Source organism: Pseudomonas parafulva NBRC 16636 = DSM 17004 (assembly GCF_000730645.1).
GTDB classification, from domain to species: Bacteria; Pseudomonadota; Gammaproteobacteria; order Pseudomonadales; family Pseudomonadaceae; genus Aquipseudomonas; species Aquipseudomonas parafulva.
Map to the genome: position 1 here is coordinate 1 of NZ_BBIU01000009.1, position 110,817 is coordinate 110,817.

At 63.6% G+C, this 110,817-nt stretch carries 107 protein-coding genes, 1 tRNA gene, 2 pseudogenes and 2 riboswitches (1 of these 112 only partly in view); of the genes and pseudogenes, 67 read left to right on the forward strand and 43 right to left on the reverse strand.

Going from position 1 to position 110,817, the window contains the following annotated elements; translation table 11 throughout:
* Positions 1-183 precede the first annotated feature (183 nt).
* A complete protein-coding gene (locus PPA02S_RS07365; RefSeq protein WP_028634397.1) occupies positions 184-621 on the forward strand; it encodes a carboxymuconolactone decarboxylase family protein in 438 nt (145 codons plus the stop codon).
* Between the two features lie 16 nt (positions 622-637).
* On the opposite strand, the gene PPA02S_RS07370 is transcribed toward PPA02S_RS07365, so the two are convergent.
* On the reverse strand, positions 638-1,648 hold the full coding sequence (locus tag PPA02S_RS07370; RefSeq protein WP_028634398.1) for an AraC family transcriptional regulator: 1,011 nt from the start codon (positions 1,646-1,648) through the stop codon (positions 638-640).
* A gap of 168 nt (positions 1,649-1,816) precedes the next feature.
* Between PPA02S_RS07370 and PPA02S_RS07375 the strand changes: the two genes are divergently transcribed.
* The 3 genes from PPA02S_RS07375 to PPA02S_RS07385 are packed head-to-tail and all read left to right on the forward strand — an operon-like array spanning position 1,817 to position 4,456.
* Positions 1,817-3,001: an acetyl-CoA C-acyltransferase family protein gene (locus PPA02S_RS07375; protein ID WP_028634399.1), complete on the forward strand. Its 1,185-nt coding sequence runs from the start codon at positions 1,817-1,819 to the stop codon at positions 2,999-3,001.
* Positions 3,002-3,014: 13 nt separating this feature from the next.
* Positions 3,015-3,863, forward strand: coding sequence for a 3-hydroxybutyryl-CoA dehydrogenase (locus PPA02S_RS07380; protein ID WP_028634400.1), 849 nt, complete (start codon positions 3,015-3,017; stop codon positions 3,861-3,863).
* Between the two features lie 11 nt (positions 3,864-3,874).
* The gene (locus tag PPA02S_RS07385) at positions 3,875-4,456 is read left to right on the forward strand and encodes a TetR/AcrR family transcriptional regulator (RefSeq protein ID WP_028634401.1); all 582 of its coding nucleotides are present in this window, start codon (positions 3,875-3,877) and stop codon (positions 4,454-4,456) included.
* Between the two features lie 36 nt (positions 4,457-4,492).
* Here PPA02S_RS07385 and PPA02S_RS07390 read toward each other — a convergent pair whose 3' ends face one another.
* The 5 genes from PPA02S_RS07390 to PPA02S_RS07410 are packed head-to-tail and all read right to left on the reverse strand — an operon-like array spanning position 4,493 to position 10,989.
* On the reverse strand, positions 4,493-4,870 hold the full coding sequence (locus tag PPA02S_RS07390) for a response regulator (RefSeq protein ID WP_028634402.1): 378 nt from the start codon (positions 4,868-4,870) through the stop codon (positions 4,493-4,495).
* A 44-nt stretch (positions 4,871-4,914) separates the two neighbouring features.
* A complete protein-coding gene (locus PPA02S_RS07395; protein ID WP_028634403.1) occupies positions 4,915-6,141 on the reverse strand; it encodes a hybrid sensor histidine kinase/response regulator in 1,227 nt (408 codons plus the stop codon).
* Entirely contained in the window at positions 6,135-6,710 is a 576-nt protein-coding gene (locus PPA02S_RS07400; protein ID WP_028634404.1) for a chemotaxis protein CheB, read from the reverse strand. Before PPA02S_RS07400 ends, PPA02S_RS07395 begins: the two co-directional genes overlap by 7 nt.
* Positions 6,707-7,528, reverse strand: coding sequence for a CheR family methyltransferase (locus PPA02S_RS07405; RefSeq protein WP_028634405.1), 822 nt, complete (start codon positions 7,526-7,528; stop codon positions 6,707-6,709). The genes PPA02S_RS07400 and PPA02S_RS07405 overlap by 4 nt, the downstream gene beginning before the upstream one ends.
* Entirely contained in the window at positions 7,525-10,989 is a 3,465-nt protein-coding gene (locus PPA02S_RS07410) for a response regulator (protein WP_028634406.1), read from the reverse strand. The genes PPA02S_RS07405 and PPA02S_RS07410 overlap by 4 nt, the downstream gene beginning before the upstream one ends.
* A gap of 236 nt (positions 10,990-11,225) precedes the next feature.
* Here PPA02S_RS07410 and PPA02S_RS07415 point away from each other — a divergent pair, with 236 nt between their 5' ends.
* On the forward strand, positions 11,226-11,591 hold the full coding sequence (locus tag PPA02S_RS07415) for a response regulator (protein WP_028634407.1): 366 nt from the start codon (positions 11,226-11,228) through the stop codon (positions 11,589-11,591).
* On the opposite strand, the gene cobF is transcribed toward PPA02S_RS07415, so the two are convergent.
* Positions 11,588-12,352, reverse strand: a complete 765-nt coding sequence (gene cobF, locus PPA02S_RS07420; RefSeq protein ID WP_028634408.1) for a precorrin-6A synthase (deacetylating) — start codon at positions 12,350-12,352, stop codon at positions 11,588-11,590. The genes PPA02S_RS07415 and cobF overlap by 4 nt on opposite strands.
* A 308-nt stretch (positions 12,353-12,660) precedes the next feature.
* On the opposite strand from cobF, the gene gloA reads away from it, so the two are divergent.
* Both gloA and PPA02S_RS07430 read left to right on the forward strand, forming a co-directional pair.
* Entirely contained in the window at positions 12,661-13,188 is a 528-nt protein-coding gene (gene gloA, locus PPA02S_RS07425) for a lactoylglutathione lyase (protein WP_028634409.1), read from the forward strand.
* Positions 13,189-13,283: 95 nt separating this feature from the next.
* Positions 13,284-13,526, forward strand: coding sequence for a hypothetical protein (locus tag PPA02S_RS07430; RefSeq protein WP_028634410.1), 243 nt, complete (start codon positions 13,284-13,286; stop codon positions 13,524-13,526).
* Positions 13,527-13,543: 17 nt separating this feature from the next.
* Here the strand turns inward: PPA02S_RS07430 and PPA02S_RS07435 are convergent, their stop codons facing one another.
* Entirely contained in the window at positions 13,544-14,365 is an 822-nt protein-coding gene (locus PPA02S_RS07435) for a shikimate 5-dehydrogenase (protein ID WP_028634411.1), read from the reverse strand.
* Between the two features lie 158 nt (positions 14,366-14,523).
* Between PPA02S_RS07435 and PPA02S_RS07440 the strand changes: the two genes are divergently transcribed.
* The 4 genes from PPA02S_RS07440 (at position 14,524) to pbpG (ending at position 17,542) form a co-directional block, all read left to right on the forward strand.
* Positions 14,524-14,859 carry a hypothetical protein gene (locus PPA02S_RS07440; RefSeq protein ID WP_028634412.1) on the forward strand — a complete coding sequence of 112 codons (336 nt, stop codon included), beginning with the start codon at positions 14,524-14,526 and terminating at the stop codon, positions 14,857-14,859.
* 93 nt (positions 14,860-14,952) lie between these two features.
* Entirely contained in the window at positions 14,953-15,135 is a 183-nt protein-coding gene (locus PPA02S_RS07445; protein WP_028634413.1) for a hypothetical protein, read from the forward strand.
* A gap of 187 nt (positions 15,136-15,322) precedes the next feature.
* The gene (locus PPA02S_RS07450) at positions 15,323-16,456 is read left to right on the forward strand and encodes an HWE histidine kinase domain-containing protein (RefSeq protein ID WP_028634414.1); all 1,134 of its coding nucleotides are present in this window, start codon (positions 15,323-15,325) and stop codon (positions 16,454-16,456) included.
* Between the two features lie 156 nt (positions 16,457-16,612).
* Positions 16,613-17,542: a D-alanyl-D-alanine endopeptidase gene (gene pbpG, locus PPA02S_RS07455; protein WP_028634415.1), complete on the forward strand. Its 930-nt coding sequence runs from the start codon at positions 16,613-16,615 to the stop codon at positions 17,540-17,542.
* 13 nt (positions 17,543-17,555) lie between these two features.
* Here pbpG and PPA02S_RS07460 read toward each other — a convergent pair whose 3' ends face one another.
* Positions 17,556-17,987, reverse strand: a complete 432-nt coding sequence (locus PPA02S_RS07460; protein ID WP_028634416.1) for a hypothetical protein — start codon at positions 17,985-17,987, stop codon at positions 17,556-17,558.
* 153 nt (positions 17,988-18,140) lie between these two features.
* Between PPA02S_RS07460 and PPA02S_RS07465 the strand changes: the two genes are divergently transcribed.
* The 9 genes from PPA02S_RS07465 (at position 18,141) to PPA02S_RS07505 (ending at position 25,676) form a co-directional block, all read left to right on the forward strand.
* Complete coding sequence (locus tag PPA02S_RS07465) at positions 18,141-19,475, forward strand: lysine N(6)-hydroxylase/L-ornithine N(5)-oxygenase family protein (protein WP_028634417.1); 1,335 nt, start codon at positions 18,141-18,143, stop codon at positions 19,473-19,475.
* A 166-nt stretch (positions 19,476-19,641) separates the two neighbouring features.
* Positions 19,642-20,835 (forward strand): PepSY-associated TM helix domain-containing protein, encoded by a 1,194-nt coding sequence (locus PPA02S_RS07470; protein ID WP_028634418.1) that lies wholly within the window; start codon positions 19,642-19,644, stop codon positions 20,833-20,835.
* Positions 20,832-21,371 carry a PA2404 family protein gene (locus PPA02S_RS07475; RefSeq protein WP_028634419.1) on the forward strand — a complete coding sequence of 180 codons (540 nt, stop codon included), beginning with the start codon at positions 20,832-20,834 and terminating at the stop codon, positions 21,369-21,371. Before PPA02S_RS07470 ends, PPA02S_RS07475 begins: the two co-directional genes overlap by 4 nt.
* Positions 21,368-21,688: a hypothetical protein gene (locus tag PPA02S_RS07480; RefSeq protein WP_028634420.1), complete on the forward strand. Its 321-nt coding sequence runs from the start codon at positions 21,368-21,370 to the stop codon at positions 21,686-21,688. The genes PPA02S_RS07475 and PPA02S_RS07480 overlap by 4 nt, the downstream gene beginning before the upstream one ends.
* Positions 21,685-22,254 carry a DUF6162 family protein gene (locus PPA02S_RS07485; protein WP_028634421.1) on the forward strand — a complete coding sequence of 190 codons (570 nt, stop codon included), beginning with the start codon at positions 21,685-21,687 and terminating at the stop codon, positions 22,252-22,254. Before PPA02S_RS07480 ends, PPA02S_RS07485 begins: the two co-directional genes overlap by 4 nt.
* A gap of 17 nt (positions 22,255-22,271) precedes the next feature.
* Positions 22,272-23,174: a metal ABC transporter substrate-binding protein gene (locus tag PPA02S_RS07490; RefSeq protein WP_028634422.1), complete on the forward strand. Its 903-nt coding sequence runs from the start codon at positions 22,272-22,274 to the stop codon at positions 23,172-23,174.
* The gene (locus PPA02S_RS07495) at positions 23,171-23,917 is read left to right on the forward strand and encodes a metal ABC transporter ATP-binding protein (protein WP_028634423.1); all 747 of its coding nucleotides are present in this window, start codon (positions 23,171-23,173) and stop codon (positions 23,915-23,917) included. Before PPA02S_RS07490 ends, PPA02S_RS07495 begins: the two co-directional genes overlap by 4 nt.
* Complete coding sequence (locus PPA02S_RS07500) at positions 23,917-24,816, forward strand: metal ABC transporter permease (protein WP_028634424.1); 900 nt, start codon at positions 23,917-23,919, stop codon at positions 24,814-24,816. The genes PPA02S_RS07495 and PPA02S_RS07500 overlap by 1 nt, the downstream gene beginning before the upstream one ends.
* Positions 24,813-25,676 carry a metal ABC transporter substrate-binding protein gene (locus PPA02S_RS07505; RefSeq protein WP_028634425.1) on the forward strand — a complete coding sequence of 288 codons (864 nt, stop codon included), beginning with the start codon at positions 24,813-24,815 and terminating at the stop codon, positions 25,674-25,676. Before PPA02S_RS07500 ends, PPA02S_RS07505 begins: the two co-directional genes overlap by 4 nt.
* A gap of 73 nt (positions 25,677-25,749) precedes the next feature.
* Here the strand turns inward: PPA02S_RS07505 and PPA02S_RS07510 are convergent, their stop codons facing one another.
* The 6 genes from PPA02S_RS07510 to PPA02S_RS07535 form a co-directional block, all read right to left on the reverse strand.
* A complete protein-coding gene (locus PPA02S_RS07510) occupies positions 25,750-26,814 on the reverse strand; it encodes a DUF1615 domain-containing protein (protein WP_169338820.1) in 1,065 nt (354 codons plus the stop codon).
* 14 nt (positions 26,815-26,828) lie between these two features.
* A complete protein-coding gene (locus tag PPA02S_RS07515) occupies positions 26,829-27,380 on the reverse strand; it encodes a hydrolase (protein WP_028634427.1) in 552 nt (183 codons plus the stop codon).
* A gap of 57 nt (positions 27,381-27,437) precedes the next feature.
* The gene (locus tag PPA02S_RS07520) at positions 27,438-28,157 is read right to left on the reverse strand and encodes a thioesterase II family protein (RefSeq protein ID WP_028634428.1); all 720 of its coding nucleotides are present in this window, start codon (positions 28,155-28,157) and stop codon (positions 27,438-27,440) included.
* Positions 28,154-28,375: an MbtH family protein gene (locus PPA02S_RS07525; protein WP_028634429.1), complete on the reverse strand. Its 222-nt coding sequence runs from the start codon at positions 28,373-28,375 to the stop codon at positions 28,154-28,156. The genes PPA02S_RS07520 and PPA02S_RS07525 overlap by 4 nt, the downstream gene beginning before the upstream one ends.
* A 110-nt stretch (positions 28,376-28,485) precedes the next feature.
* Positions 28,486-28,887: a hypothetical protein gene (locus PPA02S_RS07530; protein WP_028634430.1), complete on the reverse strand. Its 402-nt coding sequence runs from the start codon at positions 28,885-28,887 to the stop codon at positions 28,486-28,488.
* 55 nt (positions 28,888-28,942) lie between these two features.
* Complete coding sequence (locus PPA02S_RS07535; RefSeq protein ID WP_028634431.1) at positions 28,943-29,230, reverse strand: DUF1330 domain-containing protein; 288 nt, start codon at positions 29,228-29,230, stop codon at positions 28,943-28,945.
* Positions 29,231-29,307: 77 nt separating this feature from the next.
* Here PPA02S_RS07535 and ribBA point away from each other — a divergent pair, with 77 nt between their 5' ends.
* The 7 genes from ribBA to PPA02S_RS07570 all read left to right on the forward strand — a co-directional run bounded on the left by ribBA (position 29,308) and on the right by PPA02S_RS07570 (position 37,140).
* Positions 29,308-30,429, forward strand: a complete 1,122-nt coding sequence (gene ribBA / locus PPA02S_RS07540) for a bifunctional 3,4-dihydroxy-2-butanone-4-phosphate synthase/GTP cyclohydrolase II (protein WP_028634432.1) — start codon at positions 29,308-29,310, stop codon at positions 30,427-30,429.
* A 181-nt stretch (positions 30,430-30,610) separates the two neighbouring features.
* Positions 30,611-31,636 carry a polyamine ABC transporter substrate-binding protein gene (locus tag PPA02S_RS07545; RefSeq protein WP_028634433.1) on the forward strand — a complete coding sequence of 342 codons (1,026 nt, stop codon included), beginning with the start codon at positions 30,611-30,613 and terminating at the stop codon, positions 31,634-31,636.
* On the forward strand, positions 31,633-32,550 hold the full coding sequence (locus PPA02S_RS07550) for an ABC transporter permease (protein WP_028634434.1): 918 nt from the start codon (positions 31,633-31,635) through the stop codon (positions 32,548-32,550). The genes PPA02S_RS07545 and PPA02S_RS07550 overlap by 4 nt, the downstream gene beginning before the upstream one ends.
* Positions 32,551-32,556: 6 nt before the next feature.
* Complete coding sequence (locus PPA02S_RS07555; protein ID WP_028634435.1) at positions 32,557-33,366, forward strand: ABC transporter permease; 810 nt, start codon at positions 32,557-32,559, stop codon at positions 33,364-33,366.
* A gap of 20 nt (positions 33,367-33,386) precedes the next feature.
* Positions 33,387-34,535, forward strand: a complete 1,149-nt coding sequence (locus PPA02S_RS07560; RefSeq protein WP_028634436.1) for an ABC transporter ATP-binding protein — start codon at positions 33,387-33,389, stop codon at positions 34,533-34,535.
* Between the two features lie 110 nt (positions 34,536-34,645).
* Entirely contained in the window at positions 34,646-35,953 is a 1,308-nt protein-coding gene (locus tag PPA02S_RS07565) for a substrate-binding domain-containing protein (RefSeq protein WP_028634437.1), read from the forward strand.
* A gap of 155 nt (positions 35,954-36,108) precedes the next feature.
* Positions 36,109-37,140 (forward strand): TerC family protein, encoded by a 1,032-nt coding sequence (locus tag PPA02S_RS07570; RefSeq protein ID WP_028634438.1) that lies wholly within the window; start codon positions 36,109-36,111, stop codon positions 37,138-37,140.
* Here PPA02S_RS07570 and PPA02S_RS23310 read toward each other — a convergent pair.
* The 3 genes from PPA02S_RS23310 to PPA02S_RS07580 all read right to left on the reverse strand — a co-directional run bounded on the left by PPA02S_RS23310 (position 37,064) and on the right by PPA02S_RS07580 (position 39,222).
* Positions 37,064-37,423 (reverse strand): hypothetical protein, encoded by a 360-nt coding sequence (locus PPA02S_RS23310; RefSeq protein WP_080667873.1) that lies wholly within the window; start codon positions 37,421-37,423, stop codon positions 37,064-37,066. The two genes, PPA02S_RS07570 and PPA02S_RS23310, sit on opposite strands and share 77 nt — an antisense overlap.
* The gene (locus PPA02S_RS07575; protein ID WP_028634439.1) at positions 37,423-37,791 is read right to left on the reverse strand and encodes a histone-like nucleoid-structuring protein, MvaT/MvaU family; all 369 of its coding nucleotides are present in this window, start codon (positions 37,789-37,791) and stop codon (positions 37,423-37,425) included. Before PPA02S_RS07575 ends, PPA02S_RS23310 begins: the two co-directional genes overlap by 1 nt.
* A 210-nt stretch (positions 37,792-38,001) precedes the next feature.
* Positions 38,002-39,222, reverse strand: coding sequence for an acyl-CoA dehydrogenase (locus PPA02S_RS07580; protein WP_028634440.1), 1,221 nt, complete (start codon positions 39,220-39,222; stop codon positions 38,002-38,004).
* A 138-nt stretch (positions 39,223-39,360) separates the two neighbouring features.
* On the opposite strand from PPA02S_RS07580, the gene PPA02S_RS07585 reads away from it, so the two are divergent.
* Positions 39,361-40,284 (forward strand): LysR family transcriptional regulator, encoded by a 924-nt coding sequence (locus PPA02S_RS07585; protein ID WP_028634441.1) that lies wholly within the window; start codon positions 39,361-39,363, stop codon positions 40,282-40,284.
* Positions 40,285-40,474: 190 nt separating this feature from the next.
* Positions 40,475-41,629, forward strand: coding sequence for a cysteine desulfurase family protein (locus tag PPA02S_RS07590; protein WP_028634442.1), 1,155 nt, complete (start codon positions 40,475-40,477; stop codon positions 41,627-41,629).
* Between the two features lie 30 nt (positions 41,630-41,659).
* Here PPA02S_RS07590 and nfsB read toward each other — a convergent pair whose 3' ends face one another.
* Complete coding sequence (nfsB, locus tag PPA02S_RS07595) at positions 41,660-42,313, reverse strand: oxygen-insensitive NAD(P)H nitroreductase (RefSeq protein WP_028634443.1); 654 nt, start codon at positions 42,311-42,313, stop codon at positions 41,660-41,662.
* Positions 42,314-42,416: 103 nt separating this feature from the next.
* On the opposite strand from nfsB, the gene PPA02S_RS07600 reads away from it, so the two are divergent.
* From PPA02S_RS07600 to PPA02S_RS07610, 3 genes are read left to right on the forward strand one after another with little or no spacing between them, the layout of a single operon-like run.
* Entirely contained in the window at positions 42,417-43,325 is a 909-nt protein-coding gene (locus tag PPA02S_RS07600) for a LysR family transcriptional regulator (RefSeq protein ID WP_028634444.1), read from the forward strand.
* Positions 43,326-43,373: 48 nt separating this feature from the next.
* Positions 43,374-44,204 carry an AraC family transcriptional regulator gene (locus PPA02S_RS07605; protein WP_028634445.1) on the forward strand — a complete coding sequence of 277 codons (831 nt, stop codon included), beginning with the start codon at positions 43,374-43,376 and terminating at the stop codon, positions 44,202-44,204.
* Positions 44,205-44,252: 48 nt separating this feature from the next.
* Positions 44,253-44,834: a LysE family translocator gene (locus tag PPA02S_RS07610; protein WP_028634446.1), complete on the forward strand. Its 582-nt coding sequence runs from the start codon at positions 44,253-44,255 to the stop codon at positions 44,832-44,834.
* Here PPA02S_RS07610 and PPA02S_RS07615 read toward each other — a convergent pair whose 3' ends face one another.
* Positions 44,835-46,034, reverse strand: coding sequence for a sugar transporter (locus PPA02S_RS07615; protein WP_028634447.1), 1,200 nt, complete (start codon positions 46,032-46,034; stop codon positions 44,835-44,837).
* 197 nt (positions 46,035-46,231) lie between these two features.
* Between PPA02S_RS07615 and PPA02S_RS07620 the strand changes: the two genes are divergently transcribed.
* Entirely contained in the window at positions 46,232-47,548 is a 1,317-nt protein-coding gene (locus tag PPA02S_RS07620) for a hypothetical protein (protein ID WP_028634448.1), read from the forward strand.
* Positions 47,549-47,590: 42 nt separating this feature from the next.
* Here the strand turns inward: PPA02S_RS07620 and calA are convergent, their stop codons facing one another.
* Positions 47,591-48,643, reverse strand: a complete 1,053-nt coding sequence (gene calA / locus PPA02S_RS07625; protein WP_028634449.1) for a vanillin reductase — start codon at positions 48,641-48,643, stop codon at positions 47,591-47,593.
* A 180-nt stretch (positions 48,644-48,823) separates the two neighbouring features.
* Here calA and PPA02S_RS07630 point away from each other — a divergent pair, with 180 nt between their 5' ends.
* Positions 48,824-49,729: an AraC family transcriptional regulator gene (locus tag PPA02S_RS07630; protein WP_028634450.1), complete on the forward strand. Its 906-nt coding sequence runs from the start codon at positions 48,824-48,826 to the stop codon at positions 49,727-49,729.
* A 29-nt stretch (positions 49,730-49,758) separates the two neighbouring features.
* On the opposite strand, the gene thpR is transcribed toward PPA02S_RS07630, so the two are convergent.
* Positions 49,759-50,304: an RNA 2',3'-cyclic phosphodiesterase gene (thpR, locus tag PPA02S_RS07635; RefSeq protein ID WP_028634451.1), complete on the reverse strand. Its 546-nt coding sequence runs from the start codon at positions 50,302-50,304 to the stop codon at positions 49,759-49,761.
* A 157-nt stretch (positions 50,305-50,461) separates the two neighbouring features.
* Here thpR and lpxO point away from each other — a divergent pair, with 157 nt between their 5' ends.
* Positions 50,462-51,361: a lipid A hydroxylase LpxO gene (gene lpxO / locus PPA02S_RS07640; protein WP_028634452.1), complete on the forward strand. Its 900-nt coding sequence runs from the start codon at positions 50,462-50,464 to the stop codon at positions 51,359-51,361.
* Between the two features lie 20 nt (positions 51,362-51,381).
* Positions 51,382-51,951 carry a GNAT family N-acetyltransferase gene (locus PPA02S_RS07645; protein WP_028634453.1) on the forward strand — a complete coding sequence of 190 codons (570 nt, stop codon included), beginning with the start codon at positions 51,382-51,384 and terminating at the stop codon, positions 51,949-51,951.
* 51 nt (positions 51,952-52,002) lie between these two features.
* Here the strand turns inward: PPA02S_RS07645 and PPA02S_RS07650 are convergent, their stop codons facing one another.
* Complete coding sequence (locus PPA02S_RS07650) at positions 52,003-52,749, reverse strand: outer membrane beta-barrel protein (RefSeq protein ID WP_028634454.1); 747 nt, start codon at positions 52,747-52,749, stop codon at positions 52,003-52,005.
* A gap of 161 nt (positions 52,750-52,910) precedes the next feature.
* A riboswitch (cobalamin riboswitch) is annotated at positions 52,911-53,117 on the forward strand.
* A gap of 107 nt (positions 53,118-53,224) precedes the next feature.
* Between PPA02S_RS07650 and PPA02S_RS07655 the strand changes: the two genes are divergently transcribed.
* From PPA02S_RS07655 to PPA02S_RS07685, 7 genes are all read left to right on the forward strand, one after another.
* Positions 53,225-55,351 carry a TonB-dependent receptor gene (locus tag PPA02S_RS07655; protein ID WP_028634455.1) on the forward strand — a complete coding sequence of 709 codons (2,127 nt, stop codon included), beginning with the start codon at positions 53,225-53,227 and terminating at the stop codon, positions 55,349-55,351.
* A 128-nt stretch (positions 55,352-55,479) separates the two neighbouring features.
* Positions 55,480-56,646: an acetyltransferase domain-containing protein gene (locus PPA02S_RS07660; RefSeq protein WP_028634456.1), complete on the forward strand. Its 1,167-nt coding sequence runs from the start codon at positions 55,480-55,482 to the stop codon at positions 56,644-56,646.
* Positions 56,647-56,672: 26 nt separating this feature from the next.
* Positions 56,673-56,871, forward strand: a riboswitch (cobalamin riboswitch).
* A 113-nt stretch (positions 56,872-56,984) separates the two neighbouring features.
* The gene (locus PPA02S_RS07665; protein ID WP_028634457.1) at positions 56,985-57,995 is read left to right on the forward strand and encodes an ABC transporter substrate-binding protein; all 1,011 of its coding nucleotides are present in this window, start codon (positions 56,985-56,987) and stop codon (positions 57,993-57,995) included.
* On the forward strand, positions 57,992-59,011 hold the full coding sequence (locus PPA02S_RS07670) for a FecCD family ABC transporter permease (protein WP_028634458.1): 1,020 nt from the start codon (positions 57,992-57,994) through the stop codon (positions 59,009-59,011). The genes PPA02S_RS07665 and PPA02S_RS07670 overlap by 4 nt, the downstream gene beginning before the upstream one ends.
* Before the next feature lie 5 nt (positions 59,012-59,016).
* Positions 59,017-59,796 carry an ABC transporter ATP-binding protein gene (locus tag PPA02S_RS07675; protein ID WP_033728111.1) on the forward strand — a complete coding sequence of 260 codons (780 nt, stop codon included), beginning with the start codon at positions 59,017-59,019 and terminating at the stop codon, positions 59,794-59,796.
* A 17-nt stretch (positions 59,797-59,813) separates the two neighbouring features.
* Entirely contained in the window at positions 59,814-60,263 is a 450-nt protein-coding gene (locus tag PPA02S_RS07680; protein ID WP_028634460.1) for a pseudoazurin, read from the forward strand.
* On the forward strand, positions 60,260-61,597 hold the full coding sequence (locus tag PPA02S_RS07685; RefSeq protein ID WP_028634461.1) for an OprD family porin: 1,338 nt from the start codon (positions 60,260-60,262) through the stop codon (positions 61,595-61,597). The genes PPA02S_RS07680 and PPA02S_RS07685 overlap by 4 nt, the downstream gene beginning before the upstream one ends.
* On the opposite strand, the gene PPA02S_RS07690 is transcribed toward PPA02S_RS07685, so the two are convergent.
* Together PPA02S_RS07690 and PPA02S_RS07695 are read right to left on the reverse strand one after the other, a co-directional pair.
* Positions 61,592-61,864, reverse strand: a complete 273-nt coding sequence (locus PPA02S_RS07690) for a hypothetical protein (protein WP_060481210.1) — start codon at positions 61,862-61,864, stop codon at positions 61,592-61,594. The two genes, PPA02S_RS07685 and PPA02S_RS07690, sit on opposite strands and share 6 nt — an antisense overlap.
* 131 nt (positions 61,865-61,995) lie before the next feature.
* Positions 61,996-62,493, reverse strand: coding sequence for a GNAT family N-acetyltransferase (locus PPA02S_RS07695; protein ID WP_028634462.1), 498 nt, complete (start codon positions 62,491-62,493; stop codon positions 61,996-61,998).
* Between the two features lie 128 nt (positions 62,494-62,621).
* On the opposite strand from PPA02S_RS07695, the gene PPA02S_RS07700 reads away from it, so the two are divergent.
* From PPA02S_RS07700 to PPA02S_RS07720, 5 genes are all read left to right on the forward strand, one after another.
* Positions 62,622-63,107 (forward strand): hypothetical protein, encoded by a 486-nt coding sequence (locus PPA02S_RS07700; RefSeq protein WP_028634463.1) that lies wholly within the window; start codon positions 62,622-62,624, stop codon positions 63,105-63,107.
* 165 nt (positions 63,108-63,272) lie between these two features.
* Entirely contained in the window at positions 63,273-64,823 is a 1,551-nt protein-coding gene (locus PPA02S_RS07705) for a sensor domain-containing diguanylate cyclase (protein ID WP_428829805.1), read from the forward strand.
* 168 nt (positions 64,824-64,991) lie between these two features.
* On the forward strand, positions 64,992-66,329 hold the full coding sequence (locus tag PPA02S_RS07710; RefSeq protein ID WP_028634465.1) for an MFS transporter: 1,338 nt from the start codon (positions 64,992-64,994) through the stop codon (positions 66,327-66,329).
* Between the two features lie 132 nt (positions 66,330-66,461).
* A complete protein-coding gene (gene aroQ / locus PPA02S_RS07715; RefSeq protein WP_028634466.1) occupies positions 66,462-66,911 on the forward strand; it encodes a type II 3-dehydroquinate dehydratase in 450 nt (149 codons plus the stop codon).
* The gene (locus tag PPA02S_RS07720; protein WP_028634467.1) at positions 66,908-67,756 is read left to right on the forward strand and encodes a shikimate dehydrogenase; all 849 of its coding nucleotides are present in this window, start codon (positions 66,908-66,910) and stop codon (positions 67,754-67,756) included. Before aroQ ends, PPA02S_RS07720 begins: the two co-directional genes overlap by 4 nt.
* A 34-nt stretch (positions 67,757-67,790) precedes the next feature.
* Here the strand turns inward: PPA02S_RS07720 and PPA02S_RS07725 are convergent, their stop codons facing one another.
* From PPA02S_RS07725 to PPA02S_RS07740, 4 genes are all read right to left on the reverse strand, one after another.
* Positions 67,791-68,351, reverse strand: coding sequence for a DUF4174 domain-containing protein (locus PPA02S_RS07725; RefSeq protein ID WP_028634468.1), 561 nt, complete (start codon positions 68,349-68,351; stop codon positions 67,791-67,793).
* A gap of 224 nt (positions 68,352-68,575) precedes the next feature.
* Positions 68,576-73,039 carry an NEL-type E3 ubiquitin ligase domain-containing protein gene (locus PPA02S_RS07730; RefSeq protein WP_028634469.1) on the reverse strand — a complete coding sequence of 1,488 codons (4,464 nt, stop codon included), beginning with the start codon at positions 73,037-73,039 and terminating at the stop codon, positions 68,576-68,578.
* Between the two features lie 97 nt (positions 73,040-73,136).
* Complete coding sequence (locus PPA02S_RS07735) at positions 73,137-75,497, reverse strand: DNA polymerase II (RefSeq protein ID WP_028634470.1); 2,361 nt, start codon at positions 75,495-75,497, stop codon at positions 73,137-73,139.
* 74 nt (positions 75,498-75,571) lie between these two features.
* Complete coding sequence (locus PPA02S_RS07740; protein WP_028634471.1) at positions 75,572-76,492, reverse strand: LysR substrate-binding domain-containing protein; 921 nt, start codon at positions 76,490-76,492, stop codon at positions 75,572-75,574.
* A gap of 159 nt (positions 76,493-76,651) precedes the next feature.
* Here PPA02S_RS07740 and PPA02S_RS07745 point away from each other — a divergent pair, with 159 nt between their 5' ends.
* The 7 genes from PPA02S_RS07745 to PPA02S_RS07775 all read left to right on the forward strand — a co-directional run bounded on the left by PPA02S_RS07745 (position 76,652) and on the right by PPA02S_RS07775 (position 81,240).
* Positions 76,652-77,440 carry a YqcI/YcgG family protein gene (locus PPA02S_RS07745; RefSeq protein ID WP_028634472.1) on the forward strand — a complete coding sequence of 263 codons (789 nt, stop codon included), beginning with the start codon at positions 76,652-76,654 and terminating at the stop codon, positions 77,438-77,440.
* A 2-nt stretch (positions 77,441-77,442) separates the two neighbouring features.
* On the forward strand, positions 77,443-78,069 hold the full coding sequence (locus PPA02S_RS07750; RefSeq protein ID WP_028634473.1) for a LysE family translocator: 627 nt from the start codon (positions 77,443-77,445) through the stop codon (positions 78,067-78,069).
* Positions 78,070-78,326: 257 nt separating this feature from the next.
* Entirely contained in the window at positions 78,327-79,022 is a 696-nt protein-coding gene (locus tag PPA02S_RS07755; protein ID WP_028634474.1) for an SEL1-like repeat protein, read from the forward strand.
* Positions 79,023-79,106: 84 nt separating this feature from the next.
* A complete protein-coding gene (locus tag PPA02S_RS07760; protein ID WP_028634475.1) occupies positions 79,107-79,799 on the forward strand; it encodes an AzlC family ABC transporter permease in 693 nt (230 codons plus the stop codon).
* Positions 79,796-80,110 carry an AzlD domain-containing protein gene (locus PPA02S_RS07765; protein ID WP_028634476.1) on the forward strand — a complete coding sequence of 105 codons (315 nt, stop codon included), beginning with the start codon at positions 79,796-79,798 and terminating at the stop codon, positions 80,108-80,110. The genes PPA02S_RS07760 and PPA02S_RS07765 overlap by 4 nt, the downstream gene beginning before the upstream one ends.
* On the forward strand, positions 80,107-80,940 hold the full coding sequence (locus PPA02S_RS07770) for an AraC family transcriptional regulator (protein WP_028634477.1): 834 nt from the start codon (positions 80,107-80,109) through the stop codon (positions 80,938-80,940). Before PPA02S_RS07765 ends, PPA02S_RS07770 begins: the two co-directional genes overlap by 4 nt.
* A 72-nt stretch (positions 80,941-81,012) precedes the next feature.
* On the forward strand, positions 81,013-81,240 hold the full coding sequence (locus tag PPA02S_RS07775; protein WP_028634478.1) for a hypothetical protein: 228 nt from the start codon (positions 81,013-81,015) through the stop codon (positions 81,238-81,240).
* A 36-nt stretch (positions 81,241-81,276) separates the two neighbouring features.
* Here the strand turns inward: PPA02S_RS07775 and PPA02S_RS07780 are convergent, their stop codons facing one another.
* From PPA02S_RS07780 to PPA02S_RS07800, 5 genes are all read right to left on the reverse strand, one after another.
* A complete protein-coding gene (locus tag PPA02S_RS07780; RefSeq protein WP_028634479.1) occupies positions 81,277-81,759 on the reverse strand; it encodes a copper chaperone PCu(A)C in 483 nt (160 codons plus the stop codon).
* Positions 81,760-82,368: an SCO family protein gene (locus PPA02S_RS07785; protein ID WP_028634480.1), complete on the reverse strand. Its 609-nt coding sequence runs from the start codon at positions 82,366-82,368 to the stop codon at positions 81,760-81,762.
* A 215-nt stretch (positions 82,369-82,583) separates the two neighbouring features.
* Entirely contained in the window at positions 82,584-83,168 is a 585-nt protein-coding gene (gene nfuA / locus PPA02S_RS07790) for a Fe-S biogenesis protein NfuA (RefSeq protein WP_028634481.1), read from the reverse strand.
* Between the two features lie 58 nt (positions 83,169-83,226).
* The gene (locus tag PPA02S_RS07795; protein ID WP_028634482.1) at positions 83,227-84,261 is read right to left on the reverse strand and encodes an acyltransferase family protein; all 1,035 of its coding nucleotides are present in this window, start codon (positions 84,259-84,261) and stop codon (positions 83,227-83,229) included.
* A gap of 104 nt (positions 84,262-84,365) precedes the next feature.
* Complete coding sequence (locus PPA02S_RS07800) at positions 84,366-86,666, reverse strand: fatty acid cis/trans isomerase (protein ID WP_028634483.1); 2,301 nt, start codon at positions 86,664-86,666, stop codon at positions 84,366-84,368.
* Between the two features lie 172 nt (positions 86,667-86,838).
* Between PPA02S_RS07800 and metH the strand changes: the two genes are divergently transcribed.
* Both metH and PPA02S_RS07810 read left to right on the forward strand, forming a co-directional pair.
* Complete coding sequence (gene metH / locus PPA02S_RS07805; protein WP_028634484.1) at positions 86,839-90,546, forward strand: methionine synthase; 3,708 nt, start codon at positions 86,839-86,841, stop codon at positions 90,544-90,546.
* A 60-nt stretch (positions 90,547-90,606) separates the two neighbouring features.
* Positions 90,607-90,822, forward strand: coding sequence for a DUF2970 domain-containing protein (locus PPA02S_RS07810; protein ID WP_028634485.1), 216 nt, complete (start codon positions 90,607-90,609; stop codon positions 90,820-90,822).
* A 200-nt stretch (positions 90,823-91,022) separates the two neighbouring features.
* Here the strand turns inward: PPA02S_RS07810 and PPA02S_RS07815 are convergent, their stop codons facing one another.
* Positions 91,023-92,099 carry an ABC transporter substrate-binding protein gene (locus tag PPA02S_RS07815; RefSeq protein ID WP_028634486.1) on the reverse strand — a complete coding sequence of 359 codons (1,077 nt, stop codon included), beginning with the start codon at positions 92,097-92,099 and terminating at the stop codon, positions 91,023-91,025.
* 213 nt (positions 92,100-92,312) lie between these two features.
* Between PPA02S_RS07815 and PPA02S_RS07820 the strand changes: the two genes are divergently transcribed.
* The 4 genes from PPA02S_RS07820 (at position 92,313) to PPA02S_RS07835 (ending at position 96,360) form a co-directional block, all read left to right on the forward strand.
* Positions 92,313-93,965: a nitrite/sulfite reductase gene (locus tag PPA02S_RS07820; protein WP_028634487.1), complete on the forward strand. Its 1,653-nt coding sequence runs from the start codon at positions 92,313-92,315 to the stop codon at positions 93,963-93,965.
* Positions 93,949-94,443 carry a DUF934 domain-containing protein gene (locus tag PPA02S_RS07825; protein ID WP_028634488.1) on the forward strand — a complete coding sequence of 165 codons (495 nt, stop codon included), beginning with the start codon at positions 93,949-93,951 and terminating at the stop codon, positions 94,441-94,443. The genes PPA02S_RS07820 and PPA02S_RS07825 overlap by 17 nt, the downstream gene beginning before the upstream one ends.
* A gap of 150 nt (positions 94,444-94,593) precedes the next feature.
* A complete protein-coding gene (locus PPA02S_RS07830; RefSeq protein WP_028634489.1) occupies positions 94,594-95,058 on the forward strand; it encodes a nuclear transport factor 2 family protein in 465 nt (154 codons plus the stop codon).
* Between the two features lie 153 nt (positions 95,059-95,211).
* Positions 95,212-96,360, forward strand: coding sequence for a M14 family metallopeptidase (locus PPA02S_RS07835; RefSeq protein WP_028634490.1), 1,149 nt, complete (start codon positions 95,212-95,214; stop codon positions 96,358-96,360).
* Between the two features lie 186 nt (positions 96,361-96,546).
* Here the strand turns inward: PPA02S_RS07835 and PPA02S_RS22980 are convergent.
* Positions 96,547-96,699 (reverse strand): annotated as a pseudogene (locus PPA02S_RS22980) (Csu type fimbrial protein); the annotation flags it as partial.
* Between the two features lie 3 nt (positions 96,700-96,702).
* A pseudogene (locus PPA02S_RS22985) lies at positions 96,703-96,950 on the reverse strand (spore coat protein U domain-containing protein); the annotation flags it as partial.
* A 342-nt stretch (positions 96,951-97,292) separates the two neighbouring features.
* Between PPA02S_RS22985 and PPA02S_RS07855 the strand changes: the two are divergent.
* The 3 genes from PPA02S_RS07855 to PPA02S_RS07865 are packed head-to-tail and all read left to right on the forward strand — an operon-like array spanning position 97,293 to position 102,417.
* Positions 97,293-99,542 carry an ATP-binding protein gene (locus PPA02S_RS07855; protein WP_028634493.1) on the forward strand — a complete coding sequence of 750 codons (2,250 nt, stop codon included), beginning with the start codon at positions 97,293-97,295 and terminating at the stop codon, positions 99,540-99,542.
* 15 nt (positions 99,543-99,557) lie between these two features.
* Entirely contained in the window at positions 99,558-100,016 is a 459-nt protein-coding gene (locus PPA02S_RS07860; RefSeq protein ID WP_028634494.1) for a response regulator, read from the forward strand.
* Positions 100,017-100,029: 13 nt separating this feature from the next.
* A complete protein-coding gene (locus PPA02S_RS07865; RefSeq protein WP_028634495.1) occupies positions 100,030-102,417 on the forward strand; it encodes a PAS domain-containing hybrid sensor histidine kinase/response regulator in 2,388 nt (795 codons plus the stop codon).
* A gap of 119 nt (positions 102,418-102,536) precedes the next feature.
* Here the strand turns inward: PPA02S_RS07865 and PPA02S_RS07870 are convergent.
* Positions 102,537-102,611 (reverse strand) — tRNA-Gln (locus tag PPA02S_RS07870).
* A 258-nt stretch (positions 102,612-102,869) separates the two neighbouring features.
* On the opposite strand from PPA02S_RS07870, the gene PPA02S_RS07875 reads away from it, so the two are divergent.
* Together PPA02S_RS07875 and zapE are read left to right on the forward strand one after the other, a co-directional pair.
* Entirely contained in the window at positions 102,870-103,112 is a 243-nt protein-coding gene (locus PPA02S_RS07875; protein ID WP_028634496.1) for a hypothetical protein, read from the forward strand.
* Between the two features lie 128 nt (positions 103,113-103,240).
* Positions 103,241-104,320, forward strand: a complete 1,080-nt coding sequence (gene zapE / locus PPA02S_RS07880; protein ID WP_028634497.1) for a cell division protein ZapE — start codon at positions 103,241-103,243, stop codon at positions 104,318-104,320.
* A gap of 12 nt (positions 104,321-104,332) precedes the next feature.
* On the opposite strand, the gene PPA02S_RS07885 is transcribed toward zapE, so the two are convergent.
* Positions 104,333-106,222: an AMP-binding protein gene (locus PPA02S_RS07885; RefSeq protein WP_028634498.1), complete on the reverse strand. Its 1,890-nt coding sequence runs from the start codon at positions 106,220-106,222 to the stop codon at positions 104,333-104,335.
* 197 nt (positions 106,223-106,419) lie between these two features.
* Here PPA02S_RS07885 and PPA02S_RS07890 point away from each other — a divergent pair, with 197 nt between their 5' ends.
* Complete coding sequence (locus tag PPA02S_RS07890) at positions 106,420-107,286, forward strand: LysR family transcriptional regulator (RefSeq protein WP_028634499.1); 867 nt, start codon at positions 106,420-106,422, stop codon at positions 107,284-107,286.
* Here PPA02S_RS07890 and PPA02S_RS07895 read toward each other — a convergent pair.
* The 4 genes from PPA02S_RS07895 to PPA02S_RS07910 all read right to left on the reverse strand — a co-directional run.
* Positions 107,260-108,414 (reverse strand): HPP family protein, encoded by a 1,155-nt coding sequence (locus PPA02S_RS07895; RefSeq protein WP_028634500.1) that lies wholly within the window; start codon positions 108,412-108,414, stop codon positions 107,260-107,262. The two genes, PPA02S_RS07890 and PPA02S_RS07895, sit on opposite strands and share 27 nt — an antisense overlap.
* 183 nt (positions 108,415-108,597) lie before the next feature.
* Positions 108,598-109,917 carry an ATP-binding protein gene (locus PPA02S_RS07900; RefSeq protein ID WP_028634501.1) on the reverse strand — a complete coding sequence of 440 codons (1,320 nt, stop codon included), beginning with the start codon at positions 109,915-109,917 and terminating at the stop codon, positions 108,598-108,600.
* On the reverse strand, positions 109,914-110,582 hold the full coding sequence (locus PPA02S_RS07905) for a response regulator transcription factor (RefSeq protein ID WP_028634502.1): 669 nt from the start codon (positions 110,580-110,582) through the stop codon (positions 109,914-109,916). The genes PPA02S_RS07900 and PPA02S_RS07905 overlap by 4 nt, the downstream gene beginning before the upstream one ends.
* Positions 110,583-110,817, reverse strand: the 3' portion of a protein-coding gene (locus PPA02S_RS07910; RefSeq protein WP_028634503.1) for a PepSY domain-containing protein. 80 nt of this gene lie beyond the right edge of the window; only the last 235 of its 315 coding nucleotides appear in the window; its start codon lies beyond the right edge, outside the window — the gene reads right to left on this strand; the stop codon is at positions 110,583-110,585.

The window sequence follows — 110,817 nt, forward strand, 5'->3', positions numbered from 1 at the left end:
CACCGGCAAAGCCGGTGCCACACACCGCGGTGCTTGCTTCGCGGGTAAACCCGCTCCCACAGGATGGCTTTTTGCTACAGAGCGGTGGTGAATTGGCCTCTGGGTTATTGTCGGGATTGGCTATCGTGGGCCGTGTAGAGGGGCGTTAGTGTAGGCCCCTTCCACAGCCTCAGGAGGCCTACCGTGCACAACCGAATCGAATGGGCCAGGCACGCGCCCGAAGCCCGTAAAGCCATGCTCGGCCTGGAGCAGGCCCTGGCCAGTAGTGGCCTGGAAAGCGACCTGCTGGAACTGGTCCGCCTGCGCGCCTCGCAGATCAATGGCTGCGCCTACTGCGTCAACCTGCATGCCAACGACGCGCGCCAGGCGGGCGAAACCGAAGCGCGCCTGCAAACCTTGTGCGTGTGGCAGGAAACCGCCTACTTCACGCCGCGTGAGCGGGCCGCCCTGGCCTGGGTGGAGAGCCTGACGCGGCTCCCGGAGCGCGGTGCGCCCCAGGCCGAATACGAAGCCCTGCACGACCATTTCGAGCCTGGCGAAGTGGTCAACCTGACCTTGGCCATTGCCACCATCAATGCCTGGAACAGGTTTGGCGTAGGCTTTGCGATGGTACCCGCCTGACCGCCCACCCAGTGCTTCAGTGCTGGGCCAGCAGCGCCCGGTAGCTGCCCGGGCTCTGCCCAGTCCACTTCTTGAAAGCGCGGTGGAACGCGCTGGGCTCCTGGAAGCCGGCCTGTTCGGCAATCTCGGCGATGCTCAGCACGCCCTCGCGCAAATGCTCAAAGGCCCTGGCGCGGCGCACTTCGTCCTTGATCTGCTGGTACGAACGGCCCTCACGCTCCAACTGACGGCGGAACGTGCTGGCGCTGATGCCTTGCTCTTGCGCCAGCACCGCCAGGGTCGGCCACTGCCCATGGCGCCGGGCACGCAGATGGCGGTAAACCTTGGCGACCAGGCCATCATGGTTGCGAAAGCGGATCACCAGGCCCTGAGGTGCGCTGCGCAAAAAGGTTTTAAGGGCAGCCACGTTCTGCACCACGGGCAACTGCAGGTACCCACTGTCGAACTCCACTTCGGTGCGCCCGCTGCCCAGCCGCAGGTCCGGCCCCCACAACAGCAGGTCGTCCTCCTGAGCCGGGCGCCCGACGGCCAGTTCGGTGCGATCAATGGCAATGCGCCGCCCGGCCAGCCAGCAAAGCATGCCAATCATCAGTACTAGGTAGGTTTCTTCGGCATAAACACGGGTCAGAGGGTCCGGGATGCTCGATTGCACGCTCAGCAGCGCCCTGCCACCGCGCACGCTCAGGCTGCCGCGCAGGTCACGCAGGAACAGGCCGAACCCTGCCAGGCACTGGCGCAGGGCTTTTTCCAGGTTGGGCTCCAGGATCAAGCCCCGGCAGATCAGGGCAAAGCTGCCCAACGGCATGCCATGGCTGTCCAGGCAGAAGAACTCGTCGTCCAGGTGCTGGATCAGGGCCAGCCACAGCCTGGCAACTGCCTTGGCCGGCACACGCCCCTGCGGCTGCTGCAGCACGTGCGGGTCGATGCCCGCCGCCCGCAGGTATGAGTCACGCACGGTGGGGTCGGTGCGCAGTGCGTGCAGCATGGGGCTGAGGAAGTACACGGCGACCGAATCGCTATCGCGCATGGTGGTGTTCGCTGTCTATGCTGAGTGGCAAAAAACGCCAAGGGTTCTGAACAGTTCCGGCATAGGCTGCAGCGGTGCCTTTGCCTAGACTCGGACCCACTCCCGGGTCACCGGCCATTCTCGCAGAGGCTGGGCCGGTCCCGCCATGCTTTAGCTTCTGGAGCGCCCATGAGCAGCAAAGAAATCTACGTGGTCAGTGCCGTCCGTTCCGCCATCGGTGGCTTTGGCGGCGCACTGAAAGACTTGCCGTTGGCCGACCTCGCCAGCACGGTTACCCGGGCCGCCATCGAGCGTTCAGGTGTGGCAGCCGAACACATTGGCCATCTGGTGATGGGTACGGTCATCCCCACCGAACCGCGCGATGCCTACCTGGCGCGGGTGGCGGCCATCAACGCCGGCTTGCCGAAGGAAACCCCAGCGTTCAACGTCAACCGCCTGTGTGGTTCGGGCCTGCAGGCCATTGTTTCGGCAGCCCAGTGCCTGCTGTTGGGCGATGCCGAGGTGGCCGTGGCCGCTGGCGCCGAGTCCATGAGCCGCGGCCCCTACCTGTTGCCACAGGCCCGTTGGGGCGCGCGCATGGGGGACCTGAAAGGCATCGACTACACCGTCGGGGTACTGCAGGACCCGTTCCAGCACTTTCACATGGGTATTACCGCCGAGAACGTCGCCACCCAGTGCGGCATCACCCGGCAGATGCAAGATGAACTCGCCCTGGTCAGCCAGCAGCGCGCAGCCCGCGCCATCGCCGAGGGCCGTTTTGCAGGCCAGATCGTGCCGCTGGAGCTGAAAACGCGTAAAGGCACGGTGCAGTTCAGCGTTGATGAGCACGTACGCGGGGATGTCACAGCTGAACAACTGGCGGGGATGAAACCCGTGTTCAAGCCAGACGGTTCGGTCACTGCGGGCAACGCCAGCGGCATCAACGATGGCGCTGCCGGCCTGGTACTGGCCAGTGGCGATGCGGTCAAGCGCCTGGGCCTTATGCCGCTGGCGCGTGTGGTGGGCTATGCCCACGCGGGTGTAGAGCCGGCGCTGATGGGGCTGGGGCCGATCCCGGCCACCCGCAATGTGCTGGCGCGCACGGGGCTCAAAGTGCAAGACCTGGATGTGATCGAGTCCAACGAGGCCTTTGCTGCCCAGGCCTGCGCCGTAGCCCGTGAGCTGGGCCTGGACCCGGACAAGGTCAACCCCAATGGCTCGGGTATTTCCCTGGGCCACCCCGTGGGCGCGACCGGGGCAATCATCGCCACCAAGGCCATCCACGAACTGCAACGCATCCAGGGGCGTTACGCCCTGGCCACCATGTGCATCGGCGGCGGCCAAGGCATTGCCGTCGTCTTCGAACGCGTCTGAACAGGGCTGCCCCATGAACATCGAACACATCGCCGTGATCGGCGCCGGCACCATGGGCAACGGGATCGCCCAGGTCTGCGCCATAGCGGGTTACCCGGTTGTGCTGGTGGATGTTGCTGACGCGGCGCTGGAGCGCGGTGTCGCCACCTTGAACAAGAACATGCAGCGCCAGGTGAGCAAAGGCACGCTGACCGCCGAGCAGGCAGCCGCCGCCAGCGCCCGTATCCGCACCACCACCGACTATGCCGGGCTTGGCACTGCGCAGCTGGTCATCGAGGCTGCCACCGAAAACCTGCAGCTCAAGCAGCGCATCCTCCAGCAAGTGGCGGCCAACGTTGCCACTGACTGCGTGATCGCCACCAACACCTCGTCGCTTTCAGTGACGCAGCTGGCCGCCAGTATCGAGCACCCGGAGCGCTTTATCGGGGTGCACTTCTTCAACCCCGTGCCCATGATGGCGCTGGTCGAGATCATCCGCGGGTTGCAGACCAGCGACGGCACCTACGCCCAGGCGCTGCTGTTGACCGAAAAGCTCGGCAAGCGCCCGATCAGTGCCGGTAATCGCCCAGGCTTCGTGGTCAACCGTATTCTGGTACCGATGATCAACGAAGCCATCTTCGTGCGCCAGGAAGGCCTGGCCAGTGCTGAAGACATCGATACGGGCATGTGCCTGGGCTGTAATCAACCCATCGGCCCGTTGGCACTCGCTGACCTGATCGGCCTGGACACCTTGCTGGCGATCATGGAGGCCTTCCACGAGGGCTTCAACGACAGCAAGTACCGACCTGCCCCGCTGCTAAGGGAAATGGTTGCGGCGGGCTGGCTCGGGCGCAAGAGCGGCCGCGGCTTCTTCACCTACTGAGGCGATGCGCCATGCCCCCACTCGATGCCGCGCTGCGCTGTGCCAATTTTGAAGAGCGACGTGACCGGGCCATGGCGCTGTTCGCAGAAAAAGGCTTCGGCCAGGTCAGCATGCGCGAACTGGCCGCCCACATCGGGCTGAGCGCCGGCTCGTTGTACCACCACTTCCCCAGCAAGCAGGACCTGCTGTTCGACCTGATCGAGGAACTGTACGAAGAGCTGCATGCCACCCTCGGCCAGACCCGACAGGCGATGGCACGCGGGGCATCGGCGCTGAGCTGCCTGGTTGCGGCGCACTGGCAATTGCATGCCGAGCGGCCCTTGCAGTTCCGCCTGGCAGAGCGTGACCTGTGCTGCCTGAACGAGGCACAGCAGGGGCAGCTGGCGGCGCTGCGCTCACGTTATCAGGCGGAATTGTTGCGGTTGATTGCACCGCAGGCCAGGCTGCACAAGCAGGCGCTGCTGGCCACCGCGCAGGTGCTGGCAACGTTGCTGAATCAGTTGCCAGGCATGCTCCAGGCATTGCCCGAGCGCGAGGGCTTGGCCCTCATGGAACGCATTGTGCTGGGCGGGCTGGAGCGGGCCTTGGCTTAGGCGCCCCACGGTTGGCAACGTTACACCCGCCCTGCATCAGCACAGCTGGTTCTGGATCTGATCGCGCAATGTGTTCAGGTCGAATGGCTTGGCCAAAATCGGCGCCTTGCGCGCGATAGGGCTGCCAGACTCAAGGATTTCCGCCGGGTAGCCACTGATGAAGATCACCTTCAGGTCTGGGCGCAACTTTACAGCGGGCTCGGCGATGTCTACACCGGAAATGCCACCAGGCAAGCGGAAGTCGGTCACCATCAAGTCGAGGTGCGGCTTGCTCGCCAAAATGGCGAACGCCTGCTCGCCGTCTTCCGCCACCAGCACGTGGTAGCCCTCACCGGCCAGGTAGTCCCGCAGAATCATGCGGATTGCCGGCTCATCTTCCACCACCAGCACCACATCTTGCGCATCTTCACTCATATCGAAACCTTGAAATTCTTGCAGTTGGCCATCAGACCCCAGGCTCAAGCAGAGGTTGCCCGCACCTGATCGTTTTGTTGTTCTCGCTCACCGAGCGGTAATTGCAGGGTGAAGGTGGCACCTTCGCCCTCCTCGCTTTCCACCACTATACGCCCGCCATGGGCCTGTACGATCTGGTCGGAAATGTACAACCCCAACCCCAGCCCGCCTGTGGCCTGCTGCGTCGCCACCCGCTCGAACTGCTGGAAGATGCGCCGCTGGTTGGCGGCACCAATACCGATGCCGTGGTCCTGCACCTGGACGCACGCCATGTCGTCCTCCTGAAACACCCGAACCTGTACAGGTTTGCGTTCGCCATAACGCAAAGCATTGGACAACAGGTTGGCCAGTACTTGTTCAATCCGAAATTCATCCCACTCACCGTGCATATGCGCTGGGCACTGCAACTCGATACGCGTGTCCAGCGCAGCGGCCTGGGCAGCGAAGTTTTCCGCCAGGCCACGCACCAGCTGGCACAGGTCGAATGCCTTCGGGCGCAGGGACAGTTTGCCGGTGCGGATGCGCGAAACGTCGAGCATGTCTTCAATCAGGCGGATCAGGCTGTTGATCTGCCGTTCATCGCGCTCGACCATGGCCTGGAGCTTGTCGCGGCTGAAGGCATCGAGGTTGCCGCGCGCCAGGTGCAGCTTGCGCAGTTGAGTTTCCAGAATCAGGCCATTGAGCGGGGTGCGTACTTCGTGGGACACGATCGACATGAAGTCGTCACGCATGCGCACGGCACGCTCAAGCTCCACACGCGCAGCCTGCAACTGGCCGAGCAGCTGTTCCTGCTCCTGACGGCTGCGCTCCAGCGCCTGCAACTGCCGGTCCAGCACCTTGCGCTGGCGGTAAAGGTCGACGAACACCGAGACCTTGCTCTTCACCGCGAAGGTATCCAGCGGCTTGTAGAGAAAATCCACTGCCCCGCTTTCATAGCCCTTGAAGGCATAGTCCATCTCGCGCCCGGCTGCGGTCACGAACACGATCGGAATGTTGCGGGTTTTCTCTGTACCACGCATCAGTTCGGCCAGCTCGAACCCATTCATGCCGGGCATCTGCACATCCAGGATCGCCAGGGCGAACTCGTGCTCGAGCAACAGCGACAATGCGGCTTCGGCGGACTGTGCCTGGTGCACCTCACGGTCCTCGCCCTGGATCAGGGCGTCGAGTGCCAGCAGGTTCTCCGGCAAATCATCGACGATCAGCAATTTGGCGATGGTGTGGCTTAGCATGCGCTGGGTTCCAGGGTTGCGAGCAACTGCTCGATGCCGCTCAGAGGAAGAATATGGTCAGGCCTGTGCAGGGCCAGGGCGGCCTCCGGCATCAGCGCAACCTGTGCGTCGCGGGGGTCCTGGACGATGGTCCGGCCGCCGCTGTTCTTGATGTAGGCCAGCCCTTCGGCGCCGTCTTCATTGGCACCGGTGAGCAGTATACCCAGCAGGCTTTCGCCATAGGCGTCCGCTGCCGACATGAAAAGGTAGTCGATGGAAGGCCTGGAAAAATGCCGCGGGGGCTCCTGGCTCAGCGACAGGGTCAGGTCACGCTCTACCGACAGGTGGTAGCCAGGGCCGGCCACGTAGATCGCCCCCGGCTGCACAGGCTGCTTGTCACGCGCTTCGCACACCGGCCGGCCAAGACGGCGTTGTAACACATCGGCCAGGTGGCTTTCGCGGTTGTGCGGCAAGTGCAGCAGGCACAGGACCGACACTGCCATGTCGGCCGGCAGCCCGCCCAGCACCTTGAACAGCGCTGTCACGCCGCCTGCCGAGGCGCCAATTACCACAGCACGGATACCCTTCATAGCTTGCGGTAAATCCGCTCGGGCCGAACCCAGGGCTCGAAGCGCTGGCCGTAGGCAGAAAAGTCGATCGACTCCTTGCTGCCCAGCACCAGAAAGCCGCGGTGGCACAACGATTCATGAAATAGGCCCAGGGCGCGGTCCTGCAATGCCTTGTCGAAATAGATCAGCACATTGCGGCAAGAGACCAGCTGGGTTTCGGAAAACACACTGTCGGTGGCCAGGCTGTGATCGGCAAAGGTCACCTGCTCGCGCAAGGTGCTGTCCATGATCGCGTTGCCGTAGGCTGCCGTGTAGTACTCGGCGAAGTCCCGGCGCCCACCCGCCAGCCGGTAGTTCTCGGCATATTCACGCATGCTCTGCATGGAATAGATGCCTTGCTTGGCTTTTTCCAGCGAATGAGGGTTGATGTCGGTGGCATAGATGATGGTGCGCTCCAGCAGGCCCTCCTCGCGCAGCAGGATGGCCATTGAATACACCTCTTCACCTGTGCTGCAGCCTGCGATCCACACCTTGATCGAGGGCCAGGTGTGCAGCAACGGCACCACCTCCTGGCGCAAGGCCAGGAAGTGGCCGGGGTCTCGGAACATCTCGCTGACCGGGATCGTCAGGTACTGCAGCAACTGCATGAACATGCTCGGGTCGTGCAGCACACGCTCCTGCAGGGCCGAGACGGTATGGCAGTCGAACTGGCGCAAGGCATGCAGGATCCTGCGCTTGATCGAAGCACCGGAATAATTGCGAAAATCGTAGCTGTACTTGAGGTAGATCGCCTCGATCAGCAAACGGATTTCAATGTCGGTGTTACGTTCGCTACTCAAATTCGCTCCAGTTGCGGTAGCCATACGCGGATCAACGAGAACAGGCGGTCCAGGTCGATGGGTTTGGCCAGGTAGTCGTTGGCACCTGCCTGCAGGCAGCGGTGCTGGTCATCCTTCATGGCCTTGGCGGTCACGGCGATGATCGGCAGCTTGCGCCAGCGCGGTTGCTGGCGGATCAACCGGGTGGCCTCGAAGCCATCCATTTCCGGCATCATCACATCCATCAGCACCAGGTCGATGTCTTCATGCTGCTCCAGGCGCTCGATGGCTTCACGCCCGTTGCGGCCAATCTCGACGATGGCACCCTTGTGCTCCAGGGCGCTGGTCAGGGCGAAGATGTTGCGCACATCGTCGTCCACCAGCAGGATCTTGCGGCCTTCGAACACCTTGTCGCGGCTGCGCGCGGTCTTGAGCATGCGCTGGCGCTCATGGGAGAGCTGCGATTCGACCTTGTGCAGGAACAGTGTCACCTCGTCGAGCAAACGCTCCGGCGAGCGTGCGCCCTTGATGATGATCGAGCGCGAGTACTTGAGCAGGTCGGCCTCTTCCTCGCGGGTGAGGTTGCGGCCGGTGTAGACGATGACCGGCGGGAACGAGCGGATGTCTTCTGCCGTCATGCGCTTGAGCAGTTCGTTGCCCAACATGTCGGGCAGCTTGAGGTCGATGATCATGCAGTCGTAGATGTTCTCGCGCAGCAGTGCCAACGCCTCCTGCGCCATGCCCACTGCAGTGATCTCGACATCGTCGTCGCCAATCAGGCGCGCGATGCTCTCGCGCTGCAGGTCGTCGTCTTCCACCAGCAGGATGTGCTTGAGTTTCTGGGTGAGCTTGGCCTCCAGCCGGGCGAACACTTCCTTGAGTTCCTCACGGCTGGTGGGTTTGACCGCATAGCCCACCGCGCCCATGTGCATGGCCGCCTCTACACGGTCCTCCACCGAAATGATGTGTACCGGGATGTGCCGGGTATTGGCCTGCTCCTTGAGGCGCTGCAGCACCGTGAGCCCAGAGTGGTCCGGCAGGCGCATGTCCAGCAGGATGGCGTCGGGGATGAACCGTGCGGCCAGCTCGAAGCCTTCGTCGGCGCCATGGGCCACCAGGCAGCTGTAGCCCAGTTCATGAGCCAGGTCGAATAGGATGCGCGCGAAATTCGGCTCATCTTCGATCACCAGGATGCAGCGGTTTGCGAACGGCGCACGCTCGCGGTCATCGGTGAAGGCCAGCGGCGGCGCCTTGGGCGCGAGGGCGGATGGCACGGGTGCCAGGGGTACTGGCTCTGCTGCCGGGCGCAGGCTCAGGGGCTGGAACTGCTGCTCAACGCCATCATGGTGCTCCGGCAGCGTCAGGCTGAACACACTGCCCTTGCCGGGCGTGCTTTCGACGGTAATCTGCCCACCCAGCAGGCGGGCAAGGTCACGGGAAATCGACAGCCCGAGGCCCGTGCCGCCGTAGCGGCGGTTGCTGGTGCCATCCACCTGGTGGAATGCGCCGAAAATCGCCTGCTGCTGGTCGCCGGCGATGCCAATACCGGTATCGCGCACGGTGAACGTGATGCCCGTACCAGGCGCGTGGCCGATGTTCAGGCTGACCTGCCCGCGCTCGGTGAACTTGATGGCGTTGGACAGCAGGTTCTTCAGGATCTGCTCCAGGCGCTGGCGGTCCGTGAACAGGGTGGCCGGGACCTGGGCGTCGGCGGTGACCTCGAAGGCCAGGCCTTTCTGACCGGCCAGCGGCCTGAACATGTCGCGCAGGCCTTCGACCAGGCGCTCGACGTGGGTGGTTTCAGGACGCACTTCGAGCTTGCCGGCCTCGACCTTGGCGATGTCGAGAATGTCGTTGATCAGGTTGAGCAGGTCATTGCCCGCCGAATAGATGGACTCGGCGAACTTGACCTGCTCCTGGCTAAGGTTGCCTTCACCGTTCTCTGCCAGCAGTTTGGCCAGAATCAGCGAACTGTTGAGCGGGGTACGCAGTTCGTGGGACATGTTGGCCAGGAACTCGGACTTGTATTTGCTCGAGCGCTGCAACTCGTCGGCGCGGGCCTGCAACTCGGCCTGGGCACGGCTGAGTTCCTCGTTCTTGAGGTCCAGGGCGTCGGTGCGATCGGACAACTGCTCGTTGGTCTGCTCAAGTTCCGCTTGCTGGGTTTCCAGGTAGGCCTGGGATTCCTTGAGCACGCGCGACTGTTCTTCGAGTTCTTCGTTAGCCGTTTTCAGCTCTTCCTGCTGCACTTGCAGTTCTTCGTTGAGCTGTTGGGTTTCGGCCAGTACTTCCTGCAGGCGCTGGCGGTAGCGGGCGGTTTCGATGGACATGCCCAGGTTGCCAGCCACGCGCTCGAGCATCTCGGCATCACGGTCCTGGAGCGGTCGCAACAACCCTAGCTCGATGACCCCGTTGACCAGGCCGTCCTCGGTCGCAGGCACGATCAGGCCACTGCGCGGCAGGCCACTGCCCAACCCGGAAGCGAGCCGGTAGTAATCCTGGGGCAGATCGTCCAGGCGGATGATGCGCTCTTCGCGCACCGCCTGCGCCAGCAACCCGTGATGGTCGCCCAGGCGCTGCTCACGCGCCTGCTCTTCGGCACCCAGGCCATAGCTGGCTACCCGCACCAGGTGGCCGTGCTCGTCGCGCACATAAACCGCGCCTACCACGCTGCCCAGATAGGAGGCGAAAAAGCGCAGGATGTTGTCACCCAGCATGGGCAATGTCAGCTGCCCAAGCACCTGCTGAGCCAGTTGCGTCTGGCCATTGCGCAGCCACGCCTGATGTTCCAGCCGTTCAGCGGCGCGCTGCTGCGCCCGCAGGTTCTGGTCGTAATTGCTGGACAGCGCAATCAGGTCGCGGCGGCCGAGGTAGGCGAGCAGCGCGCTGAGCCCGACAAGCAAGATAATGAAGGCGGCAATGGAGGTAACGGTAATGGTGCTGACCGACTCGTTACGCGTCAGGCGCAGTTGCTGTTCTGCACCGATCAAGTCCTCGAACTCCCGGCGGATTTCATCGGTCAGGCGCTTGCCGCGGCCTTTGCCGATCATATCGCGGTAGTCACCCTCGCCGCGCCGCAGGCTGATCATTTCAGCGCCAAAATCGTTCCAGGCCCGCTGCAGTGCGATCAGCCGATCAATCCGGGCGACTTGAAGCGGGTTGTCTTCCACCAACCCGCGCAGACCCTGCAGGCTGTTGAAGATACGCGGCTTGGCCACTTCGTACGGGTCCAGGAAACGCTCATCACCACTGATCAGAAACCCGCGCATGCCGGTTTCCATGTCGATGGACAGTTTCAGTGTCTCGTTGGCGTCGCTGATCACCCGGTCGGTGTGCTCCACCCACTGCATGGCCGAGAGCAAATAGTTGATCACGGCAACGAACGCCACGGCGCCCAGCAGGCCCAGGCCCAGTGGCAGGCCAATATTGCGGCTCAGCAGCCTGCGAAAGCTGCGTTGGTCCATCGAGGCTGCTTGAATCATGTGATAACGCCCGAGCAATTAACGTCCATGTAGGCCATGGCCGATTATTCGTTATTGTGAGCCACCGCGTGCGTGAAGCAAATCCTGCCTGGTCGGTCAGGGCGGGGCATTTAGCCAGTATTTGAAAGATGCCTGCGCCAATCGTTCCATCTAATTGATGAGAAAGGTATCCTCGGGAACTTCTGGGGCCTTTCAGCGTACAGACTAGAGACACTATTAATGACAGGATCCCAACCATGCCCCTTCTGGTAGTCGAAGACGACGACATCGTACGCATGCTGATGGTCGATGTGCTCGAAGAACTCGGCTACGAGATCATCGAAGCAGAAGACGCAACGTCTGCCCTGCGAGTACTCGAGGACGCTAACCAGCACCTGGACCTGATGATAACCGATGTGGGTTTGCCAGACATTCGGGGTGAAGAGTTGGCGGCCCGTGCGCGGAGCTTGCGCCCGGTGCTCAACATCATGTTCGCCAGTGGCTATGCCGACAGCTTCGATCTGCCCGAGGGCATGCACCGGATCAGCAAGCCGTTCAGCATCGATCAGCTCCGGGACAAGGTGGCCGCGATCGTGGGCCCAGGTGCAGGGGACGAGGGTTAACAGGTTTCGCCCGCTGTTTCGCGTCGCAACAGGTACGTGTCCATGATCCAGCCTTTGCGAAGCCGCGCGCCGGCCCGCAGTTCAAGGATGCGCGCTTTGACGGCCTCCAGAGGGCCGGCGACCAGCAATTCGTCCTCGGTGCCCAGGTAAGCGCCCCAGTAGATCGTAAGGGCCGGGTCATTCAGGGTGGCGAATGCGCACTGGCCGTCGAGCATGACTACCACGTTGTCAATTCGATCGACCCCCTCCAATTGCCGCCCGGGCAGTATTAGCAGAGGCTCGCCAATGCGGTTGAGGGTTATCTGATGACGGGCTGCCAGCACTTGCACGCTGCTGATACCAGGGATGACGTGCACCCGCAGCTCCACGCCCTGCTCGCGCACCCGCGTTAAAATACGCAGCGTGCTGTCGTACAGGGTTGGCTCGCCCCATAACAGGAAGGCGCCGCACTCGCCCGCAGCGATGTGTTGCTCGATCAACGTGGCATAGACGGTGGCGCGCTCGCGGTGCCAATCACGCACGGCCCCCACGTAGTCGGCTGGGTTGCCTTCCCGTGTAGGGTCGGGCATTTGTACCAGGCGGTAGCCGCCCTCCGGGCGGTAGCGTTCGAGGATACGTTTGCGCAGATGCAACAGGTCTTGCTTGTCAGGGCCCTTGTCCATGATGAAGAACACGCTGGCGCGGCGCAGGGCGGTGACTGCCTGGTAGGTGACCTGGGCGGGGTCGCCCGGGCCGATGCCGATGAGCAAGACTTCTTTCACACGTGTGCCTTCCAGAGTGTTTGATTCGCGGATTCGTAGGCGCGAGCATAGCGTGCGATGCGCAGGTGGTTTTGACAAATGATGATGAAACATGAACACCTGCTTCACACATTTTTCACACCGCCGGGGGCATCATCAACACAGCTAAAGGATTAGCGACCCCATCAAGCGCCCGCACACGCGGGCCTCTAATTCCAACGCCCTGCCCTGTGCAGGGCGTTTTATTTGCGCAATCGATTCACTGCCGTATCATGGGCAGCCTGTCCGTTTTGCCGGGGTACCACTCCCGGCCCGTCTCAGGAGTACACATGAGCCTGCACGATCTGCAAACCCTGCCGGGCGTGACCGCCCAACCCGATACTGCCACCGCCCAGTTCGTGTTCAACCACACCATGCTGCGGGTCAAGGACATCCAGAAATCGCTGGACTTCTACACCCGTGTACTGGGCTTCCGCCTGGTGGACAAGCGCGATTTCCCCGAGGCCGAATTCAGCCTGTATTTCCTCGCCCTGGTCGATCCACAGCACATTCCCGAGGATGACCACGCACGCCACCAGTGGATGAAATCGATCCCGGGTGTACTCGAGCTCACTCACAACCACGGCACTGAAAGCGATGCCGGCTTTGCCTATCACGATGGCAACACCGACCCACGTGGTTTCGGTCATATCTGTGTCTCGGTACCGGATGTCCGTGTCGCCTGCGCACGCTTCGAAGCCCTGGGCGTACCGTTCCAGAAGCGCCTGCAGGATGGCCGCATGAACCACCTGGCCTTCATCAAGGACCCTGATGGCTACTGGGTTGAAGTGATCCAGCCCACCGACCTCAAGGGCTGAGGCCCTGCCAGGCTCGCTCGTCGGGCCGAATTTCCCAGGCAGCCCGCTGTGGTATATGGAGTGAAGGCTTCACCTGCCACAGCGAGGTACTGACCATGCAATCCCTGCACTGTGAATACCGCCAGCACATCATCACCGCCAGTGTGATGCCCCACCCCGACTCGCCCCTGCCCTATAGCGCCGGCTGCCTGATTACTGCCCCTGATGGGCACATGAGCAGACGCCTGTCGATGCCGATGCAGTTTTTCTCCGACCTTAGCAATGCCCAGCACGTATCGCTGGCCCACGGTCGCGCACTGGTCGATCGCCAGCTGGACGATGGGCAGCAGGTGTTCTGAGGCATCGTGATCGGGCATCAGGCGTCCCTGGCGTAGGCCACAGCTGCCTGCACCTGGCTGTGCGTGGGCCTTACACCGGTGTACAGCACAAACTGCTCCAGCGCCTGCAAGGCGATCACCTCCAGGCCGGTGATGACCGGCTTGCCCAACGCTTGGGCGCGGCTGATGAGTGGCGTTTGCGCAGGCATGGCGACCACATCGAAGACCCGCTCGGCCGCGGCGATGGCGTTTTCGCTGAATGCCAGCTGATGGGCCTCCGGGCCGCCGGCCATGCCCACCGGTGTAACGTTCACCAGCATCGGTGGGCACAGGTCGCCCAGTTCGGGTAGCCAGCGATAGCCGCAAACATCCGCCAACTGGCGGCCTGCCTGCTCGTTACGGGCGACGATGATGCCTTCGCTAAAGCCTGCATCGCGCAGGGCGCTGGCCACCGCCTTGGCCATGCCGCCGCTGCCGCGCAACGCAAACGCGGTACGAGGGTCGACCTGATGCTGGCTTAGCAACTGGCGCACGGCCATGTAATCGGTATTGTAGGCCTTCAGGTGGCCGTCGGTATTCACCAGCGTGTTGACCGACTCGATGGCGGCTGCGGAAGGGTCGATCTCATCCACGAGCGCCATGCAGGCTTCTTTGTAGGGCATGGAGACCCCACACCCGCGAATGCCCAGTGCGCGGATACCCGCCACCGCAGCTGGCAGGTCATCGGTGCGCATGGCCTTGTAGTAGAAGTCCAGGCCGAGCTGTTGATACAGGTGGTTATGAAAGCGCACACCAAAGGTGCCAGGGCGGCCTGCCAGGGAAATGCACAGTACGGTATCCCTGCTGGGGGTGGTGGACATGGGTGCTCCTCGGTCATGAGTAAAACGATTGAGCAGCGTACCAGAGCGCTCCATTTGTCGCCCCTTACACAACCTTTACCCTTCCCCCATACACAGCTGACCGGAGGCCGAGTCATAGTAAGAAGGCCCCGACTCGGGGTTTTCCATGAGGTTGCTCCATGAACCGTAATATTGCCGCAATCGCACTGCTGGTCGGCGCCTTGGCCATCAGCGGGCCCGCTGCTGCCCATGGTCGCGGTTGGGCCGGGCCCGGGCCCCTGCTGGGTGCCGCTGTGGTCGGTGCAGTGATCGGCGCAACGGCCTACGGCGGCCATGACCGCACCGTTTACGTCGAACGCCCGCCCGTGTACTACGCGCCACCACCGGTTTACGTACAGCCACCGCCCCAGCCGGTGTACTACCAGCCTTACTACGCGCCCGCCCCGCCACCGCCGCCGGGCTACCGCGCCTACTATGGCCCGCCACCGGTCTATTACGGCCCACCCCGTTGGTAAGGTTGAAAGAACTGATAACGACTATTGAGCACGTTGATTTCTCATGCCACGCGCTGCTGGCTAAGGTAGAGCCATGTTCCACAGGAGGCACCCATGGCCACTATCCAGATCATGTCCGTTGTCGGCAGCGCAGTGCCTACCTCGCTGCGGGAGCAGGGCCTGTTGGCCTGCTGGTACCTGATGCGCAACGGCGAAACGGTGAGTGGCCCGTTGCGTAGCCTGGCATCGGCCAAAGCGCTGGCCGAACAGTTGCAACCCGGCATGTTGCTGGCATGACACCCCATTTGATGCGTTGCTCCCTCCCTTGTTGCCCGCCTTCGTGCGGGCTCTTTTTTTGCGGTTCGGTGCACGCCGTTATCATCGCTACTGCGGCCAGTACCAAAAAGCGGTAACCTTCCAATGCTGAGCATTCGTCCGCCCGCTGACGAACAGCGTTGGTCTTTCCGGACGAGGCTTCCTGCATATGACCGCATTGGTCGATGATTTTCGTGATAGAGCCGTGGATGTCATGGCCAGGGGCGGTTCGATTCTGCCGCTACTCGAAGCCTTGGTCATTGCCCTGGCTGCGGGTATTCCCGGCAGCCATGTGGGTGTCAACATCCTCGACAAGCCGGGTAAAACCTTTCGGTACTCGCTCTTCCCAAGCCTGCCGGCCGACTTCAGCAAACAATTGGTGGGCAACCCGATTACCGGCAAGCGCGGCTCCTGCGGCCTGGCGATTTTAAGTGGCAAGGTCATAGAGGTGCCTGAAGTCGCCACCGATGCGCGTTTTTCTCCCGAATGGAAAAACCTGTTTCACCAGCACCGCTTGCTGGCACTAGCCTCATTCCCTGCCTTGAGCAAAGAGGGCGATGTGCAGGGTACGCTGGCCGTCATCTACGACCCGCAGAGGCCACTCAATCCCGAGCAGCGCCACGCCATCACCTGCGCTTCACGGCTGTGTGCGCAACTGTGTGCCTACAGCCGCACCCAGGAGGCTAACCAGATACTCATCGCGGAACTCGATCACCGCATGAGAAACCTGTTCAGCACCATCGGTGCGGTCGCGGTGCTCACAGCGAGGCACTACCCGGAGTTCCCGCAGTTTCGTAGAACGCTGGACAACCGCCTGTTGATGATGCAGAAAGCGCACGCGTTGGCGTTGGCCGACAAATCATCGCGCCTCACTGAGTTGCTGGCTGAAACCCTGGCCCCGTATATGGCAGAGACGGCAGGCTGCTACTCGGGCCCTGACATCATCCTGGCGCCCGAGGCTGCCTCCGCATTGGCGTTGGTTCTGCACGAACTGGCAACCAACGCCGCCAAGTACGGGGCATTTTCCCAGCCTGGGGGCGCGGCGACTATCCGCTGGCACCTGGAAGACCATGCCGAAGAAGGCTGCCAATTCAGGTTCGCATGGCAGGAACACAATGGCCCGCCGGTCTGCCCTCCCCAGCGCAAAGGGTATGGTTCGCTGATGATTCACGGCAGCTTGCGCAATGCGTTCGATGGGAAAGCGGAATTTGCCTACCACGTTGAAGGGTTGCGCTGCACCATCAGCGCCCCGTTCAGCGCACGCCTGGGCAAGGCGGCCGAGGGCGAGTGCGTACTCATATGACTTGGGGCCGCCTTGCGCCTCGGATTAAATTCTCTTCACCTTGCGCCCTTTTGGAATAAGGCATTCGACAGCTGTTCAGCCATACTCCAGAATGCGCCGGTTCTGGGAAAAACCCTCGCACAGCCAACGACATACCAACCATTAGTGAGTCACAACGTGAAAACAACCCTGTCCATCCTCAGCCTGCTGCTGTTGCTCACAGGTACCGCAACCCACACGTCGATTGCTGCTGCAGCTCAGCCTCACGCCCAACTTCAGCGCGACCCTGCCAAACTGCACCTGGCATCGGGCAGCGCGTTGCTGATCGACCTGAACACCAACCAGGAACTGTATTCAAGCCGTCCAGACCGGGTGCTGCCCATTGCCTCGGTCACCAAGTTGATGACGGCAATGGTGGTGCTGGACGCGAAGCAGCCGATGGACGAAATGCTGACCATGACCATCGCCAACAACCCCGAGATGAGAGGCGTTTATTCACGGGTGCGGCTGGGCAGTGAACTGAACCGCCACGAAACCCTGCTGATTACCCTGATGTCATCGGAAAACCGTGCGGCCACCACCCTGGCCAACCACTACCCCGGTGGCTACCCGGCGTTCATCAAGGCAATGAATGCCAAGGCCCGCAGCCTGGGCATGACCCACACACGCTATGTGGAGCCTACCGGGCTGTCCACCCAGAACGTCTCCACTGCCCGGGACCTGACCAAGCTGCTGATGGCGGCGCGCAAGTACCCCATGCTCAGCAGCCTGTCGACCACGCGTGAAAAAACGGTGGCCTTCCGCAAGCCCAACTACACCCTGGGTTTCCGCAACACCGACCACCTGGTCAACAAGAGCAACTGGGACATCAAGCTGACCAAGACCGGGTTTACCAACGAGGCAGGGCACTGCCTGGTGCTGTTGACCCGCATGGACAACCGCCCTGTGGCGATGGTGATTCTCGATGCGTTTGGCAAGTACACCCACTTCGCCGATGCCAGCCGTATGCGCCAATGGCTGGAAACCGGTGCGACCAAGCCGGCCCCGGCCGTGGCCATGCAATACAAGGCCGATAGACACGGCAAGGGCCGTGTGGCGGCGGAGTAGCCCTTACAGCATGTCAGGCCTCGGCGCTGAACGTGGCGCCGGCGCTGCTGCTGCCGCTGTCCTTCAATAGCTGCAGCAATTGCCCGGAGGCCGCTAGAATCTGCCCGCTGAGGTTGGCGATGCTGGCTTGCTTGGCCGCCACCGCAGCGGCCTTGGCGGTGTCTTCCATGTTGCTGGCCATTAGAGCTGCCAGCTGCTTCTGCTCCTCGGCCAGCTGCTTTTGCAGGTCCTTGATCAATTGCCGCAGCTGCTTCACCGCTTCCGATTCACCCAGGTCGCTGGCCTCGGTGTCTTGCGTCTGGCTAGCCTTGGACATCCGCATGCTGTCGCTGGGGATGGTCACAGCGCCGCCAGAGGTGACGGCCTGAGCGGTAGCGGCGGCCTCACTCAGTGCCTGGGCCGAGACCCCATTGATCATCAGGTTGCCTGCGTTTATCCCTGCCATGTGGGCTCCCTTCAAAGGTTATGTTCGTCCTACCTCTGCCTATCGGCCGCCGTGGCCGGGTCTTTAGGCTGCTAAATTCCCTATCCCCTGGCTCGTTCCAAAACATGTATCAGCGCTGGCGCGCTCACATTCGACCTTCAGGGAATTGCAGCCATGACCCAGGCCTCACAGCAGGAAACTATCAAAGATCTGATCGGCGTGGGCTTTGGCCCCTCGAACCTCGCCCTGGCCATCGCCTTGGAGGAACTCGCCGAAGTGCAGGGCCATGCACTGGATGCACTGTTCATCGACAAACAGCAGGACTACCGCTGGCATGGCGAAACCCTGGCGACCCAGAGCGAGTTGCAGATCTCGTTTCTCAAGGACCTGGTGTCGCTGCGCAACCCCACCAGCCCCTACAGCTTCGTCAACTACCTGCACCAGAAGCAACGCCTGGCCGATTTCATCAACCTGGGCACCTTTTACCCGTGCCGCCTGGAGTACAACGATTACCTGCGCTGGGCAGCGGAGCATTTCGCCACCCAGGCCGTTTATGGCGAAGAAGTGCTGCGCATCGAGCCCGAGGTTGTAGCCGGCCGCGTCGAACATTTGCGGCTGGTGTCGCGCGACGCCCAGGGCCGGGAGTACAGCCGTCGTACCCGTTCGGTGGTGGTGGGCAGTGGTGGCACCCCGAAAATTCCGCAGAAATTCGGCGCGTTCAAGGATGATCCCCGGGTATTCCATCACTCCCAATACCTCAGCAGCCTGAAGAAACTGCCTTGCACTGACGGCAAACCCATGCGCATTGCAGTGATCGGCTCCGGCCAGAGCGCCGCAGAGGCATTCATCGACCTGAATGACAGCTACCCGTCGGTCAAGGTGGACATGATCCTGCGCGCCACGGCCCTGAAGCCCGCGGACGACAGCCCGTTCGTGAACGAAATCTTTGCCCCGGACTACACCGACCTGGTCTTCAACGAGCCGGCCGAACAACGCAGCAAGTTGCTGGGTGAATACCACAACACCAACTACTCCGTCGTGGACCTGAACCTGATCGAGCGCATCTACGGCGTGCTCTACCGGCAGAAGGTCGCCCACCAGCACCGTCACAACGTGCTGTGCCGGCGCCAGGTGGAAGCGGTGGTGGCCACCCGCGACGGGCTGGAGCTGACACTCAGTGACCTCGCCACCGGCCAGCAGCAGACGCACCGCTACGACGCCGTGATCCTGGCGACCGGCTACGAACGCCGCTCGCACCGCGAGCTGCTGGCGCCGCTGGCAGGCTACCTGGACGATTTCAACGTCGACCGCAATTACCGGGTACTGGCCAGCCCTGACCTGCAGGCTGCGGTGTATCTGCAGGGGTTCTGTGAGAACAGCCATGGCCTGAGCGACACCCTGTTGTCTGTGCTGCCATCGCGTGCAGCAGAAATTGGCCGGGCCCTCTACCACGACCTGTCGCACCTGCAAGGCAAACCGCAACCTGCTGTAGCGCTGACCAGCGCCTGACCCACCGCTTCCAGGCCGGCCCATGGTTTCACCACGGGCCGGCTTCGGCCATCTGAAACATTTGCTTGCATTTAAAACGACGGTTTTTTGATTCTCATTCGTCCTTATCAGTACAGCCCTTTTTGGTTGGGCTCACGCTCGACTATCCCCTGCAGAAGACTGTCTGATGGCCAAAACACCGAAAAAATCCAAGTCCAGGTTGTGGTTCCTGGTCCACAGCTGGCTCGCCTTGCCGATCTGGTTCTTCGTGCTCATCGTTTGTTTCACTGGCATGCTCGCCGTGGTCAGCCAGGAGATCGTCTGGCTGGCCGACCCGGCGGTGCGGGCGAACAAGCCTGATGGCGACGCGCAGCGTATGACCTTCCAGCAGGTACTGGATGCCCTGCATGAAGCCAAGCCAGACATGATCGTGGGTGGCCTCAGCCAGCCAGATGGCTCGCATTTCGCCGTCAAGGCCAATGTCACCCTGCCAGACGGCACCAGCCCGACGCTTTATGTAAACCCCTACACCGGCGCCATCCAGGGCAAGACCCCGGACTTCAACTTCGAGGCATTCACCCGCGCGCTGCACGGTTGGTGGCTGGTGCCCTTCACCAATGGCTATAGCTGGGGGTGGTACCTGGTCTCGATACTGGGCCTGCCCATGCTGGCCTCGCTGGTGACCGGGCTGGTGGTGTACAAGAAGTTCTGGAAGGGCTTCTTCAAACCGGTGCGAACCGGCCATGGCTCCCGAATTTTCTGGGGTGACCTGCACCGCCTGGCCGGGGTGTGGTCGATCTGGTTCATTGCAGTCATTTCCATTACCGGCACATGGTTCCTGATCCAGGCGATCCTGTTTGACAATCACATCACCCTCTCAAGCGAGAAGGTCGTGCCTGTCATCGCACGGGAGCAGGTCCCGCAAACCCAAGACGGCTCCCCTGCCCCGCGCATCGACCTGGACGAGGCTGTGCGCCTGGCAGGCCTGGCCATCCCCGGGCTGGAAGTCAGCTTCGTTTCGCTGCCGTCTACCGCCTACAGCCACATCAACCTGAGCGGCCCAGGCTGGTACCCATTGATGCACCAGAGTGCGGCGGTTAACCCTTACACCCGCACGATCGACAGCCAGTTTCTGATCAGCGACAGGTCGGCGCTCGAGTTCGTCACCGAATCCATGCGCCCGCTGCACACGGGCGATTTTGGTGGCTTGCCGATCAAGCTGGTGTGGTTCTTCTTCGGGCTGGTACTGACCCTGATGGTGTTCAGCGGCCTGCTTATCTGGACCAAGCGTACCGCCCAAGCCACTGCTGCCGCGCTCAAGCGCGGTGAACGCGCCCCCCGCAACCTCCCGCGTGAAACCACCGTGGAGGTCCACTCATGAGCCGGGCCCAGACCCTCACCGCCAGCCCGTTGAAACAAGCCTGGCTGAAATGGCGTTTTCACCTCAACATCCTGCTGATCCTCATCCCACTGGGCTTCATGCCCAAGTACTTCGCCGATGCCAAGCTGTTCCGCGGCGAAGCGGGCCTGGGCGCCAACATCGTGCGCGACATCCAGGTGGGCCCCTACAGCCTGGACCTGGCCGAGATGCGCGACCAGGAACCCCAGGCCGACGGCCCGGCCGGGTTTTTCAAGGTCTTCAACGCCGCACTGTGCAAGGCCTGCATCCAGGACGTGAAGGCGACCTACCTGCGTATCGGCAAACCCCGCAGCCTGCGCGCTGCCGGCACCATTTTCTTTGGTGCGCCCTACAACATGAGTACCTCACTGCCTATTCCCCCACGCACCAGCCCCGATGCCCAGATCTGGATCACCGTGGAAGGCTGGGACGGCAGCATGCACCAGGCTTCGGTCCCATTGGCCCAGGCGTCGCCCGCTACCGTGGCGTGGCTCAAGAAACAAGGAGGCAAGAAATGAAACACCTGATGCGCACCTTCGCGCTACCGACGCTGCTATTGGCCGCCGCCCCGGCGATGGCCCACAACCCCATGTGCGAATGCGAGGAACTTGCCAGCGGGCAGGTCAAGTGCACGGGGGGCTTCTCCGATGGCAGCGGCGCCCCTGGCGTAACCCTGGACGTGATTGGTTACGACGAGCAGGTGCTGGTCGGCGGCAAGCTGGGGGAAGACTCGACCCTGACCTTCAAGCGCCCTGATGGCGAGTTCTATGTGCTGTTCGACGCCGGCCCCGGGCATGTGGTGGAAGTCGACTACGCCGACATCCCACAACCATGAGCCGCGCCCAGGTGATACGCCCGGCGGGTGCCGGGCACGAAACCCTGTACGTGCTACTGGTCAGCGTATTGATCGTGTTGCTGGCAGCAGGGGTGGTGGCGCTGCGTGGCGAGCGTGAAGACGAGCAGGCCATCGAGCGCCACCAGCTCGATGCACGTCGCGACCTGACGGCTGCCGAACAGGGGCTGTATACCGACCTGAGGGTGGCCTTCGACGAAATCCAGATGCTGCGCGAAGAACGCCAGGCTGCCCCGGGTGTGCAGGCGCTGGCCGAAGACGGCCTGCCGCCTTTCGTCGATGACGCCGGCAGCCAGAGCCGCGGCAACCATCAGTGGACGTGGCTGCAGGCCGGCGCCTACCTCGGCCGCAGCCAGGCCCCGGACATCGCCGGCAGCCTGCTGCTGATCCTGCCCGCTGGCAACGACGGCCAACCGGATATCTGGCTACGCCGCGACAGCAGCCACCTGCCACCCGACGACCTCGGCCAGGCAGCCTTGATTGCAGCGGGCTGGCGGCAGGTGGTCAGCCACTACGACGCCGGTGTCACCCGCGAACACCGCCACTGAACCCAAAAGGACTTCCCATGTTTCGCTCCGCCCTCGCCCTGCTTCTGGCCATCGCCCTGCCGGCCATGGCCCTGGCCGACAGTGGCAAGCCACTGCGCATCGGCATCACCCTGCACCCCTATTACAGCTATGTGAGCAATATCGTCGCAGACAAGGCCGAAGTGGTGCCGTTGATTCCCGCGGGTTTCAACCCCCACGCCTACGAGCCCCGGGCTGAGGACATCAAGCGCATAGGCACGCTGGACGTGGTGGTGCTCAACGGTGTGGGCCATGACGATTTTGCCGACCGCATGATCGCCGCCAGCGAAAAGCCCGGCATCGCCACCATCGAGTCCAACCAGAACGTCCCCTTGCTCGCCGCCACAGGCATCGCCGCACGGGGTGCGGGCAAGGTCGTCAACCCCCATACCTTCCTGTCCATCAGCACCACCATTGCGCAGGTCAATAACATCGCCCGCGAGCTTGGCAAGCTGGACCCGGCGAACGCCAAGTTCTACACGCAGAACGCCCGCGCTTATGGCAAGCGCCTGCGCACCCTGCGGGCCGAGGCCCTGGCCAAGGTGACCGAGGCGCCCAGCGCCACCTTCCGCGTGGCCACCATCCATGCCGCCTACGACTACCTGGTGCGCGACTTCGGCCTGGAAGTCACCGCGGTGGTGGAGCCGGCCCATGGGATCGAACCCAGCCCCGCCCAGTTGAAAAAGACCATCGACCAGTTGAAGGCGCTGGATGTGCGGGTGATCTTCTCGGAAATGGACTTCCCCTCCGCCTACGTGGAAACCATCCAGCGCGAGGCCGGCGTTCGCCTGTACCCACTGACCCACATCTCCTACGGGGAATACACCAAGGACAAGTATGAAGTGGAGATGAAGCGCAACCTCGATACCGTGGTGCGGGCCATTCAGGAGAACCGCGCATGACCGCCGCCGCCCACGTGCAGCCGGCTTGTGGCCCGGCCATCGAGTTCGGTGGCATCGACCTCACCCTGGGGCGCACGCGCATTCTTGAGCAGGTGGCCTTCAGCGTCGCGCCCGGCACTGTGCACGCCATCGTCGGCCCCAATGGTGGCGGCAAGAGTTCGTTGATCAAGACACTGCTTGGGCAGATGCCGCACCAGGGTCAGTTGACCCTGCGCTGGCCAGGCGAGCGGGAGGTTATCGGCTATGTGCCACAGGCGCTGGAATTCGACCGTGGGCTACCCATGACCGTCGATGACTTCATGGCCGCCATGTGCCAGAAACGCCCCGCGTTCCTGGGCTTGTCCCGGCGCGTGCAGCCCGCCATCGACGCCGCGCTGGCGCGGGTCGGCATGCTGGACAAACGCAAGCGCCGCATGGGCGCGCTGTCGGGTGGTGAGCGCCAACGGGTGCTGCTGGCCCAGGGCCTGATCCCCGAGCCGCAATTACTGGTGCTGGACGAGCCCATGTCGGCGCTGGACGAGGCAGGCATTCAGGTGTTCGAGCAGTTGCTGGCCGGTTGGCGCCAGGCCGGCACGACGGTGCTGTGGATCGAACACGACCTGGAGGCGGTGCTGCGCCTGGCAGACCGGGTCACCGGCCTGAGCCGCAAGGTGCTGTTTGACGCACCGCCCGCCCAGGCCCTCACGCCCGAGCGCCTGCTCGGCCTGTTCTCCGTTCACCCGCGCAGCGAGAGCCTTGCCTGATGAGCTTCGAATCCTTCCGTCAACTGGTCCAGCAGTGGGCCACACTGGGCTACCTGCCGGAGGCACTGGCCTACGGTTTTGTGGTCAACGCCTTGCTGGCAGGCCTGATGATCGGCCCGGTCCTGGGTGGGCTCGGCACCTTGGTGGTGGTCAAGCGCTTTGCGTTCTTCTCTGAAGCGGTCGGCCATGCGGCGCTCACCGGCGTGGCAATCGGCATCCTGCTGGGCGAGCCCTACACCGGCCCCTATGGCAGCCTGTTCGGCTACTGCCTGCTGTTCGGCATCCTGCTCAACTTCCTGCGCAACCGTACGGGGCTGTCGCCGGATACGCTGATCGGCGTGTTCCTGTCGGTGTCCCTGGCCCTCGGGGCCAGCCTGCTGTTGATGCTGGCCGGCAAGATCAACGTGCACATCCTGGAAAACGTATTGTTTGGGTCGGTGTTGACCGTAAGCGGCCAGGACCTGGTCGTACTGGGCATCGTCGCTGCGCTGGTGCTGGCCCTGGCCTTGCCGTTGTACAACCGGATCATGCTGGCCAGCTTCAATCCGCAGCTGGCTGCCGTGCGCGGCGTAGCGGTGAAAACCCTGGATTACCTGTTCGTGATGCTGGTCACGCTGGTCACAGTGGCCTCGGTGAAAGTGATCGGGGCGATTCTGGTGGGTGCCCTGCTGGTGATCCCCGCTGCCGCCGCGCGGTTGGTCAGCCAGTCGCTCAAAGGCTTCTTCTTTTTGTCGGTGCTGATCGCCACGCTCAGCACCCTGCTCGGTATCTTGCTGCCCATCGTCTGCGACCTGCCGGTGCCTTCAGGCGCCGCGATCATCCTGGTTGCCGGCATCTGCTTCGCCCTCGCGGCACTGGCCCGCGCCCTCGTCCCACGCCTGCAAGGAAACCCGGCATGAACCTGAAACGCCTGACCCTGACAGTGGCCCTGGCCAGCCTGCCGTCGCTGTCGTTCGCCACCCAAGTGCTGACCGCCCTGCCCGTGACCCATAGCCTGGCGAGCGCCCTGCTGGACGGCACCACGGTGGAGCTGAAACGGGCAGCACCGGCCAACCTGCCTGCCAGCCGGCAACCGTCGTACTTCAGCGGGCGCGGCGGCGCCAGTTTGCAGAAGGCGGCGCAGCAGGCCGACGCGGTGATCGGGCTGCGCTCCCTATGGCGCGACGACCCGCTTTACCCGGTGGCTAGGCGCAGCAATATCCGCATCGTGGAAATTGACGCGGCGCGCCCCGTCGACGGTGCACTGCCGGGCATCGCAGTGAGCGGTGACGATGCCCATGCCGCCTACCCCTGGCTGAACCCCACCAACCTCGGGCGCATGGCGGATGTGATGGCCAATGACCTGGAGCGGCTTTCGCCCCAGGACAAAGCCAGGATCCAGGGCAACCTGGCGGGGTTCAAGCGCCAACTGCTGGAGCTGGCCGCCAGCAGCCAGACACGCCTGGCCAAGGTCGACAACCTGACGGTGGTGAGCCTGTCGGAGCGGCTGAGCTACCTGGCCAGCGGGTTGAACCTGGATGTGGTTGAGCAACCGCTGCCGAACGATTGGGATACCGCCGCGCTCGAGGCGCTGGGGGCAAACCTGAAGGCGCAGGATGTGGCCCTGGTGCTGGACCATCGGCAGCCAGAAGCTGCCGTGGCTGAGGTGATCAGGGCATCCGGGGCCAAACTGGTGGTGGTGGAGAGTGACCCTGAGGATGCGCTGGGGGGGCTGAAGGCCAGTGTCGACCAGGTTATCAAGGCGCTGGTCGACAGTTGATGCAGGGTTTGCCGGCTTCAGCTGGGGCATGTGGCACCCGGCTTGCCGGCTATGGGAACCGAGACCCGCGTCGCTAACGCCGCATGCACCGCTGATACCGCTCATCCACCCGCCCGGCAAACCAAGCCGTGGTCAGTTTGCGCGTGATCTTCGGGCTTTTTAGCTCGATGCCGGGTAGCACCGCACGTGGCAGTGGGTTGCCAGCGGCGGCATCGGCCAACGCAAACACCCCCGCGTACAAACGGCTGTCTTCGAAGTCCAGCTGGGTGCCCTGCTCCAGCTGGCTGCGGATTTGCGGGTTGCGCAAGCCAAGCTTGGCGCCCAGCCTGCGCGCAGCCTGCTCTGTGGTACCTGGCATGATCGCACCAGGGGCTATCAGGTCACCGTCCAGTGCCAGTTGCACGCCCGTCACCTGGCTCAACGCCGCCTGGAACGCAGCATTGCGGCTGGCGTACCAGCCTGCGTTGAAGTCGGCAAAACGGTACAGCTGGCGGTCGTAATTGGCCGGGTAACCCAGCAAGTGGGCGATGCCGAAATACATTCCGCCACGGCGGCTGAACACCTCTTGGCGGATACTGCCAGCCTGGCTGTAGGGGTAGCCCTGTGCATGCCGTTCAGCGAAGGCGACGCTCACCTGCATCGGCCCACCGGTGCGCACCGGGTTCAGGCCACCGAGCAAGGTCTTGCCCAACGGCACCCGGGCGATCACCTCATCGTACAGTTCGCTGAGTTGCCGCTCGCTGCGCACCGACAGCAGCCGCTGTTGGTAGCTCTGACCGTTGCCGGAGGGGGTTTTCAATGCACCGTCGACGAGCAATCTGGGGATATGCAGCCGCGCCGCACGGCGGTCGATTTCCTCTCGGGCGATACGCCCCAGGTTGGGTACCTGTGGGTCGGCGTTGAAGGTGGACTCCTGCTCGGTCACCGCCAGCACCGCACACAGGTTGCTCTGGCTGGGCTCAAGGCCCTGGGCCTGAAACGCGGTCTGGATATCGTCAGCCCAGCCCGCACGGTCGCGTGCCTGTGCCGGCAGCAGGCGCATGAGCTGCGCACGCACCTGCGCCGGGTCGGCCTGGGGGGTGGGTTCGCGGCGCCCGGCGCAGCCTTGCAGCAGCGCCAGGGCGATCACCACGCCCATTACCGCGCGCCGGTTCAGGGCTGTTCCCCTACCAGAAACGTCTTGCTGATATGCCGGAAAGACGGGTGGCTGGCACTGCCCATCAGCTCGAACACCACCATCTCGCGGGTCACCACCTGCGCCCCGGCACCGCGCATACGCGCCAACCCGGCGGCCTTGTTGGCCTGGGTACGGCTGTCACAGGCGTCCTCCACCACGAACACCTGCTTGCCCAGCGCCAGCAGGCCAAGCACGGTTTGCAACACGCACACGTGGGTTTCCATGCCGCAGACGATGACCTGCTCACGCGCCATCAGCTCGCTGGGCAGGCACTGGGCAGCGACGCAGGAGAAATGGCTTTTTTCCACCACCTTGGCCCCCGGCGCGGCTTCCAGCAACGGCCCGAGTGTAGGGCCAAGACCTTTAGGATATTGCTCCGAAATCACCGTCGGCAATTTCAGTTCTGCTGCCACCGCCAGCAACCAGCGAGCGCGGGCCTGGGTGCCTTCAGGGTCGCTCATGGCGCCGATGAGTTTTTCCTGGATGTCGATGACCAGCAGCGTGGCCTTGTTCGGGTCAATCAGCATTGCCTGCCCCTTGCCTGGGAAAAGCCCTAGCCTCTCCCAGGCAACCGGGGACGTCAATCAGGCGGACTGGCGCAACGGTTCCAGTGCGCGGGTCAGGGCAGCCAGTACGCGGTCTTCATGCTCGTGGATGAAGAAATGGCCGCCGCTGAACATCTGCCTGGAGAAGGCACCGCGCGTCTCCAGCCGCCAGGCGTCGAGTTGCTCATCACTGGCGCGGTCGTTTTCGCCGCCCAGCACGTGCAACGGGCATTGCAACGCAGGCCGCTGGCGGTAGGCGTAGGTGCCGCACAGCAGAAAGTCGGCCCGCAGAATGGGCAACGTCAGGCTCATCAGCTCAGGGTTGGCCAGCACTTCTTCCGGCGTACCCTGCAGTGTGCGCAGTTCGTCGAGCAACTCGGGGTCGGTTTTGGGCTCGCGCCAGTTGTTGCCATCGTAGTCTTCACGGCGGGTGGGCGCCGCCGTACCGCAGGCGAACAGCGCCATGGGTGGGGTGCACCCCAACCCTTGCAATTCATGGGCAAGTTCGAACGCCAGCAGCGCACCCAGGCTGTGGCCAAGCAAGGCGTAAGGGGCGTTGGCCGCCAGGCGCTGCTCGGCCGCCAGTTGCCGGGCCAGGCCCTGCATGTCGGTGTGCAACGGCTCGCCCAGGCGTGCGCCACGCCCGGGCAGCTCGACCGGGCGCACCTGCAACCAGGCGGGCAGCTTGCGCCGCCAGCGGCTATACACCATGGCGCTGGCGCCCGAGTACGGCAGGCACAGCAGGTTGACCGTGGTCACTGCGCAGCAGCTTCCGCCATTTTCTGGCGCAGGCTCAGCGGGCGCATGTCGGTCCACACCTCGTCGATGTAGGCCAGGCACTCCTTCTTCAGGCCGCTTTTGCCCACGGCGCGCCAGCCATCAGGGATAGCTTTGTAGTCGGGCCAGATCGAGTATTGCTCTTCGTGGTTGACCACGACCTGAAACTGGATGTCGTCACGGTCGAAAACGGAAGTCATTGCCTGTCTCCTTGAATGATGAGGGCAGCAGCGCCAGGGGCGCAGGGGGCTTTGAAGTAGACGTGGCAGGTTGTAAAAAAATTAGCCCCGCGTGGCAACGCTGCCCTGCATCAGGCATCGCGCAGCAAGTCATGGGTGTCGAGCAGGCGGAACGCCACCTGTGGGTTACGCTCCAGGCCCCGGCGGATGGCCGCCGGGATGGCCTGGCGAGTCTTGCGGCACAGCCCCGGCTGATCGTCCAGTTCGATGACGATGCCGCGCATGGTGCGCACCTCATGGTGGCCGGGGGCGATGTGCAGCCGGATACCGAGGTTGTCGTACAAGCGTTGCTGCAAGCGGTACAGGTCTTCGAGGGACTGGAGGTTTTCCAGCCGCTCGAGCAGGCGCTTTTCTTCCTGCCGGTTCAGCAGAAGAATGCGCTGGGCGGCCTGTGCGTGAGTGGCCAGTTGTTCACGGCCGCAGTTACAGGCACCCGGCGGGCAAGGTTGGCGCAGGGGTGCAGGGCTGGTCATCGGCCAAGCATAGCCAGTTTTACCTGCACTGTGGTCCCTGCCTTGTGGCTCAGCCCTAGACCCCCTCGACGATGATCACTTCGGCCCGAGCCACCCCCTGGCGATGACTACAGGCTTGCTGGTACTGGTCTGAGTGGTAGCAGGCCAGCGCCTGTTCGTAGGAGTCGAACTCGATGACCACGCTACGCTGAGGGGTGGCACGCCCTTCCACCGCCTCGCTGCGCCCACCGCGCGCCAGAAACCGCCCGCCGAACGACTGGAACGCCGCCGGGGCACGCTGGGTGTATTGCAGGTACTGCTGAGGGTCGGTGACGTCCACATGGGCGATCCAGTAGGCCTTCATGCGTAACTCTCCTCTCGAAATGATTTTATGTATGATGGTATACCATAATAATCAACCAGCCACAGCGAGTGTGCAACATGGCTTTCAACACCGTCGATGAGATTCTCGAGGACTACCGCCAAGGCAAGATGGTGCTGTTGGTAGACGATGAAGACCGGGAAAACGAAGGCGACCTGCTGATCGCAGCCGAACGTTGCGATGCCCAGGCAATCAACTTCATGGCCCGCGAAGCCCGCGGGCTGATCTGCCTGACCCTGACCGACGAGCACTGCCAGCGCCTGGGCCTGGAGCAGATGGTGCCGGCCAATGGCAGCGTCTTCAGCACCGCGTTCACCGTGTCGATCGAAGCGGCTACCGGGGTAACCACCGGTATTTCTGCCGCCGACCGCGCCCGCACCGTGGCCGCCGCGATGGCCGCGGACGCGCGCCCGGAAGACCTGGTGCAGCCGGGCCATATCTTCCCCTTGCGTGCGCGTGAAGGCGGTGTGCTGAACCGCGCGGGGCATACCGAAGCGGGCTGCGATCTGGCGCGCCTGGCCGGTTTCAGCCCGGCGTCGGTGATCGTGGAAGTGCTCAACGACGACGGCACCATGGCGCGGCGCCCCGACCTGGAAGTATTCGCCGCACGCCATGGCATCAAGATCGGCACCATCGCCGACCTGATCCACTACCGCCTCAGCAACGAACAGACCGTCAAGCGCATCGGCGAACGTGAACTGCCAACCGTGCATGGCACCTTCCGCCTGGTCACCTATGAAGACGGCATCGAAGGCGGTGTGCACATGGCCATGGTGATGGGCGACATTCGCCGCGAACAACCGACCCTGGTGCGGGTGCATGTGATCGACCCGCTGCGCGACCTGGTGGGCGCCGAATACGCCGGCCCTGCCAACTGGACGTTGTGGGCCGCCTTGCAGAAAGTGGCCCAGGAAGGTGCCGGCGTGGTGGTGATCCTGGCCAACCATGAGTCTTCCCAGGCCCTGCTGGAGCGCGTGCCGCACCTTACGCAACCGCTGAGGCCCTACCAGCGGGGCCAGTCGAAGGTGTACTCGGAGGTGGGTACCGGCGCCCAGATTCTTCAGGACCTGGGCGTCGGCAAGCTGCGCCACCTGGGGCCGCCGTTGAAATACGCAGGCCTTGCCGGCTATGAGCTGGAAGTGGTGCAAAGCATCCCCTTTGAACCCGGGATGCTCGGCTGAACCTGCGGCGCCGGGCAAAGCGCGGAGTGATGGCCGGTCGCCTCATGCCCCTTGCGAAAAGTTTGGAATACCATAATATGATATCCCGTAGACCTTGAATATGCTGTAGCTGCTCCCCGAATACTGTTGGCGGGCGCACCACACCCCGCCTCGAATAACAAAAAGCAACGAGGGCGTAACCATGCTGTTGAGCAAACGTGTAACCGCAGTGCTGTCTGCAAGCCTGCTGACCCTGGCGTGCCAGGCTGCCCAGGCCGCCGAAAGCGTCAATTTCGTCAGCTGGGGCGGCACTACCCAGGACGCCCAGAAGGAAGCATGGGCAGTGCCCTTCACCAAAGCCACCGACATCAAGGTGGTGCAGGACGGCCCGACCGACTACGGCAAGCTCAAGGCCATGGTGGAAAGCGGTAACGTGCAGTGGGACGTGGTCGACGTAGAAGCCGACTTTGCCCTGCGCGCCGCCAGCGAAGGCCTGCTCGAACCCCTCGACTTCACCCAGATCAAACGCGACAGGATCGACCCCCGGTTCGTCTCCGACCATGGTGTCGGCTCGTTCTTCTTCTCCTTCGTGCTCGGCTACAACGAGGGCAAGCTGGGCGCCAGCAAACCCACCGACTGGACCGCGCTGTTCGACACCAAGACCTACCCCGGCAAGCGTGCCCTGTATAAATGGCCAAGCCCGGGCGTGCTTGAACTGGCCCTGCTCGCCGATGGCGTCGCCCCCGACAAGCTGTACCCACTGGACCTGGACCGCGCCTTCAAGAAGCTCGATACCATCAAGAAGGACATTGTCTGGTGGGGCGGTGGCGCCCAGTCCCAGCAACTGCTGGCCTCGGGTGAAGCCTCCCTCGGCCAGTTCTGGAACGGCCGCGTGTACGCCCTGCAGCAAGATGGCGCACCGGTGGGTGTGAGCTGGAAGCAGAACCTGGTCATGGCCGATTTCCTGGTCATCCCCAAAGGTGCCAAGAACAAGGACGCGGCCATGAAATTCCTGGCCAACGCCAGCAGCGCCGAAGGCCAGGCCGAGTTCGCCAACAAGACCGCCTACGCCCCCGTCAACGTCGACAGCGTGGCCAGACTGGACAAGGCCCTGGCCCCGAACCTGCCAACCGCCTATGCCCAGGACCAAGTCACCCTGGACTTCGCCTACTGGGCAAAAAACGGCCAGGCCATTGCTGCCCGCTGGAATGAGTGGCTGGTCAAATGAAGGTTGCCATCAACGCCCTGCACAATGCCCAAGGTGCCCCCTCGGGCACCGGCGGCACCGCTGCGGCGCCACGGCGGGCCAGCCTTGGCCAGCGCTGGAAAGGCAGCCGCAACCTGCTGCCCGCCCTGCTGTTCCTCGGCCTGTTCTTCTTCGCCCCGCTGGTCGGCCTGTTGCTGCGTGGTGTACTGGAGCCCACCCCCGGGCTTGGCAACTATGAGCAGTTGTTCGCCAACTCCGCCTACGCCCGGGTGCTGTTCAACACCTTCTCGGTAGCCGGGCTGGTGACCCTGATCAGTGTGCTGCTGGGCTTCCCCCTGGCCTGGGCGATTACCCTGGTACCCAAAGGCTGGGGCCGCTGGCTGCTGAACATCGTGTTGTTGTCGATGTGGACCAGCCTGCTGGCGCGCACCTATTCCTGGCTGGTGCTGCTGCAGAGTTCGGGGGTGATCAACAAGGCGTTGATGGCCATCGGCATCATCGATGCCCCGCTGGAAATGGTGCATAACCTGACCGGTGTGGTGATCGGCATGAGCTACATCATGATCCCGTTCATCGTGCTGCCGCTGCAGGCCACCATGCATGCCATCGACCCGATGGTGCTGCAGGCGGGCTCGATCTGCGGCGCCAGCCCCTGGACCAACTTCTGGAAGGTGTTCCTGCCGCTGTGCCGCTCGGGGCTGTTCTCCGGCGCGCTGATGGTGTTCGTGATGTCGCTGGGTTACTACGTCACCCCAGCCCTGCTGGGCGGTGCGCAGAACATGATGCTGCCCGAGTTCATCATCCAGCAGGTGCAGTCGTTCCTCAACTGGGGCCTGGCCAGCGCCGCCGCCGCCTTGCTGGTGCTGATCACACTGGTGCTCTTTTACCTGTACCTGAAGCTGCAACCGGAATCCCCGGTTGGCAACGCGAGGTAAACCGCCATGCTCCTGTCTCCCAATGCCATGGGCCGCCCGCTGCGGACGGGCCTGTACCTGACCACCGGGGTGATTGCGGCCTTTCTGCTGCTGCCAGTGGTGTTCATCGTGTTGCTCTCGTTCGGCTCGTCCCAGTGGCTGGTGTTCCCACCGCCGGGCTGGACCTTCAAATGGTACGGCCAGTTCTTCTCCAACCCTGAGTGGATGGACGCGGCGCTGGCCAGCCTGAAAGTCGCCGTGCTGACCACGGTGGCGGCTGTGCTGCTGGGCCTGCCAACAGCCTTTGCGCTGGTGCGCGGCCGCTTCCCCGGGCGAGAAATGCTCTACGGCCTGTTCACCATGCCGATGATCGTGCCGCTGGTGATCATTGCCGTGGCGGTGTATGCGCTATTCCTCAAGCTGGGCTACACCGGCACGCTGTTCGCCTTCGTGGTCAGCCACGTGATCGTGGCACTGCCCTTCACCATCATCTCGATCATCAACTCGCTGAAGCTGTTCGACCAGTCCATCGAGGACGCTGCGGTGATCTGCGGGGCCTCGCGCCTGCAGGCCATCTTCAAGGTCACGTTCCCGGCCATCCGCCCGGGCATGATTGCAGGCGGCCTGTTTGCCTTCCTGGTGTCATGGGATGAAGTGGTGCTGAGCGTGATGATGGCAAGCCCTGAGTTGCAGACCCTGCCAGTGAAGATGTGGACCACCTTGCGCCAGGACCTCAGCCCGGTGATTGCGGTGGCCTCGACCCTGCTGATCGGCCTTTCGCTGCTTGTGATGTTCATTGCCGCCGCCTTGCGCCGGCGTACCGAAACAAACGCCTGAGCGCGCGGAGAAAAACAACAATGAGTGCAGTGATCAAAGACAACGCGCCAGGCAAGCCCCTGGTCAGCCTGCGGGGCTTGAACAAGCACTACGGTGACTTCACCGCCGTGGACAACCTCGACCTGGACATTCAGGATGGCGAGTTCCTGACCTTCCTGGGTTCCAGCGGCTCGGGCAAGTCCACTACCCTGTCGATGCTGGCCGGCTTCGAAACCCCCAGCAGTGGCGAGATCCTGGTGGATGGCCAGTCGCTGGTCAATGTGCCACCGCACAAGCGTGATATCGGCATGGTGTTCCAGCGCTATTCGCTGTTCCCGCACCTGAACGTGCGCGACAACATCGCCTTCCCGCTGGCCATCCGCAAACTCGCCGCCGCTGAAACCAAAAAGCGCGTGGATGCCATGCTGAAGCTGGTGCAACTGGAACCGTTCGCCCACCGTAAACCCTCGCAGATGTCCGGCGGCCAACAGCAGCGCGTGGCCATTGCCCGGGCGCTGGTGTACGAGCCGCGCATCCTGCTGATGGACGAGCCACTCGGCGCGCTGGACAAGAAACTGCGCGAAGACCTGCAGGATGAGCTGCGCCAGCTGCACCGCCGGCTGGGCATCACCATCGTGTATGTCACCCATGACCAGGAAGAAGCCATGCGCCTGTCCCAGCGCATTGCCATTTTCAGCCACGGCAAGATCGTCGGCCTGGGCACCGGCTACGACCTGTATCAGAACCCGCCCAATGCGTTCGTGGCCTCGTTCCTGGGCAACTCCAACTTCCTGCGCATCAAGGCCACCGGCAACGGTGCCGGGCGCTTCGAGGGGCAGCCGGTGGCCATCCGCCTCACCCCGGGGCTGGTTGCCGAGCAGGATGCGCTGGTGATGGTGCGGCCTGAAAAAGCCCTGGCCCTGACCGCCGAACAGGCCGCGGCACAGCCCCTGCCTTCGGGCTGGAACGAAGTCAGCGCCAAGGTCGGCGAGGTGTTGTTCCTGGGCGAAAGCCAAACCTGCCACGTGATCACGGCGGGGGGGACCGAGCTGACCGTGAAGGCCTTGTCGGCTGCCGGCATGCCGATGCAGCCAGGGGATGCGGTGCACGTGCGCTGGGCGGTGGCCGATGCGTGCATCTACACCGAATGGGCAGAGAGCGACCTGAGCAAGTCGGCTGGAGCCCATTGAAGCCTTGAACGCGGCGGTGCCACGGCGGCGCCGCTGCGCCAGCGCAGTCATATAAACATCACGCAACTGTCGTAATCTGCCGGCCACCTCTGTGTCACGGGCCTTCCGGCATGCCTCGCCTGCTCATCCTGCTGTTCAACCTGCTCCCGCTGACAGCCCTGGCCGAGCCCGTGCACCTGCGCCTGGCCGGCTCCAATACCATGGGTGCGACCCTGCTGCCTGCACTGGTGGTGGGGCAACTGCAGGCGCAGCAGGCAACCGCGGTGCACACCCAGCCAGGCCGAACCGCCAATGAAACAGTGATCACTGCCGTCGACGCCTCCGGCAGCCCCATCCGGGTCGATATAGCCGCCCACGGCAGCAGCACCGGCTTTGTCGCCCTGGGCCGCGGTGACGCCGACCTGGCAGCAGCATCGCGCCCCATCACCGAGCGCGAACAGCGCGCGCTGCACGCGCTGGGCAACCTGCGCGAGGCCGACACCGAGCAGGTGATCGCCCTGGATGGCATTGCCGTGATCACCCACCCAGATAACCCACTGGCGCAACTCACCACCGATCAGCTCGCCCAGGTGTTCTGCGGCCAGGTTCATCACTGGGAGCAGCTGGGTGTGCCCGGTGGCGCCATTCATCTCTATGCGCGGGACAACCGCTCGGGCACCTATGCCAGCTTCAAAGCGATGGTGCTGGCACCCCGTCACTGCCAATTGGCGCACAACGCCCAACGCTTCGAAGCCAGCGAACCCCTGGCCGCAGCGGTGGCCAACGACCGGCAGGCGATTGGCTTCAGCAGCCTGGCCGCCGTCCACCGGGCCAAAGTGTTGCCTGTGGCGGACGGCGATACCCCCGCCCTGCTACCCACGTCGGCGCAGGTCGCCAGTGAGGATTACCCGCTCTCCAGGCGTTTGTTCCTGTACCTGCCAGCCCACCCCAAACCGCAGGCCACGGCCTTGGCCGAGTTTGCCCAGAGCCCAGCCGGCCAGGCGATCGTCGCCCGGCAAGGCTTCGTTTCCCAGCAGATCGAAGCGCAACAGGTAAACACCCGGCCCACGATGCCGCCGCGCTATCGCAGCCTGGCGCAGCAGGCGCGGCGGTTGAGTGTGAGTTTGCGCTTCCAGCCAGGCAGCGCCGCGCTGGACAACAAAGCCCTGCGCGACATCCAGCGGGTCGCCCGCTACCTCGACCAGGCCGGCAAGCTGCAGCGCCGGGCGGTACTGGTGGGGTTCGGTGACCCCAAGGACACCCCAGGGCGCGCAGCCCTGCTGTCACGGCTGCGGGCGCAAGCGGTGCGGCGCGTGCTGGCCCGCGAGGGTGTCGAGGTGCTGGAACTGATCGGCCTGGGGGACGACCTGCCGGTAGCCGACAATGAGCGTGAGCAGGGCCGCCTGCGCAACCGTCGAGTGGAGGTGTGGGTGTACTGACAGGTGACGGCAAAGAAATGTAACAGCTGGCCACCCTCCCCGCCGGTAACCTCGTCTAGCCTGAAACCCATGTGATACCGGGCCCCTCTGACGGCTGCCAAGCCGCCATGTCGGATCACTGTTGCCTTGCAACATCGACAATCAAGGAGGGGCTCATGACAGCTCTGCACACATTGCTCACCACCCCGTTTCTTGGTACCAGCACCTGGTTGTGGCTGGTTTTCATGGCGATCGTCATCGGCCTGCTGGTGCTCGACCTGGGCGTGCTGCATCGCCAGGACCGGGAAATTGAAATGCGCGAAAGCCTGTTGCTGTACTCAGGCTACTTCAGTGTCGGCCTGCTGTTCGGCGCCTGGGTGTGGTTCCAGCTGGGTGCCCAGTCGGCACTTGAGTTCTACACAGGCTTTCTGGTCGAGCAATCGCTGTCCATGGACAACGTGTTCGTCATGGCCATGATCTTCGGTTATTTCGCCGTGCCCCGCCGCTACCAGCACCGGGTGCTGTTCTGGGGCATCCTGGGGGTGGTGTTCCTGCGGGCGATCATGATTGGCGTGGGCGCGGCGCTGGTGCAGAACTTTGCCTGGGTGCTGTACCTGTTCGGCGCCTTCCTGTTGTTCACCGGTATAAAAATGGCCTTGGCCAAGGATGACGACAAGCCAGACCTCGCCAACAACCCGATCTTGAAGTTCGTGCGCCGGCACATGCGCGTCACCGACGACATCCACGGCTCACGGTTTTTCGTGCAGCACACCCCGCCTGGGCACACCAAGCCGCTACGCCACGCCACGCCTCTGTTCCTGGCGCTGGTACTGATCGAATTGGCCGACCTGGTATTCGCGGTGGACAGCGTGCCAGCGATTTTCGCCATCACCCAGGACCCGTTCATCGTCTACACCTCTAACATCTTTGCCATCCTCGGCCTGCGCTCGCTGTACTTCGCGCTGTCGGCGCTGATGCACCGCTTCGTATACCTCAAATACGCGCTGGCCCTGGTGCTGATTTTCATCGGCTGCAAGATCTTCTATCACGGCCTGGTGGGCAAAGTGCCGGCACTGTTGTCACTGGGGGTGACGTTCGGTTTGCTGCTGGGCGGGGTGGTGATGTCGCTGATCAAGACGCGGGGGCAGCAGTTGCCTGCGCAAGGGGCTGCTCAAGCGCGCGATACCACTGGGCATAAGGAGTGTTGACTGCCATGTGCCGGTTGAAGTCCGGGCTGCCGTCGGACCACCATACCGGCCCGCGCTCGCCCAGGGCCTCCTTGGCCGCCTGCACCTGGGCGCGTGCTTGCTGGAGGAGGCTTGGGTCACTGTGCGCCCTGGCATGTTTCACGGCGCGCCGTGCCTGCATCAGCGCATGCACCCAGGTGCTGCGCTGCGCGTCTGACAATGAGGGGTTGGAGCAGCGCCACAGCCGCCCCCGGACCACGAAGTATCGGCCATCCGGGGTGGTGGGGTAGCGCTTGCCAGGCATTAGCGGGCTAGCCAGTTTTCCACTTCGTCGGCACCGTATTCGGCTTTCCACGACTTGAGCTTGGTGTGGTTGCCGCCTTTGGTCTCGATCACTTCACCGGTGTGCGGGTTCTTGTACTGTTTGACCTGCCGCGCACGGCGCGGCGCTTTTTGCCCAACAGCGGGTGCGGCCTTGTGTTGCCCGGCCTGCGGGTCGAGCAAATTGACGATGTCGCGCAGGCTGTACTCATACTTGGCCAACAGGTTGCGCAGTTTGGTTTCAAACTCGATTTCTTTCTGCAGCTCCGGGCTGCCTTTCATGGCTTCCAGTTCAGCAAGTTGCGACGCCAGCTTTTGTTCAAGCTGGCGGAATTCGGCGAGACGGGACATGGGCATGGTTCCTTTTTCAAGACGGCCAGGTAATAACGCGTTATCAACTGCTTAGTGGCACCGAACAGTATATTGGTTCAACACATTGTCGAACTTGCCCGGGCACCTTCAGCCTGTCGTACTCCCAGTTATAGACTGTCCCACCCCCTTTTGCCCAGCCACTCTCAATACACGCGCTGCTCCCTCACTGGGCGCCATCTGCCTCGCTGTTTAGTTCATCAGCTGCACAGGCAGATACTTGCCAACCTCATACTTGCCAATCGCCGCACGGTGCACTTCGTCCGGCCCATCGGCCAGGCGCAAGGTGCGCTGCATGGCGTACATATATGCCAATGGGAAGTCCCCACTTACACCCGCGCCCCCGTGAAGCTGAATGGCGCGATCAATGACCTTCAAGGCCACATTCGGCGCGACAACTTTTATTTGGGCAATCTCGCTGCGGGCAATCTTGTTGCCCACGGTGTCCATCATGTACGCCGCCTTGAGCGTGAGCAGCCGCGCCATGTCAATTTCCATTCGTGAATCGGCGATGTTGTCCATATTGCCGCCCAGGCGCGCCAGCGGCTTGCCGAATGCCGTGCGCGACACGGCGCGCTTGCACATCAGTTCCAGTGCCCGTTCGGCCATGCCGATGGAGCGCATGCAGTGGTGAATACGGCCGGGGCCAAGCCGCCCCTGGGCTATTTCGAAACCACGGCCTTCGCCGAGGATCACATGGTCGTAGGGCACCCGTACGTTTTCGAACAGCACTTCGGCATGGCCATGGGGGGCGTCGTCGTAGCCGAACACGGGCAACGGGCGTACCACCTTCACGCCCGGCGCATCCATGGGCACCAGCACCATCGAATGCTGCTGGTGGCGCGGGCCCTGTGGGTTGGAAAGGCCCATGAAGATCATCACCTTGCAGCGCGGGTCGCAGGCCCCGGAGGTCCACCACTTGCGGCCGTTGATCACCCACTCGTCACCCTCGCGCAACGCGGTGGCCGCCATGTTGGTGGCATCCGACGAGGCCACGTCCGGCTCGGTCATGGCAAACGCCGAGCGGATCTGGCCCTGCAGCAGCGGCTCCAGCCACTGGCGCTTCTGCGCCGGGGTGCCATAGCGCACCAGCACCTCCATGTTGCCGGTGTCAGGCGCTGAACAGTTGAAAGGTTCCGGCCCCAGCAGCGAGCGGCCCATGATCTCGGCCAGCGGTGCGTACTCAAGGTTGGTCAGCCCCGCGCCGTGTTCCGATTCCGGCAGAAACAGGTTCCACAAGCCTTCTGCGCGGGCTTTGGCCTTGAGGGTTTCCATGATTGCCGTGGGCTGCCAGCGGTCGCCTTCAGCAACCTGGCGCTCGAACACCGCTTCAGCGGGGTATACATGGGTGTCCATGAACGCGCTGACGCGCTCGCGCAGTGCCTGCACCTTGGGCGAATAGGCGAAATCCATCGGGGCTACCTTCATGGTCGGGGTAAGTGAGCAGAGCCTAGAGCAGCCATGCGCCATCCACCTAGTCTATTTTCGCCGTGTATTAACATTCATAACCGATATATGATCGGCGAATAATTCAAACAACGAGCGGCGCCCATGAACCTCAGCAAGGTCGATCTCAACCTGTTCATCGTGTTCGATGCGATCTACACCGAAGCCAACCTTACACGCGCCGGGCAGATCGTCGGCATTACCCAGCCGGCGGTGTCCAACGCCCTGTCGCGCCTGCGCGAAACCTTCAACGACCCACTGTTCGTGCGCACCGCCCAGGGCATGGTGCCCACCCCCATGGCGCAGAACATCATCGGCTCGGTGCGCAATGCCCTGGCGCTACTGCGCACCTCGGTGCAGGAAAGCCGCACCTTCAACCCGCAGCAGGCCAACAAGACGTTTCGTATCAGCATGACCGACCTGACCGAGGCGGTGATATTGCCCCCGCTGTTTCAGCGCCTGCGGCGCCTGGCGCCCTCGGTGCTGATCGAGAGCTTTTTGTGCAAGCGACGCGAAACCACCAAGGAGCTGGCCGCCGGCCGCCTGGATTTCGCCATTGATGCCCCGCTCAACACCGACCCCCAAGTACGGCATGTGAAGCTCATGCAGGACCGCTATGTGTGCGCGCTGCGCCAGGGCCACCCGCTGGCAGACAGCACGCTCACCCTGGAAAGCTACCTGGGCATGACGCACATTCATATTTCCAGCCGGCGCAATGGCCTGGGTTACGTAGACCTGGCCCTTGGCAAAATGGGCGTTCAGCGCAAGGTCGCCCTGCGCTCGCAGCACTACCTGATGGCCTCACAGGTGCTGCAACAGACGGACATGGCGATGACCGTGCCCGAGCGCTTCGCCCGTCGCCACCAGCTCTGCTACAAACCGCTGCCGGTGGAGGTACCCGCACTGGAAACCCACCTGTACTGGCACGAGAGCACCGACCAGGACCCGGCCAACCGCTGGATGCGCGAGCAGATCACCGAGCTGTGCGAGCGTGTGGTGGCGCAAGAAGAGAGAACGATGCAGCCTTGAACGCGCTTACCAGGTCAGTAATGAACCCCCTGGTGGCTTAACCTTAGAAAAAAATTCTCCTTATTCCCAGCAGGGAGAATTTTTTCGCGAAATATTCTTAAAACAGGGCAACTAAAGGTAAAACCATCTTCCGGCGCCGGGTAATCTTGCTCAATCACTTGAAGCTTTCTGGCCACACACGGAATTGCCCATGCCTGACGCCCCGCTCTATTTCGACTACGCCGCCACTACGCCCGTTGATGAACGGGTGATCGAAACCATGCTCGCCAGCCTCGGCCGAGAGGCCCACTTCGGCAACCCCGCCTCCAGTGGTCACGCGTACGGCCAAGCCGCTCGCGCTGCCGTCGACCAGGCGCGCCAGCAGGTGGCAGAGCGGGTGGGCACCACGGCGGATGCGTTGGTGTGGACGTCTGGCGCAACCGAATCCAACAACCTGGCGCTCAAGGGCATCGCCCAGGGCCTGGGGCAACCTGCACACCTGATCACCAGCCAGCTGGAACACAAAGCCGTGCTGGACACGGTGGCAGAGCTAGAACGCCAGGGCTGGTCGGTCACGCGCCTGCCCCCAGACGCCGCCGGGCTGATTCAACCCGCTGCCGTGCACGCTGCGCTGCGCGCAGACACCCGTCTGGTGTCGCTGATGGCGGTGAACAACGAACTGGGTACAGTCACCGACTTTGCCGCCATCGGCGAGCGGGTGCGTGCCCACGGCGCCTTGCTGCACGTGGATGCTGCCCAGGCCGTGGGTAAATTGCCCATCGACCTGGCCGCACAGGCGGTAGACCTGATGTCGTTCTCGGCGCACAAGGTGTACGGGCCCAAAGGCATTGGCGCGCTCTACGTGGGGCCGCGGGCACGCCCCCACTTGCGTGCGCAGATCCATGGCGGCGGGCATGAACAGGGGTTGCGCTCCGGTACCCTGGCGACCCACCAGATCGCCGGCATGGGCAGCGCCTTCGCCCTCGCAGGGCAGCCGGGGGGCAGCGAATACCAACGCCTGGAGCGGTTGGCTTGGCGCCTGCGCGATGGGCTGCTGGCACTGCCCGGCGTCAGCCTCAATGGCTGCGCCCGGCAACGCGTGCCGCACACCCTCAACCTGTGTATCGACAGTACAGGGTTCAACAGCGCCGCACTGGCGACCGAGCTGGCGCTGTCGACCACTTCGGCGTGCAACTCGGCCAGCAATGCGGCTTCGCATGTGCTGCTGGCGTTGGGGCTGGATGAGCGCAAGGCACGCAACAGCGTGCGCCTGAGTGTGGGCAGGTTTACCCGCGAGGCGGATGTAGAAACCGCAATTGCAGTGTTCACCAGGGTGCTGACTGCATCCTCGGCCGCGCTCTGGTGAGGTTGCGGGGCCTTGTGAGCCCCACCCCCACTACAGGAACGTGAACACCTGTTCGGCAGGCAAGCGGGACTTGCTCAGGCCGGCGTTGAAATCTGCTTCGCCGTGATAGCCCAGGCACAACATCACCACGCTGGTCAAACCGCGCTCACGCAGCCCCAGTTCGGCGTCCAGGCGTTTGCTGTCGAAGCCCTCCATGGGGGTCGCATCCAGGCCGTAGGCCGCCGCGCCGAGCAGGGCCGTACCCAGGGCCAGGTAGGTCTGCTTTTCCATCCAGTGCTGGATGTCCTTGAGGTCATGGCGATGCAGGTCCACGTAGTGGCGCCGGCTGTTGTTCTGCGCTGCCCGTGCCTGCTCGTCGCGGAAGCGCCCGTCGGTGGCCTCCTGGGCCAACACAGCATCCAGGTGCGCCTCGGTCATGGTGGTACGGGCGCAGAAGACGATCACATGGGACGCATCCCGCAGCTTCGGCGAGTTGTAGGCGTAGTCGGCGTCGGTACTCTTGGCCAGGCGGGCCTTGCCCTCATCGCTGCCGACAACGACAAAATGCCAGGGCTGGGAGTTGACCGAGGACGGGCTGTGGCGCAGTTGCTCGAGCAGCGCGTCAAGGGTGGCCTGGGGAATGCGACGCGATGCGTCGTAGGCCTTGGTGGTGTAGCGGCGCTTGGCCAGTGAAACGGTATCCATGGGGTGGCTCCAGGCATTTCAGGGGGACAGGTGGCCATATTATCTTTCATGCAGCGAAGAAAAACCGGCACAATCGAGCAACACTTTTCTTGCTGGAGTGAAAATGCTGCGCCTCGCTGACCTCGAACTGTTCGTGCGCAGCAGCGTATTGGGCAGCTTTACCGCAGCCGCCCTGGAAGCTGGGTTGCTGCCAGGCCAGGTGGCCGCCGCCATCAAGCGCCTGGAGCGCGACCTGGATGTGCGCCTGTTCGCCCGCACCACCCGCAGCCTGCGCCTTACCGCCGAGGGGGAGCGCTACCTGCCCACTGCCGTGACCGCGCTGGAGACCCTGCGCCAGGGCCATGAAGACCTGCACGGCAACCCAGGGACGCTGCGCGGCACCCTGCAGGTGTCGGCGCCCTCGGACCTGGGCCGCAACATGTTGCTGCCGTGGCTCAGCGCGTTCCGCCGCGCGCACCCCGCCTTGCACCTGCGCTTTCTGTTGTCTGACCAGATTGCCGACCTCAACCGTGACCCGGTGGACGTTGCCATCCGCTATGGGCGCAATCAGGACGCCAACTACATCGCCCTGCCCCTGGCCGACTGGAACCGCCGGGTACTGGTGGCCTCGCCCGCCTACCTGAACAGGCATGGCCGGCCGCAGACGCCCGATGCCCTGCAGCAACACGCCTGCCTGCTGTACATGCAATATGGTCGCGTGTATGACAAATGGCAGCTGGGTAACCGCACGGTGCAGGTGCGCGGGCCGCTGGTCAGCGACGACGCCGATGTGATTCGCCGGCTGGCGATTCTGGGGGAAGGTATCGTCTACAAGTCCTGGCTGGATGTGAGCAACGACCTGGCCAGCGGCGAGCTGGAAATCGTCCTGCCCGACCTGGCAGGCGAGCCGACCCCGGTCACGCTGGTATGCCCACACCGCAAGCAACTCACCCCCGCGGTCGGCCAGTTGCACCTGTGGTTGCGTGAACGGTTCGAGGCGCTGCGGGGCAGTTGCACAAACCTTCCAGACTGATGCGGGCAGCTGCGCTAAGGTAGCTGTTTACCCTGGGTGGAGACGGCCATGGGCAACTGGATCGACCTGAAAACGGACGCTGATACCGGCATCGAGTCGGTGCGCGCGCACTTTGTCGGGCATGCCTATGATCCCCACTGGCACGACAGCTTTCTGGTTGGCGTTACCGAGCAGGGGGTGCAGCAATTCAATTGCCGCCGGGTACGCCACCGCAGCACCCCTGGGCAGGTTTTTCTGCTGGAGCCCGGTGACATTCACGATGGCCTGGCCCCAACCGAGGATGGGTTCACTTACTCGACGCTGTACCTGCAGCCTGCCTGGCTGGACCAGCAACTGCGTGCACTGTTCGAACAGGTGCCCCGCGACAGCCTGCCGAGCTTTGCCGATACCCTCAGCCACGACGTGCAGCTGGCCCAGGCCACCGCCCTCGCCTTCCAGGCGGTGCACCAGCAGGACCTGCGCATCGTCCGGCAGAGCGCGACCGACGCGTTGCTGGCCAGCCTTACCCGCCACCTGCACTGGCGCCGCCGCCAGAACCCCGACCCGCGCCTGCCGCTGACAGCGCAACGGGCACGGGACTACCTGCATGACAACCTGGAGCGGGATATCGGCCTGGAGGAGCTGGCGCTTGCCTGCGGCATCGACCGTTTCCGCCTCACCCGTGCATTCAAGGCAGCGTTCGGCCTGGCACCCCACGCCTACCTTATCCAGCTGCGCCTGGCCCATGCCCGCCGCCGTCTGGCGCTGGGCCAGCGCCCAGCCGACGTGGCGATTGCCCTGGGCTTTGCCGATCAAAGCCACCTGGGGCGCTGGTTCCGCCGCGCCTACCAGCTGACCCCGGCGCAGTACCGCAGGCTTTGCTCAAACCTTCCAGACTGACGCGCAGCAACCCGTGAGCATGGTGCTTCTTTGACAGGAGCCCATTCCATGACCCCTACCCTTTTGCCATTCATGCTCTTTGCCCTGGTAGCCAGTATCAGCCCTGGCCCCACCAACCTGTTGATCCTTGCACGGGGCGCCAGCCTGGGCCTGCGGGCGACCCTGGCGCCCGTCATGGCCGCCTGCACCGCCGCGGCTGCCATCGTGCTGGTGGTTGGCCTCGGCATGGGGGAACTGTTGCTGCGCCATCCATTGGCCCGGCAATTGATGACGTGGGGTGGTGTGCTGTGGCTTACCTGGCTTGCCTGGCAACTGCTGCGCAGCTCGGCAGGGGTTGACTCACGCGCTGGAGGGCGTGGGTTCGATGCGCTGAATGCCGCCGCCCTGCAGGTGATCAACCCCAAGGTATGGTTGATGGCCGTCGCCGTGATCGGGGTGTTTGCCACACCCTCGGTCGCAGTGTGGCAACTGGCCCTGCTGTTTTTGCTGATTGCCCTGCCATGCATGGCCGCGTGGGCGTTGCTGGGTGCCGGCAGCGCCAGGTGGCTGGCACCCCGGCGCATGCGCGTGTTCAACCAGGTTCTGGCCCTGGCATTGCTGGTTTCGGCCTGGGCAGCGGTGTTGCTCTGATCAGTGCATCAATGCCTGCCGGAAGCGTTTGCTGCTGCAAGAGGCCAGCACCAGCCCCACCAGCGCCACCGCACCCCCTACCAGGCCTATGTTGGCCACGCCCATCTGGCTGCTGACGATACTGCCTAACAAGGCACCGCCGCCGATGCCGATGTTGTAGATACCCGAGAACAACGCCATCGCCACGTCCGTTGCGTCCGAAGCCAGCTTCAGGGTTTTGGACTGCAGTGCCAGGCTGAAGCTGAGGATGGCCACCCCCCAGAACATGCTCAGTGCGGCAAAGGCGTAGAAGTTGCCCGCAAATGGCAGCAGCAACAACAGGCAGGCGGCGAGCAGGCCAATCGAGCCCACCAGAAAACCTTGAGGGAAACGGTCGCTGTAGCGGCTGAACAGGAACGAACCGACCACGCCCGCACCGCCGAACAGCAGCAGAAGCAGCGTGGTGCGCTCACCGCTGAGCTGCGCCACATGCAACGCGAAGGGTTCGATGTAGCTGTAGGCGGTGAACTGCGCCGTAATCACCAACGTGACCAGGAGGTAGGTGATGACCAGCGCCGGGCGTTTGAACAGGATGGGCAGGCTGCGCAGCGAGCCAGAATTCTGGCTGGGCAGCAACGGCAGTGACTTCATCAGGCACAGCATGGTGGCCAGCGCTACCCCGGCAATGCTCAGGAAGGTGACCCGCCAGCCCAGCGCCTCGCCCACCACGCGCCCCAGGGGGATGCCCAGCACCATGGCCAGGGTGGTGCCGGTGGCCAGCAGGCCCAGCGCCTTGGCCTGCTGGCCAGGCGGCGCCACGCGCACCGCCAGTGATGCAGTAATGGCCCAGAACACAGCATGCGCCAGCGCGATGCCGATTCGGCTGACCAGCAGCATGGCAAAACTCTGCGACAACCACGACAGCAGATGGCTGACGATGAACACCACGAACACGAACAGCAGCAGCCGACGCCGCTCCACGTTGCGGGTCAGCAGCATCATCGGCAATGAAGCCAGCGCCACCACCCAGGCATAGATGGTCAGCATCAGGCCCACCTGGGCGGTACTCATGTCGAAACTGCGGCCAATGTCACTCAGCAACGCCACCGGTACGAACTCGGTGGTATTGAAGATGAAGGCGGCCAGCGCCAGGGCGATGACGCTCAACCAGCTGCCCGTACCCTCGGTGGGAGGCAGGTGGGTGGGGGTGGGTCCGTTCATGAAAAACCGGTTCTCCGCAGGCAAGGCAACACCACGCACGCCTGGCACCTGCTGGTCGCGGGAGGGGCGCACGTTTTGTTATTGGAAGGAATGCAGGCATGGTACGCGTCAAACCAGGGCCTCACAACCGCAGGGCCGAAGGAGTAACATGCGCGCATTCTCAGAAACGCGTGGGCAACAAGGAGTTCCATCCACTCATGGACAAGCAGCATCCCCAGCAGCAGTGGCAGCAGGCAGTCACGGCCTATGCTCAGGCCATCAACCAGTACGTTGCCCAAGGGCAGGCACAGGGCTGGGATCACCTAGAAGAGCCGCAGCCACCTGCCACTGAACACTTGCTCGACGCCTGGCTGGCGGCCCTGCAATCGGCCAATCGGCCAGGCGTGGATGAGCAGGCGCACCAGGCATTCCGCCAGGCCTGGCCACCGGCCCACCAGCCCCTGGTGCCGTTGCTCGATGAGCACGCCCAGGGGATCGCCACACTCCTGTTGTTGGACGACGGCAGCGTGCTGGCGCGCATCGGCATGCCCCATGAAAAAGGCCAGGTGGTACGGATCGACGGCAACAGCGTCACACCGGTGATCGGCGTCGAGCACTTTGGCCGTTGCCCTGAGCGCCGCTATTTCGCCCTGGCCAACGCCGAAGGTGTACGCGTAACCGATGGCTGGGGCGGCCCGCTGGTGCAGCGCCTGGCCTGGCCCAGCGGCCTTGAAGGGCTGCCCAAGGGCTACCCGTTCGAACCGTTTGAAATGCCACCTACCCCAACCGCGCTGATCCCGTTTGCCAATGGCCAGCAGGTGCTGCTGGTCAGCGACGAGGGCATTTTCCTGCTGGCTGCCCACGGCGCAACACGCCTGCTCCCGCAACAGCAGCAGGTGCTCGATGACCTGGCCGAGGGTATCGACCCCGATGATATCAACCTGGGGCTGAGCATGGCCCATGGCACGGTATCGGCCGACGGGCGCCTGATCGTGGTGGGTGACCAATGCAGCCGGCACTTGGTGCTGGACGACAACCTGCAGGTGCTGGCGCAGGTGGGCCCGGTGAGCGAGTACCCGCACTTTGCGCTGTTCAACGCCGCAGGTGACCAATTGATGCTCAATGCCTGCCACTTCTACAGCGGTGCCACGCTGGCAGTGCGGGTGGCCGACCTGCCGGGGCTGGATACCGATTACTACAGCGACGACCCACGCACGCCCGTGATCCAGGAAGGCGCACGGGTGTATGCCGGGGTGGCGCGTGAGGGGGAGTACATCGTCGGCGACGCTTATGGCTATCTGCGGGCGTTCGCCGAAGACGGCAGTGAGCGCTGGCAGCACTTCATCGGGTCAACCCTGTGTGCCCTGGACATCAGCCGCGACGGGCGCACGCTGGTAGCCGGGACCTATGCGGGGTTCGTTGCGGTGATCGCGCTGGACACCGGGCGGCCTGAGTGGCAGATCGGCACCGGCCCCCATGCTGAAACACAGCGCTGGCTGTTCTGGAAAGGCTGGGACAAACCGCTGCGCTGGTAGCACAGGTTGCCCGCACCCTCGCGGGTACGGGCAACTTGCAGGTCAGCCCTGCAGAGTGGCCATGTCGATGACAAAGCGGTACTTCACGTCGCCAGCGATCATGCGTTCGTAGGCCTGGTTGATATTGCGGATATCCAGCATCTCGATATCGCAACGGATGTCGTGCTGGGCGCAGAACTCCAGCACCTCCTGGGTTTCGGCAATCCCGCCGATCAACGAGCCGGCCAGCACCCGGCGTTTCAATACCAGGTTGGCTGCATGCACGGCGGGGTCGATGGGCTCGATCAGGCCCACCAGAATGTGCACGCCATCGAACTTGAGGGTTTCCAGGTAGGGGTTGAGGTCGTGCTGCACCGGGATGGTGTCGAGCAGGAAGTCGAAGCGGCCGGCCGCCGCGCTCATCTGCTCGGCATCGCTCGACACGATCACATGGTCAGCGCCCTGGCGGCGAGCCTCGGCTGCCTTGGCCGCCGAGCGGGTGAACAGGGTCACTTCCGCACCCAAGGCCTTGGCCAGCTTGATGCCCATGTGCCCCAGGCCGCCCATCCCAAGGATGCCCACCTTGTGCCCAGGGCCTACGCCGTGGTGCTTGAGCGGCGAATAGGTGGTAATGCCAGCGCACAAGATGGGCGCTGCGCTGGGCAGGTCCATGCCATCGGGGATGCGTACCACGAAGTGTTCGCTGACCACGATGCTGCTGGAGTAGCCGCCCATGGTATTGCTGCCGTCGATCCGGTCCGGGGTGGCGTAGGTCATGGTGGGGCCTTCGAGGCAGTATTGCTCCAGGTCCTTGGCGCAGGCCTCGCAGTGGCGGCAGGAATCGACCATGCAGCCCACACCCACCAGGTCACCCACCTTGTGCCCACTCACCTGGTCGCCCACCGCCGTGACACGGCCGATGATCTCGTGGCCAGGCATCAAGGGGTACACGGCAATCCCCCACTCGTTACGGGCCTGGTGAATGTCGGAGTGGCAAACGCCGCAGTAGAGGATTTCGATGGCGACGTCATCCGGGCGCGGGCTGCGGCGCTCAAAGGTCATGGGTGCCAGTGGGCTGGTCGGGGTTTGGGCAGCGTAACCGATGGCTGTATACATACTGGGCCTCGCAGTGAAGTGAAACGATTCAGGCGAGCCATTTTGCTTGCTCGACGCCCCCTCGCCCACAGCTGATCCTCCGGCATGCATGCCTGATTCTCCGGGAATCCGGTTTTGCATGTGGCGCCGGGCTGTCAATCTGCGATCATCGTACTGTCCGATTCTCTGCCCTGGTGCTCCATGCAACTGACCCGCCACGTCGACGCCAATGCGCCGCTCTGTTCGCTGATCCGCCGCCTGGCCACGCGCCCGGGGTTCGTCCCTACCCATTTGCCACAGGTGCAGGTGCTGAGCTGGGACCATTACGTCGCCAGCAGCCCGCAAATCTACGAACCCAGCCTGATGATCCTGGCCCAGGGCAGCAAGCTGGCCCGTCTGGGGCCGCGCACGCTGGAATATGGCGCCGGCCATTACCTGGTGCAGGCGCTGTCGGTACCGTTCATGTGCGAAACATTCGCCACGCCTCAAGCGCCATTGCTGGGCGTGGCCGTGGACATCGACCGCTCGGTGCTCAGTGAACTGGTGCAGCGCATGGACTTGCCAGCGGGCGGTGTGGTGCAGGCCCAGACACCCCAGTCGATGACCTCAGCGGCGCTGGACGCGCCCATGCGCGACAGCGTGGAGCGCCTGCTGCATTGCCTGCAGGACCCGCTGGACGCCAAGGTGCTGGGCCCGGCGCGGGTCCGCGAAGTGCTGTACACCGCCCTGCGCGGCCCGCAGGCCGGGGTGCTGCGGGCCTTGGTGGAGCAGCAAGGGCACTTCGCCCGCATCGGTGCGGCGCTGGCTCACCTGCGCGAGCATTACAGCGAGCCTCTGAACGTTGAGACCCTCGCTGCACGGGCCAATATGAGCGTGTCGACGTTCCACGAGCATTTCAAGCGCTGCACCGACATGGCGCCCATGCAGTACCTGAAGCGCCTGCGGCTGCTCAAGGCGCAGCAGATGCTGATTGGCGAAGGGCTGGGGGTGGCGCAGACCGCGCATCGGGTGGGCTACCAGAGCACGTCGCAGTTCAGCCGCGAATACAAGCGCCAGTTCGAGCACAGCCCAGGGGAAGAGCTGCCGTACAAGAGCTTGCCGGTCTGACCTGCTGCACACACAGCACCCACCCGGGTTCACCCGGCCAACGGCCACCGCGCCAACGGGGTGTAGGCCCCCTTTCGCGACTCGTAGAGCACAAACTCCCGCGCCAACAGGTAGAAATCCGGGGCGATGGGCGCCTCCGGGGGCTGCCCCCGATAATCCCTGGACAACGTCAGGTGCGGGCGGTAATCCCGGCTGCTCACCTGCAACCCCAATGGCAACAGGGCCTGCTGCAAGCCGTACACCAGGTGCAACAGGGCCGGCGGGGTGCTCTGTGCTTCCAGCACCAGTGCGCCAGCCTTTTGCCAGACCTGCAAGCGATCAAGCAGCAGCCTGGGCGCGCTGCCTGGGCGGGCGAGCTGGTCCACCGCCGCACAGATCGAGGGCACCAGGGCAGCGTCCACATCGCCCAGAAACAGCAGCGTCACATGGAAGTTGGCAGCCGGCACCGGCTTGCCGTTACGCAGGGCCAGACCGCGGCGCCAAGCGGCCAGATCGCGGCGCTGGGCGTCCCCCACCGGCACTGCAAAAAAGAGCCGCTTGAATGGGCTGCCACTAAGGCGGGTGTCCTGAGCCATATGATCTCCTTGATCTTTGGGTCGCGGTTAACACCCCCATCATTACACCTAAGTCGCCCGGCTGTTTCGTAACAATAAGTACAAACTGCCTTGGCGATTGTTTATGCTGGCGGGCTTATGCCATGGCGCATGGCCATTTTTCGACAAGTAAACGTCCATGAAAATTGCACTCGTACTTATCTTCGCCCTCTCGATCGCCTACGTTCACCTGCGCGGTCGGGTTCGTCACAAGCTGACGCGGCAGCTGGGCGACCATTCCAGCTTCCTGGCCCCCGTCAACAGCTTCCTGTATCTGTTCTCCAAGCACCCGGCCAGGCCCTACCTGCCCGTTGAAGCCTTCCCGGAGCTGCAACCGCTGCAGGACCACTGGCAGGAGATCCGCGAGGAAGCCCAGCAGTTGCTGCAGGTTGGCGAGATCAAGAAGTCCGACAACTACGATGACGTGGGCTTCAACTCGTTCTTCAAAACCGGTTGGAAGCGCTTCTACCTGAAGTGGTACGGCGAGAGCCACCCGTCGGCAATGACCCTGTGCCCGCGCACCACTGAACTGCTGCAAGGCATCGGCACGGTCAAGGCCGCGATGTTCGCCACCCTGCCGCCAGGGGCCAAGCTGGTGCGCCACCGCGACCCGTATGCAGGCTCGTACCGCTACCACCTTGGCCTGGACACGCCCAACGATGACGGCTGCTACATCGACGTGGACGGCCAGAAGTACTCCTGGCGCGATGGCCAGGGTGTGGTCTTCGATGAAACCTATATCCATTACGCCGCCAACACCACCGAGCACAACCGCATCATCCTGTTCTGCGACGTCGAGCGCCCCCTCAAGTACCGCTGGGCTACTGCGTTCAACCGCTGGTTCAGCCGCAATGTGATGGCAGCGGCCGCCGCGCCGAACGATGCCGGTGACAAAACCGGTGGCATCAACCGCCTGTTCACCCGCATCTACAAGATCCGCGAGCGCGGCAAGGCGCTGAAAAAGCGTAACCGCACGCGCTACTACCTTGAAAAATGGGCTGTGGTCGCCGCAGTGGTGCTGGTGTTCATCTACATCTGAAGGCCGTTTGGAGTAACCGCATGATCCATATCCGCCCGATGACCGCAGACGATTTCGAGCGCTTCTGGCCCACCCTGCAGGCCACGGTGCAGGCCCGGGAAACCTACGCGCTTGACCCGCAGATGAGCCCCGAGCAAGGCCGCCACTTATGGCTGGAGCTGCCCCTGCATACCTGGGTGGCAGAGGAAAACGGGGAACTGCTGGGCTCGTACTACCTCAAGGCCAACGCCGCAGGGCCTGGGGCGCACGTGGGCAATTGCGGCTATGTGGTCACGCCGCAGGCGCGTGGCCGCGGAGTGGCGCGTCTCATGTGCGAGCATTCGCAGAAACTGGCGCGCCAGGAAGGCTTTCTGGCCCTGCAGTTCAACTCGGTGGTCGCCAGCAACGAGGTGGCCGTTGCCCTGTGGCACAAGCTGGGTTTCGAAACGGTAGGCCGCTTGCCCAAGGCTTATCGCCATGCCCACCTGGGGCTGGTGGACTGCCTGGTGATGTACAAGTGGCTGGCCGATGAGCCAGTGGTGGAAACCCCGCCCCTGCTGATCGGGCGCAAGAACATCGAGGCGCGGGTGTCACGCAGACGCGGGCGGTAGCACCGCCAGCCGCGCCGGCCCCGCAACGTTCAGCGGGGCCGGGCACCTGGTTTAGAAGGCCAGGCCCACTTTTACACCGAACTCGTCACGCTTGAGCTTGGTGTTGTCGGCAACCGGCGAGTTATCGTCCAGCTTGTACTCGGTGCGGGTGTAGTACACACCGGCCTGCACCGGCATGGCGCCCTGCTGGTTCATCAGCATCGTGACTTCAGCATAGGGGTTGGTGCGGTCTTTCAGGTCAACCGTGTCGCTGCCGAAGTCATCCACTTTCAGCCGTGCGCGGCCGTCCAGGGTGTGACGGGCACCCACTTCCACGCGCAGGGTCGAGGCGTCGAACTGGTGGTTGTAGCCCAGTGCGGCCTTGGCGAACGGCGACTTGAGGGTGAGCTTGGTGTCCAGGTCGTTGATCTCGGGCTCGTAGCGCGACCAGCTGTAGCCGCCGCCGACGGTCACGTCGACGAAGTTGCGCGCGTCCAGCGCCGCACGCCAGCCAAGGTCCAGGTCAGCCTGGGCTTCCTTGAGCTTGTTGTCGTTCTTCTTGCCGTATTTGGCCTCTGCGCCGATCTGGTAGATGAAGCCGGATTCGGCAGTCATCTTGTTGCCGAAGGTGGCAAATACACCGCCCTGGCCCATGTGATCCTTGTCCGTTTCGCTGCCGCCTTCGAACTTGAACTTGTCGTAGGAGCCCAGCAGGCCCAGGGTGAACAGCGGGTCCGTGCTTGGCGCTGCGGTGGCAGCCAGCGGAGCGGCGACCAAGGCGAGCAGGCAGGTGTGGCGCAGCAGGTTACGAGCAGACATGCGAATAGTCTCCATGACGTATTGACGGGTTGTGCACGAGCGCTTCGAGCGCTGCCTGTTCAGAAAAGTTCGAAATAAAAACACCTGAAACGCGAACGCCGTTCAAAGGCCCTCTGAAGGCCCACAACCCGCGCATTTGACGCCCGCGCTGTTCAATGGTCAGATGCGCGCCAGTTTCAGGTGCCCTGCGCCGCCGTGCGCAGGGTGAAACGGGAAGCCGGTGCGTCGTGTAGCCACGACAAGTCCGGCGCTGCCCCCGCAACGGTAAGCGAGCGAACCTTTCGACACACCACTGTGCACCTGCATGGGAAGGTGAAAGGTTCATGCCCCTCGCAAGCCCGGAGACCGGCCTGAAGCTCCCTATGGCAACCCGCGGTGGGCGGGCGCAGGCCAGTGCCTGTGCGCGCCTGCGTGCCAGGTGCGCCTTTGCGTGTATTCCACCGGGATTCCTTCTTTCCTGCAGCAGTGGAACGACATGTCCCGTATCTTCAAGCTACACCCCTTGGCGGCCTGCCTGGCCGTCGCCGTGCCGGCCCAGGCCGACACGCTCCCGGCAGCGGCCTTGGCCTTGCCCTCCACGGCGGTCACAGGTGCCTATGACAGCACGGTCGCCAACCTGGCAACGCCCAGCCAGGCAGGGTCGCGCCTTGGCCTCAGCCCGCTGGAAACCCCGGCCAGTACCAGCACCCTTGGCACCGCCGAGATCCAGCAGCGCAACAATGCCACCGTGCAGGAGGGCGTCACGCGCTCGCCCGGCATCACCTTCATCGGCTCACCGGGCGATGGCGGCACAGGGCTGTCTGCCCGTGGTTTCACCGGCCACGGCTCGGTCATGACCTTGTTCGACGGCGCACGCCTGTACACCGGGGCGGGCACCCAGACCTTCCCGGTGGACCCGTGGATGGTCGAGCGCATCGAGGTGATCCGCGGCCCGGCATCCGTGCTGCACGGCGAAGGGGCGACCGGCGCGGTGGTCAACGTGATTCCCAAGAAACCCTTCGCCGGCGAGGTGCGCAACCACCTGCGGGTGGGCTATGGCTCCTGGGATCGCCAGCAAGTGGGCCTGGACAGCGGTGGCAGCCTGAGCGAACGGCTGAGCTACCGGCTGAACCTGAACCAGCAAGCAGGCAACGGTTGGGTCGACCGCACCCCCTCCCGTAGCCAGGCCCTGAGCATGGCGCTGCGCTTCGACGCCAGCGAGGACCTCAGCTTCACCCTCGCCCACGACCGCGGTGACGCCAGGCCAGCCAATTACTACGGCACGCCGCTGATCGACGGCCACTACCGCAGCAGCCTGCGCAGCAAGAACTACAACGTGCAGAATGACCAGCAGCACTACGTGGACCAATGGACGCGGCTGACCAGCGAGTGGTCGCTGAACGATCATGTCAGCGCCAGCAACCAGCTGTACTACATCAACAGCCGTCGCCAGTGGCGCAACGCCGAGGACTACCGCTGGGCCCCCGAGCAGGGCCAACTGCTGCGCGGCAGCTTCTTGCAGATCCGTCACAACCAGGAACAGTTCGGCGACCGCCAGACCTTCGATTTCGACCACGCCTTGTTCGGCCTGCCGAGCAAGACGGTGATCGGCGCCGAGTACAACAAGGTCCGGTTCAATGTGGACAGCAACGCGCCCTATGACGACATCGGCGGTGATTACATCGACCCGTGGCAACCCCGCCCAGGGCCGTTCCAGAGTGCATCGCCGTTGCGGCCACAGACCCTCTCGACCACGCACACCTTTGCCCTGTTTGCCGAGAACCGCCTGCAACTGACCGACAAGCTGGCACTGGTGACCGGCCTGAGGCGGGATCAGAACCACATCGACCGGGACAACCTGGTGGATGGCAGCCGCAGCGACCGCAGCCTGCAGGGCGGCAACTGGCGCGCGGGGCTGGTGTATGCACTGAGCGAGGAGGTAGCGGTGTATGGCCAGTATTCCACCAGCCAGGACGGCGTCGACAACCTGATCAGCCTGCGCCCTTCGCAGATGCACTACGACCTCACCGAAGCCCGGCAGGCCGAGGTGGGGTTGAAGCAACGGTTCTGGAACGGCCAGGGCGAATGGACGTTGGCGGCCTACCACATCGTCAAGAAAAAGCTGCTGGTGGACGACCCGCTCACCCACGAACAACAGCAAGCAGGCCAGCAGACCTCCGAAGGGTTGGAGGCCACCCTGGAACTGGCGCTGGCGCACCAATGGCAGGTGTCGGCCAACGCCGCGTTGCTGCGGGCGCGCTATGACCAGTTCGACGAAAACGTCGGTGGGGTGAACCTGGACCGCTCGGGCAACCGCCCGGTCAACGTGCCCAGGCGCACCGCCAACCTGTGGCTGAGCAAAGGCCTGGGCCAGCAGGTACAGGCCGGCATCGGCGCGCGCTTTGTCGATGAACGCTATGCCAACAACGCCAATACCCAGAGCGCCCCAGGCTACACCGTGGTCGATGCCAACATTGCCTGGCAGGTGCAGCCGGATGTGCGGCTGGGGCTGCAGTTGAACAACCTGTTCGACCGCCAGTACGTGGTGTCGGCATTCAGTGGCGAGCAATGGCTGATGGGCACGCCCCGGTCGTTGTTCGCCACGATGGACTACCGCTTCTGACAAAGCCGCCGTCGCCATGCGGCGGCGTACTCCACCCATACCACGGCCGGCAAAAATGCCTACCGTGACAGCAGGCTTTAGTTATAAGATAACGTTTCATTAGACACTCACCTTGCCAGCGAAATTTCATGACAAGCGCAAACGCCACCCCCACCCTGCTCACCCAGCGCCTGCAGAGCATCGATGCCCTGCGCGGGCTGGTGATGCTGTTCATGCTTCTGGACCATGTGCGCGAAACGTTCTTCCTGCACAAACAGGTCAGCGACCCGATGGCCATCGACACCACCGAGCCCGCGCTGTTCGTCAGCCGCACCCTCGCCCACCTGTGCGCCCCGGTGTTCGTCCTGCTCACCGGGCTGTCTGCCTGGCTGTACGGCGAGAAGCACCAAGGCCGTGCCGATGTCGCGGCCTTTCTGTTCAAGCGCGGGCTGTTTCTGGTGGTGCTGGAGTTCACGCTGGTCAACTTCGCCTGGACATTCCAGCTGCCGCCTACAGTCATCTACCTGCAGGTGATCTGGGCCATAGGCATCAGCATGATCGCCCTGTCGCTGCTGGTATGGCTGCCACGGGCCGCTTTGCTGGCGCTGGGCGCGCTCATCATTGCCGGGCACAACCTGCTGGACGGCGTGCATTTCGATGCAGGCGCCGCTCTGCATGTGCCTTGGGCGATCCTGCATGACCGTGGCTGGCTGGAGGTGTCGGAGCACCTGCGCCTGCGCACCTCCTACCCGGTGTTGCCGTGGGTGGGTGTGATCGCCCTTGGCTATGGCCTTGGGCCTTGGTTTGGCCGCGCCAGCCAACCTGCGCAGCGTCAGCAACGCCTGCTGCTGGCTGGCGCAGGCACGTTGCTGGGCTTTGTGTTGCTGCGCCTGTTCAACGGCTATGGCGAAGCGCCCTGGGCGGCCTACCCGAATGTTGTGCAAACCCTCATGAGCCTGTTCAACATCACCAAATACCCCCCGTCGCTGTTGTTCCTGGCCTTGACGCTGGGCACCGGCCTGTTGCTGCTGCGCGGCTTCGAGCGCGCCGGCCAGGCCCGCTGGGTCGCTGCGCTGGCCGTGCTGGGGGCGGCGCCGATGTTCTTCTACCTGCTGCACCTGTACGTGCTCAAGGTGCTGTACCTGGCAGCGGTCGCTGTGTTTGGCCTGAACCAAGGCGCGTACTTCGGCTTCGACAGCATTGGCGCCGTTTGGGTGGGGGCGGCATTGCTGGCCCTGGCGCTGTACCTGCCCACCCGTGGGTTCGCCCGCCTGAAGGCGCGCAGGCGGGACATTGCCTGGCTGAAGTATTTCTAAAAGCGTTTCACCCGGCGGCGTGATGGTCTACCATGCGTGCCGCCGGTTTCCATCACGGAATCAATAGGGAATCCCGGGCCCCGTTCCACAGGGCCAAACGGAACTGCCCCCGCAACTGTAAGTGCCGAGCCTGCTCCCTGCATGCCACTGGGTCACACACCCGGGAAGGTCGGAGCCAGGCCATGACGCACCAGTCAGGAGACCTGCCGGCACCTATATCACCAACCGGCGGGGTGTCCGGGATGGGCTTTGCGTTTTGCCTTCTGCTAGCGGCAGGGGCTCGGCGATGCCTGCCCGCACGTTCCTTCCGTGAACTGCCCGATAGGAGATCGCCCCGCATGCTGCCCCGTATTGCCACCCTGCTCGCCGGCCTGGGCTTCGCCGGCCTGGCCCAGGCTGCCGCTACCCACTACCCGCTGACCCTCGACAACTGTGGCAAGCCGCAGACCTTCGACCACGCGCCGCAGCGGGCCGTGACCATCGGCCAGGCCGGCAGCGAGATGCTCTACGCACTGGGGCTGGGCGACAAGCTGGTGGGCACCTCGCTGTGGTTCAACGACGTGCTGCCTGAGTACCAGGCGCAGAACGCCAAGGTGCCGCGCCTGGCCGACAACGACCCCAGCTTCGAAGCCGTGGTGGGCAAGCGCCCGCAACTGGTGGCTACCCAGTTCGAGTGGATGATCGGCGCCCAGGGTGTGGTGGGTACCCGGGAACAGTTCGACGAGTTGCGCATACCGACCTACGTGATGCCGTCGGACTGTGAAGGCAAGGACAACCTGGTGGGGGCCGATGGCACGCGCCTGCAGGCCTTTCAGGTAGACAGCATCTACAAAACCGTCAGCCAGCTGGCCGAAATCTTCGATGTGCAAGACCGCGGCACTGCCCTGAACGCCGAGTTGAAAGGCCGGCTGAACAGCGCCCTGGGGCAACTGGCGGGCAAGGACCTGTCGCAGACCTCGGCGCTGTTCTGGTTCTCCAGCGCCGACCTGGACATCGACCCCTACGTGGCCGGGCGCCAGGGCGTGGCCGACTTCATGCTGCGCACCTTGGGGGTACGCAACGTGGTCGAATCCACTGAAGAATGGCCGACCGTAGGCTGGGAAACCCTGGCCAAGGCCAACCCGACCTGGTTGATCGTCGCACGCATGGACCGCCGCCGCTTCCCGGCCGACGATTACCAGAAAAAACTCGAATTCCTGCGTAATGACCCGGTCACCCGCAACATGGATGCGGTGAAAAACGGGCGCATCATTGTGCTGGATGCTGAAGCCATGCAAGCCGGCATCCGCCTGTTCCGTGGCCTGCAAACCCTGGCAACGGCGTTCGCCAGCGGTCACGCAGCCCAGTGACCAGCCGCCTGCCCTTCACCGCCGTGGCGGCCGTGGCCGCCCTGCTGACTGCCTTGCTGGCAGGCACCGCCATTGGTGAAAGCAACCTGTCACCCAGCCTGGTTGGCCAGGTGCTGGCCAACCACCTGTGGCAGGCGGGCTACGCGGTGGACCCGATTGATGCCGGCATCGTCTGGAACTACCGCCTGACCCGCACCCTGGTGGCCGCAGCCTGCGGCGCTGGCCTGGCGACCTGCGGCGTGATTCTCCAGGCCCTGCTGCGCAACCCGCTGGCCGAGCCCTATCTGCTGGGCCTGTCGGCAGGTGCCTCGACCGGCGCAGTGCTGGTCGGCTTGCTGGGCCTGGGCAGCATGGCGTTGAACATGTCGGCAGGGGCATTCATAGGCGCTCTGGCGGCATTCGCCCTGGTGCTGGTACTGGCCCGGGCCGCCAGCCCGGCCGGCAACAACGCCCAGGTCATTCTGGCGGGCATTGCCGGCTCGCAGCTGTTCAACGCCCTCACCGCCTTCCTCATCACTAAGTCGGCCACCGCCGAGCAGGCGCGGGGCATTCTGTTCTGGTTGCTGGGTAACCTGAGCGGTGTGCGATGGCCGTCAGTGTGGCTGGCGGTACCGGTCGCAGTGCTGGGTTTGCTGGTATGCCTGTGGCACCGCCGGGCGCTGGATGCATTCACCTTCGGCGCCGATTCTGCAGCTTCACTGGGCATCCCGGTGCGGCGCACGCAGTTGCTGCTGATCAGCTGCGCGGCACTGGTGACGGCGGTGATGGTATCGATCGTGGGCGCCATTGGTTTCGTCGGCCTGGTCATTCCCCATGCCCTGCGCTTGCTGTTAGGCCCCGGTCACGGGCGCCTGTTGCCCGCCAGCGCACTGGGCGGCGCATTGTTCCTGGTAGCGGCCGACATTCTTTCGCGCACGTTGATTGCCGGGCAGGTCATCCCCGTGGGGGTGGTGACTGCGCTGATCGGCGCGCCGGTGTTTGCGTTGATCCTGGTCGCAAGACGGGGGCACTCGTGACCGCCATGGCCCCTGCGCCCATCGCACCGCTGAGCTGCCAGGGCCTGGGGCTGGACCTGGCCGGCAACACCGTACTGGACGCCCTCGACCTGACCGTGCACGCCGGCGAGACCCTGGCTATCGTCGGGCCCAACGGCTCTGGCAAGTCCTCGCTGCTCAAGTTGCTGGCCGGGCTGCGCAAGCCCACCCGCGGCAGCGTACACCTGATGGGCCAACCGTTGGCGCAGGTGCCCAGGCGCCAGATCGCCCAGGCCCTGGCATTGGTGGAGCAACAGGCTGATACGCTCGATGCGATCCGCGTGTTCGATGCCGTTGCCCTGGGCCGCACGCCATGGTTGTCGGCGCTTGCACCGTTCTGCGCAAACGACCGTGCCATCGTCGAACAGGCGTTGGCCGACGTGGATGCCCTGCACCTGCGCGGCCGGCTGTGGGGCGCGTTATCGGGTGGTGAACGCCAGCGCGTGCATATCGCCCGCGCCCTGGCCCAACAGCCGCGCCTGCTGCTGCTGGACGAGCCCACCAACCACCTGGATATCCAGCACCAGCTAAGCCTGTTGCACCAGGTGCAAGCCTTGCAGGTCACCACCGTGGTGGCCCTGCATGACCTCAACCAGGCCCTCACCTGCCACCGCGTGGCGGTGCTCGACAAAGGCCGCCTGGTTGCCTTGGGCAAGCCGCTGGAGGTGCTCACGCCCCAGCGCCTGCTCGACACCTTCGGTGTGCATGCCCACTACCTCACCGACCCCTACGACGGCGCGCGCATCCTGCGCTTTCGCGCCCCTTGAACCAGGAAGTTCTGCCCATGTCGTTGCGCTCTGTTGCCTTGCTGCTCGCCAGCGCCCTGCTCGCCAGCGCCCTGCTCGCCCCCACAGCCCTGGCCGAGGTTCACGAAGTAAAAATGCTCAACCGCGGTGAGGCGGGGGCGATGGTCTATGAACCTGATCACCTGCGCATCGCACCGGGCGACACGGTGCGTTTCGTACCCACCCAGAGCGGGCACAACGCTGCGAGCGTGCCGGGTTTGATGCCAGAGGGCTCTACGGCTTTCAAGAGCAAGCTCAACCAGGTGTTCGAGCAGCGCTTTACTGTGCCGGGCTTGTACGGCGTGCAATGCATTCCGCACCTGGCGATGGGCATGGTCATGCTCATTCAGGTCGGTGACTTTACCGAGGCCGCGGTGCCGGCAAGCCTGCCGGCGAGGGCCAAGGCGCGCTTCGGGGCGCAATTGCAACAGCTGGCGGCCGGCCAGTGAGAAGGTTGTCACTGGCGCTGCCACTGGTGGCGATAGCCCCCTGGGCACAGGCCGAAAATGCCCAATCCCAAAGCCAGGGTTTTGTCCAGGACGCCAGCTGGAGCGTGCTCAACCGCAGTGTCTACGACCTGCGCGACTTCAAGCATGGCGGGCGCAACGGTGCCGCGCGCAATGCCTACAAGCCGCGCAACGCGCGTAACGGCAAGGCGGAAGAATGGGGCTACGGCCTGATGAGTACCTTCCAGTCTGGGTTCACCCAGGGGCTGGTGGGGGTGGGCGTGGATGCCCACGCTTACCTGGGCGTCAAGCTGGACAGCGGCGGCGGCCGGGCGGGCAAAGCGCGCCTGCTGGCCGTGGACAACGACGGGCACCCGCAGTCTGATTACAGCCGCGCAGGCGCCGCCGTGAAACTGCGCATTGCCAACACCGTGCTCACCTACGGCGAGCAGCGGGTGAAAACGCCGGTGTTCAGTGCCTCCGACAGCCGTTTGCTCCCGGAAACCTTCACCGGGTTCTTTCTGGCTAGTGATGAACTGGAAGCGCTCAGGCTGGTGGCCGGGCATTTCACCGAAAACGCCGACCGCAACGCCTCCAGCCATGGCCGGGGCTTTGCGGTCAATTACTCCAATGGCCGCCAGGGTAACCAGGTCGACCTGGCCGGCGCCATCTGGACGGCCAGCCCTGGCTTCAGCGCCAGCCTGTACACGTCGCGGTATGAGGACACCTGGAACCAGCACTACCTGGGCAGCACCCTGAGCCATGCCCTGGACGAGCAGCGCAGTGTCAGCCTGGACCTCAACCTGTACCGCACCACCGACACCGGCAAGGCACTGTCGGGGCGTATCGACAACACCACCTGGAGCCTGGTTTCGCGCTACAACCAGGGGCCTCACGGCTTCAGCCTGGGCTGGCAGCAGGTGCATGGAGACACACCGTTCGACTACGTCTCGCGGGGCGCCATCTACATCGCCAATGCGGTACAGATGTCCGACTTCAACGGGCCGAACGAAAAGTCCTGGCAGGCGCGCTACGACCTGGACATGGGTGCCTACGGCATCCCCGGCCTGGCGCTGACGGCGCTGTACGTACGCGGCTTCGGCATCGACGGCACCGGGGTAGACCCGGCAGGTGGCTATGCCTATCTGGGCTACGGCAAGGGCGGCAAGCACTGGGAGCGTGACCTCGAGGCCCGCTATGTGGTGCAGGGCGGCCGGGCCAAGGGCCTCACCTTCTCGGTCCGGCACAACGTGCACCGGGGTAACCAGGCGCAAGCCGAGCTGGATGTCGACCAGCTTCGGCTGGCGGTGGAATGGCCGTTGTCCGGGGGGTTATGACAGGGGTGGCTGGCTGTACGCCAGGTCGGCGAACGCGGCTTCGAGCTCCGCATCGACATGGCCAGCAGCCCTCACGCGGGTCTGCAGGTACTGCCTGACCGTGTTGGGCCAGCGCCCTTCACGGTGCGCCGCATTGATCAGGCTCCGGGCATCCTGCCGGGTGGCACCGCGCCACAGGTCCATCAGCCTGTTCTCAAAATCATCGGAGGTCCACCCCTCCAGGCGTGCTTCGAATTCGTCCAGCAACTTGAGCTTGTACAGGGCCATGTGTGGCATCGTCCTTCTCCCTCTGCAGCGATGAAAAATCCATGTCCTGGGAGGGTAAGCACGGCCTGGCAGGCAAGGAAATGAACGCGTGGATCACTGCCGCCAGGCGTGTGTAGGGCAATTCCGTAGGTTCAGCGCAGGGGCAGCTGCATGTGGGTGGTCTGCCACACCGGGTCTTGTTCAACGTCCACCACGCTGAAACCCTGGCGCTCCCAGAAGCGGATGGCGCCGGGCAGAAATGGATGGGTGTGCAGGTACAGGCAGTCTACCCCTTGCGCCTGGGCGTGCAGACGCAACCTGGCGAACAGCGCTGCTGCCAGGCCGTGCCTGCGGTAGGCCGGCAAGACGAACAGCCGCACCACCTCGACCACTTGGTGGGCACGGTAGCAGAGCTGGGCAAAGCGGTGATCGTAGGGCAGGTAGCCAATCACGGCCACCAGGCGCCCGCCGTCCCGCGCCTCCAGAAAACAGCCAGCGCCGTCCAGGTACGTGCTGGCGAAGTGCGCCAGGTCATGGGGCAAGGGCGTGCCGGCGAGCATCGGGAACAATTCGCGGCCGGCCGCTTCGACGAACGCCACCACTTCATCAATGGCGTCGCGTGGAACAGGTTGCAGGGTCAGGTCGGGCATGGGGCAGCCACCAGGCAATGGAGGCCAGGTTCTACCCCAGCCGCGCGGCCATAGCAAACGACAAGGCTCGTCGGCGTTGCGCAGACACCGTTATAATCGCCATCCTCACAGCCCGACCAGGCCACGCCATGCCTTGCCTCAACAAGTTGCTGTTGCCCCTGCTGCTGGCCCTCGCCGTTACCGCTTGCGATCAGAAACCCACCCGTGAAGAGCAGATCCTCGCGCGGCTGCCGCTGCAGGAGGCCTATACCCATAACATTGAGCGCATGGCTGCCCTGCTCGCTCGCACCCACCCTCGGTTGACACAGGCAAGCATCGAGCAGGTGCTGCGCAAACACCTCACGGTCGAGGACCAGCGCCAGGACCTGTTCCGGCTTTACAGCGAGAAAAACTTCAGCGATGCAGAGTTCGACACGATCGTCACAGCGCTGCAGGACCCGGCCAAGGCACGGGCTCTCGAGGACACGGAGAATGGCCGGCACCTGAGCGAAAAACTCACGTCGCTGATGCGCGATACCGCTGGGGACCCCAACGTGCAAGCCTTGGCCAAACAACGCATGCAGCAGGTGGAAGACGAACTGCGGAGGCTGGACAACGCCAGCCCTGCTGGGTGATAGGCCCGGAAGCGCTAATTGGGGTGCTTTGCGCCCCAACTCACCCGATGATGGCCATCTTGACGTCAAGCAGTTCCCCAAAGCACCGATAACCTGTAGGGTTATCGCCCTTTTTGCCGCATCTGTTCGCCTTCGAGGTCAGGATTGCCAAACGCCAAGCAAGGAATGCGGCTCGATCTGCGCACACTTATTCTGGTGCTTTGCGCCCTTACCGCGCTGGTGATGCTGTGCGCCAGCTATTTCGCCAGCTACCGGGTGCAGCGTCAGTTGCTGATCGATCACGCCTTGGAAGCCAACCGGGTCTATGCGGCAAAGCTGGCTGCCATCACTGAAACCTATATCCGCAACGCCCTGCAGCAACTGGCATTCAGCGCGGGTGTGCAGCGCCAGCAACTGGCCGACAGCGCTGCGCTACGGGCCGAAACCGACCGGGTGCTGGGCCAGAGCATGGCCTTCAACTCTACCTTCGTGATCGACGCGAACGGTGTACTGCTGTCGGTATCGCCTGCACACCTGCGGCACCTGGTGGGTGGGCGCATGCAGTCCCCCGGTGTAGAAGAAGCCCTGCACGAACGCCGCCCGCTGGTTTCCACCCCCTATGTCTCGGCAGCCAACAACCTGGTCGTGACATTGTCACAACCGATCTTCGACGCCGATGGGCGTTACCTGGGCTACGTGGCGGGAAGCCTTTACCTGCACGAGCGCAACATCCTCAACAGCCTGCTGGGCGAGCACTTTTACAAGGATGGCTCCTACCTGTACGTGGTCGACAGCCAGCGCCGCCTGCTGTACCACCCCAACCCGCAGCGGGTTGGCACAGTGGTGCAGAGCAACTCGCTGATCAACCAGCTGGGCACCTTGCGCAACGGCACCCGCCAACTGAGCAACAGCCAGGGGGTGGAGATGCTGGCAGGTTTCGCCACCGTGCCAAGTGCCGGCTGGGGCGTGGTGGCGCAGCAGCCCCTGACGCGCACACTGACACCACTGGGGGACCTCATCCTCAACGTGGTGGGTACATCGGCGCCTTTGGCCCTGGTGGGCTTCCTGCTGCTGTGGTGGCTGGCCCTGATCATCGCGCAGCCGTTGTGGCAACTGGCCGCCGGGGCCCGCACCATGGACAGCCCGGAAACCGCCGAGCGCCTGCGCCGGGTGCCTGCCTGGTACTTCGAGGCGGCCGAGCTCAAGCGCGCCCTGCTGTTCGGGCTGAACCTGCTGCAGGAACGCATTGGCCGGCTCAACCGCGACGCCCAGACCGACCCGCTCACAGGCCTTGTCAACCGTCGCGGCCTGGAGTTCAGCCTGGCACTGCTGCAGGCCGATGGCCGATCGTTCTCGGCCATCGTGCTGGACATCGACCACTTCAAACGGGTCAACGACAACCATGGCCATGAGGTGGGTGACCAGGTGCTGCGGCGCCTGGCAGAGCTGATGCGCGGCTGCTGCCGCGAGGGTGACCTGCTGTGCCGTACCGGCGGCGAGGAATTCCTCATGCTGTTGCCAGGCGCAGGCCTGGAGGTAGCGGCCAATGTGGCCGAGCGCCTGAGGCTGACGGTGCAGGATACTCCCGTGGAACCGGTAGGCGCGGTGACGGTGTCACTGGGCGTAGCGCGTTGGGATGCCAAGGGTGGCAATGAGCCTGCCGACGCGCTAGGTGCGGCTGACCGTGCGCTGTACCAGGCCAAGCAACAGGGGCGCAACCGGGTGGTTCACGCCTGACCTCCTGGCAGGCCGCCGCACCTGCGGTCGTATCAGGTATCCGAAGGTCGCCCTCGACAAAGCGGCCTGCGGGCAACGGCGATCTACTGGCAGACACATAAAAATGATGGGGCGGCCCGATCGCCCCACGTTCTTCATGACTGCCAATGGAAACCGGAGAGCACCCGCATGTCCGCAACTCATGAGGTATCCCCCGCCACCCTGCGTCGCGTCATCGCCGCTTCAGCCATCGGCAACTTCGTCGAATGGTTCGACTTTGCGGTGTATGGCTTTCTCGCCACCCTGATCGCCAGCCAGTTCTTTGCCAGCGAAGATGCCAGCGTGGCCTTGCTCAAGACGTTCGCCGTGTTTGCGGTGGCCTTTGCCCTGCGCCCGCTGGGCGGTATCGTGTTCGGCGCGCTGGGCGACCGCCTTGGGCGCAAGCGCATTCTGTCGTTGACCATCCTGCTGATGGCGGGCTCCACGACGCTCATCGGCCTGCTGCCCACCTACGCCAGCATCGGCCTGGCGGCGCCGGCGCTGCTTACGCTGGCGCGCTGCCTGCAGGGGTTTTCTGCCGGTGGCGAGTATGCCGGTGCCTGCGCCTACCTGATGGAGCATGCGCCTGACGACAAGCGTGCGTTCTATGGCAGCTTCGTACCGGTGTCCACTTTCTCCGCCTTTGCCTGCGCCGCGGTGATCGCCTATGGCCTGGAGGCCAGCCTGTCTGCCGAAGCCATGAGCGCCTGGGGCTGGCGTGTCCCCTTCCTGATCGCCGCCCCGTTGGGCCTGGTGGGCCTGTACCTGCGCTGGCGCATGGAAGAAACCCCGGCGTTCCGCGAGGCGCTTGCCCAGGGCAAGGTCCACGAGCATTCACCGCTCAAGGACACCTTGCGCCACCATGGCCGCACCATCCGCAACCTGGGTGCGTTCATCTCGCTGACCGCGCTGTCGTTCTACATGTTCACCACGTACTTCGCCACCTACCTGCAACTGGTGGGCAACCTGACCCGCGCCCAGTCGCTGCTGGTCACCACGGTGGCGCTGATCTTCGCCGCGGTGGGGTGCCCGCTGGCAGGGGCATTTTCCGACCGTGTGGGGCGGCGCAAGACCATCGGCTTCACCTGCCTGTGGGTGATGGCCTGCGTGTTCCCGGCCTATTGGCTGGCGAGCTCCGGTTCCATGCCCGGGGCACTGCTGGGGGTGATCCTGTTGGCGGTGGGCGCCCTGTGCAGCGGCGTGGTCACGGCAGCGCTGCTGTCCGAGAGCTTCCCCACCCGCACCCGCTATACCGCGTCGGCCATCACCTACAATGTGGCCTACACCCTGTTCGGCGGCACCGCCCCCCTGGTGGCGACGTGGCTGATCGGGCAGACCGGCAGCAGCCTGGCACCGGCCTTCTACCTGGTGGTGATCGCGTTGGTGGCCTTGATTGGCGGGCTGGCGCTGCCAGAAACGTCGCGCATTTCGCTGCATGACGAGGTGCCGACCGACCCGGCAGGCAGCGGCGCGCGTCCCGCGGTTTGAGGCAAGGGGGCCGCAGTGCGGCCCGGTTCGTTAATCGCACACTTTCGCCCGGCCAGCGCTGGGTGCAATTGACTAAATTAACCGGCTGGTACAAAACTGGAGGCATTCAACAACAACAAAGCGATACTCCCCATGAAGCCCCTCATTCTTGTGCTCAACGGCCCCAACCTGAACATGCTGGGTACCCGCGAACCCTCCCAGTACGGCTACGAGACACTGGCCGACCTGGCGCAGGGCTGTGCCGACACTGCCCAATCATTGAACCTGGACATCGAGTTCCGCCAGACCAACCACGAAGGCGAGCTGATCGACTGGATACATGCCGCCCGTGGCCGCTGCGCCGGTATCGTCATCAACCCCGGCGCCTGGACACACACCTCTGTGGCCATCCGCGATGCCTTGGTCGCCAGCGAGGTGCCGGTGATCGAGGTGCACCTGTCCAATGTGCACAAGCGTGAGCCTTTCAGGCACCTGTCGTTCATTTCATCCATCGCCGTCGGTGTTATCTGCGGCCTGGGTAGCCATGGCTACCGCATGGCCATCAGTCATTTCGGCGCGCTGTTGCAGGAGCGTGCGGCATGAGCCAGCAGGCAATCCTTGCCGGCCTCATCGGCCGTGGCATCCAACTGTCGCGCACCCCGGCGCTGCACGAGCACGAGGGGGATGCCCAAGCCTTGCGTTACCTGTATCGCCTGATTGATGCCGACCAGTTGCAGCTGGATGACAGCGCCCTGCCCAGCTTGCTCGATGGCGCGCAGCGCACCGGCTTTACCGGCTTGAACATCACCTACCCCTTCAAACAGTCGATTCTTCCACTGCTGGATGAGCTGTCCGAGGAAGCCAGGGGCATCGGCGCGGTCAACACCGTTGTGTTCAAGGATGGCAAACGCGTGGGCCACAACACCGACTGCCTGGGCTTTGCCGAGGGACTGCGCCGGGGCCTGCCAGACGTATCACGGCGGGTGGTGGTGCAGCTGGGGGCTGGCGGCGCGGGCTCGGCGGTGGCACACGCCCTGCTGGCCGAAGGGGTTGGCCAATTGGTGCTGTTCGAAGTGGACGCTGCGCGGGCTCAGGCCCTGGTCGACAACCTCAATGCCCATTTCGGCGCCGAGCGCGCGGTATTGGGTACTGACCTGGCCCCTGCCCTGGCAGACGCAGACGGTTTGGTCAACACCACGCCGGTCGGCATGGCCAAGCTGCCCGGCACCCCATTGCCGGTGGAGCTGTTGCACCCTGAGCTGTGGGTAGCAGAAATCATTTACTTCCCGCTGGAAACCGAATTGCTGCGCGCCGCGAGGGCCATTGGCTGTCGCACGCTCGATGGCAGCAACATGGCCGTATTCCAAGCGGTGAAGGCATTCGAGCTGTTCAGCGGAAAGCAAGCTGACGCCGCGCGCATGCAAGCGCATTTCGCCAGCTTTACTTGAAACCAAGGGCTGCCGCCCAGCCCTTGGGTGCGGTTCAATCGTCGAGGGGTTTTGGCGGGGCGGCGGGCTTCGCAGGTTTGGCTGGCTTGCCAGGCTTGCTTTCCTTGGCCCCCTCTTGCGGCGCCGCCGCTACCGGTTCTGGCGCCTTCACGGCTTTTTCAGTGGCGGGCAGATCGTCCACCGCCTTGAGAATCACCTGCGGGTCCAGCGCGTCACCGGTGTCATCATCCTTGAGCATGTGCCGCTCGCCGTCCTTGCCGACCAGAATCACCTTGGTGCCTTTGCTGGCACCGAGCTTCAACTCGCGGATCAGGGCCATGGTGGTCTGCTGCTCGAGATTCTTGTCATCACGCTTGCCCATCATCTGAGCCACACTGAACAACACCAGGCCCCGTTCCTTGAAGGCCGCCTGGGTCGCTGGGTCTTCGAATGCCTTGTTGACCGCCCTCAAGGTCGGGTCGGCACTGCTGGGGGCGATGATGACCAACGGCCTTGCCTTGCCCAGTTCCTTGGCCAGCGGTGCATCGCTGTCTGCAGCGAACAACGGGCTGGCAACGGCGAGCAGGGTGGCGAGGGTCAGTGACCGGACGAGCATGCGCATCTCCTTATTCTCTCGATAAACCAAAGACTACAGATCCTGGAGAAAGATCCGACGCGGGAGCCTAAACTAACTGGGCTGGCAATGGGCCTGCGCAAAAGTAACCTGGCGTTTCTAGCCACCACATGCAGACCAGGAAAAGCCCCCAACGCGTGCACCTGAGCATAGCCCAAACCTACATCGTTGCCCTGCCTGCACAGGTACAGTACACGCCTTCAACCTCAGTCAACGGCGGTATCCAGGGCATGCCGGGTCAGCTCCAGCATCAGCGTTCGCTCCGCTGCCTGGCGCTGGTCAGCGATGGTGGCGGTTTGCTCCAGGCGCTGCATCTCGCTGAGCCCTGGGGCTTCCTGCATGGCCTCCAGGCGCTCATGAAATGGGGCATTCAACGCCTCGAACCGCTCAGGGTAGGCACTGCGCAGGTGGCGGCACCAGAACTCTCGCCCCAGCAACGAAGCGGCCAGTTGCTCCGTGCTTTCGGCCGCCAGCACCCGACTGCGGGCCTGGCTGATGTGCCGCTCGTTAACACCGGCCACTTCGCGAAACGTCATGCCACGGGTGTTGACGGGGAGGTCCAGGTCGTCACGCAACGCGAGGCGATAGGCCAGCGCCACTTCGATCAGATCAGGGTCGGCACCGGAGCGCTGGCGCATCTGCATGTCCTCCATCGCGATGTGGTCCACTTCATCCATGCGCCACAGCTGCCTGCCCAGGTGCAGCAGCATCTGCTGCTGGTCGCCCGCCTGCACGCTGGCTTCGGCCTGCCACACCAACAGGCGCAGTTCCAGGTCGCTGAACCGGAGGGCGACACTGTCCTGGCAGGTAAGCTGCTCGGCGTCACTGAACATCGCGTCTCGCAGCTCCGCTGAATCACGCATGGCCTGCAATAGGCCCATGACCCGACAGGCCAGGTAGCGCGCGCCGGTGCGGTTCTGGAAGTCGGCGGTTTCCGTCAAGCGCTGCAACAAGTTGAAAAACTGCGCAGCGCCTTGCATAGCCTGCAGCGGCTCCCAACATGCACCCAGTTCCGTGCGCTGGTCCATGCCGATGGCGTCCATCCAGCGCAAGCGGGCCAACGCCCAGGCGCGGGCATCGTCCAGCGAGGCCGCCGACTGCAGCGCCTCCTGCAGCCGCTCGCGCTCGGCGTCGGTCAAGGGGTTGCCACTGAGGTGCACCTCGCCCTGCACCCACAAGGGCGACTCGTAGAAGCCTTCGGGCAATTCGGTGATCTGGTTGTCACGCAGGTCCAATACCCTCAGCGAGGTGTTTTCCATCAACAGGTAAGGAAGGCTGCGCAGCTGGGTACCGGCCAACCGCAGCTCGTGCAGGTGGATCAGGCCATTGACCGCGAACGGCCTGCCCAGCGGGTTGCGCGACAGGTCGAGAAAGCGCAGGTTGGCGCAACTGGCAAGGATGGTCGCCTGGCCCGGGTCCAGGCTGATGAGGTTGCAGGAAAGGTCGAGTGTCCAGAGGTTTTCCATCTGCAGCAATGCCTGTGGGACCCGCGGCAGACGGTTGTTGGGCATCTCCAGCGACCGCACATTGGAAAACGCCCGCAGAAAGCTTTCGGGCAGCTGGGTGATGTGAGCGTCACGCAGGGTCAGCGAATACACATGGTCGAAGTTGGCCTGTTCAGGCAGCTCCGGGAAGGTTTCGGTGTGAATGCCAATCATGTCCCAACGGTATGCCTGGATCAGGTCGTTGCCATGGGTGCCCTGATCAAGCACGTGCTGCCAGCAGTTCTGCAAGGCCTGCCGAAGCTCACGGCGCCGCTGCCGTTCTGCACGTGTGGCGCCGCGGCTGGTCCACAGGCGCAGCTGAACATTGATCTGCTCGAACTCCTGCTCCACTTGATGCAGGCGTGCCTCCACGCCCCCTGGCGCCTCTTGCGCCTGGGCCAGCCAGGCATCGAGCTGACCATCGGTATAGGTTGGGTAGAGTAACCGCAGCCTGCGATGATAGGGGTTGGGGCGCCGGCTCCTGCGCCCGCTCAACGGGTAGCCAACCCGGCCATCCGGCAGGCGGACCGGCATCCGCCAGGCACCAGGGTCGCTGCTGCCCAGCAATCCCGGCAACGTCGTGCGGTTGGCTTCGGTGAGCCGCAGCACCCGGGCTTGCAAGTGCTCGGCGAAAGGGGCTTCAAGCTGCAGGGTAGCGAGGTCTGCCTGGTCGCACACGCTGGCCATGACCTGGAACAACTCACCCGCAGGTGCCAGCACCCGGCCTTGTGCGTCGAGCACGCTGAACAGGCCATCGTCGTAAAGCACGTCCAGCACCCGCTGCCCCGACCGAGTGTCAGCCAGCAGGGCACCCCTCGCCTGGCTGCTGAACAGCCGCCAGCGGATCCCGGCCGAAGCGCCTGCCAGCTGACGCAACATACCGAACGCCAGCCGTGCCACATCAGGGCTCTGGGGGGTATCGAAGTACAGCGCTTCGAGTGCCCGGTCCAGGCGTATCTGCAGCGAGCGTACCCGCGCGGCCTCGGCCAACTGCAGCGGTACACGCCCCGTCAGCCTCAGCCGCTCCAGGTCTGCCTGGCTGGCACGGCGCAACAAGCCTTGCGCAGCGCTGCCATACAAGCGGGGGAAAACACGTCGTAGCGCACGGCAGCCTTCATCATCCGGTTGCGGCAGGGCCTGGTACAGGCGATGCAGCAATGGCCGCCGTTGCGCGTGTATCCAGTTGGCCAACTGCTCATGCGTGCGGCCTTGCTCGAATGGGGGCGTAATCACGTCGTCAAACCACTGTAGGTCGTCGGCAGGCCCACCAGCACGCAGCTGCGCAACCAGCCCGCGCAAACGTTGCTCAAGCCCTGCCCGTAGCGCTGTATCGATCAGACCGGGGGCACAGGCATCCGCGCTCAGGTGCAATGCTCGCAGCTGTGCATCGTCCAGGCCGTGAACAGCCAGCACGTGGTCGATAGCGCTGTCGTCCAGTTCGGCCATCGGGCCGCCTAGGCGCCGGAACAGGTAGCGTGTACCTTGCCAGTCCATGGGCGACTCGCTCCACAGCCGCCAGGCACCGGCCCCATTGTGTTGCAGCAAAGGGCCATACCCGTCACGGGGCAGCAGTTGCCACTGCCCATCGGTGGGGCGTTGCTGCACGCGGTACGCCTGCCCGTCCATACGTATCCAGGCATGCGCGTCGGTGCGGCTGACGCCTTGGGCATCGGTGACGGCATGCCTAGGTGGTTGTTCGCTGTGGAACGGGGCCAGGTCTCCCGCCCACAAGCGCTCGCCGCCGCCCTGGACGTTGGCCTGGACCAGGCTGTCTACCCATGCGGAGCGCTTCCAGGCTTGGCGCACCACGTGCACGCCGGCAGCGCCAGCCGCCACCAGTGCCAGGTCGGTGGCCACGTGGTCGAGGTGCTCCAAAGCCTGCTCGGCCTCACCCTCATGCCAGGCGTCCAGCGCATAGAAGGCCTCTTGCAACAGGCTCCATACCGTCACAGCCAACAGCACAGCGCCGATGCCCGGCACCCACAGGCTGGCAAGCCCCAGCAATGTCCAGCCCTCAGCCGCAAGGCGCTGCTCGTGAGCCTGCTCGCGGTCGCGGTCCAGTTGCTGGACGGGCGGTAGCAATGTGGCTGCATCGGATTGGATCTGCGCGATGCGGGCGAGCGCAAGGCTCTCAAACAGCGGCCCGGGCAATGGATAGGCGCGGGGGTACAGGTCGGCGGTGGCCCATGCCGGGATATCGTGATAGAAGCGGGTGGCGAGCTTGGCGAAAAACCCCTGGCTGTCACGACGGCGCACGAAACGGGCGAAGAATTGCTGGTAGGGCTTTTCACGCAGACGGGCGTTCAGCACCTTGCGGGCAAAACGCGCCAGGTTTTCTGCAGCGCTCCAGGCGCCCTGCGGGTCGCCAGGGATGTACACCAGTACACGCCGGCTGGACGTATAGAACGGTGCCAGCGACTCGTCTCGCACGTCCAACACCACAATCTGCTGCAACGGGCAGCCCAGCACTTCGAGGTTTTTCGCAACCACGCGATCGCCTTGCAGGGGCCCCAACCGGCCATCACGCCAAAGGTTGATCAGCAAACCCAGTTCCGCCTCGGTCAATACGCCACGCGCACGGGCCTTGAATGCGTCGATCAGCATCTCGTGCCGGGTCAGTTCCCCCAGCACCGCAACCATGGCCGCGGGGGCAAGGTGGGCCTGCAGATGCGCCTGATAGCGCGCTCCAAGGTCCAGCTCGCGAACCAGGCGGGCGAACTGGGCAGCGTGAGGTTCACGCAAACGCTGCCCTGCCCCGTCGTGCAATCCGGCCCCGGGCGCAAGGATGCCTGGCGTGGCTTCGTCAGCGGTGAAATTGCGCAGCACAGCTTCCAGCAGCGGGATCTGGTAATACACCCGTTGGGTCAGCGGCACGCGAATCGGGGCGTAGGTCAGCAAGGGCACCTGGTAGGCATTGCGAAACCACAATTGATCCACTGGCACACTCACCCCATGGCGCTGGGCGAGGGCCGCTTGCAACAGGGGGGTGACGAAGTGATCGATGCCCTCGATAGCCGCCCAGCGCACACTGAGCCGCTGCCGGCAGGCCAGGCTGCTGCGCAGCGCCTGGCACACGATGGGCATGTGCTGATGGCTGACAGCCTTGAGCCAGGTGGGCAGTTGCGCGGCGAGAAGCCGGTCCTGGCCCGCTTGCTCGAGCAGGTTGGGTTGAGTGGTGGTGTCCATCCGGTGCTCCCGCAATGTCGATACGGGTGCCAGGGTATGCAAAGGTCGCCCCATTGAAGTGGCGACCTACTACCACCCGCACGGGTCAAGCGCCGCCCTAGAACAACAGCATCTGGTGATCAACCAACGCCGCGAAGCTGTCGCCTACAAAAGGCAGAATCGCGTCAGCGACCGGTTGCAACTGACGCGTCAGGTAATGCTCGTAGTCGATCGGTGCCCTGCGGTTTTCCAGCGGCTCGGGCCCGGACGTGGTCATCACATAGCTGATCCAGCCACCGCGCTGATACTGGAGGCCACGGCCAAGCTGGCGATTGTAGTCATCGGCAAGGCGTGCGGCACGGACATGGGGCGGCACGTTGCGCTGGTAGTCCGCCAGCGGCCGACGCAAGCGCTTGCGGTAGACCAGCAGTTCGTCCTGCTCGCCGGCGAGGGTGCGCGCCACATACCCGCGCACGTAATCACGGTAGGGCTCGCCCCGGAAGATGCGGCCATACAACTGCTGCTGGAACGCCCTGGCCAGCGGCGACCAGTCGGTGCGCACCGACTCGAGCCCTTTGTAGACCATGTCTTCGGTGCCATCGGCACGCTGGACCAGCCCGGCATAGCGTTTCTTGCTGCCTTCATCGGTGCCACGGATGGTCGGCATCAGAAAACGCCGGTAATGGGTTTCAAACTGCAGTTCCAGGGCGCTCTCGATGCCCAGTGTCTGCTGCAGGTGCCCTTGCCACCACTGGTTGACCTCGGCCACCAGTGCCTTGCCGATCTGCGCGGCAGCCGCCTCATCGTGGGCCGTTTTCAGCCACACGAACGTGGAGTCGGTGTCGCCGTAGATCACATCGAACCCTCGCGCTTCGATCAACGCGCGGGTTTGTCGCATGATCTGGTGGCCACGCAGGGTAATCGAGGATGCCAACCGCGCGTCGAAGAAGCGGCAGCCACTGGAGCCCAGCACGCCGTAAAAGGCGTTCATGATGATTTTCAGGGCTTGTGACAACGGCGCATTGCCGACCTGCTTGGCCTGCTCCCTGCCCTGCCACACGCGCTCGACGATGGCCGGCAGGCAATGCCGGGTTCGCGAGAAACGCGCCCCCCTGAAGCCCTCCACCGCGTGCTGGTCATCGGGCTGGCCCAGGCCCTCGACCAGCCCGACCGGATCGATCAGGAACGTGCGAATGATCGAGGGGTACAGGCTCTTGTAGTCCAGCACCAGCACCGAATGATACAACCCTGGCCGCGAATCCATGACAAAACCGCCCGGGCTGGCTTCTTCCGGCCGGCTGCCCAGGTTGGGCGCGACAAACCCAAGGCGGTGCATGTGGGGCATGTACAAGTGACAGAACGCGGCCACCGATCCCCCGCTGCGATCGGCTGCAAGCCCGGTCACCGAGGCGCGCTCCAGTAGAAATTCCAGCAATCGGGTATGGGCAAAGATGCGTGTGACCAGTTCGCAGTCCTTGAGGTTGTAGCGCGCCAGGGCCGGCTTGTCCAAGGCGAACATACGGTTGATTTCATCCATGCGCTGGTAGGGCGTGCTGATCGCCTTGCCATCGCCCAGCAGGGTCTGGGCAACGTTCTCCAGGCTGAACGACGGGAAGCTCCAGGTGGCCGACCGCAGCGCCTCGATCCCGTCGATCAGCAGGCGCCCCGGCACCTCGGCAAACACGTGCCCGCCCTTGGCGTGGGCGCGCAGTGTCATGGGTGCACCGCCCCGGCCCAGCGCCAGGGGCACCTGCAGGCGCCCGGCGTGCTCGTGCAGCAGGCGCAGGTCGAACTGCACGACGTTCCAGCCGATGATCGCGTCCGGGTCGTGGCGCGCCACCCACTGGTTCAGGCAATGCAGCAAGGCGGCCCTGTCGGTGCAGTAGTGCAGGTCGAAATCTACCTGCGCCGCATCGCCGTTGGCCGGCCCGAGCATGTACACCTGGCGCTGGCCGCAACCTTCCAGGGCGATGCTGTACAACTCGCCGCGCTCGGTGGTTTCGATATCCAGCGACACCAGCCGCAGCGGCGGCCGGTACTCGGCGACCGGCTTGAGCTGGGCTTCGCACACCACGCCCTGGGCATCGACCTGGCCTGCGAACTGCACAGGGGCGGTGATGAAGCGCTCCATCAAGTAGCGTTCCGGTGGCCGTATGTCGGCCTCGAACACGTCGATACCCGCCGTGCGCAGGCGCTGCTCAAGCTGCAGCAACTGCCGATATTGCCGGCAATACAACCCCAGCACCGGGCGCTGGTCGAAGGCCTTGAGCCCAAGCGGGCGCAGCTCCACGCCAGGCTCGCCGGCCAGCAGCACCTGGGCATGAGCCTGTTGCGCCTGGGGGATGAACGCCACCGACACCTGAGGCGCCAGGCGCAGCAATCGTGGCCCGTGGTCGGTGGCCAGCCAGAACTCCACGCAGGTACCTTCAGGCGTGTCGTACCAGTGCCGGGTCAGCACGAACCCCTGCTGCAACTCCACCCCATTGCCCTCTGAATCACTTGTCGAAGGCCAATTGTACCCGTGCGGCCAACAGCCCACACCCCGAAGCGGGTTCAGCCGTACAGGTAGTTGATGTCCTTCAGGGCCAACGGCGGCACCTGCCCCAGCAGAAAGTCACGCAGCTTGTGCATCTGCCGGGCCTTGGGGCTGGCTTTGAGCCAGGTCATGTAGTAACCGTCACCGGTGGCCACGGCGTGCTTGAAAGGCGTCACCAGGCGACCTGCGGCGAGGTCTGCGCTGGCCAGTACCAAGTCGACCACCGAGATACCCAACCCCTGCTGAGCGGCGGAAATACCTTGGTCCAGCGTGTCGAACACCTGCCCCTGGTCGATGCTGATGTCCAGCGCATCCATGCGCGCCAGCCAGCGCCGCCAGTCCCTGCGGTCGGGGGACGGGTGCAGGAACTCACAGTGGTTCAGGTCCGCCAGTGCGGGCTGCACCTGCGCCATGTAGTCGGGGTGGCACACCGGGATCAGCCATTCATCGAACAGCCGGAAACTCTCGATATCGGCCGGGAAACGGCCGCTGGCCAGCAAGATCGCGCAGTCGTAAGGCTCGGAGTAGAAGTCCACGGTGTCGATGTCCATCCACACGCTGGACAACTGCACGCTGCAGGTGTCTTCGTGCTTCTTGAAGCCGTCGAGCGCCCGCAGCAGCCAGCGCACGGTCAATGTGGAGGGGGCCTTCAGGCGCAGCCCGTAGCGGTCCTGGCGCAGCAATGCACAGGCGTTCTCGATGATCTTGAACCCGACTTTGAGCTCCTGGGCCAGCAGACGCCCGTGCTCGGTGAGGCTCAGCTTGGGGCCGCGTCGCTCGAACAGGTCGCAGCCGAACATGGCTTCCAGCGTCTTGATGTGATGGCTGACGGCGCCCTGGGTCAGGGCCAGCTCTTCCGCGGCGCGGGTGAAAGAACCATACCGAGAGGCCACCTCGAAGGCACGCAGGGCGTGCAAGGCCTGAATCCGTTCCGACATGTGTAGGTCCCAAGCATGAGCGAGACTAATAGTAGGTCATAGTTCCACGCGTTTTACAACGCGGAGCGGGTTTCGGAAAATGCAGTTAATTTATAAATATAACCAAGATCCTGCCTGCAAAAGTGTGGAACGTTCATCTAATTTACATCTGGGGAAATCATGTTTACGGGATATGGACACTGCTATCGCCTGGATGCGCTGGAGCTGACCGCCGAACATGGAAGCAACAAGCAACACTGGACTCACTCAACCTTGGAGCACTTTCGCAACATCCTCGCCAACCCCGACTTCCCCTGCCTGTTCGGCCGCAAGGCAGTCAACGGCCAAACCTGCCATGTTCTATTCGCCCGCGCCGAGCAACTGGCTGATGACGTCGCCCAGGGGCTTGCGGACTACGTGCGCCATGTCGGCCCCATCAAACCCAAGCAGCGCATCGGCAGCCCACTGGTGGTGTTTCTCGAAACGGCCACCGACAGCACCCTGGCCCAACAGCAGGCGCTGGCCTGGAAGGTACTGCGTGGCGTGCATGCGCGAGACCCTCACCCCTGGCCACAAGGGGTACCGACCGACCCCGATGACACGAACTGGTCATTCTGCTACGCCGGCATGCCGCTGTTCATCAACATGAACTTCCCGGGCCACCAGGCCATGAAAAGCCGCAACCTGGGCCCGCACATCACCCTGGTCATCAACCCCCGGGAGAACTTCGACGAAGTCGCCAATGCCGGCACTGAGAGTGGCAAGCGCATCCGTGAGCGGATCCGCGAGCGCGTGCACCACTACAACGACGGCGTGATGCCCGACACCCTCGGCTTCTTCGGCGATGCCGACAACTACGAATGGAAGCAATACCAGTTGCAGGAAGCGGGCTCACTGAACCCGCCACGTTGCCCTTTTCATGCCCACGCCGCCACCCATGCAGTACCTGACATCCTTACCGAGAACTGAACGTGAATACCGCCCTGACCGCCACCTACGCCCTCACCGTGCTGCTGCTGATCGCCACCCCTGGGCCAGTCGTGGCATTGATCGTCAACACTGCCGCCGCCTCCGGCTCGCGCAAGGCCATCTTCACGGCCCTGGGGACCAACTGGGCGTCACTGGTGCTGATTGCTGCGGCTGCCTGGATCATCCTCACCAGTGCCGCCATCGACAAGGCCTGGCTCAGCACGATGAGCCTGCTGGGCTGCCTGTTCATCGGGTACATCGCAGTGGGCACGCTCAAGGAGGCCCTCCAGGCGCCAGCAACGGACACCGCGAACGACGCCGTGAAACCTGGCCGTGGCGGCCTGTGGCAGGGCTTCATGGTGGGCATTTCCAACCCCAAGGACATCATTTTTTTCATCGCCTTCTTTCCGCAGTTCATCCAGATCACCGAGTCGTTCGGCAAGAGCATGGTGGTGCTGTCGTTGCTGTGGGTCATCATCGACTTCGCGGTGCTCAGCTTGTACATCTTCGCCATCGGCAAGATTGCCTCTGAGCGCAGCAACCGCTTCATCAGCCTGGCTTCGGGTGTGGCGCTGCTGCTGATCGCCATCGGTGGCCTGCTGTACAACGTCAGGGAACTGGCTGCCTGACGGCAGCGCCGGAGCATCCGGGACACCCTCCAGAGCCCCCCTGTTCATTGACCGCCTGCATCGGAAGGGTCCAGGCAATAACGCCCTGGCCACAACGAGCGGCGGCACGGCTTGCCTGACAATCGTCGGTTGGCCTTTCGGCAAGCCCCATTCGGTGGCTAGAATACAAAGTCGTTCCGATTTGCCAGAGGCGCACGCTTGACTGCCATGATTACCGAAGCCGTCCATCACCGCCTGGCAACCTGCGGGGCAGGCCTATGAGGCCGCTGCACCGCTTACCGGTGCTGCTGGTTGCCCTTGCGCCTGTGCTTGCCCAGGCGCTGGAGGTGCACATCGACCCCCACGCCGACCTGCTGTACCGCCAGGCCTTGCCGTTGCTTGAACAGGCGGACAACCAGGGGGACAGCCCGGGGAGTTTGCGCACGGCACTGGGTGACGACGCGGAGCTCAGCCGCCAGGGCCAGGCCATGGCCCACACCCTGCCCACCGCTGTGGCATTGCTGAAAAAGTCGGTGGAGCTTGGCCACCCGGTGGCGCAGTACCGCCTGGCGCTGTACTACATGACCTACCTGCCCTCCGCGCAAATTTCCGATGCTGCCTGCCCGTTGCTCGAAGCCAGCCTGAGCCAGGGCTTTGCCGCACCAGCGCCCGCCATTGCCACCTGGTGCCCACCCTACAATGCCAGTGCCGATTACCGCGCGGCACTGGAAGCCATCCCCAGCATGGCCACCCTGTACGCGGCCTATTACCCGCAACCTGCCACGCGCCTTGCCTGTAACCGCAACCAGCCCCAGGGGCTGTCCATGCTGTGGGGCCGCCAGCGTGACTATCAGGCTGAGGTGTACCGGCTGCTCAGCGACCTCGACCCACAGCACCGCGCGACGCTGCTGCAAAAGGCGGTGGATACCAACGGCTGTGTCACTGCCCAGCAGCACTTGACCAGCCGCCCCTAGGGCAGGCGGACAGCAAGAACGTTCAAGCCAGCCCCTGCCCCGTCTGGCATGCTGGCCTGCCTTACATCCTGTGCGCCAGCCATCATGCCCCAGCTCGCCCGCCACGCCTTCCTGCACGGCGCCCTCGCCATTGTGCCGCTGTCCCTGGCAGTTGCCCCCTGGGGGCTGCTGGCCGGCTCCATGGCCATCGAAGCCAACCTCACCGCGCTGCAAGGCCAAGGGCTGTCGGCCATTGTCTTCGCCGGCGCCGCGCAACTGGTGGCGATCGGCATGCTCAAAGGCGGCGCCAACCTGGCCTCTATCCTGCTCACCACCTTGCTGCTGACCTCGCAGCACCTGCTGTACGGCCTGTCGATGCGCCCGGTGCTGTCGCCACTGCCACTGCGCTGGCGCATGGGCCTGGGCTTTCTGCTGACCGACGAGTTTTTCGCCCTGACCAGCCGCTACGACCAGCAGCAGTTCAACCGCTGGTATGCGCTGGGGGTTGGGCTGACCTTCTATGTTGCCTGGAACCTGTTCACCCTGGTCGGCATTATCGTGGGGCAGAACATTCCACACCTCGACCAGTTGGGCCTGGACTTTTCCATCGTCGCCACCTTCGTCGCCCTGATCACGCCACTGGTGCGCAACCTGCCCACGCTGGTGTGTGTGGCGGTGTCGTTGTTCACCTCGGTGCTGTTTACCCATTGGCACTGGGAAACCGCGCTGGTTGCCGCTGGCCTGCTGGGCATGGGTGCGGGCTTCGTGTGCCAGAAGCTGGCAGAGGGCCGTTCATGATCTGGCTGCTGATCGCCGGGATGGGCACCCTGGTGTTCCTGAACCGTTATGCGTTTCTGGAACCGCGCCTGCCCCTGCGCCTGGGCTCCAACGCCCGACAGTTTCTGGGCTTTGCCGTCCCAGGCATGCTGACGGCCATCTGTGGCCCGATCATCTTCATGCCCGACCACCAGCTTGACCTGAGCCTGTTGAACCCTTACCTGCTCGGCTCACTGGTGGCCATCGCCCTGGTGCTGTTGACCCGCCGCGTGTTGCTGAGCATGCTGGTGAGCATGTTGATCTTCTTTCTTCTGCGCAGTTGGCTGGCATGAGCACGCCCCTGCGCGAGCAGACTCACCTGTGGCAGGCGCCAGCGCTGGGCGACGTAGAGATGCTGCACGCCCGCTACGTTCAGCAGCGCTTTGCCCCGCATGTGCATGAAGGGTATGTGTTCACGGTGATCGAGTCCGGCGCGCAACGTTTCTGGCACCGTGGCAGCGAGCACCTGGCGCCTGTGGGCAGCATGGTGCTGATCAACCCTGACGAGCTGCATACCGGGGCCAAGGCCCATGAGGCTGGCTGGCAATACCGCGGCTTTTACCCGGAACACCAACGCGTAACCGGCGTGCTCGAAGAACTGGAACTGAGCCGGCAAGGCATGCCGCGCTTCAGGGACAGCGTGATTGTCGACCCGGCCCTGGCAGCGGCCTTCAGCCAACTGCACCGGTTGTCCGAAAGCAGTGCCAGCGCGCTGCAGCAGCAGACGGCCTGGCGCCAGGCGGTGCTGGCACTGGTGCAGCGCCACGGGCAAGGCGCCGAGCCATCCGCCCCTGGCCAGGAGCCGCTGGTGGTAGCCCGTGCGCGGGAAATGCTGGAAACGCACCTGGCCGAACCGCCCTCGCTGGAAGCGCTGGCCGCTGCAGTCAATTTGTCGCCCTTTCACTTTGCCCGGGTGTTCCGCCAGGCCACAGGCCTGCCGCCCCACGCATGGTTGAAGCAGCGACGCCTGGCGCGGGCCAGGGAAATGCTCAGGCGCGGCCTGGCCGCATCGGACGTGGCCTTCACCCTGGGCTTTGCCGACCAGAGCCACCTGAACCGGCAGTTCAAGCAGGCCTACGGGGTTACGCCGGGGGCCTATCGCAGCGCCTGTCGCTACGCCTGAACTGCGTCAAGGCGCCCCAGGCGGTTCTACCACCCGCTGCTACACTCAAGTGGCTGAATGGAGGATGCGGCCATGTCCGAAAAAGAGATCACCACCCTTCTGTCACTGATGAACCAGCGCCAGGCCTGCCTGAGCAGTGCTTTCAAGGAAATTGCTGACTGGATTGACCGCCAGGGCGATGTGCCTGCGGCTGGGAAGATTCGCGCAAGCCTCAGGGCGCTGGAGGCTGACGAGGCGCGGGTACGCAAGACGCTGACGTCGCTGACCCTGGACAGGCCTCTGCCCAGGTTCCGCAGTTGAGCTGACAGGGCCGCCGCGCGGCCCCGGCTCAACCGGTCAGTGGCTCATGTGCATGTGGTCGTGCCCACTGCCGGCCTCGGCGGTGAGCGGGCGTACCTCTGCCTGTACCTCTACGGTTTCCGTCACGCCCTTGGCGCTTTCCACGGTGAGGGTCAGTGGCACTTTCTCGCCTTCCTTTACCTGACCATTCAAGCCCATCAGCATCACATGAAGCCCATTGGGGTCCAGGGTCACGGCTTTGCCAGCAGGCAACTCGACCGCATTGAGCTCGCGCATGCCCATGACGTCGCCATTCATGGTCATCTCATGAACCTGCACGGTCTTGGCCACTGGCGAGGCCACGCTAACCAGCTTGCTGTCAGCATCGGCCGTGAGCGTCATGAACGCACCGGTGGACTGCTGATGCGGCACGCTGGCGCGCACCCACGCATCGCTCACGGTGGTCTGGGCCAGTGCCGGCAAGCCCAGGCTCATGAGAAAAAGGGCCGCCAGGCCATGCTTGACTGGTTGCATCGACATTCAGCAGATCTCCATCAGGGTAACCAGGTCCTCGGCACATTCCTTGGCGTTCAGGGAATGGCCCAGGCTCAGGCGCAGGGTGCCACGCGTGTCGTAAACGTAGCTGGTGGACGAATGGGAAATGGTATAGGTGTCGCCGGCCGGGACTTTCTCATAGAACACCTTGAACTCCCGAGCCACGGCGTCGATCTCTTCAGGCGTACCGGTCAGCGCCGTGAAAGTGGGGTCGAATGCCTTGACGTAGGCATCGAGCACTTCGGGCGTGTCGCGCTCAGGGTCCAGGGTAATGAACACTACCTGGAACAGGTCGCGGTCACGCCCCCGCAGCAACTTGCGAATTTGTGCGGCACGCGCCAGCGTGGTGGGGCAAATGGCCGGGCACTGGGTGAAGCCGAAGAAGATCATCGGCATGCTGCCATAGAAGCTCGACAGGGTGCGCACGTTGCCTTGAGGGTCCTTGAGGCTGAACTTGCGCCCCAGGATCTCGTTGCTCATGTTCTTGCCGTACTTGAAATCGAGCCCCCGGGCCGGGCTGCAGCCCGCCAGCAAACCGAGCCCGAGAACACCCATGCCGGCGACAACCGCGCGCCGGGTCAGAAGATCAGTCATGAAACCATCCTTTACAGGGAAGGTGCCGGCCCTCGGGGCGGGCCAGCCAAAAACCGGGGCATTCTGGCATGCCACCTGGGGGTGTTCTACCCAGGCCAAGCAGGAACGGCGCGCAGCCCTTTGAATACGGGCTGCGGCCTGTTGTCGCAGGGGTTGAAACCGTAACACTTTGTTGCTAAGCACACGTGTCAGGCCAACCTGAGGCGCTGACGACGTCAGTAGTAGGCGTTCTCTTTCTGGCTGTGGTCGGTCACGTCGCGCACGCCTTTGAGCTCGGGTACGCGCTCCAGCAACGTACGCTCGATGCCGTCCTTCAAGGTCACGTCGGCTTGGCCACAACCCTGGCAACCGCCGCCGAACTGCAGTACGGCGATACCGTCGTCCACCACATCCACCAGGCTGACCTGGCCGCCGTGGCTGGCAAGACCGGGGTTGATCTCGGTCTGCAGGTAATAGTTGATGCGCTCGTTGATCGGGCTGTCTTCGTTCACCATCGGCACCTTGGCGTTAGGCGCCTTGATGGTCAGCTGGCCACCCATGCGGTCGGTGGCGTAGTCCACCAACGCATCTTCCAGAAACGGCACGCTTACCGCATCCAGGTACGCCGTGAAGCTTTTCAGGCCCACGGCAGTGTCATCAGGCTTTTCTTCGCCCGGCTTGCAGTAGGCAATGCACGTCTCTGCGTACTGGGTGCCCGGCTGAGTGATGAAAACGCGGATGCCGATGCCAGGCGTATTCTGCTTGGAAAGCAGATCGGCCAGGTAGTCATGGGCGGCGTCGGTAATGGTTATAGCGCTCATGTAGGTTCCTCACAGACTTGCGGCCAAGTGTACGCCAAGCCGGCCCTCTAACAAAGTCCTAGTATTTGACTCGGGAAAGGGTGTAGGCCTGGCCCGCCTCCTGCGGTGCGGCCAACCACGCACGCATGCGCCGGTACAGGCCGCGTTCCAGCCATTGGTAACTGAACCACGACAGCAGCGCGATGGAAGGCACGCACAGGGCAAATACCAGGTAAGGGTTGAGCTGGAGGCGCTGGCTGGCGAACCACCCGGCATACAGCACCAGCACATGGATCAGGTACACGGAATACGAGCAGTCACCCAGCGCCTTGAGCACGCGATTGCCCGCAAACAGCGGCTCCAGCGCGATGAAGGCGAGCACGATGAGCGCGCTGGGTATGCCCCAATGCAACAGGCGCTGGGAAGCATCCAGGTGGTAGATGGCGAGTACTGCAGCCGTCAACAGCACCAGAGGCAGCCAGCGGCCCTGGCGGATCAGCCCCCGGCGGTACATCACCCCCAGGCCGATGCCCAGCAGGAACTCATAGATGATGTCATTGTTGTAGAAGCGGCTCAGCACGCCCATCCGGCCCAGCACTTCACTGACCAGCAGCAGTACCGCAGTGACCAGCAACAGGTGGTGCCGCTGGCGCACGAAAAAGGCCAGGCCGAACAACAGGTAGAACAGCATCTCGAAGTTCAGCGTCCACCCCACGTTCAGCGTGGGGTACAGGCCATACCCGCCGGGGTTCTCTGCCGGTATGAACAGCATCGACAGCAGCAGGTGATGCCAGCTGAACTCCTGGTGCGGCATCCATTGGCTGAACGCCAGCAGCAGTGCGGCCATCAGCGCCGTGTAGAACCAGTAGGCGGGCACGATGCGCAGTATTCGGTTAAGCAGGAACTCGCGCGGCGCTACGGTTTTATCCCGGGTTGACAGGTAGATGACCAGGCCGCTGATGACGAAGAAGATGTCCACGCCCACGGCGCCGCGGTCAGCCAGCAACTGGCCGACCGGCCCACTGGCCTTGAAATCGAAGAAGATCTGCATGAAATGGTGACATACCACCACCCAGGCAGCGAATGCCCGAAGTGCCTGAAGCGAATACAGCATGGAGTACCCTGCGATAACCGGTGCATTGAGGTATCGGCTGCAGCGGCGCCGATACCACCCACCGTTTGGGACCGCAGGGTGGCCAGAAAGGTCAGCGGCCCCGATCAGAGGTTCTCGTAGCGGTTCATGTCCAGCACCCCAGCCTCGACCGGTTCGGTTTCCTTGATGAAGCTGTTCAGGTCATGGAAGTAGAACCAGAACTGCGGGTGGCTACGGCGCACGCCCCAGCGCATGACGATGCGCTCGAACTTGGCCGGGTCATCCCTGGCGTCTTCCATGTCTTCGACAAATTCCGCTACATCACTGCTGGGAATGTTGAAGATGAAGTTGGGGTAGCTGCTGAGCACCCCGGGGTACAAGGTCAGGGTATCGAGGCCTGGCTCGTAGCGGTAAGCCTCACCCAGCAGGAAGGCGACGTTGGTGTGCGCGCGGTTGCGCAACAAGCTGTACACCTGGCGCTGCCCGCTCTGCCCTTCGATGCGCAGCATGGTCGCCTCGGGCAACTGCTTGATCACCTTCAGCCCTGCCGCTGGCCGGGAGACAAGGCGGCTGAGGGACTGCTCCACATTACGGAACTCTTCGGTCATCTGCGGCCGTGAGCAGTACGCACCCTGGCAGCGGTTGATCGGGTCGGGTGCCACGTTGAGGCTGCCGGTGCGCTGCAGCAGCTTGAGGCCAAAGTCACGCTTGGGGTCTCGCGGGTCCAGCACGATACCGCTCGGGGTATCCGTGTCGATGTCTTCATAGTCGAGCCACATCTTCACCTTGCCGCTGTTCTGGTACCAGTCGCTGAGGATGTCCTGACGCTGGCTGGCCGGCATCAGGCGCAGGAAGTTGACCTCGGCGCCATTGCGGATCAGGTCGAAGTACAGCCGCGTCTGCAGCTGGTGCGACAGGTTGCCGAACACATCGAAGTTCACCGCCAGCTGGTAGTACGTGCGTTCCAGCAACGGGTAATCGAACAGCCACACGGTGAGCGGCACATCGCCCACCAGGCCTTTGGTCACCGAGGCACTGTCGAAATGACGGAAAATGCTCAACAAGGCGTTGTCGTTGCCGGCCCACAGGGTGGCCCAGCCCGGCGCGGGCATCTGCGCGTAGGCTTCCCGGCGCAGTTTCTCGTAATCGTTGCGCTTGTCACGGTAGGCGCGCCACAGGCTCAGCACGTTGCCTACATCGTCATTCTGCCCAGGCATGGCCAGCAGTGGCGTGGCCTCGCCCCGGTAGGTTGCATCGGTAACGTAACGGTCGAAGGCCGGCTCCTGGAACAGCGCCCAGAAGTTGTCACGGATCACGTCGGTGGCGATCTGGCCACGGCACACAGGGCCGCGGATGAACGTGCGCACGAAGTACTCAGCGTTATCGAGCATGAACTGGTAGCGCGCCACCGCCGGGATCGCCTCGAAGGTTTCGAACGGGTTGGCGCGGTGGCGCGGCCCGTAGCCAGGCAAGGCGGTGGCGTGCCAGTCACCTGCGTAGAAGAGCTGCTTCACCCGCTTGAGCTTCTGCGGCCCCATCGGGTAGGTGATGTGGGTCTTGTGCACGATCACGCCCTGCACCGGGATCAGGCGGTAATAGAAGTCGGTGCCGGGCGGATCATTGGGGCGGCGGATGGCGATGATGTCCACCGGCTGGCCGCTCGGGGTGCGCGAGCGTACCCACTGGAAGAAGTGGCCCTGCTCACCCCCAACGAAGTAGATATGGGCAAGGAACAGGTGCTCGTACAGCCAGCGCCCCACCAGCGCCTCAGTGGACCCTGGGCGGTTGAGCAGCTCTTCCCATTGCGCAATCTGGCTGGCTTCGGCAGCACTGGGCTTGATGGCCTGGTACTCCACCGGCGCACCGGCGGCCAGCCAGCGGCGCATGGTGTCGTATTCCTTGTCGGTCAGCCCGGTAACGGCCAGCGGCATGCCTTCCTTGGGGTGGGCGCCGGCATAGGCGTCGAATTCCTGAGGCAGCGGGCACATGTTGTTGCGGTTAAGCCCCAGTACGATCTCGTCCGGCACCTTGGCGTTGGGGGTGAGCGGGGTCTTGTGGCCGAGTTCGAGCATGCGCGCCATCAGCGCGGCCTGGCTGCCCTGGTTGTCGAGCACCGAGTAGAAACCTTTCTTGCGCCATTCTGCTTCGCTGTGGGCGTCGTAGAACAAGCGCGTGGTCGGTACCGCCTCGGCCCGCTCCCCCTGGTACACAGGCACCTTGGTGGCGCCACGTACAGCGCCCTCGGCACTTTCCAGCTTGAGCTGGCAGGCAGCGTCGTTGCAGGCATGGCAGGCCACGCACTTCTCGGTGAAGATCGGCTGGATGTCCCGAGTGTAGGAAATAGCCGGGCTGGATTGGGGCGCTTGCCCGAACACCGCGCCGCTGATCAGTAGGGCGAAGATACCGGCAAGAATACGATGCAGCATGTGCGCAGAGTCCTGGTTCTTGAAAGCCATCACGAGTGTTGCCTGGGAAAGCAGTGCTGCATGCTGGCCTGCAACATGAGCAGTTTTCATGCAAATGGGCGATACGCCTAAAAACCGCGCAGCTTTGTTATGATTCGCCACCTTCTGATATTCGCCCGACCAGGTAGTTCATATGTCCGACCGCAGCGCTCGTCTCCAAGCACTCCACCAAGCACTTAAAGAGCGCATCCTGATTCTAGACGGCGGCATGGGCACTATGATTCAAAGCTACCGCCTGGAGGAAGACGACTATCGTGGCACACGCTTCGCCGACTGGCCAAGCGACGTCAAAGGCAACAACGACCTGCTGCTGCTCAGCCGGCCGGACGTGATTGCCGCCATCGAAAAAGCCTACCTGGATGCCGGCGCGGACATCCTCGAAACCAACACCTTCAACGCCACCCAGATTTCCCAGGCCGATTATGGCATGGAAGCGCTGGTCTACGAACTGAACGTCGAAGGCGCCCGCATCGCGCGCCAGGTGGCCGACGCCAAAACCCTGGAAACCCCCGACAAGCCGCGCTTCGTGGCCGGGGTGCTGGGCCCCACCAGCCGCACCTGCTCCATTTCCCCCGACGTCAATGACCCGGGCTACCGGAACGTCACTTTTGACGCGCTGGTAGAGAACTACGTCGAAGCGACCCGCGGCCTGATCGAGGGCGGCGCCGACCTGCTGCTGATCGAAACCATTTTCGACACGCTGAACGCCAAGGCGGCGATTTTCGCCGTGCAGCAGGTGTTCGAAGACGATGGCGTCGAACTGCCCATCATGATCTCGGGCACCATCACCGATGCCTCCGGCCGTACCCTGTCCGGGCAGACCACCGAGGCGTTCTGGAACTCGGTACGCCACGCCAAGCCAATTTCGGTAGGCCTGAACTGCGCGCTCGGCGCCAAGGACCTTCGCCCCTACCTGGAAGAGCTGTCGAGCAAGGCCGACACCCATGTCTCGGCGCACCCCAACGCCGGCCTGCCCAATGCGTTCGGTGAGTACGATGAAACCCCGGCCGAGATGGCTGCCGTGGTCGAGGAGTTTGCCGCCAGTGGCTTCCTGAACATCATCGGCGGCTGCTGTGGCACCACACCAGGCCATATCCAGGCCATTGCGCAAGCGGTAGCCAAGTACCCGCCGCGGGTGATCCCGGACATCCCCAAAGCCTGCAGGCTGTCGGGGCTGGAGCCGTTCACCATTGACCGCCAGTCGCTGTTCGTCAACGTGGGTGAACGCACCAACATTACCGGTTCCGCCAAGTTCGCCAGGCTGATCCGCGAAGAGAACTACACCGAGGCGCTGGAAGTGGCACTGCAGCAGGTGGAAGCCGGCGCCCAGGTGATCGACATCAACATGGACGAAGGGATGCTCGACTCCCAGGCCGCCATGGTGCGCTTCCTCAACCTGATCGCCGGCGAGCCGGACATTTCCCGTGTGCCGATCATGATCGACTCCTCCAAGTGGGAGGTGATCGAAGCGGGCCTCAAGTGCATTCAGGGCAAGGGCATCGTCAACTCCATCTCGATGAAGGAAGGCGTGGAGCAGTTCAAGCATCACGCCCGCCTGTGCAAGCGCTACGGCGCAGCGGTGGTGGTGATGGCCTTCGACGAAGTGGGCCAGGCCGATACCGCTGCGCGCAAGCAGGAAATCTGCAAGCGCAGCTACGACATCCTGGTAAATGAAGTGGGCTTCCCGCCTGAAGACATCATCTTCGACCCGAACATCTTCGCGGTGGCCACGGGTATCGAGGAGCACAACAACTACGCGGTCGACTTTATCGAAGCGTGTGCCTACATCCGCGACCACCTGCCCCATGCCCTCAGCTCGGGCGGTGTGTCCAACGTATCGTTCTCGTTCCGTGGCAACAACCCGGTGCGCGAGGCGATCCATTCGGTGTTCCTCTTCCACGCGATCCAGAACGGCCTGACCATGGGTATCGTCAACGCCGGCCAGCTGGAAATCTACGACGAGATCCCGCCGCAGTTGCGCGAAAAGGTCGAGGACGTGGTACTCAACCGTACGCCCCATGGCACCGATGCGTTGCTGGCGATTGCCGACGACTACAAAGGCGGCGGCGCCACCAAGGAAGTGGAGAACGAAGAGTGGCGCTCGCTGCCGGTTGAAAAACGCCTTGAGCACGCGCTGGTCAAGGGCATCACTGCGTTCATCGTCGAAGACACCGAAGCCTGCCGCCAGCAATGCGCACGCCCGATCGAAGTGATCGAAGGCCCGCTGATGAACGGCATGAACGTGGTCGGCGACCTGTTCGGTGCCGGCAAGATGTTCCTGCCACAGGTGGTGAAATCGGCCCGGGTGATGAAGCAGGCCGTGGCGCACCTGATCCCCTTCATCGAAGCGGAAAAGGGCGACAAGCCTGAAGCCAAGGGCAAGATCCTGATGGCCACGGTAAAGGGTGACGTGCACGATATCGGCAAGAACATCGTCGGGGTGGTACTGGGCTGCAATGGCTATGACATCGTCGACCTTGGGGTGATGGTGCCTGCCGAGAAGATTCTGCAGACCGCGCGGGAGCAGAAGTGCGACATCATCGGCCTGTCTGGCCTGATCACCCCGTCGCTGGACGAGATGGTGCACGTGGCCCGTGAAATGCAGCGTCAGGGCTTCGAGTTGCCGCTGATGATCGGCGGCGCGACGACGTCCAAGGCTCACACGGCGGTGAAGATCGAGCCCAAATACAGCAACGATGCCGTCATCTACGTAACCGATGCCTCGCGTGCGGTGGGCGTGGCGACCCAACTGTTGTCCAAGGAGCTGAAAGCAGGCTTCGTGGAACGCACCCGCCAGGACTATCAGGAGGTGCGCGAGCGCACCGCCAACCGCAGCGCCCGCACCGAGCGCCTGAGCTACACCCGGGCCGTTGCCGCCAAGCCTCAGTATGACTGGGCGGGCTACCAGCCTGCAGTGCCTTCGTTCACGGGCGTGAAGGTGCTGCAGGACATCGACCTGCGCACCCTGGCCGAGTACATCGACTGGACGCCGTTCTTCATTTCCTGGGACCTGGCAGGCAAGTTCCCGCGCATTCTCACCGATGAGGTGGTGGGCGAAGCCGCCACCGCGCTGTACGACGATGCCCGGCAGATGCTCGACAAGCTGATCGACGAGAAACTCATCAGCGCCCGGGCCGTGTTCGGCTTCTGGCCGGCCAACCAGGTGGCCGACGATGACATCGAGGTGTATGGCAAAGATGGCCAGCCTCTGGCCACCCTGCACCACCTGCGCCAGCAAACCATCAAGCCCGACGGCAAACCGAACTGGTCACTGGCAGACTTCGTGGCGCCCAAGGCAAGCGGTGTGACCGACTATGTGGGCGGTTTCATCACCACGGCGGGCATTGGTGCAGAGGAAGTGGCCAAGGCCTACCAGGATAAAGGCGACGACTACAGCTCGATCATGGTCAAGGCGCTGGCCGACCGCCTGGCCGAGGCCTGTGCCGAGTGGTTGCATGAACAGGTACGCAAAGAGTACTGGGGCTATGCCTGCGACGAGCAACTGGACAACGAGGCGCTGATCAAGGAGCAGTACCGGGGTATTCGCCCGGCGCCAGGTTACCCGGCCTGCCCGGACCACACCGAGAAGCAGACGCTGTTCCGCCTGCTCGATGGCAGCGCCATCGGTGAAACCGGCCCGAGCGGCGTGTTCCTCACGGAGCACTTTGCGATGTTCCCGGCCGCCGCCGTGAGCGGCTGGTACTTTGCCCACCCGCAGGCCCAATACTTCGCGGTCGGCAAGGTCGACAAGGACCAGATTGAAAGCTACAGCGCCCGCAAAGGCCAGGACATGGCGGTAAGCGAGCGCTGGCTTGCGCCCAACCTGGGCTACGATATCTGATGTGGCAGCGGGCGATGCCCGCTCCTACGGGTATCCCCGGTGAGGCAACCAGGAGCCACCATGGACGATGATCGCCAAGGCAAACCCCCAACCCTGTGGCAAATGTTGCAGAGCATTCTTGCTGCCGCGTTCGGCGTGCAAAGTGGCAAGAACCGCGCGCGAGATTTCACCCACGGCAAGGCCTGCCACTTCATCGTGCTGGGTGTGCTGTTCACCCTGGCCTTCGTGGCGGTTTTGATCGGGCTGGTGCAGTTGGCCCTGCACCTGGCACGCTAGCTTACTGGTGGCTGACCCAGTACACCGCGGTGACGACCACCAGCAGGATCAGGCAGAGGATTGCCCAGGCATCCACGCTGCTATCGGGTTTACGCGCCTTGGTTGAGTTGGCCATTGCATCGCCTCTTGTAGTGGTTATGGGAATGCACTTCACCACCAGCAGTTAAGACCAGCAATGCCCTTCCCTCAAGCAGGGGCTTTCAGTACTCGACCGGTGACGTGAGAAACGGATAGCGATAGCTGGGCGGGTGACCCACTGCGCTGTAGGCCTTGAAATCCACACCGTAATCGGCAAGCTCCACGCGCTTGAGCCAACGCCTGGCCTTCGCCTGGTCAATGCTCTGCAGCACGGGCAAGCTGTAATTGCCACCACCGTCACGGGCAAACGCCAACCCCCTGGCATCATCGTGCAGCATCACCATGGCCCACCCTCCGAGGGTGAAGTGCCCACCCATCAGCACGCTCAAACGCCCGTCAATACGCGCACGCAGGGCCTCGGACGAACTGTTCACCGCACTGAACACCACGTCACGCCCAGGCTTGCGCCCAGCCTCTTCGAACGCTTGCATGGCCCCAAAAGCCATTTCGTCGTTTGCCGACCACACCAGGCGGGTGTCGGGGTAACGCTGCAGCAGCAACTGCGCCTGTTCATAGGCACGCTCGCGGCTCCAGCCGCCATACACCACCTGGCGCAGGCGCACCTGCGGAAAATCCGCCAATGCCCGGCGCATGCCGTCTTCACGCCGTTGCGAGGCGGGGGTGGTCTTTACGCCGGAAAAGGCAAGCAGGTCCAACGTGCCTTCACCCTTGGGCAGTTGCGCCACCATCTCGTGGAGCATCTGGAAACCCGCCTGCTCATCGTTGGTGGTCAGCGTACCCAGTGGCATGGCGTATTTGTCGGGTTGGGCAGCTACCCGGCGCGCCTGGCCAGCCGTAAGGCCATTGTTGACCAGCAGCAGCTTGACCCCGGTACCCTGCGAAAGGCGCATGATTTCCGGGGCGACGTACTGCTCGTTGACCAGCACCAGGTAGTCGGGCCGCTGCGGCCCAGCCAGGGCCGCGCGGGCCTGTTTCATCACCACATCGGCGCGGCGCTCGCTGTACTCGACACGCAGGTCCATGCCCAGCTCGTCCGCGGCTGCCTGCATGAAGCGGGTATAACTGGTCCAGAAGGTTTCGTTCGACAACCCAGGGTTGAGGAAAACCACCGAAGCCGCTTGCGCCCCCGCCGTCAGCGGCAGGGCGAGGCACAGGCTTTGGCAAAGGGCCTTGAACATGGGCTGACATCTCTGCAAAGCAAACCGCGGATTATAACGCCCCAAGGCTATCGACGGCACAAATGGCAGTCAGTCTCACATAGTCCATTTGGTTCTTTTCATATGCTAAAACATCACTTTAGCGCATAACCGCAACCTGCTATCGTTCCCCGGCTCCGTACCGGAGTGCGCGGCCGTGCGCGCGAATAGCTGCATGCCTGAGACAGGACTTTTATGTACGTATACGACGAGTACGATCAGCGGATCATCGAGGACCGCGTCAAGCAGTTCCGTGATCAGACCCGCCGCTACCTGGCCGGTGAGCTGAGCGAAGAAGAATTCCGCCCTCTGCGCCTGCAGAACGGCCTCTACATCCAACGATTCGCGCCGATGCTGCGTGTCGCCGTGCCGTACGGCCAGCTGAACGCCCGGCAGGTTCGCACCCTGGCCAAGATCGCCCGCGACTACGACAAGGGCTATGCGCACATTTCCACCCGCCAGAACGTGCAGTACAACTGGCCGGCGCTGGAAGACATCCCCGACATCCTCGCCGAGCTGGCCACCGTGCAGATGCACGCCATCCAGACCAGCGGCAACTGCCTGCGCAACACCACCACCGACCAGTTTGCCGGCGTGGCCGCAGACGAGGTCATCGACCCGCGCCCATGGTGCGAAATCGTGCGTCAGTGGACCACCTTCCACCCCGAGTTCGCCTTCCTGCCGCGCAAGTTCAAAATTGCCATCAATGGCTCGCAACAAGACCGCGCCGCCATCGAAGTGCATGACATTGGCCTTGAGCCGGTGCGCAACGAAGCCGGCGAGCTGGGCTTCCGGGTACTGGTGGGCGGTGGGCTTGGCCGTACCCCGGTGGTGGGCTCGTTCATCAACGAGTTCCTGCCCTGGCAGGACCTGATCAGCTACCTGGACGCGATCCTGCGCGTGTACAACCGTTACGGCCGCCGTGACAACAAGTACAAGGCGCGGATCAAGATCCTGGTCAAGGCACTTACCCCGGAAGTGTTCGCCCAGAAGGTCGAGGCCGAAATGGCCCACCTGCGCGGCGGCAGCAGCACCCTGACCGAAGCGGAGGTGCAGCGCGTGTCGCGCCACTTCGTCGACCCTGATTACCTGGCGCTGGAAAACGTCGACTACGCCGCGCTGGATGCCGATTTCCCTGGCTTCGCCCGCTGGCGTGCGCGCAATACCCGCGCCCACAAGCGCCCGGGTTATGTGGCGGTGACGCTCTCGCTCAAGCCTACCGGCGTGGCGCCAGGCGACCTCACCGACAAGCAGCTCGATGCCGTGGCCGACCTGGCCGAGCGCTACAGCTTTGGCTTCCTGCGCACGTCCCACGAGCAGAACATCATCCTCGCCGACGTCGAGCAGCGCCAGTTGCACGCGCTGTGGCAGGAGCTGCGTGAAGGGGGCTTCGCTACCCCGAACATCGGCCTGCTGACCGACATCATCTGCTGCCCAGGCGGCGACTACTGCTCGCTGGCCAATGCCAAGTCGATCCCGATTGCCGAATCCATCCAGCGCCGCTTCGATGACCTGGACTACCTGTTCGACATCGGCGAACTCGACCTGAACATCTCTGGCTGCATGAACGCCTGCGGCCACCACCACGTCGGCCATATCGGCATCCTTGGCGTGGACAAGAAGGGCGAGGAGTTCTACCAGGTTTCGCTGGGCGGCAATGCTGCACGCGGCGCCAGCCTGGGCAAGATCCTTGGCCCATCGTTCGCACAGGATGACATGGCCGACGTGATCGAGAAGCTGATTGCCGTGTATGTCGAGCAACGCACCGAAGACGAGCGTTTCATCGACACGTACCAGCGCATCGGCATCGACCCCTTCAAGGAACGCGTGTATGCAGCGAATCATTAAGAACAACCAGATCGTCGACGAAACCTGGCACCTGCTGCCCAAGGAAACCTCGTTCGACGAGCTGACCAACTGCGACGACTACATCGTGCCCCTGCAGATGTGGCGCGACCACGCCCATGCCCTCAAGGCCCGTGACGGTGGCCTGGGTGTGTGGCTGGACAGCGATGAGGAAGCCGAAGAAATCGGCGAAGACGTGCAGCACTTCCAGGTGATTGCGTTGAACTTCCCGGCATTCACCGATGGGCGCAGTTATTCCAATGCTCGCCTGCTGCGTGACCGCTTTGGCTTCAAGGGTGAACTGCGTGCCATCGGCGACGTACTGCGCGACCAGCTGTTCTTCATGGCCCGTTGCGGTTTCGACGCCTTTGCCATCCGCGCCGACAAGAACCCGGAAGAAGCCCTGCAAAGCCTCAAGGATTTTTCGGTGACGTACCAAGGCGCCACCGACGAGCCACTGCCCTTGTTCCGTCGTCGCTGACCATTCGCTTTGCGGCCAGTTGCGGGGCGGGCTTGCCCGCAACTGGCTATTGCACCACGCGAAATTATCAACGCCCGCAGGTAAGCATTCTCCTCACGCCAACCGCGTACTACGCTCCTCTTGCACAGCCACCCGCCGAGGAGTTACCTGATGTCCCGCCCACCCCTGCCCCCGTTCACCCGTGACAGCGCCATCGAGAAAGTTCGCCTGGCCGAAGACGGCTGGAACAGCCGCGATGCCGCCAAAGTCGCCCTGGCGTATACACCGGACACTGTCTGGCGCAACCGCGTCGAGTTCCCCCGTGGCCGCGCCGAGGTACAAGCCTTCCTTACCCGCAAGTGGAACCGCGAGCTGGACTACCGCCTTATCAAAGAGCTGTGGGCCTTCGCCGACAACCGTATTGCCGTGCGTTACGCCTACGAGTACCGCGATGACAGCGGCCAGTGGTTCCGTGCCTACGGCAACGAAAACTGGGAGTTTGCCGAGGACGGCCTGATGCACAACCGCCACTCCAGCATCAACGAGCACCCGATCGCCGATACCGAACGCAAGTTCCACTGGCCGCTGGGGCGCCGCCCCGATGACCACCCCGGCCTCTCTGAACTGGGGCTTTGAAGCCAGGCCGGGCAGCCTTGGCGGCTGGGGCATGGATACGCTGGCGGGCCACCTGTTTCAACCTGGCTGCGCAAGGTGCCCTGCCTGCACGCAGTTCAGCCGCCAAGTTGTGTACAGTAGGCCCACAACAATGCCCGCACAGGAGCCCGGCACATGACCGTGACGCTGTCCCCCCTGCAGATCGACTGCGACTTCGATTCCGGCAACATCCAGGTGATCGATGCCAATGACCCCGCCCATGTAAGGCTGGCCATACGCCCGGACACCCACAGTGGCCACTACCAGTGGTTCCACTTCAAGGCAAGCGGCCTTACCCCTGGCCAAACCCACCGTTTCAGCCTGGAAAACGCCTCCGGCTCCTCCTATCGCAACGCCTGGCACGGTTACAACGCCGTGGCCTCCCATGACCAGCAAACCTGGTTCCGGGTGCCCAGCCAGTTCGACGGCACGGCGCTGTCGTTCGAGGTGACAGCTGAGCACCCACAAATGTGGTTCGCCTATTTCGAGCCCTACTCACGCGCCCGCCACAACCAGTTGATCGAACGTGCCCGCCAAGTGCCCGGCGTCGAGTTGCTGGCCAGTGGCCGCAGCGTGCAGGGCCGCGATATCCCTCTGCTGCGGGCCGGTGATGCCGCACCGGGCAAGCGCAAGCTGTGGCTGATTGCACAGCAGCACCCCGGCGAGCACATGGCAGAGTGGTTCATGGAAGGCGTAATCGACCGCCTTCAAGCCAACGACGAAACCATTCAGCAGCTGCTGGCCAAGGCTGACCTGTACCTGATCCCCAACATGAACCCGGACGGCGCCTTCCTCGGGCACCTGCGCACCAACTACCCGGGCAAGGACCTCAACCGCGCCTGGCAGGACGCCAGCATCGAGTTCACGCCTGAAGTGTTCTTTGCCCAGGCGCAGATGAAGCAATACGGCGTGGACGCATTCATCGACGTGCACGGGGACGAAGAAATCCCCCACGTGTTCACCGCCGCCTGCGAGGGCAACCCGGGGTACTCTGCACGCCTCGCCCAGCTTGAAGAGCACTTCCGCAGCACCCTGTGCAGCCTGACGGCTGACTTCCAGACGCAGCATGGCTACACCCGCGACGCGCCCGGCCAGGCCAACACCACCCTGGCCTGCAACGCCGTCGGCATGGCCTACGACTGCCTGTCGCTTACCTTGGAGATGCCTTTCAAGGACCATGACGACGCACCCAATGCGGTCACCGGCTGGTCGGGCGCACGGTCGAAGGCACTGGCCAGCGCCGTACTGGACACGCTGGCGCACATGGTCGACCGCTTGCGCTGAGCCTCAGAACTGAACGTCCAGTACCACACTATCGGAATAGCTCGCGGCCGGGGGTGTGGGCTGGTCGGTATACACCCTGGCGTTGTAGTTGAACACCAGGCTGCCGGTGCCGGTGCCCGCACCTGGGTTGATGTCTGCATCGGCGCTGGCACGCCTGGCGCTGGACAGCGCTGACTGGCTGCCTTAATCCAGCGTGCCGTACTGGGTAGTGCCGCCCACCACCTGGCACCCGGGTACGACCTGAGCCGACACGGTAAAGGTGCTGACCGTGGCTGCGTCCAGCGGCGCTGCCAGCAACAGGCCTACCCCGGCGAAGCACCCCACAAACCTTGCGCGCATGGTTCAGAACGTCAGTTCGACCGCCACCGTATCGGTATAGACACCGGCAGGCAGCCCGGCCGGCAGTGCATGGGTTGCGCTACCAGCACACCGTAGATGGGGATGGGTACCTGCCGGGTGGTGCCGATGGTGAACGCACGGGGTTGGCCGACGTCGTAGCGGCTGTAGCCGCTGGGGTCGACGGCCAGTTGGTAGGGCAGCAACTCGCGCCCATTGCTAAGGCGGCCCGGCCCGACATCCCCGAACAGGCCACGCAGCGCTGATGACCAGCAGCGGCCCTAGGGTCAACAGCAACAGCGAAGAGCGGCTCATGGCGTAACCTCCCTGTTCGGCCCTTGTCGATCTATGCTGGTCTTGAGCGTAGCAGTGAGGTGCATGGGTAAGCGGGCGGAGAGGCCGTTTTTGGTATTAGCAAAAAAAGCGATAGGGCGTGCGATACACCCCCAACGCACTGAGCCGAACGCTTTGCTGAAGACGCGCTCAAAATTGGCAAACAACGGCAACCCGAGCGATATTCTGATAGGGTGTATCACCTTCATCCTGCCCAGACTCATGCGGCATGCATGGACCTAATCGACAGGAGCGTTTCATCAATGACGACAGACTTAACGCTGGCCCAGGCGGTGGAGCGCTGTGCCCAGGAACCTATCCAGATTCCCGGCAGCATTCAGCCACACGGTTTTCTGCTTGTGCTTGATGAAAATGACCTGAGGGTGTTGCAGGCGAGCGAGAACGCCCAGCAGTGGTTAGGCATATCCGCTGCATCGCTGGTTGGTTCGCCCTTCAGTGACGTTGTCACTGGCGACTTCGATTTGCGCGCGCATCTAGGCAGGCTTCCTCAAGATGAGGTTTTCCCGTTTCATATCGGCGATGTGCAACTTCGCGAAGGCGCTCCATACCGCCAAGCATTGCACATGCTGGCCCACCGCCATGATCAGGCGCTGATCGTCGAGTTGGAGGCGCCACGTCTGCCGGAAGATTTGGCCTCGCAGGGCGACTATTACCCCTTGGTGCGCAACTTCATAAGCACCGTGCATCTGGCTGGTACCCTTGAAGAACTGCTGCACCAGACGGTGCTGCAGCTCAAGCGCGTCACCGGTTTTGGCCGGGTGAAGGCCTATCGCTTCGACGCCGAAGGCAATGGGCAAGTGCTGGCGGAGGTCGCCGACCCCGATTACCCCACCTTCATGGGCTTGTGCTTCCCGGCATCCGATATTCCTGCCCAGGCCCGTGAGTTGTACCGGGTCAACCGCATCCGCGTCATCGAAGACGCCAACTATCAGCCGTCACCGCTGGTGCCGGGCACCAACCCGCTTAGCGGCAAACCGTTGGACATGAGCTTTGCCAGCTTGCGCAGCGTGTCGCCGGTACACCTGCAATACATGCGCAACATGGGCACACTCGCCTCCATGTCGTTGTCGATCGTGGTGGATGGCAAGCTGTGGGGGTTGATTTCCTGCCACAACGCGCAGCCTCGCCCGGTCGACCTGCGTACCCGCACTGCCTGCGAACTGCTGGCCAGTGTGCTGTCGCTGCAGATTGAATCCCGCGAGTCACACGCCGACACTCAACGGCTGCTAGAACTGCGCCAGCACATCGTGCGCATGATCGCCTCCATGGCAGACCACGATAGCGTCAGCGAGGGGCTGCATGCCGTTCCTGACGTGTTACTGGCGTTTGCCAACGCGCAAGGCGCTGCTGTCATTTCTGCTGACCGTTGCGAGCTATACGGTCAGACACCGCCCGAGGCACAGGTCACCGCACTGGTGCATTGGTTGTCGCGGCGTGCGGGTAATGTTGTTTTCCACACCGACAATGCGCGCCGCGACGTGGATGAGTTGCCTGAGCTCGGCAACCATGTGGGCGGCATACTGGCGGTGGCCATCTCGCAGATCCATTCCCATTACCTGCTGTGGTTCCGGCCCGAGCAGGTACGCACTGTTGAATGGGCGGGGCAGCCGACCAAGCGGGTGGGGCCGCAAGGTAACCTGGACCCGCGGCACAGCTTCGAGCGCTGGCAGGAACAACTGAGCGGCTATTGTGCCCCGTGGGACCCACTGATTGTGGAGGGGGTCAGCGAACTGCGTACGGCGGTGATGGGCATCGTGCTGCGCAAAGCCGAAGAAATGGCCCAGCTGGCGGGCGAACTGCGCCGCTCCAACAAGGAGCTGGAGGCGTTCTCCTACAGCGTGTCCCATGACCTGCGTGCGCCGCTTCGGCACATTGCCGGCTACACCGAACTGCTCAGCGAAATCGAAGGCCCCGGTTTCAGCGAGCGCGGCAAGCGCTTCTTGCAGCATATCGGCGAAGCCGCTCATTTTGCCGGCAGCCTTGTCGACAATTTGCTACATTTTTCACAAATGGGCCGCTCAGCGCTGCGCATGTCAGATGTAGACCTCAATGCCTTGATCGATGCCATCCGTGCTGAACTCGCGCCGGATTACGCGGGGCGTGAAATCATCTGGACCATTGCGCCCTTGCCCAAGGTTCATGGAGACCCCGCCTTCATCAACCTGGCGTTGAACAACCTGCTGGCCAATGCCATCAAATACACACGTGGGCGCGCACCTGCTCGCATCGAGGTGTTTGCCGTGCAGCATGCCGAGGAAGTCGAGGTGTGCATCCGTGATAACGGCGTAGGCTTCGACATGGCGTACGCCAACAAGCTGTTCGGGGTGTTCCAGCGGCTGCACCGCATGGAAGACTTCGAAGGCACAGGGATCGGCCTGGCAAGCGTGCGCCGCATCATCGAACGCCACGACGGCCGCGTCTGGGCCGACGGCCAGATCGACAAAGGCGCCAGCTTCCATTTCACTCTACCGCGCCACCCCGCGACACACTGAGGTACCGTTACCATCATGCTCAAACCCATCCTGCTGGTCGAAGACAACCCTCGGGACCTGGAGCTGACGCTCCTGGCCCTGGAGCGTAGCCAGTTGGCCAACGAAGTTATCGTGTTGCGCGACGGCGCCGATGCCCTCGATTACCTGCTGCGCCGTGGCGCCTACGCCGACCGCGACGACGGCAACCCTGCCGTGTTGCTGCTGGACCTGAAACTGCCGAAAGTCGATGGCCTTGAGGTGCTCAAGGAAGTGCGCGCCACGCCCGAACTGCGCAGCATCCCGACCGTGATGCTGACGTCTTCGCGTGAAGAGCCTGACCTGCAGCGTGCCTATGAACTGGGCGTGAACGCCTACGTGGTCAAACCAGTCGAATTCAAGGAGTTCGTCGCCGCCATTTCCGACCTTGGGGTCTTCTGGGCCGTGCTGAACGAGCCGCCACCTGGCTCCCTGCGCTTGACCCGCCGCGGCAACTGAGGCTCACGCAACGATGCAGTCTACCCCGCTGAACCTACTGATGGTCGAAGACAGCTCGATGGATGCCGAGCTGACCCTAATGCGCTTGGAGCGCAGCGGGCTGCACGTTCAGTCGCACCTGGTGTTCGACCACACGGGTGTCGAAAATGCCCTGCGCGACGGGCGCTACGACCTGATCCTGTGCGATTGCGTACTGCCCGGCTCGTCCGGCACCGACGTGCTGTCCATCGCCCAGCGCCTGGCGCCGGACGTGCCGTTCATTTTCCTGTCCGGTATCTACGGTGAAGAGCATGCGGTGGAGATGATCCGCCTGGGTGCTACCGATTACGTACTGAAAAAGAACCTGCCGTTGCTGCCCAAGGCAGTACGCCGCGCCCTCACCGAAGTGCAGGAACGTCAGCGCCGTCGTCGGGCTGAAGAAGCACTGGCCGAGGTTGAAGCGCGGGCCCGCATCGCCATCAACGCTGCCGGCATGGGCACATGGGATCTTCGCCCCCAGGAGGGGCTGCTCGTCTGGGATGAGCGCGCCAAGAAGCTGTTCGGTTTGGCCACCGACACGCAGATGAGCCTTGAAGTCTTCTACGCCGGCATCTATCACGAAGATGTGCCGATGGTAAAGGATGCCGTAGACCAAGCCATGCAGCCTGAGAGCGGCGGCCACTACCGCATGGAATTCAGGATCGTTCAGCCGAACGGCCAGGAGCCACGCTGGCTGCTCAGCAGCGGCCAGAGCCAGTTCGCTGACGGCAAATGCGTGCGCTTTTCCGGTGTTCTTCAGGACATCCATGCACAACGCGTGGCGACCCAGGCGCTACGCCAGCTCAACGAGATGCTTGGCGAACGGGTTGAACGCCGCACCCGCGAGCGCGACCGGGCGTGGGAGCTGTCCCAGGACCTGCTGGCCGTACTCAACAAAGACCTCACCCCAGTGGCGCTCAACCCTGCCTGGGAAGCCAGCCTGGGGCTGTCTCGCGAACGCCTGAGCCAGTCATCGCTGCTGCACCTGCTGCCCGAACCCGACCAGGAACTGCTGCTCACCGAGTTGGCTGCCCTCGCCCATGGCCGCACCAGTGCCCGTTTCGTCGGGCGCATTCTGCATGCCGGCGGGCAACAACGCTGGCTGTCGTGGGTGGTGGTGCCGGAAGATACCCTGCTGTACGTGGTGGCGCGGGATATCACCAGCGAGCGTGAAGCTGCAGTAGGCCTGGCCGATGCCAACGCCCGCCTGCGCGAACAGATCAACGAACGCGAACGAATCGAGGCCGCACTGCAGCAAATGCAGCGCCTTGAAGCCGTTGGCCAGTTGACCGCGGGGGTTGCCCACGACTTCAACAATTTGCTCACGGTGATCCTCACTGGCGCGAGCTTCCTGGAGCGAGACCTGAACAAAGGTGACCTCGACAAGGCCCGCTCCCGCCTGACCCACGTGCGCGAAGCAGGTGAGCGCGGGGCCAAGCTGACGTCGCAGTTGCTGGCATTCTCCCGCCGTCAGCGCCTGGAGCCAGTACCCCTCAACCTCAACCGCACCCTCGATGGCCTGGAAGAACTGCTGCGTCGCACGCTGGGGGGCAACGTTTCGGTGCGCCTGGACCTGGACCGGGCGCTATGGCAGGCCCTGACCGACCCCACCCAGACCGAGATGATCATCCTCAACCTGGCCATCAACGCCCGCGATGCCATGCCCGATGGCGGCCAGTTGACCTTGGTGACCCGCAACACGCGCATCGACACCCCACCTCAGCGCCCGGAAGATCCGGACCCTGGTGAGTACGTAATGCTGAGCATCCGCGACACAGGCTGCGGCATGAGCGAAGAGGTGGTGGCCAAGGTGTTCGAGCCATTCTTCACCACCAAGGACATCGGCAAGGGCTCAGGCCTGGGCCTGGCCCAGGTGTTCGGTTTCGCCAAGCAGTCTGGCGGCGGTGTGCGCATCGAAACCGCCCCGGGGCGCGGCACTCAGGTGGCCGTTTATCTGCCGGCAGTCAAGGACCACATTATCAGCGAGCCTGCCACCCCGGTGGTTAGCCAGTCCATCAGCGACAGCGGCAGCAACCGCACCGTGTTGTTGGTAGACGACGACCACCTGGTGCGCGACATGCTTGGCGACGTGTTGCGCCAGTACGGTTATGAGGTGCGCCAGGCGCACAGTGGCGAGCAGGCACTGGCGCTTCTAGCTGACGACATCGACCTGCTGCTCACCGACTTCGCCATGCCGGAGTTCAACGGTGCGCAGCTTGCCATTGCCGCGCGCGAACGCTTCCCTCAGCTACCTGTGGTCTTTCTAACAGGCTACGCAGAGTTGCAAGGCCTGGACCTGCCGGGCAGCGTTGTGATCCAGAAGCCCGTTCAGGCGGACGACCTGGCCAGGGCGCTGGACGAAATGCTGGGCGTACCGGGGTAAACCTGTGCAGTCGGGGCCACCCAGCCCCGACTCGCCCACACACTGAATGCCAAACGACAAAAACGACGAAACCAGCGCTTACGTGATAAGCACTGGAAAGATGTTTTGATCTGAGGAAATGGCAGGGGCGGCTGGATTCGAACCAACGCATGGCAGGATCAAAACCTGCTGCCTTACCGCTTGGCGACGCCCCTGTATCTGATGCAGCAACCGCTGCCCGGATAATCCCAATAAGGTGACAACGTGTTGTTGTCTTGGAATGCGCGGCACTTTAACAACAATGTTGCTGCCTGTGAAGCCCCTAATCGAAAAAAAAATGCCAAAAAAACAGCGGCTTAGTTATTAGCAGCAAAAAAATTTACCGCTCGTCGCTTTCCTGCCGCCGTACCTCAACACAATCGCATTCGCTCCTTCAAATCAGATAACCCAACGCAGTGACCAAGGAGGACCCTATGCCTGTTTCTCACGACCTGTATCAGGACCTGCACTACCCCCGTGAAATCGTCCAGCAGCGTCGCCTGCAGGACCAGACGCTGGACCGCTTGCTGGACGAGTACGTCGACATTGATAACCAGGTGCTTGCAGCGGAGTCGATTTCGGCCGGCAACTTCGTCGATGAGGACCTGCGTCACCTCAAGGAACGCCGGCTTGCGGTGAAGTACATGATCGAGCGCCAGCTGGAACGTAAAGCCTGAGATCGGGGTGTTGCCGGTGGTGACCTATCGCGGTAAGTGATGGTTGACGGTCACTTTCTCTATTGGTCAAATCCGCGGCACTCGGGCAAGCTTCCGGGCGCCCGTTTATTGCCCAAGGAGCTCAGTTCGTGCCTGCGTGGATCCCTGCCCCCCTACGCCAGCTTGGCCAACGCCTGCGCCCTGCCGGCGCTGACCGTGGTGCACTGCTCACGTGGTTCGAGGAAAAAGCCCAGAGCCGTGGCTACGCGTTGAGCGAGGGTCAGCGCCAAGTGATTGCGTGCATGGGGCAGCAGTTGAGCCAGTTAGAGCAGGGGCAGCCACCTAGCCTTTACCTGCATGGCGCGGTCGGGCGCGGTAAAAGCTGGCTGCTGGACGGCTTCTTCCAGGCTGTGCCTGTGCAGGCAAAGCTACGCCTGCACTTTCATGACTTTTTCGCCCGACTGCACCAGGGCATGCACCGCCACCGCGCCTTGGACAACGCCATGGCCGCTACCTTGGACGAATTGATCGGCAAGTGCGAGGCGCTGTGCTTCGACGAGTTCCATGTGCATGACATTGGTGATGCCATGCTGCTTACGCGCCTGTTCGATGCCTTGTTCGCTCGGGGCATCTACCTGCTGGTCACCTCCAATTATGCGCCGGAGGGGCTGCTGCCCAACCCGCTCTACCATGAGCGCTTCCTACCCGTCATCCGCCTGATCAACACCCGCATGAAGGTCATGGAAGTGGGCGGTGCTATCGACTTTCGCAGCCTGCCGGCCAACCGCGAACACCAGTGTTTCACCCGCGGCCTCTATGTATGGCCAGGCGATGCCGGGCAGCGCCTGGCCCTGAAGCTGCCCGAGGCGGCACCCGGGGTGCTGCACATCAACAACCGTTCACTACGGGCCAGGGCCGTGGATGGCACACGGGTGATGTTCACATTCGACGACCTGTGCGAGCAGCCTACCGCCGTGATCGACTACCTGGCCCTGGCCCGCCAGTTCAGTGAGTGGGTCATCGACGGGCTGGACGACCTGGCGGACTGTTCGCTGGCGGCGCAGCAGCGCTTTGTCAATCTAGTGGATGTCCTGTACGACCAGGACCGCCAGCTGACTGTCATTGGCAAACGCCCGCTGGCAGACAGCCTGGACGGGGCCATCGCCGACCTGATGCGTACCCGAAGCCGGTTGGGGCAATTGCATCAGGTCGGCCCTGGCCCGACCTGACCGGCACTGTTTTCACACCGCTTTAGGCAGGTCGGCCAGCACCGTTTCGATTTCCTGAAGCACGGCGGGATCATCCAGGGTAGAGGGTGGTACGTAGGCGTGCCCGTCGGCGATCTTGCGCAGCAACGCCCGCAGAATCTTGCCCGAACGCGTCTTGGGTAACCGCCGCACCAGGCGCACCCGGTTGAAACAGGCCAGCGCACCGATTTCTTCACGCACCCTGGCCACCAGGTCTGCCAGCAACTGCGCCTCGGTAGTGCCCTCACCATCTTTCAACACGACCAAGGCGAGCGGCACCTGCCCCTTGATGTCGTCATGCACGCCGATCATCGCGCATTCGGCAACCGCCGCGTGGCGTGCCACCAGGTCTTCCATTTCCCCGGTGGACAGCCGGTGCCCGGACACGTTGATGACGTCGTCCGTTCGCCCCATGATGTAGACAAAGCCGTCGTCGTCCAGGAACCCGCCGTCGCCGGTGTGATAGTAACCAGGGTAAGTGTGCAGGTAGGCCTGCAGGTAACGGTCGTGGTCCCTCCACAGCGTCTGGCTGCACCCTGGGGGCAAGGGCAGTGCGATCACGATGGCGCCCTGCTGGTGGGTGCCCAGCAGATGGCCCTCGTCATCCAGTACGCGCACGTGGTAACCCGGCACTGCGCGGTTGCTGGAGCCCGGCCTGGCCACACTGCCTTCAAGGCCTACGCACGGCGCGGTGACGGGCCAGCCGGTTTCGGTTTGCCACCAGTGGTCGTGCACCGGTTTACCGGTGACGCGCTCCAGCCATTGGTGGGTGCTGGAATCGAGCTTTTCCCCGGCCAGGAATAACTGGCGCAGCGAGCTCAGGTCGTACTGGCCAAGCAGCTCGCCCTCCGGGTCTTCCTTGCGGATAGCGCGCATGGCGGTGGGTGCGCAGAACAGGCCGTTGACCTTGTACTGCTGCACGACGCGCCAGTAGGCGGCAGCGTCCGGGGTGCGGATTGGCTTGCCCTCGTAAAACACCGTGGTGCAACCGCACATCAACGGCCCGTAGACGATCAGCGAGTGGCCTACCACCCAGCCGACGTCCGATATGCCCCACCACACATCACCGGGCTGCATGCCGTAGATGGTGTGCATGGCATAGCGCAGGGCCACCGCGTTGCCGCCGTTTTCCCGCACGATGCCTTTGGGTTTGCCGGTGGTGCCCGAGGTATACATGATGTACAGCGGATCGCCAGCGTCGAGCACCACCGGGGCGATGGGCACTGCGCCCACAAGCGCCCCGGCCCAGTCCAGGTCTCGCCTTGGTTGCAGCGGTGCCTGCACCTGTGGCCGCTGCAACACCAGCACATGGCGCGGCTGGTGCTGGGCCAGTTGCAACGCGCGGTCGACCAGAGGCTTGTATTCGATCACCCGGTCGAACTCGAGCCCGCAAGAGGCTGTGAGCAGCAGGGTTGGGCGCGCATCGTCGATTCGCAGCGCCAGCTCGTTGGCTGCGAAGCCGCCAAACACCACCGAATGCACCGCGCCAATGCGGGCGCAGGCGAGCATGGCCATAGCGGCCTGCGGCACCATCGGCATGTAGATGATCACCCCGTCACCCTTCTTCACCCCCAGCTGGCTCAGCAGCCCAGCCAGGCGGGCTACCTCATCGCGCAGCTCAAGGTAGGTATAGGCTTGCTGCGCCCCGGTGACAGGAGAGTCGTAGACGAACGCCAGTTGTTGCCCCCTGCCCTGTTCGATCTGGTGGTCCAGGGCGAGGTAACAGCTGTTCAGACGGCCATCGGGGAACCAGCGATGCGTGCCGTCGGCATTGTCCTGCAGGGTGATGGCAGGGGCGCGATACCAGGCGATCGACCGGGCCTGTTCAGCCCAGAAGGCAGCCGGGTCGGCGATGGAGTGTGCGTAGCTTTGCTGGTAGCTCATGTGCAGTGAACCCGATCGTTGTTGTTATTGAAGGGCGAATGCTGAGTATGGCCGGGCTGACCCGGCGCGCCAGGCGGCTAAAGGCCTAACCGACCTGCAAATTTGCAGGGATCAGGTGCAAGCACCTAACACGGCCTGCCTTTACCCCGCTCAGTGCCTTTCCACTAGAATGGGCCCTCCCTTGCCGAGGCTGCCCCATGGACATCGATCAGGCCCGTACCTTTCTGGAAATCGTCCGCAGCGGCAGCCTGGTGGCCGCAGCCGAACGCCTGTTCGTCTCGCAAACGGCCGTCACTGCGCGGGTGCAGCGCCTGGAGCAACAACTGGGTTGCCAGCTGTTCGTCCGTGGCCGCAGCGGCGCCAGCCTGACCCCTGATGGCGAGGCGTTCGTCAGCTACGCCAACCAGCTAGTGCAGACCTGGGAGGCCGCGCGCCGCGAGCTGCCGCTGCCCCGCGGCTGCCAGCAGATGCTGCACGTGGGTGGGGAAGTAAGCCTTGGTAACCCGATGATGCTGGGCTGGGTCAGTGCCCTGCACCGCGAGCTGCACGGCTACGCCATACGCAGTGAGGTCAGCGACGGCGACGCGCTGCTGCGCAAGGTGGAAATGGGCCTGCTGGATGCCGCCCTGGTGTACCAGCCCAGCTACGGCCCGGGGTTGCAGGTGGAGCAGTTGATGGAAGAAAAGCTCATCCGCATTCGCCGGGTGGATCGGCCTGAACCCTACGTGTACATCGACTGGGGCGATGCCTTTCGCAGGCAGCACGACGCGGCGCTCCCAGAGTGTGCGCAGGCAGCACTGAGCTTCAACCTTGGCCCGCTGGCGTTGCAGTTCATCCTCGACCAGGGCGGCAGTGGCTATTTCCGCACGCGGGTGGTGCAGGCTTACCTGGACAGTGGCGTGTTCGAGCGGGTGCCGCAAGCACCCGAGTTCACCTACCCGACCTACCTGGTGTATTCACGCGAGCGCGACAGCGCAGCACTGCAACAGGCGTGCGCCACGTTGAGGCGCCTGGTGGCCGCAGACCAAAGCGACTGGTCACAGCGTTGGGACCCGGCTATCTGACGCCTTTGGCTGGCTGAGCACCTGGCGCTGCAGGCCCGCGATTACATCGGTCTGGGTGATGACGCCGACCAGGCGCCCGGCCTCCAGTACCGGCAGGCAATGCAAGCCTCGTTCACACAGCAAGGGCAGCAGGGTATCCAGCGGGGCCGTGCTGTCGACACTCACCACCTGACGGCTCATCACCTGCTCCAGGCGCAGCACTTCACCGCCCAACAGCCGACGCCAGCCTTGCCGCTGTGGTCGCATGGCGGGGCCGAGCAGGTCGCTGACGGTGACGATGCCCACCAGTTCACCGTTGGCCAGCACCGGCAGCGATTTTACGTGATGGCCGGCCAGGCGCGTACAGGCTTGCGCCAGCGGCATGTCAGGGGTGGCGAACTGCACGTCACGGGACATTACCGAGGCTGCGGTCAAGCCGCCCAGGCTGCGCCGCAGCGCCTGCTGCTCGGTCGCCAGGATGATCTGCTCCAGTTCAGCACGGCTGACGTCGACGAACTCACCGAGGGCCTCCAGGGCCTGGTCCAGGTCTTCGCCCCGTACGCCCACCCGTTCGCGGGGGGGCGGGTCCTGGGTGTGGTGCAGGTCCTTGCGCGAGGCCGGGCCCTTTGGGTAAGCCGCGCCCGTGCAACGGTTGTAGAGGATGGCCACGGCTACCAGCACCCCTGCGTTCAACAGCACCGGCTCCAGCAGGTGCTCGCCCATGGCGGTGAGCCCTGGGTCGGCAAGCACCACGCTTACCGCAACACCGCCACCGGGCGGATGCAGGCAGCGCATCAGGCACATCACCAGTACCGAAACGCCCAGGGCGCTGGCCGCCACCCAAAGCTCAGGCCCGAAACATTGCCGCATGGCCAGCCCGATGATGCCAGCCAATGCATAGCTGCCCACCACGGGCCAAGGCTGGGCCAATGGGCCGGAATGCACGGCGAACACCAGCACCGCCGAGGCGGCCAGAGGGCCTAGCAGATGCAAGGCAATGGCAGGGCCGAATACCAAGCTGGTCACCCAGCCGGCGAGGAATAAACCCAGGAGTGCGCCAACACCTGCACGCAGCCATTCTTTCGGCGGCGTATTCAGGGGCGCTGGCAGCCATCGGTGCAGGCGATTCGGGGATCGTGAGGCGGGCATCAGGTATTGGATCTATCTTGTGCAGGGAATGGGCAACCACACAGCGCCCTGTCATCGAGCAACGGGTTCGCTCAAGGGCGGGATTCTGCACGGGCCAACGCCACCGAACCAATTCAAAAAAATGCGCTTGAGGTGCAATTTTCTTGCACCACGAAGCCAGACATCGAGGATGGCAGCCCCGTTTCAAGCCCCCTTGCGGGGCAGATTGAGTGTGACTCGCAAGCCACCCAGGGGGCTCTGCGCGAGCGACAGGGTTCCACCCCAGGCGTCACAGATGTCGCGCACGATACCCAACCCCAGGCCATGGCCGTCGACCTGTTCGTCCAGCCGCGAACCGCGCTCAAGCACCTGCTGTCGGCGGCTTTCCGGGATACCAGGGCCATCGTCGTCCACCCACAGTTGGTACCCGACGGCCGTGGAAGCGATCCCCAGGCGCACTTCACTGTCCGCCCACTTGCAGGCGTTATCCAGCAGGTTGCCCAGCAGCTCAAGGCTGTCTTCCCGGTCCCAGGGCAGCAACAGCCCGGCGGGCACGTCACTTTCCAGCCGCAGGCCCTCACCGTGAATCATGCCGAGTGTGCCAAGCAGCCCCGGCAGCTCGGCGTCACAATCGAACTGGGCGCCGGGCAAGGCATCGCCGGCCAGGCGCGCACGGTTGAGTTCACGCGCCAGGCGCTGCTGGATCTGCTCCAGTTGCTCACGCATCTGCCCGCTGAACCCAGGCACCCCGTGCAGCCGGTCGCTGGACGCCAGGCTCAGCAACACCGCCAACGGGGTTTTCAACGCGTGGCCCAGGTTGCCTAGGGCATTGCGCGAGCGGCGCAGGCTGTCTTCGGTGTGATTGAGCAGGTGGTTGATCTGCCCCACCAACGGTGCCAGTTCGCTGGGCACCTCGTCGTCCAGTTGCGAGCGCTGCCCTTGCTGCAACTGCGCAATCTGCTGCCGGGCACGCTCCAGCGGCCGCAGCGACCGGGTAACGGTGATGCGCTGCAGCACCAGCACCAAGGCCAGCGCCACCAGCCCCATGCCCAGGCCGATCTGCTGCAGGCGGCGGAACCCCTCGCGCACCGGCGAGTAATCTTGCGCGACACTGATCGAGATATCCTGGCCCAGGCGCCGGTAGTCGGCGCGCAGGGTCAGCAATTCCTGGCCCTCGGGGCCCAGCTCGTGCCGGTCGGACAGGCCAGGGGCGGAAGGCTTGGGCATGTTCATGTCCCACAACGAGCGCGACCGCCAGGTACCCTGGTCGAAATCAATGCGAAAATAGTGGCCAGAAAACGGCCGTTGGTACGCGGCAGAGATACGCCGCTCGTCCAGTTGCAGCCCGGAGGGCCCTCGCACCAGCGCCACCAGCAGGGTTTCACTTTCGTTGCGCAGGCCGTTTTCCAGGTAGCGCTGCAGGCCAGCTTCGAACAACCACAGGGTAAGCTGTGCCAGCACCACCCCCACCACCACCAGCACAGCCACCAGGCCAAGGCTCAGGCGTGCCTGGATCGACTTCATGCAGCGCTACCGGCGTAAAGGTAACCCTGACCGCGGCGGGTTTCGATCACGCTGCGCCCCAGCTTGCGGCGCAGGTGGTTGACATGCACTTCCAGGACGTTGGAGTCGCGCTCGGTTTCACCGTCGTACAGGTGCTCGGCCAGGTGGGTCTTGGAGAGGATCTGCTGCGGGTGCAGCATGAAGTAGCGCAGCAGGCGGAATTCGGCAGCCGTCAACTGGATGTCCACACCCTCACGGCTCACGCACTGTCGGCGCTCGTCGAGGTGCAGGCCCGCCGCCTCCAGCGTTGGCTGGTTGGCCAGGCCACGGGCGCGGCGCAGCAGCGCCTGGATACGCAATTGCAGTTCTTCGGGGTGGAAGGGTTTGCTGAGGTAGTCGTCGGCACCAGCCTTCAACCCCTCGATCCGTTCGGCCCACGAGCCTCGCGCCGTGAGGATGAGCACAGGCGTAGCCAGGCCGGCTGCCCGCCACTGGGCCAGCACGTCGAGGCCCGGCAGCCCCGGCAGGCCGAGGTCGAGGATAATCAGGTCGTAGGGCTCGCACTGGCCCTGGTAGGCCGCATCGCGGCCATCGGCCAGCCAATCGACCGCGTAGCCCTGGCGTTGCAGGGTGGCTGTCAGTTCATCGGCCAGCGGCACGTTGTCCTCGACAAGCAACAGGCGCATTCAGTCATCTTCCTCGTCTTTGAGCAGGGCGCCGGTACTGGCGTCGAGCTTGATTTCGCGCACCACGCCCTCCGCCGTCAACAGCTCGACTTCGTATTCATAGCGGTCGTGTTCTTCTTCGAGTTCGGCCTCGAGCAGACGCGCCCCGGGGTGACGCCCCAGGGCGGTCTGCAGCAGGTGCTCGAGGGGCAGGATGACACCCTTCTGGCGCAACGCCAGGGCCTCGTCCTGGTCC

Excerpts from the sequence above, each read along its gene's own strand:
- PPA02S_RS07435 (WP_028634411.1), bottom strand. The coding sequence starts at position 14,365 with ATGTCCACCACCCCCAGCAGGGATACCGTACTGTGCATTTCCCTGGCA.
- PPA02S_RS07650 (WP_028634454.1), bottom strand. The coding sequence starts at position 52,749 with ATGTCTGCTCGTAACCTGCTGCGCCACACCTGCCTGCTCGCCTTGGTC.
- PPA02S_RS07665 (WP_028634457.1), top strand. The coding sequence starts at position 56,985 with ATGCTGCCCCGTATTGCCACCCTGCTCGCCGGCCTGGGCTTCGCCGGC.
- PPA02S_RS07680 (WP_028634460.1), top strand. The coding sequence starts at position 59,814 with ATGTCGTTGCGCTCTGTTGCCTTGCTGCTCGCCAGCGCCCTGCTCGCC.
- PPA02S_RS07615 (WP_028634447.1), bottom strand. The coding sequence starts at position 46,034 with ATGAACGGACCCACCCCCACCCACCTGCCTCCCACCGAGGGTACGGGC.
- thpR (WP_028634451.1), bottom strand. The coding sequence starts at position 50,304 with ATGGCTCAGGACACCCGCCTTAGTGGCAGCCCATTCAAGCGGCTCTTT.
- PPA02S_RS07825 (WP_028634488.1), top strand. The coding sequence starts at position 93,949 with ATGCAGCGAATCATTAAGAACAACCAGATCGTCGACGAAACCTGGCAC.
- PPA02S_RS07370 (WP_028634398.1), bottom strand. The coding sequence starts at position 1,648 with ATGCGCGATAGCGATTCGGTCGCCGTGTACTTCCTCAGCCCCATGCTG.
- PPA02S_RS07740 (WP_028634471.1), bottom strand. The coding sequence starts at position 76,492 with ATGTCGGAACGGATTCAGGCCTTGCACGCCCTGCGTGCCTTCGAGGTG.
- PPA02S_RS07645 (WP_028634453.1), top strand. The coding sequence starts at position 51,382 with ATGATCCATATCCGCCCGATGACCGCAGACGATTTCGAGCGCTTCTGG.
- PPA02S_RS07475 (WP_028634419.1), top strand. The coding sequence starts at position 20,832 with ATGAGCCGGGCCCAGACCCTCACCGCCAGCCCGTTGAAACAAGCCTGG.
- PPA02S_RS07390 (WP_028634402.1), bottom strand. The coding sequence starts at position 4,870 with ATGAGTGAAGATGCGCAAGATGTGGTGCTGGTGGTGGAAGATGAGCCG.
- PPA02S_RS07545 (WP_028634433.1), top strand. The coding sequence starts at position 30,611 with ATGCTGTTGAGCAAACGTGTAACCGCAGTGCTGTCTGCAAGCCTGCTG.
- PPA02S_RS07860 (WP_028634494.1), top strand. The coding sequence starts at position 99,558 with ATGCTCAAACCCATCCTGCTGGTCGAAGACAACCCTCGGGACCTGGAG.
- PPA02S_RS07480 (WP_028634420.1), top strand. The coding sequence starts at position 21,368 with ATGAAACACCTGATGCGCACCTTCGCGCTACCGACGCTGCTATTGGCC.
- PPA02S_RS07830 (WP_028634489.1), top strand. The coding sequence starts at position 94,594 with ATGTCCCGCCCACCCCTGCCCCCGTTCACCCGTGACAGCGCCATCGAG.
- PPA02S_RS07780 (WP_028634479.1), bottom strand. The coding sequence starts at position 81,759 with ATGTCGATGCAACCAGTCAAGCATGGCCTGGCGGCCCTTTTTCTCATG.
- PPA02S_RS07755 (WP_028634474.1), top strand. The coding sequence starts at position 78,327 with ATGAGGCCGCTGCACCGCTTACCGGTGCTGCTGGTTGCCCTTGCGCCT.
- PPA02S_RS07835 (WP_028634490.1), top strand. The coding sequence starts at position 95,212 with ATGACCGTGACGCTGTCCCCCCTGCAGATCGACTGCGACTTCGATTCC.
- PPA02S_RS07875 (WP_028634496.1), top strand. The coding sequence starts at position 102,870 with ATGCCTGTTTCTCACGACCTGTATCAGGACCTGCACTACCCCCGTGAA.
- PPA02S_RS07895 (WP_028634500.1), bottom strand. The coding sequence starts at position 108,414 with ATGCCCGCCTCACGATCCCCGAATCGCCTGCACCGATGGCTGCCAGCG.
- PPA02S_RS07440 (WP_028634412.1), top strand. The coding sequence starts at position 14,524 with ATGAACCGTAATATTGCCGCAATCGCACTGCTGGTCGGCGCCTTGGCC.
- PPA02S_RS07885 (WP_028634498.1), bottom strand. The coding sequence starts at position 106,222 with ATGAGCTACCAGCAAAGCTACGCACACTCCATCGCCGACCCGGCTGCC.
- PPA02S_RS07415 (WP_028634407.1), top strand. The coding sequence starts at position 11,226 with ATGCCCCTTCTGGTAGTCGAAGACGACGACATCGTACGCATGCTGATG.
- PPA02S_RS07580 (WP_028634440.1), bottom strand. The coding sequence starts at position 39,222 with ATGGATTTCGCCTATTCGCCCAAGGTGCAGGCACTGCGCGAGCGCGTC.
- PPA02S_RS07585 (WP_028634441.1), top strand. The coding sequence starts at position 39,361 with ATGAACCTCAGCAAGGTCGATCTCAACCTGTTCATCGTGTTCGATGCG.
- lpxO (WP_028634452.1), top strand. The coding sequence starts at position 50,462 with ATGAAAATTGCACTCGTACTTATCTTCGCCCTCTCGATCGCCTACGTT.
- PPA02S_RS07765 (WP_028634476.1), top strand. The coding sequence starts at position 79,796 with ATGATCTGGCTGCTGATCGCCGGGATGGGCACCCTGGTGTTCCTGAAC.
- PPA02S_RS07855 (WP_028634493.1), top strand. The coding sequence starts at position 97,293 with ATGACGACAGACTTAACGCTGGCCCAGGCGGTGGAGCGCTGTGCCCAG.
- metH (WP_028634484.1), top strand. The coding sequence starts at position 86,839 with ATGTCCGACCGCAGCGCTCGTCTCCAAGCACTCCACCAAGCACTTAAA.
- PPA02S_RS23310 (WP_080667873.1), bottom strand. The coding sequence starts at position 37,423 with ATGCCTGGCAAGCGCTACCCCACCACCCCGGATGGCCGATACTTCGTG.
- PPA02S_RS07890 (WP_028634499.1), top strand. The coding sequence starts at position 106,420 with ATGGACATCGATCAGGCCCGTACCTTTCTGGAAATCGTCCGCAGCGGC.
- PPA02S_RS07865 (WP_028634495.1), top strand. The coding sequence starts at position 100,030 with ATGCAGTCTACCCCGCTGAACCTACTGATGGTCGAAGACAGCTCGATG.
- PPA02S_RS07725 (WP_028634468.1), bottom strand. The coding sequence starts at position 68,351 with ATGCTCGTCCGGTCACTGACCCTCGCCACCCTGCTCGCCGTTGCCAGC.
- PPA02S_RS07600 (WP_028634444.1), top strand. The coding sequence starts at position 42,417 with ATGCTGCGCCTCGCTGACCTCGAACTGTTCGTGCGCAGCAGCGTATTG.
- PPA02S_RS07375 (WP_028634399.1), top strand. The coding sequence starts at position 1,817 with ATGAGCAGCAAAGAAATCTACGTGGTCAGTGCCGTCCGTTCCGCCATC.
- gloA (WP_028634409.1), top strand. The coding sequence starts at position 12,661 with ATGAGCCTGCACGATCTGCAAACCCTGCCGGGCGTGACCGCCCAACCC.
- PPA02S_RS07470 (WP_028634418.1), top strand. The coding sequence starts at position 19,642 with ATGGCCAAAACACCGAAAAAATCCAAGTCCAGGTTGTGGTTCCTGGTC.
- PPA02S_RS07490 (WP_028634422.1), top strand. The coding sequence starts at position 22,272 with ATGTTTCGCTCCGCCCTCGCCCTGCTTCTGGCCATCGCCCTGCCGGCC.
- ribBA (WP_028634432.1), top strand. The coding sequence starts at position 29,308 with ATGGCTTTCAACACCGTCGATGAGATTCTCGAGGACTACCGCCAAGGC.
- PPA02S_RS07720 (WP_028634467.1), top strand. The coding sequence starts at position 66,908 with ATGAGCCAGCAGGCAATCCTTGCCGGCCTCATCGGCCGTGGCATCCAA.
- PPA02S_RS07450 (WP_028634414.1), top strand. The coding sequence starts at position 15,323 with ATGACCGCATTGGTCGATGATTTTCGTGATAGAGCCGTGGATGTCATG.
- calA (WP_028634449.1), bottom strand. The coding sequence starts at position 48,643 with ATGTATACAGCCATCGGTTACGCTGCCCAAACCCCGACCAGCCCACTG.
- PPA02S_RS07525 (WP_028634429.1), bottom strand. The coding sequence starts at position 28,375 with ATGACTTCCGTTTTCGACCGTGACGACATCCAGTTTCAGGTCGTGGTC.
- PPA02S_RS07700 (WP_028634463.1), top strand. The coding sequence starts at position 62,622 with ATGCCTTGCCTCAACAAGTTGCTGTTGCCCCTGCTGCTGGCCCTCGCC.
- PPA02S_RS07795 (WP_028634482.1), bottom strand. The coding sequence starts at position 84,261 with ATGCTGTATTCGCTTCAGGCACTTCGGGCATTCGCTGCCTGGGTGGTG.
- PPA02S_RS07505 (WP_028634425.1), top strand. The coding sequence starts at position 24,813 with ATGAACCTGAAACGCCTGACCCTGACAGTGGCCCTGGCCAGCCTGCCG.
- PPA02S_RS07660 (WP_028634456.1), top strand. The coding sequence starts at position 55,480 with ATGACAAGCGCAAACGCCACCCCCACCCTGCTCACCCAGCGCCTGCAG.
- PPA02S_RS07500 (WP_028634424.1), top strand. The coding sequence starts at position 23,917 with ATGAGCTTCGAATCCTTCCGTCAACTGGTCCAGCAGTGGGCCACACTG.
- PPA02S_RS07745 (WP_028634472.1), top strand. The coding sequence starts at position 76,652 with ATGTTTACGGGATATGGACACTGCTATCGCCTGGATGCGCTGGAGCTG.
- PPA02S_RS07410 (WP_028634406.1), bottom strand. The coding sequence starts at position 10,989 with ATGATTCAAGCAGCCTCGATGGACCAACGCAGCTTTCGCAGGCTGCTG.
- aroQ (WP_028634466.1), top strand. The coding sequence starts at position 66,462 with ATGAAGCCCCTCATTCTTGTGCTCAACGGCCCCAACCTGAACATGCTG.
- PPA02S_RS07820 (WP_028634487.1), top strand. The coding sequence starts at position 92,313 with ATGTACGTATACGACGAGTACGATCAGCGGATCATCGAGGACCGCGTC.
- PPA02S_RS07575 (WP_028634439.1), bottom strand. The coding sequence starts at position 37,791 with ATGTCCCGTCTCGCCGAATTCCGCCAGCTTGAACAAAAGCTGGCGTCG.
- PPA02S_RS07810 (WP_028634485.1), top strand. The coding sequence starts at position 90,607 with ATGGACGATGATCGCCAAGGCAAACCCCCAACCCTGTGGCAAATGTTG.
- PPA02S_RS07560 (WP_028634436.1), top strand. The coding sequence starts at position 33,387 with ATGAGTGCAGTGATCAAAGACAACGCGCCAGGCAAGCCCCTGGTCAGC.
- PPA02S_RS07465 (WP_028634417.1), top strand. The coding sequence starts at position 18,141 with ATGACCCAGGCCTCACAGCAGGAAACTATCAAAGATCTGATCGGCGTG.
- PPA02S_RS07710 (WP_028634465.1), top strand. The coding sequence starts at position 64,992 with ATGTCCGCAACTCATGAGGTATCCCCCGCCACCCTGCGTCGCGTCATC.
- PPA02S_RS07530 (WP_028634430.1), bottom strand. The coding sequence starts at position 28,887 with ATGACCAGCCCTGCACCCCTGCGCCAACCTTGCCCGCCGGGTGCCTGT.
- PPA02S_RS07815 (WP_028634486.1), bottom strand. The coding sequence starts at position 92,099 with ATGTTCAAGGCCCTTTGCCAAAGCCTGTGCCTCGCCCTGCCGCTGACG.
- PPA02S_RS07775 (WP_028634478.1), top strand. The coding sequence starts at position 81,013 with ATGTCCGAAAAAGAGATCACCACCCTTCTGTCACTGATGAACCAGCGC.
- nfsB (WP_028634443.1), bottom strand. The coding sequence starts at position 42,313 with ATGGATACCGTTTCACTGGCCAAGCGCCGCTACACCACCAAGGCCTAC.
- PPA02S_RS07770 (WP_028634477.1), top strand. The coding sequence starts at position 80,107 with ATGAGCACGCCCCTGCGCGAGCAGACTCACCTGTGGCAGGCGCCAGCG.
- PPA02S_RS07610 (WP_028634446.1), top strand. The coding sequence starts at position 44,253 with ATGACCCCTACCCTTTTGCCATTCATGCTCTTTGCCCTGGTAGCCAGT.
- PPA02S_RS07385 (WP_028634401.1), top strand. The coding sequence starts at position 3,875 with ATGCCCCCACTCGATGCCGCGCTGCGCTGTGCCAATTTTGAAGAGCGA.
- PPA02S_RS07655 (WP_028634455.1), top strand. The coding sequence starts at position 53,225 with ATGTCCCGTATCTTCAAGCTACACCCCTTGGCGGCCTGCCTGGCCGTC.
- PPA02S_RS07690 (WP_060481210.1), bottom strand. The coding sequence starts at position 61,864 with ATGGCCCTGTACAAGCTCAAGTTGCTGGACGAATTCGAAGCACGCCTG.
- PPA02S_RS07510 (WP_169338820.1), bottom strand. The coding sequence starts at position 26,814 with ATGGGCGTGGTGATCGCCCTGGCGCTGCTGCAAGGCTGCGCCGGGCGC.
- PPA02S_RS07900 (WP_028634501.1), bottom strand. The coding sequence starts at position 109,917 with ATGAAGTCGATCCAGGCACGCCTGAGCCTTGGCCTGGTGGCTGTGCTG.
- PPA02S_RS07785 (WP_028634480.1), bottom strand. The coding sequence starts at position 82,368 with ATGACTGATCTTCTGACCCGGCGCGCGGTTGTCGCCGGCATGGGTGTT.
- PPA02S_RS07630 (WP_028634450.1), top strand. The coding sequence starts at position 48,824 with ATGCAACTGACCCGCCACGTCGACGCCAATGCGCCGCTCTGTTCGCTG.
- PPA02S_RS07705 (WP_428829805.1), top strand. The coding sequence starts at position 63,273 with ATGCGGCTCGATCTGCGCACACTTATTCTGGTGCTTTGCGCCCTTACC.
- PPA02S_RS07555 (WP_028634435.1), top strand. The coding sequence starts at position 32,557 with ATGCTCCTGTCTCCCAATGCCATGGGCCGCCCGCTGCGGACGGGCCTG.
- PPA02S_RS07620 (WP_028634448.1), top strand. The coding sequence starts at position 46,232 with ATGGACAAGCAGCATCCCCAGCAGCAGTGGCAGCAGGCAGTCACGGCC.
- PPA02S_RS07550 (WP_028634434.1), top strand. The coding sequence starts at position 31,633 with ATGAAGGTTGCCATCAACGCCCTGCACAATGCCCAAGGTGCCCCCTCG.
- PPA02S_RS07460 (WP_028634416.1), bottom strand. The coding sequence starts at position 17,987 with ATGGCAGGGATAAACGCAGGCAACCTGATGATCAATGGGGTCTCGGCC.
- PPA02S_RS07570 (WP_028634438.1), top strand. The coding sequence starts at position 36,109 with ATGACAGCTCTGCACACATTGCTCACCACCCCGTTTCTTGGTACCAGC.
- PPA02S_RS07515 (WP_028634427.1), bottom strand. The coding sequence starts at position 27,380 with ATGCTGATTGACCCGAACAAGGCCACGCTGCTGGTCATCGACATCCAG.
- PPA02S_RS07675 (WP_033728111.1), top strand. The coding sequence starts at position 59,017 with ATGGCCCCTGCGCCCATCGCACCGCTGAGCTGCCAGGGCCTGGGGCTG.
- PPA02S_RS07730 (WP_028634469.1), bottom strand. The coding sequence starts at position 73,039 with ATGGACACCACCACTCAACCCAACCTGCTCGAGCAAGCGGGCCAGGAC.
- PPA02S_RS07695 (WP_028634462.1), bottom strand. The coding sequence starts at position 62,493 with ATGCCCGACCTGACCCTGCAACCTGTTCCACGCGACGCCATTGATGAA.
- PPA02S_RS07430 (WP_028634410.1), top strand. The coding sequence starts at position 13,284 with ATGCAATCCCTGCACTGTGAATACCGCCAGCACATCATCACCGCCAGT.
- PPA02S_RS07485 (WP_028634421.1), top strand. The coding sequence starts at position 21,685 with ATGAGCCGCGCCCAGGTGATACGCCCGGCGGGTGCCGGGCACGAAACC.
- PPA02S_RS07605 (WP_028634445.1), top strand. The coding sequence starts at position 43,374 with ATGGGCAACTGGATCGACCTGAAAACGGACGCTGATACCGGCATCGAG.
- PPA02S_RS07565 (WP_028634437.1), top strand. The coding sequence starts at position 34,646 with ATGCCTCGCCTGCTCATCCTGCTGTTCAACCTGCTCCCGCTGACAGCC.
- PPA02S_RS07535 (WP_028634431.1), bottom strand. The coding sequence starts at position 29,230 with ATGAAGGCCTACTGGATCGCCCATGTGGACGTCACCGACCCTCAGCAG.
- PPA02S_RS07800 (WP_028634483.1), bottom strand. The coding sequence starts at position 86,666 with ATGCTGCATCGTATTCTTGCCGGTATCTTCGCCCTACTGATCAGCGGC.
- PPA02S_RS07495 (WP_028634423.1), top strand. The coding sequence starts at position 23,171 with ATGACCGCCGCCGCCCACGTGCAGCCGGCTTGTGGCCCGGCCATCGAG.
- PPA02S_RS07395 (WP_028634403.1), bottom strand. The coding sequence starts at position 6,141 with ATGCTAAGCCACACCATCGCCAAATTGCTGATCGTCGATGATTTGCCG.
- PPA02S_RS07760 (WP_028634475.1), top strand. The coding sequence starts at position 79,107 with ATGCCCCAGCTCGCCCGCCACGCCTTCCTGCACGGCGCCCTCGCCATT.
- PPA02S_RS07380 (WP_028634400.1), top strand. The coding sequence starts at position 3,015 with ATGAACATCGAACACATCGCCGTGATCGGCGCCGGCACCATGGGCAAC.
- PPA02S_RS07590 (WP_028634442.1), top strand. The coding sequence starts at position 40,475 with ATGCCTGACGCCCCGCTCTATTTCGACTACGCCGCCACTACGCCCGTT.
- PPA02S_RS07400 (WP_028634404.1), bottom strand. The coding sequence starts at position 6,710 with ATGAAGGGTATCCGTGCTGTGGTAATTGGCGCCTCGGCAGGCGGCGTG.
- nfuA (WP_028634481.1), bottom strand. The coding sequence starts at position 83,168 with ATGAGCGCTATAACCATTACCGACGCCGCCCATGACTACCTGGCCGAT.
- PPA02S_RS07445 (WP_028634413.1), top strand. The coding sequence starts at position 14,953 with ATGGCCACTATCCAGATCATGTCCGTTGTCGGCAGCGCAGTGCCTACC.
- PPA02S_RS07905 (WP_028634502.1), bottom strand. The coding sequence starts at position 110,582 with ATGCGCCTGTTGCTTGTCGAGGACAACGTGCCGCTGGCCGATGAACTG.